Origin of the sequence: Hippea alviniae EP5-r (assembly GCF_000420385.1) — a bacterium.
In the GTDB taxonomy this organism is placed as follows: domain Bacteria; phylum Campylobacterota_A; class Desulfurellia; order Desulfurellales; family Hippeaceae; genus Hippea; species Hippea alviniae.
In genome coordinates this window covers 1-115,343 of sequence record NZ_ATUV01000001.1, presented here as the reverse complement: position 1 = coordinate 115,343, position 115,343 = coordinate 1, and the positions used below count along the sequence as shown (strand labels likewise).

Annotated in this window: 126 protein-coding genes, 3 tRNA genes, 2 rRNA genes and 1 other RNA gene (1 of these 132 running past the window's edge); 35 read left to right on the top strand and 97 right to left on the bottom strand. The window is 37.8% G+C overall.

Annotated elements, in window-relative coordinates; all coding sequences use genetic code 11:
- The 6 genes in view from G415_RS0100655 to G415_RS0100630 are tightly spaced (at most 14 nt apart) and all read right to left on the bottom strand, a layout consistent with a single transcriptional unit that may run on beyond the window.
- Positions 1-753 carry the 5' portion of a beta-ketoacyl-ACP synthase III gene (locus G415_RS0100655; RefSeq protein WP_022669647.1) on the bottom strand. The gene continues 225 nt to the left of window position 1, outside the view, so the window shows 753 of its 978 coding nt (coding positions 1-753); its start codon is at positions 751-753; its stop codon lies off the left edge, out of view.
- A complete protein-coding gene (plsX, locus tag G415_RS0100650) occupies positions 750-1,781 on the bottom strand; it encodes a phosphate acyltransferase PlsX (protein ID WP_022669646.1) in 1,032 nt (343 codons plus the stop codon). The genes G415_RS0100655 and plsX overlap by 4 nt, the downstream gene beginning before the upstream one ends.
- On the bottom strand, positions 1,781-1,960 hold the full coding sequence (rpmF, locus tag G415_RS0100645) for a 50S ribosomal protein L32 (RefSeq protein ID WP_022669645.1): 180 nt from the start codon (positions 1,958-1,960) through the stop codon (positions 1,781-1,783). Before rpmF ends, plsX begins: the two co-directional genes overlap by 1 nt.
- A 14-nt stretch (positions 1,961-1,974) precedes the next feature.
- Positions 1,975-2,391, bottom strand: coding sequence for a nucleoside-diphosphate kinase (gene ndk / locus G415_RS0100640; protein WP_022669644.1), 417 nt, complete (start codon positions 2,389-2,391; stop codon positions 1,975-1,977).
- A complete protein-coding gene (locus tag G415_RS0100635; protein WP_022669643.1) occupies positions 2,384-2,656 on the bottom strand; it encodes an FmdB family zinc ribbon protein in 273 nt (90 codons plus the stop codon). The genes ndk and G415_RS0100635 overlap by 8 nt, the downstream gene beginning before the upstream one ends.
- Positions 2,657-2,658: 2 nt before the next feature.
- Positions 2,659-2,916 (bottom strand): DUF167 domain-containing protein, encoded by a 258-nt coding sequence (locus G415_RS0100630; RefSeq protein ID WP_022669642.1) that lies wholly within the window; start codon positions 2,914-2,916, stop codon positions 2,659-2,661.
- Positions 2,917-3,030: 114 nt separating this feature from the next.
- Between G415_RS0100630 and G415_RS10555 the strand changes: the two genes are divergently transcribed.
- Positions 3,031-5,304 carry an HD domain-containing phosphohydrolase gene (locus tag G415_RS10555; RefSeq protein WP_155825403.1) on the top strand — a complete coding sequence of 758 codons (2,274 nt, stop codon included), beginning with the start codon at positions 3,031-3,033 and terminating at the stop codon, positions 5,302-5,304.
- On the opposite strand, the gene G415_RS0100620 is transcribed toward G415_RS10555, so the two are convergent.
- From G415_RS0100620 to G415_RS0100600, 5 genes are read right to left on the bottom strand one after another with little or no spacing between them, the layout of a single operon-like run.
- Positions 5,305-5,598, bottom strand: a complete 294-nt coding sequence (locus tag G415_RS0100620) for a metal-sulfur cluster assembly factor (protein WP_022669640.1) — start codon at positions 5,596-5,598, stop codon at positions 5,305-5,307.
- Positions 5,595-6,464, bottom strand: a complete 870-nt coding sequence (locus G415_RS0100615; protein WP_022669639.1) for an ATP-binding protein — start codon at positions 6,462-6,464, stop codon at positions 5,595-5,597. The genes G415_RS0100620 and G415_RS0100615 overlap by 4 nt, the downstream gene beginning before the upstream one ends.
- Positions 6,461-7,297 (bottom strand): nucleotide-binding protein, encoded by an 837-nt coding sequence (locus tag G415_RS09300; protein ID WP_022669638.1) that lies wholly within the window; start codon positions 7,295-7,297, stop codon positions 6,461-6,463. The genes G415_RS0100615 and G415_RS09300 overlap by 4 nt, the downstream gene beginning before the upstream one ends.
- 9 nt (positions 7,298-7,306) lie before the next feature.
- Positions 7,307-7,636: a NifB/NifX family molybdenum-iron cluster-binding protein gene (locus G415_RS0100605; protein ID WP_022669637.1), complete on the bottom strand. Its 330-nt coding sequence runs from the start codon at positions 7,634-7,636 to the stop codon at positions 7,307-7,309.
- A 50-nt stretch (positions 7,637-7,686) separates the two neighbouring features.
- Positions 7,687-8,019 carry a DUF5320 domain-containing protein gene (locus G415_RS0100600; RefSeq protein ID WP_022669636.1) on the bottom strand — a complete coding sequence of 111 codons (333 nt, stop codon included), beginning with the start codon at positions 8,017-8,019 and terminating at the stop codon, positions 7,687-7,689.
- Positions 8,020-8,365: 346 nt separating this feature from the next.
- Here G415_RS0100600 and G415_RS0100590 point away from each other — a divergent pair, with 346 nt between their 5' ends.
- The 8 genes from G415_RS0100590 to G415_RS0100560 all read left to right on the top strand — a co-directional run bounded on the left by G415_RS0100590 (position 8,366) and on the right by G415_RS0100560 (position 12,587).
- A complete protein-coding gene (locus tag G415_RS0100590) occupies positions 8,366-8,947 on the top strand; it encodes a hypothetical protein (RefSeq protein WP_022669633.1) in 582 nt (193 codons plus the stop codon).
- Between the two features lie 107 nt (positions 8,948-9,054).
- Positions 9,055-10,380, top strand: a complete 1,326-nt coding sequence (gene ffh / locus G415_RS0100585; RefSeq protein WP_022669632.1) for a signal recognition particle protein — start codon at positions 9,055-9,057, stop codon at positions 10,378-10,380.
- 12 nt (positions 10,381-10,392) lie between these two features.
- The gene (rpsP, locus tag G415_RS0100580; protein WP_022669631.1) at positions 10,393-10,626 is read left to right on the top strand and encodes a 30S ribosomal protein S16; all 234 of its coding nucleotides are present in this window, start codon (positions 10,393-10,395) and stop codon (positions 10,624-10,626) included.
- Between the two features lie 6 nt (positions 10,627-10,632).
- Entirely contained in the window at positions 10,633-10,863 is a 231-nt protein-coding gene (locus G415_RS0100575) for a KH domain-containing protein (protein ID WP_022669630.1), read from the top strand.
- A complete protein-coding gene (gene trmD / locus G415_RS0100570) occupies positions 10,864-11,535 on the top strand; it encodes a tRNA (guanosine(37)-N1)-methyltransferase TrmD (protein ID WP_022669629.1) in 672 nt (223 codons plus the stop codon).
- Positions 11,528-11,884: a 50S ribosomal protein L19 gene (gene rplS, locus G415_RS0100565; RefSeq protein WP_022669628.1), complete on the top strand. Its 357-nt coding sequence runs from the start codon at positions 11,528-11,530 to the stop codon at positions 11,882-11,884. Before trmD ends, rplS begins: the two co-directional genes overlap by 8 nt.
- On the top strand, positions 11,856-12,224 hold the full coding sequence (locus G415_RS11395; RefSeq protein WP_155825454.1) for a YraN family protein: 369 nt from the start codon (positions 11,856-11,858) through the stop codon (positions 12,222-12,224). Before rplS ends, G415_RS11395 begins: the two co-directional genes overlap by 29 nt.
- A gap of 3 nt (positions 12,225-12,227) precedes the next feature.
- Complete coding sequence (locus G415_RS0100560; protein ID WP_022669627.1) at positions 12,228-12,587, top strand: hypothetical protein; 360 nt, start codon at positions 12,228-12,230, stop codon at positions 12,585-12,587.
- 68 nt (positions 12,588-12,655) lie between these two features.
- Here G415_RS0100560 and G415_RS0100555 read toward each other — a convergent pair whose 3' ends face one another.
- The 11 genes from G415_RS0100555 to argB form a co-directional block, all read right to left on the bottom strand.
- Positions 12,656-12,853: an addiction module protein gene (locus G415_RS0100555; protein WP_022669626.1), complete on the bottom strand. Its 198-nt coding sequence runs from the start codon at positions 12,851-12,853 to the stop codon at positions 12,656-12,658.
- Positions 12,854-12,864: 11 nt separating this feature from the next.
- The gene (locus tag G415_RS0100550; RefSeq protein WP_022669625.1) at positions 12,865-14,028 is read right to left on the bottom strand and encodes a molybdopterin molybdotransferase MoeA; all 1,164 of its coding nucleotides are present in this window, start codon (positions 14,026-14,028) and stop codon (positions 12,865-12,867) included.
- Positions 14,028-15,050: a molybdopterin-binding protein gene (locus G415_RS0100545; protein WP_022669624.1), complete on the bottom strand. Its 1,023-nt coding sequence runs from the start codon at positions 15,048-15,050 to the stop codon at positions 14,028-14,030. Before G415_RS0100545 ends, G415_RS0100550 begins: the two co-directional genes overlap by 1 nt.
- The gene (locus tag G415_RS0100540) at positions 15,051-15,788 is read right to left on the bottom strand and encodes an amino acid ABC transporter ATP-binding protein (RefSeq protein WP_022669623.1); all 738 of its coding nucleotides are present in this window, start codon (positions 15,786-15,788) and stop codon (positions 15,051-15,053) included. It abuts the gene before it with no gap.
- Positions 15,781-16,722 (bottom strand): amino acid ABC transporter permease, encoded by a 942-nt coding sequence (locus G415_RS0100535; protein ID WP_022669622.1) that lies wholly within the window; start codon positions 16,720-16,722, stop codon positions 15,781-15,783. Before G415_RS0100535 ends, G415_RS0100540 begins: the two co-directional genes overlap by 8 nt.
- Before the next feature lie 3 nt (positions 16,723-16,725).
- Positions 16,726-17,550 (bottom strand): transporter substrate-binding domain-containing protein, encoded by an 825-nt coding sequence (locus G415_RS0100530; RefSeq protein ID WP_022669621.1) that lies wholly within the window; start codon positions 17,548-17,550, stop codon positions 16,726-16,728.
- Positions 17,551-17,564: 14 nt separating this feature from the next.
- Positions 17,565-17,723 (bottom strand): hypothetical protein, encoded by a 159-nt coding sequence (locus G415_RS11140; RefSeq protein ID WP_022669620.1) that lies wholly within the window; start codon positions 17,721-17,723, stop codon positions 17,565-17,567.
- Between the two features lie 201 nt (positions 17,724-17,924).
- Positions 17,925-18,110, bottom strand: a complete 186-nt coding sequence (locus G415_RS0100520) for a ferredoxin (RefSeq protein ID WP_022669619.1) — start codon at positions 18,108-18,110, stop codon at positions 17,925-17,927.
- A gap of 75 nt (positions 18,111-18,185) precedes the next feature.
- A complete protein-coding gene (locus G415_RS0100515) occupies positions 18,186-18,542 on the bottom strand; it encodes a response regulator (RefSeq protein ID WP_022669618.1) in 357 nt (118 codons plus the stop codon).
- Entirely contained in the window at positions 18,517-19,806 is a 1,290-nt protein-coding gene (locus G415_RS0100510) for a sensor histidine kinase (RefSeq protein WP_022669617.1), read from the bottom strand. Before G415_RS0100510 ends, G415_RS0100515 begins: the two co-directional genes overlap by 26 nt.
- Positions 19,793-20,641 (bottom strand): acetylglutamate kinase, encoded by an 849-nt coding sequence (gene argB / locus G415_RS0100505; protein ID WP_022669616.1) that lies wholly within the window; start codon positions 20,639-20,641, stop codon positions 19,793-19,795. Before argB ends, G415_RS0100510 begins: the two co-directional genes overlap by 14 nt.
- 157 nt (positions 20,642-20,798) lie before the next feature.
- Here argB and G415_RS10550 point away from each other — a divergent pair, with 157 nt between their 5' ends.
- Positions 20,799-22,163, top strand: a complete 1,365-nt coding sequence (locus G415_RS10550; RefSeq protein ID WP_051129526.1) for a GGDEF domain-containing protein — start codon at positions 20,799-20,801, stop codon at positions 22,161-22,163.
- Positions 22,150-23,733, top strand: coding sequence for an aspartate:alanine exchanger family transporter (locus tag G415_RS0100495; RefSeq protein WP_022669614.1), 1,584 nt, complete (start codon positions 22,150-22,152; stop codon positions 23,731-23,733). Before G415_RS10550 ends, G415_RS0100495 begins: the two co-directional genes overlap by 14 nt.
- Here G415_RS0100495 and G415_RS0100490 read toward each other — a convergent pair.
- The 4 genes from G415_RS0100490 to G415_RS0100475 are packed head-to-tail and all read right to left on the bottom strand — an operon-like array spanning position 23,726 to position 26,764.
- Complete coding sequence (locus tag G415_RS0100490) at positions 23,726-24,922, bottom strand: MFS transporter (protein ID WP_022669613.1); 1,197 nt, start codon at positions 24,920-24,922, stop codon at positions 23,726-23,728. The genes G415_RS0100495 and G415_RS0100490 overlap by 8 nt on opposite strands.
- Positions 24,915-25,745: a site-specific tyrosine recombinase/integron integrase gene (xerA, locus tag G415_RS0100485; RefSeq protein ID WP_022669612.1), complete on the bottom strand. Its 831-nt coding sequence runs from the start codon at positions 25,743-25,745 to the stop codon at positions 24,915-24,917. The genes G415_RS0100490 and xerA overlap by 8 nt, the downstream gene beginning before the upstream one ends.
- Entirely contained in the window at positions 25,717-26,217 is a 501-nt protein-coding gene (gene rfaE2 / locus G415_RS0100480) for a D-glycero-beta-D-manno-heptose 1-phosphate adenylyltransferase (RefSeq protein ID WP_022669611.1), read from the bottom strand. Before rfaE2 ends, xerA begins: the two co-directional genes overlap by 29 nt.
- Positions 26,204-26,764 (bottom strand): D-sedoheptulose-7-phosphate isomerase, encoded by a 561-nt coding sequence (locus G415_RS0100475; protein WP_022669610.1) that lies wholly within the window; start codon positions 26,762-26,764, stop codon positions 26,204-26,206. The genes rfaE2 and G415_RS0100475 overlap by 14 nt, the downstream gene beginning before the upstream one ends.
- 12 nt (positions 26,765-26,776) lie before the next feature.
- On the opposite strand from G415_RS0100475, the gene G415_RS0100470 reads away from it, so the two are divergent.
- The 6 genes from G415_RS0100470 (at position 26,777) to G415_RS0100445 (ending at position 35,573) form a co-directional block, all read left to right on the top strand.
- Positions 26,777-27,796 carry an amino acid--tRNA ligase-related protein gene (locus tag G415_RS0100470; RefSeq protein ID WP_022669609.1) on the top strand — a complete coding sequence of 340 codons (1,020 nt, stop codon included), beginning with the start codon at positions 26,777-26,779 and terminating at the stop codon, positions 27,794-27,796.
- Positions 27,790-28,686: a lysylphosphatidylglycerol synthase transmembrane domain-containing protein gene (locus G415_RS0100465; RefSeq protein ID WP_022669608.1), complete on the top strand. Its 897-nt coding sequence runs from the start codon at positions 27,790-27,792 to the stop codon at positions 28,684-28,686. Before G415_RS0100470 ends, G415_RS0100465 begins: the two co-directional genes overlap by 7 nt.
- Positions 28,625-29,608: a tRNA lysidine(34) synthetase TilS gene (tilS, locus tag G415_RS09290; protein ID WP_162138526.1), complete on the top strand. Its 984-nt coding sequence runs from the start codon at positions 28,625-28,627 to the stop codon at positions 29,606-29,608. Before G415_RS0100465 ends, tilS begins: the two co-directional genes overlap by 62 nt.
- Positions 29,602-30,402, top strand: a complete 801-nt coding sequence (gene prmC / locus G415_RS0100455) for a peptide chain release factor N(5)-glutamine methyltransferase (protein ID WP_022669606.1) — start codon at positions 29,602-29,604, stop codon at positions 30,400-30,402. Before tilS ends, prmC begins: the two co-directional genes overlap by 7 nt.
- A 293-nt stretch (positions 30,403-30,695) precedes the next feature.
- On the top strand, positions 30,696-34,310 hold the full coding sequence (locus tag G415_RS0100450) for an autotransporter domain-containing protein (RefSeq protein ID WP_162138525.1): 3,615 nt from the start codon (positions 30,696-30,698) through the stop codon (positions 34,308-34,310).
- A 198-nt stretch (positions 34,311-34,508) separates the two neighbouring features.
- Positions 34,509-35,573, top strand: a complete 1,065-nt coding sequence (locus tag G415_RS0100445; protein ID WP_022669604.1) for an ATP-binding protein — start codon at positions 34,509-34,511, stop codon at positions 35,571-35,573.
- 41 nt (positions 35,574-35,614) lie between these two features.
- Here the strand turns inward: G415_RS0100445 and G415_RS0100440 are convergent, their stop codons facing one another.
- The 45 genes from G415_RS0100440 to G415_RS0100225 all read right to left on the bottom strand — a co-directional run bounded on the left by G415_RS0100440 (position 35,615) and on the right by G415_RS0100225 (position 76,644).
- Positions 35,615-36,400 carry a TIGR00282 family metallophosphoesterase gene (locus tag G415_RS0100440; protein ID WP_026939482.1) on the bottom strand — a complete coding sequence of 262 codons (786 nt, stop codon included), beginning with the start codon at positions 36,398-36,400 and terminating at the stop codon, positions 35,615-35,617.
- Positions 36,396-37,958 (bottom strand): ribonuclease Y, encoded by a 1,563-nt coding sequence (gene rny, locus G415_RS0100435; protein ID WP_022669602.1) that lies wholly within the window; start codon positions 37,956-37,958, stop codon positions 36,396-36,398. Before rny ends, G415_RS0100440 begins: the two co-directional genes overlap by 5 nt.
- Before the next feature lie 4 nt (positions 37,959-37,962).
- A complete protein-coding gene (locus G415_RS10545) occupies positions 37,963-38,499 on the bottom strand; it encodes a 5-formyltetrahydrofolate cyclo-ligase (protein WP_022669601.1) in 537 nt (178 codons plus the stop codon).
- 37 nt (positions 38,500-38,536) lie between these two features.
- Positions 38,537-38,720, bottom strand: a non-coding RNA gene (gene ssrS / locus G415_RS10920) — 6S RNA.
- A gap of 10 nt (positions 38,721-38,730) precedes the next feature.
- Positions 38,731-39,477 (bottom strand): GltB/FmdC/FwdC-like GXGXG domain-containing protein, encoded by a 747-nt coding sequence (locus tag G415_RS0100425; RefSeq protein ID WP_022669600.1) that lies wholly within the window; start codon positions 39,475-39,477, stop codon positions 38,731-38,733.
- A complete protein-coding gene (locus G415_RS09280) occupies positions 39,470-40,597 on the bottom strand; it encodes a class II glutamine amidotransferase (RefSeq protein ID WP_022669599.1) in 1,128 nt (375 codons plus the stop codon). Before G415_RS09280 ends, G415_RS0100425 begins: the two co-directional genes overlap by 8 nt.
- Positions 40,598-40,607: 10 nt before the next feature.
- Positions 40,608-41,867, bottom strand: a complete 1,260-nt coding sequence (locus tag G415_RS0100415; protein ID WP_022669598.1) for an NAD(P)/FAD-dependent oxidoreductase — start codon at positions 41,865-41,867, stop codon at positions 40,608-40,610.
- A gap of 10 nt (positions 41,868-41,877) precedes the next feature.
- The gene (locus G415_RS0100410; RefSeq protein ID WP_022669597.1) at positions 41,878-42,318 is read right to left on the bottom strand and encodes a 4Fe-4S dicluster domain-containing protein; all 441 of its coding nucleotides are present in this window, start codon (positions 42,316-42,318) and stop codon (positions 41,878-41,880) included.
- Positions 42,319-42,331: 13 nt separating this feature from the next.
- The gene (locus tag G415_RS0100405) at positions 42,332-43,837 is read right to left on the bottom strand and encodes a glutamate synthase-related protein (protein WP_026939481.1); all 1,506 of its coding nucleotides are present in this window, start codon (positions 43,835-43,837) and stop codon (positions 42,332-42,334) included.
- Between the two features lie 113 nt (positions 43,838-43,950).
- Entirely contained in the window at positions 43,951-44,418 is a 468-nt protein-coding gene (locus G415_RS0100400) for an N-acetyltransferase (protein WP_022669595.1), read from the bottom strand.
- Positions 44,396-45,676, bottom strand: coding sequence for a histidinol dehydrogenase (gene hisD / locus G415_RS0100395; protein ID WP_022669594.1), 1,281 nt, complete (start codon positions 45,674-45,676; stop codon positions 44,396-44,398). Before hisD ends, G415_RS0100400 begins: the two co-directional genes overlap by 23 nt.
- Positions 45,673-46,875, bottom strand: coding sequence for a bifunctional phosphopantothenoylcysteine decarboxylase/phosphopantothenate--cysteine ligase CoaBC (gene coaBC, locus G415_RS0100390; RefSeq protein ID WP_022669593.1), 1,203 nt, complete (start codon positions 46,873-46,875; stop codon positions 45,673-45,675). The genes hisD and coaBC overlap by 4 nt, the downstream gene beginning before the upstream one ends.
- A complete protein-coding gene (kdsB, locus tag G415_RS0100385) occupies positions 46,868-47,590 on the bottom strand; it encodes a 3-deoxy-manno-octulosonate cytidylyltransferase (protein WP_022669592.1) in 723 nt (240 codons plus the stop codon). The genes coaBC and kdsB overlap by 8 nt, the downstream gene beginning before the upstream one ends.
- On the bottom strand, positions 47,587-48,522 hold the full coding sequence (rfaE1, locus tag G415_RS10435) for a D-glycero-beta-D-manno-heptose-7-phosphate kinase (protein ID WP_026939480.1): 936 nt from the start codon (positions 48,520-48,522) through the stop codon (positions 47,587-47,589). Before rfaE1 ends, kdsB begins: the two co-directional genes overlap by 4 nt.
- 3 nt (positions 48,523-48,525) lie before the next feature.
- Positions 48,526-49,212 carry a flagellar brake protein gene (locus G415_RS10540; protein WP_026939479.1) on the bottom strand — a complete coding sequence of 229 codons (687 nt, stop codon included), beginning with the start codon at positions 49,210-49,212 and terminating at the stop codon, positions 48,526-48,528.
- Positions 49,209-51,743, bottom strand: a complete 2,535-nt coding sequence (locus G415_RS0100370) for a bifunctional uridylyltransferase/uridylyl-removing protein GlnD (protein WP_022669591.1) — start codon at positions 51,741-51,743, stop codon at positions 49,209-49,211. The genes G415_RS10540 and G415_RS0100370 overlap by 4 nt, the downstream gene beginning before the upstream one ends.
- Positions 51,744-52,082 carry a P-II family nitrogen regulator gene (locus G415_RS0100365; protein ID WP_022669590.1) on the bottom strand — a complete coding sequence of 113 codons (339 nt, stop codon included), beginning with the start codon at positions 52,080-52,082 and terminating at the stop codon, positions 51,744-51,746.
- Positions 52,083-52,086: 4 nt separating this feature from the next.
- On the bottom strand, positions 52,087-52,488 hold the full coding sequence (locus G415_RS0100360; protein ID WP_022669589.1) for a helix-turn-helix domain-containing protein: 402 nt from the start codon (positions 52,486-52,488) through the stop codon (positions 52,087-52,089).
- Positions 52,481-53,041, bottom strand: a complete 561-nt coding sequence (locus tag G415_RS0100355) for a PilZ domain-containing protein (protein WP_022669588.1) — start codon at positions 53,039-53,041, stop codon at positions 52,481-52,483. The genes G415_RS0100360 and G415_RS0100355 overlap by 8 nt, the downstream gene beginning before the upstream one ends.
- Positions 53,034-53,858: a 4-hydroxybenzoate octaprenyltransferase gene (locus G415_RS0100350; RefSeq protein ID WP_238321435.1), complete on the bottom strand. Its 825-nt coding sequence runs from the start codon at positions 53,856-53,858 to the stop codon at positions 53,034-53,036. The genes G415_RS0100355 and G415_RS0100350 overlap by 8 nt, the downstream gene beginning before the upstream one ends.
- Positions 53,859-53,871: 13 nt before the next feature.
- Positions 53,872-54,390: a CDP-diacylglycerol--glycerol-3-phosphate 3-phosphatidyltransferase gene (gene pgsA / locus G415_RS0100345; RefSeq protein WP_022669586.1), complete on the bottom strand. Its 519-nt coding sequence runs from the start codon at positions 54,388-54,390 to the stop codon at positions 53,872-53,874.
- A complete protein-coding gene (locus tag G415_RS10535) occupies positions 54,384-55,010 on the bottom strand; it encodes a lytic transglycosylase domain-containing protein (RefSeq protein ID WP_022669585.1) in 627 nt (208 codons plus the stop codon). The genes pgsA and G415_RS10535 overlap by 7 nt, the downstream gene beginning before the upstream one ends.
- Positions 55,007-56,659: a tetratricopeptide repeat protein gene (locus G415_RS0100335; RefSeq protein ID WP_022669583.1), complete on the bottom strand. Its 1,653-nt coding sequence runs from the start codon at positions 56,657-56,659 to the stop codon at positions 55,007-55,009. The genes G415_RS10535 and G415_RS0100335 overlap by 4 nt, the downstream gene beginning before the upstream one ends.
- Positions 56,640-57,707 carry a flavodoxin-dependent (E)-4-hydroxy-3-methylbut-2-enyl-diphosphate synthase gene (ispG, locus tag G415_RS0100330; RefSeq protein WP_026939477.1) on the bottom strand — a complete coding sequence of 356 codons (1,068 nt, stop codon included), beginning with the start codon at positions 57,705-57,707 and terminating at the stop codon, positions 56,640-56,642. Before ispG ends, G415_RS0100335 begins: the two co-directional genes overlap by 20 nt.
- The gene (gene rseP, locus G415_RS09270) at positions 57,707-58,792 is read right to left on the bottom strand and encodes an RIP metalloprotease RseP (RefSeq protein WP_022669581.1); all 1,086 of its coding nucleotides are present in this window, start codon (positions 58,790-58,792) and stop codon (positions 57,707-57,709) included. Before rseP ends, ispG begins: the two co-directional genes overlap by 1 nt.
- Complete coding sequence (gene dxr / locus G415_RS0100320) at positions 58,792-59,934, bottom strand: 1-deoxy-D-xylulose-5-phosphate reductoisomerase (protein ID WP_022669580.1); 1,143 nt, start codon at positions 59,932-59,934, stop codon at positions 58,792-58,794. Before dxr ends, rseP begins: the two co-directional genes overlap by 1 nt.
- The gene (locus G415_RS0100315; RefSeq protein WP_022669579.1) at positions 59,913-60,695 is read right to left on the bottom strand and encodes a phosphatidate cytidylyltransferase; all 783 of its coding nucleotides are present in this window, start codon (positions 60,693-60,695) and stop codon (positions 59,913-59,915) included. Before G415_RS0100315 ends, dxr begins: the two co-directional genes overlap by 22 nt.
- Positions 60,692-61,396: a polyprenyl diphosphate synthase gene (gene uppS, locus G415_RS11015; protein WP_022669578.1), complete on the bottom strand. Its 705-nt coding sequence runs from the start codon at positions 61,394-61,396 to the stop codon at positions 60,692-60,694. Before uppS ends, G415_RS0100315 begins: the two co-directional genes overlap by 4 nt.
- Complete coding sequence (frr, locus tag G415_RS11010; RefSeq protein ID WP_022669577.1) at positions 61,396-61,965, bottom strand: ribosome recycling factor; 570 nt, start codon at positions 61,963-61,965, stop codon at positions 61,396-61,398. The genes uppS and frr overlap by 1 nt, the downstream gene beginning before the upstream one ends.
- 18 nt (positions 61,966-61,983) lie before the next feature.
- Positions 61,984-62,700 (bottom strand): UMP kinase, encoded by a 717-nt coding sequence (gene pyrH, locus G415_RS0100300; RefSeq protein WP_022669576.1) that lies wholly within the window; start codon positions 62,698-62,700, stop codon positions 61,984-61,986.
- Positions 62,701-62,703: 3 nt separating this feature from the next.
- Positions 62,704-63,300, bottom strand: a complete 597-nt coding sequence (gene tsf, locus G415_RS0100295) for a translation elongation factor Ts (protein WP_022669575.1) — start codon at positions 63,298-63,300, stop codon at positions 62,704-62,706.
- Positions 63,301-63,302: 2 nt separating this feature from the next.
- Positions 63,303-64,073 carry a 30S ribosomal protein S2 gene (gene rpsB, locus G415_RS0100290; protein ID WP_022669574.1) on the bottom strand — a complete coding sequence of 257 codons (771 nt, stop codon included), beginning with the start codon at positions 64,071-64,073 and terminating at the stop codon, positions 63,303-63,305.
- 122 nt (positions 64,074-64,195) lie between these two features.
- The gene (locus G415_RS0100285) at positions 64,196-66,199 is read right to left on the bottom strand and encodes an STT3 domain-containing protein (protein ID WP_022669573.1); all 2,004 of its coding nucleotides are present in this window, start codon (positions 66,197-66,199) and stop codon (positions 64,196-64,198) included.
- Positions 66,196-66,807, bottom strand: coding sequence for a fumarylacetoacetate hydrolase family protein (locus G415_RS0100280; protein WP_022669572.1), 612 nt, complete (start codon positions 66,805-66,807; stop codon positions 66,196-66,198). Before G415_RS0100280 ends, G415_RS0100285 begins: the two co-directional genes overlap by 4 nt.
- Before the next feature lie 9 nt (positions 66,808-66,816).
- Positions 66,817-67,641, bottom strand: a complete 825-nt coding sequence (locus G415_RS09265; protein ID WP_022669571.1) for an MBL fold metallo-hydrolase — start codon at positions 67,639-67,641, stop codon at positions 66,817-66,819.
- Positions 67,634-68,362 (bottom strand): 1-(5-phosphoribosyl)-5-[(5-phosphoribosylamino)methylideneamino]imidazole-4-carboxamide isomerase, encoded by a 729-nt coding sequence (gene hisA, locus G415_RS0100270; protein ID WP_022669570.1) that lies wholly within the window; start codon positions 68,360-68,362, stop codon positions 67,634-67,636. The genes G415_RS09265 and hisA overlap by 8 nt, the downstream gene beginning before the upstream one ends.
- Positions 68,359-68,979 carry an imidazole glycerol phosphate synthase subunit HisH gene (hisH, locus tag G415_RS0100265; RefSeq protein WP_022669569.1) on the bottom strand — a complete coding sequence of 207 codons (621 nt, stop codon included), beginning with the start codon at positions 68,977-68,979 and terminating at the stop codon, positions 68,359-68,361. Before hisH ends, hisA begins: the two co-directional genes overlap by 4 nt.
- 6 nt (positions 68,980-68,985) lie before the next feature.
- Complete coding sequence (gene murI, locus G415_RS0100260; protein ID WP_022669568.1) at positions 68,986-69,747, bottom strand: glutamate racemase; 762 nt, start codon at positions 69,745-69,747, stop codon at positions 68,986-68,988.
- Complete coding sequence (locus tag G415_RS09260) at positions 69,716-70,345, bottom strand: histidine phosphatase family protein (RefSeq protein ID WP_022669567.1); 630 nt, start codon at positions 70,343-70,345, stop codon at positions 69,716-69,718. Before G415_RS09260 ends, murI begins: the two co-directional genes overlap by 32 nt.
- Positions 70,329-71,426: an FtsW/RodA/SpoVE family cell cycle protein gene (locus G415_RS0100250; RefSeq protein WP_022669566.1), complete on the bottom strand. Its 1,098-nt coding sequence runs from the start codon at positions 71,424-71,426 to the stop codon at positions 70,329-70,331. The genes G415_RS09260 and G415_RS0100250 overlap by 17 nt, the downstream gene beginning before the upstream one ends.
- The gene (gene murD / locus G415_RS0100245; RefSeq protein ID WP_022669565.1) at positions 71,404-72,711 is read right to left on the bottom strand and encodes a UDP-N-acetylmuramoyl-L-alanine--D-glutamate ligase; all 1,308 of its coding nucleotides are present in this window, start codon (positions 72,709-72,711) and stop codon (positions 71,404-71,406) included. The genes G415_RS0100250 and murD overlap by 23 nt, the downstream gene beginning before the upstream one ends.
- Before the next feature lie 4 nt (positions 72,712-72,715).
- On the bottom strand, positions 72,716-73,807 hold the full coding sequence (gene mraY, locus G415_RS0100240; RefSeq protein WP_022669564.1) for a phospho-N-acetylmuramoyl-pentapeptide-transferase: 1,092 nt from the start codon (positions 73,805-73,807) through the stop codon (positions 72,716-72,718).
- Positions 73,807-75,099 carry a UDP-N-acetylmuramoyl-tripeptide--D-alanyl-D-alanine ligase gene (locus G415_RS0100235; RefSeq protein WP_022669563.1) on the bottom strand — a complete coding sequence of 431 codons (1,293 nt, stop codon included), beginning with the start codon at positions 75,097-75,099 and terminating at the stop codon, positions 73,807-73,809. The genes mraY and G415_RS0100235 overlap by 1 nt, the downstream gene beginning before the upstream one ends.
- Positions 75,084-76,463, bottom strand: coding sequence for a UDP-N-acetylmuramoyl-L-alanyl-D-glutamate--2,6-diaminopimelate ligase (locus G415_RS0100230; RefSeq protein ID WP_022669562.1), 1,380 nt, complete (start codon positions 76,461-76,463; stop codon positions 75,084-75,086). Before G415_RS0100230 ends, G415_RS0100235 begins: the two co-directional genes overlap by 16 nt.
- Entirely contained in the window at positions 76,450-76,644 is a 195-nt protein-coding gene (locus G415_RS0100225; protein ID WP_022669561.1) for a hypothetical protein, read from the bottom strand. The genes G415_RS0100230 and G415_RS0100225 overlap by 14 nt, the downstream gene beginning before the upstream one ends.
- A gap of 123 nt (positions 76,645-76,767) precedes the next feature.
- Between G415_RS0100225 and G415_RS0100220 the strand changes: the two genes are divergently transcribed.
- Both G415_RS0100220 and G415_RS0100215 read left to right on the top strand, forming a co-directional pair.
- Complete coding sequence (locus G415_RS0100220; protein ID WP_022669560.1) at positions 76,768-76,965, top strand: hypothetical protein; 198 nt, start codon at positions 76,768-76,770, stop codon at positions 76,963-76,965.
- On the top strand, positions 76,958-77,224 hold the full coding sequence (locus G415_RS0100215; protein WP_022669559.1) for a type II toxin-antitoxin system RelE family toxin: 267 nt from the start codon (positions 76,958-76,960) through the stop codon (positions 77,222-77,224). Before G415_RS0100220 ends, G415_RS0100215 begins: the two co-directional genes overlap by 8 nt.
- Before the next feature lie 318 nt (positions 77,225-77,542).
- Here G415_RS0100215 and G415_RS0100210 read toward each other — a convergent pair whose 3' ends face one another.
- The 4 genes from G415_RS0100210 to G415_RS11295 form a co-directional block, all read right to left on the bottom strand.
- Positions 77,543-79,237 carry an AMP-binding protein gene (locus G415_RS0100210; protein WP_155825452.1) on the bottom strand — a complete coding sequence of 565 codons (1,695 nt, stop codon included), beginning with the start codon at positions 79,235-79,237 and terminating at the stop codon, positions 77,543-77,545.
- A 16-nt stretch (positions 79,238-79,253) separates the two neighbouring features.
- Positions 79,254-80,930, bottom strand: coding sequence for an acetate--CoA ligase (locus G415_RS0100205; RefSeq protein ID WP_022669557.1), 1,677 nt, complete (start codon positions 80,928-80,930; stop codon positions 79,254-79,256).
- Between the two features lie 149 nt (positions 80,931-81,079).
- Positions 81,080-82,447 (bottom strand): pyridoxal phosphate-dependent aminotransferase, encoded by a 1,368-nt coding sequence (locus tag G415_RS0100200; RefSeq protein ID WP_022669556.1) that lies wholly within the window; start codon positions 82,445-82,447, stop codon positions 81,080-81,082.
- A 103-nt stretch (positions 82,448-82,550) separates the two neighbouring features.
- A complete protein-coding gene (locus G415_RS11295) occupies positions 82,551-82,673 on the bottom strand; it encodes a hypothetical protein (protein ID WP_022669555.1) in 123 nt (40 codons plus the stop codon).
- A 79-nt stretch (positions 82,674-82,752) separates the two neighbouring features.
- On the opposite strand from G415_RS11295, the gene G415_RS10530 reads away from it, so the two are divergent.
- On the top strand, positions 82,753-83,172 hold the full coding sequence (locus G415_RS10530; RefSeq protein WP_022669554.1) for a hypothetical protein: 420 nt from the start codon (positions 82,753-82,755) through the stop codon (positions 83,170-83,172).
- A 251-nt stretch (positions 83,173-83,423) separates the two neighbouring features.
- A complete protein-coding gene (locus tag G415_RS0100185; protein WP_022669553.1) occupies positions 83,424-84,617 on the top strand; it encodes a hypothetical protein in 1,194 nt (397 codons plus the stop codon).
- 63 nt (positions 84,618-84,680) lie between these two features.
- Here the strand turns inward: G415_RS0100185 and speE are convergent, their stop codons facing one another.
- The 6 genes from speE to G415_RS0100155 form a co-directional block, all read right to left on the bottom strand.
- Positions 84,681-85,538 carry a polyamine aminopropyltransferase gene (speE, locus tag G415_RS0100180; RefSeq protein WP_022669552.1) on the bottom strand — a complete coding sequence of 286 codons (858 nt, stop codon included), beginning with the start codon at positions 85,536-85,538 and terminating at the stop codon, positions 84,681-84,683.
- 94 nt (positions 85,539-85,632) lie between these two features.
- The gene (locus tag G415_RS0100175) at positions 85,633-86,205 is read right to left on the bottom strand and encodes a 2-oxoacid:acceptor oxidoreductase family protein (RefSeq protein ID WP_022669551.1); all 573 of its coding nucleotides are present in this window, start codon (positions 86,203-86,205) and stop codon (positions 85,633-85,635) included.
- A 16-nt stretch (positions 86,206-86,221) separates the two neighbouring features.
- Positions 86,222-87,169, bottom strand: coding sequence for a 2-oxoacid:ferredoxin oxidoreductase subunit beta (locus G415_RS0100170; RefSeq protein WP_022669550.1), 948 nt, complete (start codon positions 87,167-87,169; stop codon positions 86,222-86,224).
- Positions 87,169-88,365: a 2-oxoacid:acceptor oxidoreductase subunit alpha gene (locus G415_RS0100165; RefSeq protein ID WP_022669549.1), complete on the bottom strand. Its 1,197-nt coding sequence runs from the start codon at positions 88,363-88,365 to the stop codon at positions 87,169-87,171. Before G415_RS0100165 ends, G415_RS0100170 begins: the two co-directional genes overlap by 1 nt.
- Positions 88,366-88,376: 11 nt before the next feature.
- Positions 88,377-88,649: a 4Fe-4S binding protein gene (locus G415_RS09250; RefSeq protein ID WP_022669548.1), complete on the bottom strand. Its 273-nt coding sequence runs from the start codon at positions 88,647-88,649 to the stop codon at positions 88,377-88,379.
- A gap of 56 nt (positions 88,650-88,705) precedes the next feature.
- Positions 88,706-90,958, bottom strand: a complete 2,253-nt coding sequence (locus G415_RS0100155) for an NADP-dependent isocitrate dehydrogenase (RefSeq protein ID WP_022669547.1) — start codon at positions 90,956-90,958, stop codon at positions 88,706-88,708.
- A gap of 191 nt (positions 90,959-91,149) precedes the next feature.
- On the opposite strand from G415_RS0100155, the gene G415_RS09245 reads away from it, so the two are divergent.
- The 12 genes from G415_RS09245 to G415_RS0100095 are packed head-to-tail and all read left to right on the top strand — an operon-like array spanning position 91,150 to position 102,666.
- Positions 91,150-91,776: a site-2 protease family protein gene (locus G415_RS09245; protein ID WP_022669546.1), complete on the top strand. Its 627-nt coding sequence runs from the start codon at positions 91,150-91,152 to the stop codon at positions 91,774-91,776.
- Between the two features lie 9 nt (positions 91,777-91,785).
- Positions 91,786-92,802, top strand: coding sequence for an AmmeMemoRadiSam system radical SAM enzyme (amrS, locus tag G415_RS0100145; RefSeq protein WP_022669545.1), 1,017 nt, complete (start codon positions 91,786-91,788; stop codon positions 92,800-92,802).
- 1 nt (position 92,803) lies between these two features.
- Entirely contained in the window at positions 92,804-93,319 is a 516-nt protein-coding gene (locus G415_RS0100140) for a phosphoribosyltransferase (protein WP_022669544.1), read from the top strand.
- Between the two features lie 20 nt (positions 93,320-93,339).
- Positions 93,340-94,326, top strand: coding sequence for a hypothetical protein (locus G415_RS0100135; protein WP_022669543.1), 987 nt, complete (start codon positions 93,340-93,342; stop codon positions 94,324-94,326).
- On the top strand, positions 94,319-95,383 hold the full coding sequence (gene prfA, locus G415_RS0100130) for a peptide chain release factor 1 (protein ID WP_022669542.1): 1,065 nt from the start codon (positions 94,319-94,321) through the stop codon (positions 95,381-95,383). The genes G415_RS0100135 and prfA overlap by 8 nt, the downstream gene beginning before the upstream one ends.
- Positions 95,384-95,392: 9 nt before the next feature.
- Positions 95,393-96,484 carry a redox-regulated ATPase YchF gene (ychF, locus tag G415_RS0100125; protein WP_022669541.1) on the top strand — a complete coding sequence of 364 codons (1,092 nt, stop codon included), beginning with the start codon at positions 95,393-95,395 and terminating at the stop codon, positions 96,482-96,484.
- Positions 96,481-97,413, top strand: coding sequence for a bifunctional riboflavin kinase/FAD synthetase (locus G415_RS0100120; RefSeq protein WP_022669540.1), 933 nt, complete (start codon positions 96,481-96,483; stop codon positions 97,411-97,413). The genes ychF and G415_RS0100120 overlap by 4 nt, the downstream gene beginning before the upstream one ends.
- Positions 97,403-98,848, top strand: a complete 1,446-nt coding sequence (locus tag G415_RS0100115) for a menaquinone biosynthesis decarboxylase (protein WP_022669539.1) — start codon at positions 97,403-97,405, stop codon at positions 98,846-98,848. Before G415_RS0100120 ends, G415_RS0100115 begins: the two co-directional genes overlap by 11 nt.
- Positions 98,849-98,858: 10 nt before the next feature.
- Positions 98,859-99,119, top strand: a complete 261-nt coding sequence (locus G415_RS0100110; RefSeq protein ID WP_022669538.1) for a hypothetical protein — start codon at positions 98,859-98,861, stop codon at positions 99,117-99,119.
- A complete protein-coding gene (locus G415_RS0100105) occupies positions 99,064-99,732 on the top strand; it encodes a nitroreductase (RefSeq protein ID WP_022669537.1) in 669 nt (222 codons plus the stop codon). The genes G415_RS0100110 and G415_RS0100105 overlap by 56 nt, the downstream gene beginning before the upstream one ends.
- Complete coding sequence (gene recG / locus G415_RS09240) at positions 99,732-101,882, top strand: ATP-dependent DNA helicase RecG (protein WP_022669536.1); 2,151 nt, start codon at positions 99,732-99,734, stop codon at positions 101,880-101,882. Before G415_RS0100105 ends, recG begins: the two co-directional genes overlap by 1 nt.
- A gap of 1 nt (position 101,883) precedes the next feature.
- Complete coding sequence (locus G415_RS0100095) at positions 101,884-102,666, top strand: nitrilase-related carbon-nitrogen hydrolase (protein WP_022669535.1); 783 nt, start codon at positions 101,884-101,886, stop codon at positions 102,664-102,666.
- Here the strand turns inward: G415_RS0100095 and G415_RS0100090 are convergent.
- The 5 genes from G415_RS0100090 to G415_RS0100070 are packed head-to-tail and all read right to left on the bottom strand — an operon-like array spanning position 102,663 to position 106,126.
- Positions 102,663-102,992, bottom strand: coding sequence for a YgiT-type zinc finger protein (locus tag G415_RS0100090; RefSeq protein WP_022669534.1), 330 nt, complete (start codon positions 102,990-102,992; stop codon positions 102,663-102,665). The genes G415_RS0100095 and G415_RS0100090 overlap by 4 nt on opposite strands.
- Positions 102,993-103,050: 58 nt before the next feature.
- The gene (locus G415_RS0100085) at positions 103,051-104,124 is read right to left on the bottom strand and encodes a CoA-transferase subunit beta (RefSeq protein WP_022669533.1); all 1,074 of its coding nucleotides are present in this window, start codon (positions 104,122-104,124) and stop codon (positions 103,051-103,053) included.
- A 12-nt stretch (positions 104,125-104,136) separates the two neighbouring features.
- Positions 104,137-105,369 carry a CoA-transferase gene (locus G415_RS10525; RefSeq protein ID WP_022669532.1) on the bottom strand — a complete coding sequence of 411 codons (1,233 nt, stop codon included), beginning with the start codon at positions 105,367-105,369 and terminating at the stop codon, positions 104,137-104,139.
- Positions 105,323-105,757 (bottom strand): radical SAM protein, encoded by a 435-nt coding sequence (locus G415_RS0100075; RefSeq protein ID WP_022669531.1) that lies wholly within the window; start codon positions 105,755-105,757, stop codon positions 105,323-105,325. Before G415_RS0100075 ends, G415_RS10525 begins: the two co-directional genes overlap by 47 nt.
- The gene (locus G415_RS0100070) at positions 105,758-106,126 is read right to left on the bottom strand and encodes a hypothetical protein (RefSeq protein WP_022669530.1); all 369 of its coding nucleotides are present in this window, start codon (positions 106,124-106,126) and stop codon (positions 105,758-105,760) included.
- 467 nt (positions 106,127-106,593) lie between these two features.
- Between G415_RS0100070 and G415_RS0100065 the strand changes: the two genes are divergently transcribed.
- Positions 106,594-108,258: an acyl CoA:acetate/3-ketoacid CoA transferase gene (locus G415_RS0100065; RefSeq protein WP_022669529.1), complete on the top strand. Its 1,665-nt coding sequence runs from the start codon at positions 106,594-106,596 to the stop codon at positions 108,256-108,258.
- A gap of 31 nt (positions 108,259-108,289) precedes the next feature.
- Here the strand turns inward: G415_RS0100065 and G415_RS09230 are convergent, their stop codons facing one another.
- The 8 genes from G415_RS09230 to G415_RS0100025 all read right to left on the bottom strand — a co-directional run bounded on the left by G415_RS09230 (position 108,290) and on the right by G415_RS0100025 (position 112,607).
- Entirely contained in the window at positions 108,290-108,625 is a 336-nt protein-coding gene (locus tag G415_RS09230) for an invertase (RefSeq protein WP_022669528.1), read from the bottom strand.
- 9 nt (positions 108,626-108,634) lie between these two features.
- Positions 108,635-108,829 (bottom strand): hypothetical protein, encoded by a 195-nt coding sequence (locus tag G415_RS0100055; protein WP_022669527.1) that lies wholly within the window; start codon positions 108,827-108,829, stop codon positions 108,635-108,637.
- A gap of 106 nt (positions 108,830-108,935) precedes the next feature.
- Positions 108,936-109,012, bottom strand: a tRNA-Arg gene (locus tag G415_RS0100050).
- Positions 109,013-109,057: 45 nt separating this feature from the next.
- Positions 109,058-109,888 carry an NAD+ synthase gene (locus tag G415_RS0100045; RefSeq protein ID WP_022669526.1) on the bottom strand — a complete coding sequence of 277 codons (831 nt, stop codon included), beginning with the start codon at positions 109,886-109,888 and terminating at the stop codon, positions 109,058-109,060.
- On the bottom strand, positions 109,885-110,673 hold the full coding sequence (locus G415_RS09225) for a nitrilase-related carbon-nitrogen hydrolase (protein ID WP_022669525.1): 789 nt from the start codon (positions 110,671-110,673) through the stop codon (positions 109,885-109,887). Before G415_RS09225 ends, G415_RS0100045 begins: the two co-directional genes overlap by 4 nt.
- Positions 110,674-110,676: 3 nt before the next feature.
- Entirely contained in the window at positions 110,677-111,504 is an 828-nt protein-coding gene (gene nadC, locus G415_RS0100035; RefSeq protein WP_022669524.1) for a carboxylating nicotinate-nucleotide diphosphorylase, read from the bottom strand.
- The gene (gene nadA, locus G415_RS0100030) at positions 111,504-112,421 is read right to left on the bottom strand and encodes a quinolinate synthase NadA (RefSeq protein ID WP_022669523.1); all 918 of its coding nucleotides are present in this window, start codon (positions 112,419-112,421) and stop codon (positions 111,504-111,506) included. Before nadA ends, nadC begins: the two co-directional genes overlap by 1 nt.
- A 99-nt stretch (positions 112,422-112,520) precedes the next feature.
- Positions 112,521-112,607, bottom strand: a tRNA-Leu gene (locus G415_RS0100025).
- 109 nt (positions 112,608-112,716) lie between these two features.
- Here G415_RS0100025 and G415_RS0100020 point away from each other — a divergent pair.
- Positions 112,717-114,498, top strand: a complete 1,782-nt coding sequence (locus G415_RS0100020) for a FapA family protein (protein ID WP_022669522.1) — start codon at positions 112,717-112,719, stop codon at positions 114,496-114,498.
- A 73-nt stretch (positions 114,499-114,571) separates the two neighbouring features.
- Here the strand turns inward: G415_RS0100020 and G415_RS0100015 are convergent.
- From G415_RS0100015 to G415_RS0100005, 3 genes are all read right to left on the bottom strand, one after another.
- Positions 114,572-114,648: transfer RNA gene (locus G415_RS0100015), tRNA-Met, on the bottom strand.
- A gap of 58 nt (positions 114,649-114,706) precedes the next feature.
- A 5S ribosomal RNA gene (rrf, locus tag G415_RS0100010) occupies positions 114,707-114,821 on the bottom strand.
- 39 nt (positions 114,822-114,860) lie between these two features.
- A 23S ribosomal RNA gene (locus tag G415_RS0100005) occupies positions 114,861-115,343 on the bottom strand; the annotation flags it as partial.

The window sequence follows — 115,343 nt, the reverse complement described above, 5'->3', positions numbered from 1 at the left end:
ACATACCATCCAATCAACATCCGAAAATCCAAGCCCTACAAGATCTAATGCTTCTTTACTTACACTGGCTATGCTTCTTACTGCCATTTTGAATGTCTCATTACCCTTCATCTTTATGTAAATGTCTCTGTTCTCTATGGCTTCAACACTGCAGGGCTGTCTGCTGCCTGGAGCTGGCACTCTCATTAAATCGGTATATCCACCATCAGAGTGCAAAACCATACTCAAGATGCCTTCATCTTCGTTTTCTGTTGCCTTAAGCAAGATACCAGCAGCACCATCGCCAAATATTACACATGTTGACCTATCCGTCCAATCTGTTATCTTGCTTAAGGTTTCAGAACCTATAACAAGCGCATTCTTCACCATTCCAGCCTTAATATATGCATTGGCAACAGATAAAGCATACATAAACCCGCTGCATGCCGCATTTATATCAAAAGCAAAGGCGTTTCTTGCACCAATCTTCTCCTGAACAAACAGAGCCGTTGCAGGCAAAGGCATATCTGGTGTAACAGTTGCAAGAACAATGAGTTCTATCTCCGATGCTGATACATCTGCATTATCCAGTATGTCAAAAGCGGCTTTAGCTGCAAGGTCGCTTGCAGACTCATCTTCTGCTATATGCCTTATGTGAATACCCGTTCTTTGTGTTATCCACTCATCCGATGTATCAACCATCTTCTCAAGGTCAAAGTTTGTCAATATCTTTTTGGGCAGGTATGCACCTGTCGCTATAACTTTTGCATTCATGACCTCACTACCCCCTTTAGCTCCTTCAAAACCAAGCAACTCTTAAGCGCAGACTCAATCTTGTCATTAACCTTCTCTTCTGAAAACCTTAAAGCTTTCAATATGGCATTTTTTATGGCAATAGCATTGCTTCTGCCATGACTTATTACGCATGCTCCATTAACACCAAGCAATGGTGCACCACCAAACTCAGCATAATCAGTCTTCTTCTTCAAAGCTTTAAAAGCCGATTTCGCAAGCAGAAAACCCAGTTTGCTCAAAAAACTCTTTCTTATCTCTTCCCTTAAAAACTCAGCTATAACATGCGGAACAGACTCACTAACCTTCAGCACCACATTACCCACAAAACCATCACTCACAACAACATCGGCTTTACCTTTATATATCTCATCACCCTCAACATTACCTATGAAATTTAGCCTGCTTTTGTAAAGTAAATCGTAGGCTGCTAAAGTCAGTTGGTTGCCTTTACCCGGCTCAGATCCATTACTCAAAACACCAATCTTCGGATTCTTAACGCCCACGACATACTTTACATAAACAGCACCCATAATGGCAAACTCAACTAAATGCTGTGGTTTGCAGTCAACATTGGCGCCAGCATCGATCAGCATCACCTGACCATCCAATGTTGGAAGCAGCGTCGCAATGGCTGGCCTTGACACACCCTTTATCCTTCCAAGATTAAACATGGCAACGGCCATCGCCGCACCAGAGTTGCCAGCCGTCATAAATGCTCTTGCTTTGCCTTCTTTGACAAGCTTGATACCCACACTCATTGATGAGTTTTTCATTCTCAAAGCTTGGGATGGCTTATCCGACATCCTTACAATCTCATCCGCATTAACTATCTCAACTCTCTCTTTTAAATCATCCGAGAAATCACCTATCAGCTTCTCTAACTCATCCTGTTTGCCAACAAGATAAACAAAAAGCCCCTGCTTCTCTTTTAAAGCGTATCTAACGCCTTTTATAACTTCATCGGGGGCAAAATCGCCCCCGTATGCATCAACGGCAACCTGAATCATTACTCTTCTGGTGTAATTACTTCTCTGTCTCCGTAATAGCCGCAGGATGGACAAACCCTATGTGGAAGTTTATACTCACCACAGTTTGGGCATTTAGTTAAAGGAACATTCTTAAGCTTCTTATGGGTTGCCCTTTTTGCAGCCCTTGAGTGAGATGATTTTCTTTTTGGCTGAGCCATTTCTCTCTCCTTTCTTATACCAGTTCTAATTCGTTAAAGAAGAAACCTATCTCATAACTTGCAGATTCTTTTGAGTCTGAACCGTGAACGGCGTTTCTTTCAATGTTTGTGCCAAAAAGTTTTCTTATTGTGCCTTCTTCTGCATCTTCGGGATTCGTTGCTCCCATAAGTTTTCTGTAATCTTCTATAGCATTATCTTTCTCGAGCACCATAACGATAATCGGCCCTTCACTCATAAAATCCGTCAAAGAGTCGTAAAATGGCCTATCCTTATGAACAATGTAAAACTTTTTAGCCTGCTCTTTTGTAAGGTGAATCTTTTTCATTCCGATAATAGAAAAACCGTTAGACTCCAACATCTCAATAATCTTTCCCGCATTTTTAGCTTTTACGGCATCAGGCTTAATAATTGATAATGTCCTTTCAAGCACTCTTTTTTTCCTCCTTCTTTGCTTCTGTTTTTGTTTGAGATGAATCGCTTTTGTTCTTTGATTTATCTGAAGAGTTCGAAGACTTTTTGTAATCCGTTACATACCAACCACTGCCCTTTAACTCAAAGGCTGTCTCAGATACAAGCTTCGTTATACCGCCACTCTTTTTGCAGTTTGGACAAATTTCAGGTGCCGGGTCGTTAAATCCCTGCAAAACTTCAAACTCATGACCACAAAACTTGCATCGATACTCATAAATCGGCATCTTTAGGCCTCCTTCAGTCTTCTTAGTATCTCGTCATCGTCAATGCAATCTATCCTTACCCTTTTCTCTTTGGACTTCTCACCAGAAACTATCTCTATACAACCTTTGGCAACGCCAAAAAACTTAGCCAGCTTCTCAACAACTGCCTTGTTCGCCTTCCCTTCCACCGGTTTTTCTCTTATTTTAAGCACAAGCAAGCCATTTTCAAAGCCAATCGACTCATGCCTTGAGTTGGGCTTTACCCTAAGTTGAATAACCATACACATCTCCCAAAAAGCCAACAAAAATTAACATAAGTTTGCCGTTAAAGTCAATACCAATAAAGCAAGAAAAAATTGGACTTTGAACAAAAAAGTTACATAATTTTATTTGGTATGAGAAAATTGAGTGAGAAGTCCTATTTTAGATTTGTATATGCAATCCTTATTATTATTTTCCTACTCATGGTCTCTGTATTTTACTTCACAGAAAAAACCCAAAAGAGTGTTGTTGAAAGGTTTGTATATCAGAAAGAGATAGATAAACAGAAGGAAGCGATAAAACTTGAGACATACGCAGTTATATCGTTTATCGACAGCTATACAAACTCAATCATAAAAGACACATTTAAAACGCTCTCTTACGAGTTATCACTCAAAAAGCCACTCTTTAACCCAGACAATATAACAGAATCTCTGAACAGACTTAATCAATCCGGTGAAGTGAAGTTCGCCGTTTTCTTTGACAACGGCTCATCTACAGCTGATTTTTTAAGCTTTAAATACTGCAAACCTTACAGAAAAAATCTCAACTTAAGCTTTAATAAGATTCACCTATACATGTGCAAATCGCCAACATTAAAAGAAGGAGTATATCCTCAAAAATTTCTCGTTGCAACAACACAAATAAACAATTTAAAACTCGCAGCTTATACATCTATGCTCAATCTCGAAGTGAAAATAATGGATTTCGTATTTCCGCGACTAAACGAGTTCATATTTCAAAACAAAAACAGAGACTCCTACTTCTTTGTCGTAAAGATATTGAACCTAAACGGCGGCAAAGATTTTGCCATGAATATATACAACAAATCCTTGGGTGTTGATATAGGTAAGCCCTCATCGTCGTTTAAACCTGATGCAAAAGGCAATTACTACAGGGAAAAATATTTAAAAGGCCTAAGGGAACATTCAGAAACATACTCAACATACTGGTATCCATCACCTACAAGCAGAAAACCACAGCTTAAAATATCGTTCAGAAAATATTACGAGCCACTCCACTGGATGGTTGGAACAGGTTTCTATGTTCACAGATTAAAGGAAGAAGCTGCTCTATTTTCCGACAATTTGTTTAAAAAACTTAGACTTTTTCAAATACTTCTTTTTCTCTTATATTTAATTACGCTTCTTGTTATATACCTAATCGGTAGAGACTTTTCAAAAACAGTCCAGAGAGATACAAACAAAATTGTATCCGCAATCCCGTTTATAGGCAAAAAAAGAGACCCTATAAATTTAGAAGAAATCTCCTTTGAAAAACTAAAGACAATCTCAGATGCGCTCAATAGCTTATCTTCAACAATAATAGATAAAAACTTACAACTCGAACAAAACAGGCTTGAGTTTATAAAGGCATTCGTAAAGGTGGTTGAAGTAAGAGATGTTTATACAAAAGGACACTCAGAAAGAGTAGCCCTATATTCTCAAAGAATAGCAGCAAAATTGGGATTAAACGAAGAGATGCAACACAAGTTATACATAGCTGGCCTACTTCATGACTTAGGCAAGGTTGCAATACCAGACAGCATCTTACTTAAACCCGGCAAACTCAGTGAATATGAGTATGAGATAATGAAATACCACCCGGAATTCTCTTACGAGATAATTAAAGATGTCGAAATGTTTAAAGATATCGCACTCATTGTAAGGCAACATCATGAGCGGTGCGACGGGAGTGGTTATCCTGATGGTTTAAAATGCGAAGAGATAAAGCTTGAAGGAAGAATATTGGCAATAGCCGATGTATTCGATGCTTTAACAACTTCAAGGCCTTACAGAGAAGCATTTGAAGTCAGCAAAGCCATAGAGATAATAAAAAGCATGCCTTTAGATAAAGATATTGTCTCTAAAATAGAATCATGCTTGAAAGATATCTATATCATTGAGAATAAGCCAGAAAACATATCAGAAAAGCTCTCAGAAATCGAAAAGAGCAGATTAGACTTATTTGAAAAGGATACATTTACCGGCCTTTACAGGATTAAAAGTCTAATAGGTTTTATAGATAAGCTTTTGGAAACAAAAGAGCGTTTTTATCTGTTTATGATAGACATAAAGCACTTAAAGAAAATCAACTATATCTTTGGTTATGAAAAGGGCAATGAGCTGATATCAAAAATTGCAAAAGCCATAAAAGAAGAGAAAGAAGCAATTTACCCATCCAGAGTTGGTGCAAACTACTTTGCATTCATATTTAAATCAAGCAACCCAATAGCGATGCAACAGAGACTAAAAGAAAAACTCAAAAACATCACAGTAAACGACTATCATCCTGAATTCCTGATAACATTCGTTCCTTCCGAAAACATCAAAAACGGCGAGGAGATAATCTACCTCGCCGAGATGCAGCTTGAAAGCTTAAAGTTTGCAGCAATAAAAAAGGGATAACTATTTATCCAAAGCCTTTAAAAACTCTTCAGCTTCCTTTGCCCAGATAAAGTTTTCAACCTTCACATTGGCTCTCTTAACGCCTTCAACAGAAAGAATCGCCTTCTTTATAGCAATGGCAAGCTGCAAACCAACTGGGCAGTTTTCAACTGTTGGCCTAAATTTTATATCAACGATGCCGTTTTCTTCATCAACCTTCAAATCATAAACAAGCTTGAGTTTTACAACATCTTCCCTTAGCTCAGGGTCATAGACCGTCTTTAACTTCTCTATAACCTTCTCTTGTATACTCATAGCAACTCCATAGCCCTTTTATAAATCTGTTCTATGGCGTTTTTTATTCTGTCGCATGCAGCATAAGGTATCTCAAGATTTACTATCGCATCGGGCACGCATTTATCAAACGGTATTTTACCAAGAACTTCTATGCCTTCTTTTTTAGCAAACTCTTCTATCTGCTTTGTCTTCTCTTCGTTTAAATCGTATTTGTTAACGACAACGCCACTTTTAACCTTGAACGAATCACACAGTTTTTTAACCCTTTCCAAATCATGTAAACCCGCAGGTGTTGGCTCTGCAACAATAATCACAAAATTAGCACCAGAGATGGTTGAAATCACTGGACATCCAATACCCGGCGAGCCATCAACCAGTATGTATTCAATGCCTTTCTCTTCGCTTAAGATATGTGCCCTATGCTTTACCATTGTGACAAGGTTGCCAGAGTTCTCAGCACCCGGATACAGCTTTGCATGGACAAACAGGCCGTATTCAGTCTCTGACTCATACCACTCGCCGCTAAACACATCCTTCATCGTAATAGCCTTTTCTGGACATGCTATCTCACACAGCCTGCACGAATCACACTTAATCTCATCAACCACATAAACGCCATCATCTGTAATATCAATCGCATCAAATCTGCACAGCTTTCTGCAGATATCACAACCAGTGCATTTGTCAGGGTCAATATAAGCTTTTGGATTACCTTTAAACTTCTCTGAATACTTAACCTTTGGCTTCATCAGGATATACATATTTGCCGCATCTGCATCTGCATCAACAATAATCTTATCCTTCATCAAATAGGCAAGACTGCTGGTCAAAGTTGTCTTTCCTGTTCCACCCTTACCACTTATAATTACAAGCTCCTTACTCATAGCTTTTCCTCTATCCTTTTTAAAACTGAAGCAAAATCGTTTTTATACTTCTCAAACGGCAAGCTCCCTTTTGAATACATTTTGGCAAACTCTTCAGAAAACGGCAATCTGTAAAGTATCTCTATATTCTCTTCCTTTGCATAATCTTCTATCAGATGCTTCTCATCTTCATGCTTATTTACAATGATTCCAAACGGCAAACCCATATCACGCACAAGTTCAACAGAAAGCTTCAAATCACTCAATCCAAATGGTGTTGGCTCTGTAACCAAAACAACAAAATCAACACCATCAATCGTCTCAACAACCGTGCAGCTTGTGCCCGGCGGTGAGTCTAAAATCACCGTTTTTGACTCGTCCATATAGTCTCTTTTTAGAGATGCTATGAGCTGTGTAGCACTTGCTTCACCTATATTTAACTGACCCATAACAAAATCTATATGACCTGCTTTTCCTATGGCTATCTCACCTACCTGCTTTTCAACTTCAACCAAAGCTCCTTCAACCGGACAGACATAGGCACAGGCACCACAGGAGTGGCACAGCTCATCAAAAAACATCACCTTTTTCAGCGGCTCTCCCATAACAACAAGTGCCTTATAGGCACAAGCATCAGCACATTTGCCACAAAATGTGCAGATATCTTCGTTAATCTTTGGAACAAGCTCTGTATATGGAATCCTTTTTTCTATCTTTGGCTTTAAAAACAGATGCCCATTGGGTTCTTCAGCGTCGCAGTCTATGTATTGCGGATTTTCTGAAGCATAAGCCAAAAGAAGTGAAATAGTCGTCTTTCCTGTTCCACCTTTACCGCTTGTTACGGCTATCTTCATGATATTCTCCTAAAACTTCTGTAATTTTCCTTCTTTGAACAGCTTAATATTCTCTTCAACTGTTCCAGGAACAGCCTTGTAAAGCTCTATATTCGAAACCTTAAGAACATCTGTAGCATTTGGCCCATAACTGCCCGATATAATGGCATTAACGCCCTTTTCTATGGTAAATTTTGCCGTTGATACGCCAACACCACCCTGGTCATTCAAAAATGGGTTTTTTATGGCTTCAAAATCACCACTCTCTGTATCGTAAAAGATAAAATACTCAGCCCTTCCATATCTTTCATCTATCGTTGAGTTTAAGTTATCGCCTTTTGCCGTTATCATAAGTTTCATCTGCTTAATCCCTCCTTAGAAATAAAAAATAACCCGCACAAAGGCGGGTTTTACTCTTCTTTATCCAACTCACTAAGTCTGTTCTTTAAAGCATCGATAGAACGGGTAAGAGATTCAATCTGAGTCTCTAAAGCCTTTCTCTCTGTTTCTTTGTCAGGATAAGCATAAGGAACTACGGGTGCATAACCCTGCCAGCCAGGACCCCAGCCACGATGCCAACCCCAGCCTCTGCCGAAGCCTCTTCCTCTGCCAAAGCCCCAGCCTCTTCCAAAACCAGGGCCACCTACCATATAACCAGGCACAGAGTTGCCAGAGCAATAACCCAAAGCTCTGCCTGTTCTTGGTCCGTATCCTAATGGACCTGTTCTATCACCCCAAGGCATCTTTATCACCTCCTAAAACATTTTTTTTCATATTTTCAATTCAACTAATACTCCTTTTTCAAAAAGATTCAAGATGTTATTTTATCACTTATTGAACTTATGTTCAAAATTATTGGCAGCTAAAAAAGCAACCTATGACTTTCATATTGACACATGAACATTTTAATGGCAGTATATAAAAAAGTGCTTTTAGGACGGTTTTTAAGTCAAACAAACCCAAAAAAACCCAAAAAGGAGGTACTATGCTAAGCATAGGCCAAGCAAAGGGTGTAATGTTTAGGTATTATGTAAAAAGAGAAAAATTAGACAGCATAGTGCAAAAAAAAAAGAAGACTTTTTAAGACTTATGTGGCAACTCTTTGAAGAGTTCAAAGAGAAAAGAGTAGAAAGCTATGTCATTTTAGACCCTGCAAATGATTTTGTATTGAAAAATGGAGAAAAAGGCAAAATGAAGATAGAGCAGGATAAAGAAAATCCTATGGTTAAAGAATTATCCGAGATTTCAAATAATGAAGTCGCTCTTATAACCTATAACTGCAACAGAGACTCAACATTTGAATTAGAGACAGAATGTGTTTTTGACTCTCAAAACGACACAGTAATTGTTATTACTCAGGGTTTTTGCATCATGCCCACCATATCAAAAGTATATTTAGAGAAAAACCCTAACTGCAAAATAAAGCTAACGACTCTTAAATTAGGCAAACAACAGCCACAAAGATTTGGGCTATACTTAAAAACAGATAAAGGAGAAAGTCAGCTGTTTGCAATTGACACAAGCGACATAAAACTAAACAGCGAAAAAGAGCGCTTTGAGAAGGTGTTTGAAACAATACATAACTGCTTAAAAGAAAGAAAAGTAAACGCTATAGCATCATGCTTAGAAAAAGAAGAGCATTTTCAAGATATATGTAAGATGCCTTCTTAAATTTGTTTTGAAATGAGAAAATTATTATAATATAATTTCCGAAAACAATTGATATTGACAATTATGCTTATTTGTAATAGGATTGTGCGCTACTTGGGGGTTGAATGATGTTTACGGATTTGTCTGAGAAGCTCAACGATATCTTTAAAAAACTAAAGTCAAAAGGCATTATAACAGAAGAAGACTTAAATAAAGCACTCAAAGAGATAAAATTTGCCCTTTTAGAAGCCGATGTAAATTATAAAGTCGTCAAAGATTTTATAAATGAGCTCAAAGAAGAGCTCAAAGGCAAAGAGCTAGAAAAAAGCCTAACACCTGGACAGATAATCGTTGAGCAAACACATAAAAAATTGACAGAGATTCTCGGTGGTGAAGCAAGCACACTAACCATAACACAAAAGCCATTCATCATAATGCTCGTAGGACTTCAGGGAAGTGGTAAAACAACAACGGCTGCAAAATTGGCAAAATACTTAAGGTCAAAAGGCAGGCAGCCCTTACTCGTAGCATGCGACATATACAGACCTGCAGCCATAAAACAGCTTGAAGTATTAGGAAAACAGATAAACATTCCCGTATTTAAAAAAGAGAATGCAAAACCTGAAGATATAGCAGAAGAGTCTGTGCAATTTGCAAAAGAGAATGGAAGAGATATAATCATTATCGATACAGCCGGAAGATTGCACATTGACGATGAGTTGATGGGTGAGCTTGAGCGCATCAAGGAGAGGGTATCACCACACGAGATACTCTTTGTTGCTGATGCAATGATAGGTCAAGAAGCTGTCAATGTCGCCAAAGTATTCAATGAGCGAGTCGGTATAACGGGTTCCATATTTACAAAGCTTGACGGCGACGCAAGAGGCGGTGCAGCTCTTTCAATAATGAAAGTCGTCGGTAAACCGATAAAGTTTGCCGGTGTCGGTGAGAAGATTAGCGATTTTGAACCGTTCTATCCAGATAGGGTTGCATCACGAATACTCGGCATGGGCGATGTCTTAACGCTCATCGAGAAAGTTAGGGAAACAACAACAGAGAAAGAAGCAAAGGAGCTTGCAAGAAAATTAAAAAAACAGCAATTTACCTTTGACGACTTTTTAGACCAGTTAAGAAAAATTCAAAAGATGGGCTCATTGGCAAAAATCCTGCAGATGATTCCAGGCATGAACAAAATAAAAATAGATGATGAAGAAGAGTTTAATAAAGAGCTTAAACATATAGAAGCAATAATTCTCTCAATGACAAAAGAAGAAAGGCAGAATTATAAGATAATCAATGCAAGCAGAAAAAGACGCATAGCCAAAGGCAGCGGAACAAGGGTAAGCGATGTAAACAGGCTCATAAAACAGTTTATAGAGATGAATAAGCTAATGAAGGGCATGAATAAGTCAAAAGCTCTAACGCTTATGAAGAGATTAGGAATAAACGGATAAAAGGAGGAAAAAGTGGTAGCTATAAGGCTAAGAAGAGGCGGAACAAAGAAAAAACCTTTCTACAGAATTGTTGCTGTTGACTCAAGAAGAAAAAGAGACGGTGCTGTCTTGGAAGTTATTGGCTATTACGACCCAAAAACCGAACCACCAACAATCAAAGTTGAGATGGAGAAATACAATTACTGGATAGAGAAAGGGGCTCAAGTATCCGAAACCGTAAAAAACCTTGTAAAAAAGGTAGGGTAGGAGGCCATGAAAGAGTTAATAAGCTGCATTGTGAAGAGCTTAGTTGACAATCAGGATGCTGTTAGTATTAAAGAGATTGCTGGTGAGAAGACTACTGTCGTTGAATTGAGTGTTGATAAGAACGATTTGGGTAAAATTATAGGTAAGGAAGGCAAAACAATCAAAGCAATAAGAACAATTCTCAATGCAGCAAGCAAAAAGGCCGGCAAAAAGGCTGTGCTTGAGATTATCGAGTAAATGGAGATTTACATCTTAAGTATTTTTCCAAATATGTTTGAGAGTGTATTTAACGAGACAATTATAAAAAGAGCTCAAGAGAAAAAGCTTGTGAAGATTGAGACAGTAAACATACGAGACTTTACGCATGATAAACACAGAACAACTGACGATTATCCTTACGGCGGTGGCGCAGGAATGGTGATGAAGCCTGAGCCGATTTATGAAGCAATGGACTATGTAAAAGAGAAAAGCCCTGATGTTCACACCATACTTTTAACACCTGCCGGTGAGATATTTAATCAGGACAAGGCAAAGGAGTTGTCAAAAAAGGACTCAATTGCTATTATCTGCGGCAGGTATGAAGGCTTTGATGAAAGGGTTAGATATTTAGCAGATGAAGAGATATCGCTCGGCAGGTTTGTTTTAAGCGGCGGTGAGATAGCTGCGATGGCAATTGTCGATGCAACAGTAAGACTCATACCGGGCGTTTTGGGGAATGAAGAGTCTTTAAAAGAAGAGAGCTTTGAAGATGGTTTAATAGAATACCCACAATACACAAGGCCACGAGTGTATCGTGGAATGGCGGTTCCAGATATTCTGCTTTCTGGAAACCACAAAAAGATTAAAGAGTGGCGTATGCAGAAGGCAAAAGAGAGAACATTAAAATGGATGGGAGTTGAAGATGGATAAGCTTAAGGCATTTGAAGATGAGATTGTAAAGTCCTTAGGAAGAGAGATTCCAGAGATATGGCCTGGAGATACGGTAAAGGTTTACACGAAGGTTAAAGAAGGAAACAAAGAGAGAATTCAGGTATTTGCCGGTATAGTAATAAGGAGAAGAGGCGGCAGAGGTCTAAACGGCACATTTACAGTCAGAAAAGAGTCAAACGGAGTAGGTGTTGAAAAGATTTTCCCATATTTCAGCCCGACAATCGAGAAGATTGAAGTTCTGCAGCGCGGTAAGGTAAGAAGAGCAAGACTCTATTATCTAAGAGAGAGAAGAGGAAAAGCTGCAAAAATTAGAAAAAAAGGCTACTAAAACAGCTATCGGCAGGCAGTTCGAAGAAAAGGCTGCCTGCCTTTTAAAAGAAGAAGGATACTCTATCATAGAGAGAAATTTCCGATGTAAATATGGTGAGATAGACATAATAGCCAAGAAGGGTAATTTAATTGTTTTTGTTGAAGTAAAAGCACGCTCAACTGCTGATTTTGGATTCTCAGCTCAGTCTGTTGACAAAAACAAAAGAAAGAGATTAAAAGATTGCATAAACTTTTTCATTCAAAAGTTCAAAATCAGGGATTGTGATTTCAGGTTCGATATAATAGGTTTTGACGGCAACGATGCAAACTGGATAAAAAATGTATTTTTGGAGGGATAGAAAATGGCAGTAAAATTTGTAAAACTGGTTACAGGAGAAACGGTAATAGGCACACATAATGAGATAAAAAACGGTCTTGAAGATGTTGCTCTAATTCAGGTTATACCTGGTTCTGCAGGAATTCAAATAGCTATTGTTCCTTATGGCTTTCCATTTGAAGAGAAAATCGGCGGATTTATAAGTATGGATAAGGTTGTCTATGAGTATCAGAGTGTGCCACAGGATTTAGAGAACAAATACCACGAAGCAAAAAGCAACATTAAGATAAGCTCAACAATGCCACAGGGAGATTTATCCGCACCTGCAGGTCAAAAAAACGAAGAGAAGGTTATAGACATAGAGAGTCTGTTCAGGAAGCCTTAATTCGGTAGGCTTCCTGCCTTTTTTCAAATCATTAATCGCTTCTTTAAGAACAAAAACTTCTCTTACTCTCATTCCGCACTTAACTCATCAACAGAAACAAACTCGGCAAACCCTTCATCTATTAACTTTTTTCTCTCAGCCAAAACATCTTTGTGCCAATGCGGAGAAGAAACTTTCTCTTCGTCTATCAAAATAGACTCCCATAATCTATCCACAAGTTTTAACTTCTCTTCAATACTTATCCCATCTAAATCAAAATTTTTCATGTTTCTCTCCTTCAATCATCGAACAGCACAAGCTCAACCCTGTTCTCTTTGCTTACATCTCCCTTTTCTTCTTCTATCCCAACAAGCCCATCGGCAATTGCAAGCGAATAGAAGTTATCTGTCTTCTGAGAACCTGTTGAGACGGCATGGTATGTGCCATCTCTAAACTCAACAGAGACCCTATCAAAGTAATACTTGCCTTCCCTTGAGTGCATATCTTCGTCTATTATGCAAGTTAGCTCTTTTGGGTTATGCTTAAAACCAGCAAGTTTATAAAGCAAGGGCTTCAGATAGAGATAAGCAACTGTGTATAACGCAGATGGCCATCCCGGAAGGCCAAAGAAAATCTTGCCGTGAACCTTTGAAAAAACAGCAGGTTTACCCGGCTTTATCGTTGTCTTATCGAAGAGAATTTCACCACCCAACCCTTCTATTATCTCTTTTGTAAAGTCCATACTGCCCTTACTTACACCACCACTACTCAAAACAACATCACAGTTTTTGAGTGCATCTTTAAAAAGTGTCTCTAAATCACCTTTGTTATCTTTTACATGCCCAAAATATATTGGACTTCCAAACCACTTACTCACAAGGCCTTTCAAAATATAATAGTTGCAGTTGTAAACGGTGTTTCTCTTTGGCTCTTCAAAAGGAAAAACAACTTCATCACCCGTTGTGATTATGCCAACAATTGGTTTTCTAAACACCTTTATATGAGATATACCACAGTAAGCACACAAAGAGACAAGCCTAACGCTAAGTCTATCACCCTTTTTGACAATTCTATCGCCTTTTTTAACTTCTATACCTGCAAATGTAAAGTTTCTTTTATCTTCGACACCCTTTTTTAAACTCAAACAACCATTTTTAACATCAACAATTTCAACTTCAGCAACAGCCCTAACTCCTTCAGGTATAGGAAAACCAGTATTTATCCTTATACATGTGCACTCTTTCAGCTCACTCTCACTTTCAACAATCTTATATTTATCACAATCACCAACAATGCCATAGCCATCCATCGCTGAGCGTTTAAAAGATGGAATATCTATCTTACTAAAAACATCTTCATAAACTATCCTGTCGTAAGCATTATCTATGCTCACATACTCAAACCCTTTAACCGTCTCTGTATTTTTAAGAATTATCTCAACTGCTTCTTTAACCTTAACCATTACACCTTACCAAACGGACAGACAGGATATACACAAACCTTGCAGAAATGACACAAACCACCAATCGAATACTCTGCAATATCCCTTTTTGTTATCTTATCCTTTGTTAGAATGCGTGGCAAGAGTATATCAAACGCCGTTGCTTTGTAAAATATAGCGCCAGCAGGCACAACACACACAACCGTATCATTAAAATAGCCTATGCTTAAATTATTGGCAGGCTGAATGGGATTACCTTCTCTGATAAATTTAACACCTGCTCTTTTTAAAGCTCTTTTTGAGACATCATCCGGGTCAACACTTGAGCCACCCGTAATAATCACAAACTCAGAGTCGCTAAACTCCAAAAACTTATCCCTTATCCGTCTAATATCATCGGGCAGTATAACGCTTCTTTCAACTTCAACACCAAAATTGGCAAGTTTTCTTCTGATTTTTGGCAAAAATTTATCCTTTATCCTGCCTTCATACACTTCAGTCCCTGTGATTATAACCGATGCCTTCTTTATCTTATACTCATCAACCCAGATTAACGGCTCTTTTGCTATCTTTAAAGCCCTATCAAGCACCTTTTTTTTGGCTACAAGTGGAATAATCCTAAAAGCTGCAACCTTATAGCCCTTCTTCACAGGAAATCTATCATGAATTGTTGGAAAAGAAGTTATCTCTATCCTGTTTAAGTTGATTACAGCCTTTCTATTCAATCTAAAAAGGCCGTCTATGTCTGCAAAAAATGTGATTTTGCCTTCTTCTGGTTCTTTCGAGAAGGTTATGTTTTTACCTGCAAGATAAGGAGCTATAGCCTTTGCAAAATCATCTTCGTGTAATTCATCTTCATCAAGAATAAGCTTATAGATGTAATTCTTACCTATAGCCTTTAGTTTAGGTATATCTTCTTTTGTTATAATATGGCCTTTTTTGAAATATGCACCTTTGAAACCTTCTGCTGGCGAGATCTTGGTAAAATCGTGCGGTATCTCTTCGCCAACAGCTTCTTCTATGGGTATTTTTATTCTTTTCATTTACAGTATTTGGCTTAAAAACTGCTTCAATCTGTCGCTCTTTGGATTGCTAAATATCTCATCTGGCGTTCCCATCTCAACAATCTTGCCTGAGTCCATATAGACGATTCTGTCTGCTGCTTCCCTTGCAAAACCCATCTCATGAGTAACAACAACCATTGTTATCCCTTCTTTTGCCAAAGCCTTCATTATATCTAAGATACCACCCACCATCTCTGGGTCTAAAGCACTTGTTGCTTCGTCAAACAGCATTATCTTTGGGTTCATCGCCAAAGCTCGAGCAATTGCCACACGCTGTTTCTGACCACCAGATAGGTTTGTTGGGTATTCATCCTTCTTATCTGCTATACCGACCTTTGTTAAAAACTCAAGGGCAATCTTTTTTGCTTCTTCTTTCGGGCGTTTTCTAACCAAAATCTGACCTATTGTAACATTTTCAAGCACAGTAAGGTGCGGAAAGACATTAAAATGCTGAAAAACCATCCCTATATCTGCCCTTATTTTGGTAAGATTTGTTTTCGGGTCTGTTAAATCAACTCCATCAACAATAATCCTGCCAGAATCAACGGTCTCAAGCTGGTTTATCGTTCTTAAAAAGGTTGTCTTTCCACTACCCGATGCACCTATAATAACAACAACTTCACCCTTCTTAACGGTTAAAGAGACATCTCGTAAGGCTTGAACACCATTGGGAAAAGTCTTATGCAAATGCTCAGCTATGATTATATCATCACTCATTGCCAGCCAATCTCCTTTCAAGATACCTATCAAGTAAGCTTAACGAATATGTAACTATAAAATACAGTGCAGCAACACTAAACCATATCTCAAATGGACTAAAGGTTGATGACACTATCTCTCTTCCAGCCTTTGTAAGCTCTGTCAAAGAGATAACAGATAAAAGCGACGAGTCTTTAATTAGAGAGATAAACTGTCCAGCTAAAGCCGGCAAAACCCTTTTTATAGCCTGCGGCATAATTATATACCGCATTATTTGAAAGTAATTCATACCCAAAGCAAGGGAAGCTTCCGTTTGACCACGCGGTATCGACTGTATGCCAGCTCTTATTATCTCTGCTATGTATGCACCTTCAAAGACAGCCAAAGCAAACGCACCAGCAAAAAATCTTGTCATGTTAAATATCGTGCCGACAAAGAAATAGACGATAAATATCTGAACGAGTAAAGGTGTTCCTCTTATAATTTCTATATAAACAACAGATAAATTTCTAAATAGCGGATTTTCAGAAATACGCATAAGACCAGCTATAAAGCCGATAATCAAAGCCATAATAATAGAAACCACGCTGACCTTTATAGTCATATAAAGACCCATCAACAAAGGTCCAGCTTTATAGCTTGAATTATAGCCTATCTCATCTCCAGAAGATACAACCGCTCCCTTTTTAACAACCGGATGCTCAACTTTTATCTTTATTATTTTCTTAGAAAGACTTTTAATCACGACCTCATTCTTACCAACATACTCAACAAAACCATTAACAGGTGAGTCTATCTCTTGTGTAGCTTTGTAAACAAGATAGGAGGGCACAGCCCTCCAGTTCCAAGAATAATTGATTCTCAAACTTGCTTTATAGATAAAAAAGCCCGTTCCAACAATAACCAAAACAAAGGCAATATGCCATATCCACTTATTGCTGTCTCTTCTCATTTCTTATTGAACCTTATTTATCCAGTCTTTTACATTTACAAACCACTTATTGTAAAGCTTCTGGTATTCACCATCGTGTTTTATCTGTCTTAAGAAGTTGTTAAGCCAATTTAGAAAGTCAGGGTCTCCTTTGTTTATAGCCCAGCCTAAAGGCTCATAAGTGAATGGCTTATCAAGAAATATTAGCTTGCCTTTTCCCTTGGTTGCATAGAAGATGCTGTTGTAAGGTTTATCATATATAAATGCGTCTGCTCTACCCTGAACAACCTGCATTACGGCTTCCTCTTCTGTCTGGAATTCTTCAATCTTAGCTTTGGGCATAAACTTTTTAGCTGCAAAATCTCCCGTAGTTCCAAGCATAACTGTTATTGTGAACTTCGGAGAATTTAAATCTTTATAGCTTTTAACTTTTCCGGCCCATTTTTTGTTCAAAAGTATTGTTTGACCAACGACTATATATGGGTCTGCAAAGTTAACCTTCAGGTTTCTCTTCTGTGTTATTGTCATACCACTCATAATAATGTCGAACTTACCCGTCATAAGAGAAGGAATAATACCATCCCAATCAGTATTTACTATTTGAAGTTTAACACCCATAGCTTTAGCCATCAACTTTGCCAAATCAACATCAAAACCAATAATTTTCCCTGTTTTACTTCTCATTTCGAAAGGCATATAACCTGCATTTAATCCAACCCTCAGAACACCCCTTTTCTCAATCTTATAAAGAGTTGAATTATGCCACAGATTAATATCTGCAGCCTGAGCAAACACAGCAGTTAACAGAAAAAGTGCCGACAACAAACCAACCAACTTAAAGCGCTTCATACCAAAACCTCCTATCAATAGTATTTACCTTCATCTAATAGCTCACTTATTACCATCTGCGTGCCACATTTAGGGCACTTGGGTATCTCTTCTTTTGGCATATAAATAATCATAGTATAACCACATTTGGGACATTTAACTTCAACCGCTTCAACTTGTTGTTTCTCGCTCATGGCTCACCTCCTAAATAATAAACAACAATTTTTATCTTTGCAAACTAAAAATCACCTATCTCTCTTCTGCTTATACTAAATTTTTATTTAAAAACCAACTTAATTTTATATAATTAAAAAGTAGAAAGAAATAAGAAAAAGGAGAAAAAAAGAAGGAAAAAATAAGGAGGAAAATTAAGGCGCCCGCAGGCGCCATTAAAATTACTCTTCAACCTTAATAGCTTCTGTTGGGCAAGCTTCAGCAACCTCTTTAATCTCGTCCAAAGAAGCTCCTTCAGGATTTACAACCTTTGCTTTTCCGTCTTCCATCTGGAAAACATCTGGCAATTCGTCAACGCAAGCCTCGCAACCGATGCAAGCACCACCATCAACCCATACCTTAGCCATTGAGTCACCTCCTAAAAAATTCCTTTCTGAATTACCCCTGCTTTTCTATTAAATTTGCTCTGCTGTGTCAAGATTTTATTCACCTATCAATTCCTTCACTTTTTCCTTAAGTTCAGTTAGATCTGGAGATTTTACTATATAAGCATCTGCGACATAAGTATAAAAATCATCTTTATAATGAGAGTAAGCAGTTGACATAATAACAGGTGTTTTAGGAGATTTTTCTTTTATTTTACTCAAAACATCAAGACCACTCATGCCTGGCATTGCTATATCTAACACAACAATATCCGGATTCTCTTTATCGAATTTCTCTAAGGCTTCTTCTCCGTCTGCGCAAGCTATAACCTCATACCCTTCATCTTCAAACTCTTCCTGATAAAGCAACCTTATTGCATCTTCATCGTCAACTACCATGATTTTTTTCGCCATTTCTATCCTCCACTCTTTTTATTGGAAGCCTTATTATACATTCAAGCCCACCCGGCACATTTCTAAAGTTTATTTCGCCTTCGTAATTCTCTACAATTCCTTTAACTATTGCAAGACCAAGACCAGTTCCATATGACTTAGTTGTATAAAACGGTTTAAGCATATTTTTAAGCGTCTCTTCGTCAACGCCACCGCAATTATCTTTTATTCTTATTAGAATATTATTGCCTTCCTTACTCACTGACACACTTATTTTTACCTTACCGTCCTTTTTTGCCTCAATGGAGTTTTTAAACAGATTTAGAAACACTTGCTCAAGATGGTCTTTGTCAGCATAAATCCATCCTGCATCATCACCCACAGAGACGGAGAAAGAGACATTGTCAGAAATTGTCGAAGCCATTTCTATGGAGTTGTCTATAATATCTGCTATATCTACTCTTTCAAACTTTACATCCTTAGTAATTTTTGAAAATCTATTAATATCGAGCGTAAAATTGTAAAGTTTATTGAGCTGAGATTTTATTATATCCCTATACTTTATGGCCTTCTCATTGTCATCAAGATAGTCAGAAAGTTTATCAAATAACCCTATTACGCCAATAAGAGAGTTTTTCATCTCATGAGCTATTGTCATGGCCGTTTTGCCAAGCTCATAAATCTTTTCATCTCTCTCCGCTTTATCTTTCTCAGCTTGAATAATTGAAACAAGGTTCTCTACACTTTTCTTTAAAAGAAGTTTATCTAAACCACAGGAAAATATATCAAAATAAAGTTTAGCACTATCCACATTACAAACAGGAGAAACTAACAAAAACCCAACTATCTCTCCTCTTGCAATCAAAGGTATATAAAGTATCTCTTCTCCAAGCTCAAGCTCATCGAATAACTTTCTGAAGCGTGCAGGCTGTAGCTCTTCCCTTTTTATGACCGAGACCTCTTTCTTAACATAAGACATAACAAAGCTTCTAATTGCATCATTGCAAGAAGACCCCCACTTTCTTATCTTTATATTAAAATCACTCCTAAAAATTTTATCCGTATCATAATTAAAAAACCCATTTTCTATAACTTCCCTTAAACTTTCCTTTTCTATGCCAACCTTTAAATCAAAACACTTCTTTCTGCTACTGTATTTGAAAAACAGTAGCTTATCTGTTCTGCACAAATAGGCAAGAACAGGCAAAGACCTCAAATATAAAGTGAGTAGGTCGTCCACGGAGTTTATAACATGAACAAACTGCCCTAAATCAATCTTCTCCATAAATTTGGGTTCCTACACCTTCTAAAGTAAAAATTTCCTCAAGCAAAGAATGTGGCTTTGTTCCGTTTATAATATGAACTTTTTTTACTCCTGATTCAACCGCATCCTTAGCAGAAAGCACCTTCGGTATCATCCCGCCACCTATTGTGCCGTTATTTATCAAGCTCTCTATCTCATTTATGTGAATAGAAGATATAAGATTGCCGTTTTTATCAAGAACGCCATCAGTATCAGTCAAAAATATAAGCTTTTCAGCTTTTAAACTTATAGCAACAGCACTTGCAACACTATCAGCGTTTATATTGTATCTCCTGCCAAGCTCATCAAATCCAATCGGAGCAACAACGGGTATATAACCATTCTGAGAAAGATGAAGCAAAATATCCGGATTCACACCCTCAACATCACCTACAAGACCCAAGTCAACATCTTCAACCAATTTTTTCTTAGCCTTTATAATCTGAGCGTCAACGCCACTAACACCAACGGCTTTGCCGCCACTTTTGTTTATCTGCAAAACTATCTCCTTATTAACCTTTCCAGCAAGAACCATTACGACAACTTCCATTGTTCCTTCATCTGTAATTCTCAAGCCCTTGTAAAATTTACTCTCGATATGCAGTTTATTCAATGTCTCTCCTATTTCTGGACCACCGCCGTGAACAACAATAGGGTTAATACCAACATATTTAAGAAGAGAAACATCCTTTGAAAAAATTTCCCTTAATTTAGGGTCAATCATAGCCGAACCGCCATATTTTATGACCATATTTTTTGAATAAAACTTCTTTATGTAAGGAAGAACTTCAACCAGGCAATCACCTTTATCAAACATATCCCTCTCCTTTTTTGTTGGAGTTAGTTTAACACATTAATTTTATAAAAATCAAGATAAGCAACATCGCAAAACAACCAAAACAAGCTCATTTTTTTCAAAATCTAACATATTTAAATTATTGACTGAATTCAAAAAATATGTATTTTAGTTAGACATGAGAAAAAGGGCAAAGAGTATCGTTAAAGACAGTGCCCGCTTAATGATATTAATGGGAATATTCATAGGTGCAGCCTTTATTCCTTTTTCTGAGTTTGTTCTAAAACTACCACAAGAGAAAGTATATTCCACCAAATTTCTATTAAGCACAATATCAGCAGGCATAAGCGTAGGTCTGATATCGTTTTTTGTTGTAAACCTAACAATACTCAGAAGACTTAAAGAATTTGAAAACAACATAGAAACAATAACAGACAATATCTTTCAATACCAGACAGGAAAGGTAAAAAGTATTCAAGAGTGTCAAAACTGCTACTTAAAAATACTATCAAGTGATATTATTGGAAGAATAGCAACAAAATACAATTCCCTAATCAGGGTAATAAGAGGTCAGTTTTGGCAACATGAAACACTGGAGGAGTTCTCAACAAAAATCAGCACAATAAACCTAACAAATAAACTAAACAAAACAATCTTGGACTTCCTAATATCTAAACTTGAAATCTTGGGCGGCGAGATATACCTTTTGACTTCAGGAGATATAAACCTTATACACTCAAGTAGGACAATAACAAACCTAACATCGGCGAAGAAAAAATCTCTTATAGATATAATAGAAAACGGAAAAACCGTCCACTTAAGAAACGAAGAAGTTGAAATAGTAGATTTCGGAACGGGAAAAATAAGGCCAAAAGAAGTTAGCTATTTTCCTATAAAACACGGTAACAAAGCATGGCTGTTTGCCATATACAGCAACTACCTGCTTTCAAGGGAAAGAAAATCACTCATAGAAAAAATGCTAAATGAGTACAAATTTGCCTATGAAAGTGCCGAGATGTACGAGAAGTTACAAAATATGGCAGCTTATGATGAACTAACAGGCATATACAACAGAAGGTTTGGCATGAGAAGAATCAACGAAGAGTATAAAAGAGCTTTAAGGTCAAAAAGTGCCCTATTTTTTCTTATGTTTGACATAGACCATTTTAAAAAGATAAATGACACATACGGTCATCAGGCTGGTGATTATATTTTGGCATCGTTCGGTAGAATATTAAGTGAAAATTTAAGAGCAGAAGATATAGCTATGAGATATGGCGGAGAAGAGTTTTTATGTGTAATAGGCAACTCAGGTATAGAAGACGCAGTAAAAAAAGCCGATACAATAAGAAAAATCGTCGAAGAATCCACCTTTAAATGGAATGATATAAACATAAAGATAACTGTATCCGGAGGTGTCTCTGCCTTAAATCCTTCTCAAGATACAAAAACACCCGAAGATGCAATAAAAGAAGCCGATGAAGCTCTGTATCAGGCAAAAAGAAATGGAAGAAACAGAATCGTAAAACATGCTTCACTCTGACATATTTTACCTATTTTTAATAATAGCTTTAGGTTATATTTTAGGTAACATTAAGATAAAAGGTTTTTCTCTCGACATATCTGCTATTCTTATAGTTGCTTTAATTGCAGGCCATTTTGGTATAACAATACCACCATCGTTTAAATTCTTTGGTCTTGCAATCTTTATTTATGCAGTTGGATTACAGTCTGGTCCTGGGTTTTTTGAAGCAATAAAAGAGAACGGTATAAAGTTTAATTTCTTAAGCCTTCTGCTTCTTATGTTAATTTTTTCTCTCATATTCTCTTTGGGCTTGTATTTGTCTCTACCTGATAGTGTTATAGATGGAATATTCACAGGTGCTATATCAAGCGCTCCGGCTTTGGCTGCTGCGCTCGAGCTTAAAAATTCACCAAACCTATCAATAGCATTTGGTGTTGTGTATCCGTTTGCCATATTTGCAACCATCATGTTTGTTAGGTTTCTACCGCAAATTCTAAAGGCAGATATACAAAAAGAGATAAAAGAATTTGAAGCAAAACAACACCTTCTTCATCCGGATATTATCACAAAAAATTTCAAAATAACAAACGAGAACTTCAAAAACACAACCATATACAAATCTCAGATAGAGAAAATGACAGCAACGGTAATAGAAAGGGTTGAATCAAGTCAACCATGCGAACAAGAAACAGAAGACCCTATTCTCCATTATGGAGACATAGTAAGGGTGTCAGGAACAGAAGACCAGCTAAAGAATCTGCGTATTATCTTGGGTGAAGAGCTAAAAGAGCCTTATAAATTCCACGACGACATGAAGGTTTACAGACTCCTTGTAACATCCAAAGATGTTGTGGGCAGAAAGATTGGCGAACTAAAAGAGTTAAAACCTCTCCATGCAACAATAACAAAGGTTAGACGCTCAGGTATAGATATACCACCATATCCAACCCTATCGTTAAGATTGGGTGATAAACTGTATGTTGTTGCTCCACAAAAGTATGAAAAAAAACTAACAAAACTAATAGGAAACGACCTTTTGAAGTATCCTGCGGCAGACTTTTTACCCATTGCCTTAGGAATTGTGATAGGCATATTCGTCGGGAATATACCCTTTGGCATACCTTATCTTGGCACATTCAAGTTTAGCTTTGTAGGTGGCATACTCATCACAGCTCTAATTTTGGGAAGAATAGGCAGAACAGGAAGGATAGTCTGGCAGTTATCACCACACTCAAACTCTCTAATGAAGGTGTTAGGACAGCTCATATTCCTTGCAACCATCGGCACAAACTCTGGTAAGTTTCTATTTGAAGCAATAAAAAATCACGGTTGGATTGCCATTGTTTTAGGGCTTTTCGGAATTCTTCTGCCGCTGTTCATAACAACATTTGTTGCAAGAAAAATATTTAAGATGAATCTGCTTGACATCATGGGCGTTATATCAGGCGCCATGACATCAACACCATCTCTTTCTATGGCAAACAATGTCGTAAACTCAGATTATCCATCCATAGGCTATGCTGCCGTTTACCCATTTGCCATGGTCTTATCTATCATTTTGGCAGAAATAGGTATAAAACTTATTTAAGCGTAAGAGAATAGACCAAAGCCAAAAAGGACAACAAAGCAGAAATCACAAACAACACATAAAAAGAGAACTCATCGGCAATAAAACCACCTAAAGCAGGCAAGAAGTAAGAGAGAGCGTTAAAGGTTCCTCTTATGCTGACATAGGTTGGTCTCTTCTGCTGTGGAGCTATCTTTAAAAGATAGTTTGTATATCCTATGTATGAGCCGTGCAGATAAGCACCCATCAGAAAATAGACAATCAAAAGCAGATAGAAGTTTGAGAAAAATATGCTCAAAAAAGGCACAAAGAAAGCCAATGTATTTGTTGTTAAAATGATAAATTTAGGGCCTTTTCTGTCTGCAAAATAGCCCCAGAATAGGTTTGACAAGATACTGCCTATCATCTGAATTGAAACAAAATACCCTATCTTTGACTGAGAGATATGTGCAACCTTTAAGGCATACAGCGAGATAAACGGCAAACACATATAGACAGCATGACTGAAAAACTCAGATAAAACCATTCTCTTTAAAGAGAAATCACTCCTTAAAATGCTCAGAGCATCATTGATAAACTCAGAAAAACTCCTGTTTTTCTTCTGTTTTTCCTGGCCTTCATCCATCAAACCAAGACTTAGTGAAGTAAGACCAAAACCAATAGTTGCAAAGACAAACAGAATGGTAAAACCCAAAGGATAGGGATACTGTTTTAAAATAAATTTTACGACAATCCCACTTAAAACGGCAAGTATGCCACCTATAAACTGCCTTGCTGCCCAAAATCTGCCAAGCAAATCCGCTGGTATGTTATAAGAGATGATGTCGTAAAACGGTATTGTAGCAATACCACCGGCAAACGAGAAGAGACTCAAAAAGAAGATAAAACAGACAAGCTCTGCAATTGGATGATTAGGCAGAAGAATATACGATGTTAAAGCTATCATAAACCACGAGATAAACCTAACCCAGAGTGATGCAACAAGATACGGCTTCTTCTTTCTTCCCTGCAAATAGAAAGCCGAAAGAAGCTGAAAAAATACGGCACCGCCTCTTGATATGGCTGCAGTAAAGCCTATTAGAGCATTTGAGTTAACAAGATGCTTCAAAAATGCAGGCAAAACGGTTGTATAGTCAACAAAACCATTTGATGCAAAGTAAAATACGCCGTGAGATACGCCTAAAAGATAGTTTCTCTTTTTTCTATTCATCGTTTACTATTGGATGAGTTTTATCGTAAACATCTGAGAGCTCTTTAAGGTTGAGATGCGTATAGATTTGAGTTGCTCTAATCGAAGAGTGCCCTAAAAATCTCTGAAGCAGTCTTAAATCCATACCGCTGTTTAAAAGATGCGTAGCCCTTGTATGTCTCAATGTGTGTGGCGATATATCTTTGAAGATGCTTCCCAATGCATATCTTTTTATTATCTTTCTAACCATTCTATCTGAAATCCTGTTGTTATACCTGTTTAGAAAGAGTGGCCCTGTTTTTCTGCCTTTAAGATACTCAAGCAGATACTCACCTGCCCTTCTCCCAAATGGAACATACATAACCCTGCCACCTTTTCTTCTAACCTTTAACCTTAAATTGTCAAAATCCACATCTTCAACATTCAAAGAGACAAGCTCGCTAACCCTTAAACCAGTCGAATACAAAAGTTCAAGCAACGCCCTATCCCTTTTGTCTTTAACGCTCTCAAGCAAACCAACAAGCTCATCAACTTCTAAAAACTTAGGAAGACTCTTCTTCTGCTTCGGTTTATCCACAAGCTTAACCGGATTCTTCTCAACAATACCCTTCTGTTTCAAAAATTCAAAAAATACACTCAACGACGCCAATTTTCTATTTATGCTCTTTGAAGATAATCCCTTCTTAAATAGAACAGACTCAAACCTTTCAACACCTTCTATGTCAAAACCGAAAGAGTGCGACAAAAACTCTTCAACATCCTTCATATATGCTCTTTTCGTATGGTGCGAACTATACCTTGCATCAAGATAACGCTCAAACTCTTCTATCAGTGCAGTATGCATCTATTACCTTCTCTATCGTCGATGTTGTTGATCTTCCACCTAAGAAATCGATAAACTCAACCCTGCCACCGTTTTTCAAAACAAAATCTGCACCAACAACAGTTTTGCCTTTCCAATCGGCACCTTTAAAGAGAAAATCAGGTTTTATTGCTTCTATCAACTTTATAGGCGTATCTTCTTCAAAGATAATCACAAAATCAACGCTACTTAAACCAGCAAGCACAAGTGCTCTATCGCTCTGACTGTTTATAGGCCTGTTTTTACCCTTTAATCTTCTAACTGAACTATCAGAGTTCAAGCCAACAAACAGCACATCAACCATATCCTTAGCCTTTGCAAGATAACTGACATGCCCTGCATGTAGAATATCAAAACAGCCGTTCGTAAAGCCTATGGTTTTACCTTTCTCTTTTAACTCTTTAGCTATGCTTTTGGCATCGTCAATACTTACAATTTTCTCAAGCAAATGCATCTTCAACCATCTGACAAATCGCATGTATTATAAATGTGTGAACTTCCTGAATGCGTGGCGTTGAGTGTGATTTTACAACAATCGCATAATCGCTGATATTTCTCAATACACCACCATCTCTACCCAAAAGGCCAACGGTTTTAACGCCTATCTCTCTTGCTGTCTCAAACGCCCTTACTATGTTTTTTGAGTTTCCAGATGTGCTTATTCCAATTAGTATATCGCCGCTTTTAGACAAAGCTTTAAGCTGCTTTTCAAACACATTATCAAACGAGTAATCGTTCGCAATGCTTGTTATATTTGAAGTATCGGTCGTAAGTGCTATAGCAGGCAAAGGTTCTCTCTCTTTTAAAAATCTATTCACAAACTCAGCCGCCATATGTTGGGCATCAGCAGCAGATCCACCATTTCCGCATATGAAAAGCGTATGTCCTTTTTTAAACGCATCTATAATCTCATCTGCGACTGTTTTTATCTCTTCAAACGATACATGTTTGAGAGCTTTTTCAAGCTCTTCAACCGCTTGCAAAAACTCTTCCTTTTTCATAACATAGCTCCCGTGTTTGGTAGAATAGTAAAAAAAACAGCAAATTCAACACTCATCTTTTCAGAAGGCAAAACCGTTAAACTAAACTTTGCTTCCCGCCACGACTTAGGCGACATAATCGACGAAAACGACACACTCCTAACAAAATGCCAAAACAGAGACAAGCTTCAAAGCCTGAAAAACGAACGGGATTATTATATACAAAAGTTTGAGATAATTAAAAGGATAAAGGAGTTTTTTTTCAAAGAAAGTTTCACAGAAGTCATAACTCCAAAACTAAAAAAGGAAAGGATATCAGAAACAAACATAAACCTTTTGGATACCAAAGCCGGCATACTTGCACCTTCGCCAGAAGTTGAACTAAAAAAACTTCTAACCTTAGGAGTTGAGAAGATATTTGAGCTAAACTTCGCATATAGAGACGATTTTGAAGACAATCTACACAAGAAAGAGTTTCTCATGCTTGAGTGGTATAGAGCATTGGCAGAACCAGAAGACATTATTTTCGATTTCTCAAGTATGGTAAAATATCTAAACGGCTCAGATATCTTAAAATACAAAGGCTTTGAGATAGACTTAAATAAAGTATCGTACATCTCATACAAAGACGCATTTCTCTATCATTGCAACATAAACATAGAAAAAACTGAAAGCTCAAAGCTAAAGGAGAGCTTCTCTATTGAAGGAACAGACGACAAGCTTGAGATATTAGATGCCATATTCTCTTTAAAGATAGAAAAAGAGCTTGGTAAAGACTGCATCGAAGTAATATATGATTTTCCTAAAGAGAGAGCGGCTCTATCAAAGATAAAAAACGGTTATGCAAAAAGATACGAGATTTACATTGCCGGCATAGAGCTTGGAAACTGCTATCTTGAAGAGAACAATTTTGAAGAGATAAAACGAAGATTTGGTTTTCAAGATAGAGAGTTTATGGAGTATATGGCTTTTGGTATGCCGCCTGCAAGTGGAATAGCCGTTGGTATAGACAGGCTCATAATGATACTCTTAAATAAGGACAAAATATGTTAAAAACAGTTATAAAACTCATTGTAAGCATACTGCTTATCATTTTGCTTTTCAATAAAATAGACATGCACCAATTAAAAGAAACCATAGTAAAGGTTGGCCTTTTTGACTTTTTGCTTCTTTGTTTTTTGTATCTTTCTGCTCAGTTTATAAGCAGTATAAGATGGAAGTTGGTTATAAAGAGTCTCGGTAAAAACGAAGATTTTTTGTCTCTTTTTAAACTGTATCTGATGGGCATGTTTGCAAACCTATTTTTACCAAGCATCATCGGTGGCGATGCAATTAAAGGCTATATACTCTCAAAAAAAATAGGCATAAGACAATCGATAAGTTCTATATTTCTTGAAAGATACAACGGCCTTGTTGCACTGCTTCTTCTTTCTCTTATTAGCGTGCTTCTGTTCTTTAAGCTGTTTGGTATAAAAATCGCCCTAAGCATTATATCAATAAACATCTTTGCTTTCGTTTCTGTTTATATGCTTAAGTTTATAAAACATAAGAAAGTCTCTCTCTTTTACAACGATATAGTGCTGTTTCATAAAAGCAAGGAGTTCTACATCGTATCGGCACTATCCGTTTTCATTCAGATAATAAACATACTCATCTATGTATGTGTTGGGCAACTTACAAATCTCAATATAAACATAGCCTATTACTTTGCCTTCATACCAATAATAACACTGATTAGTTTTCTGCCTATATCGTTTAATGGCATAGGCGTTAGAGAGTTCTCATTTGTTTATCTATTTAAATATGCAGGACTCTCTCCTGCTCAAGCCGTAAGTTTAAGTTTAATAGTGTTTTTTGTCTCTGTTGCATGCAGTCTAATAGGTGGTGTATTCTATTTATCCAATGGAAGAGTTGTTAAAGAAGCTAAAGAGTTTCATAGATAGAAATAGGCTTATACCAGAAAGCTCAAACATAGGCGTTGGTGTATCGGGTGGGCCAGACTCAATCTTTCTTCTTTTTATGCTGAACAAGATAAAAGAAGAGCTAAACTTGAATCTTACAGTTTTGCATTTCAACCACAAGATAAGAGAAGAAGCAGATGAAGAAGAACTCTTTGTCAAAGATATGGCAGAGAAGATGGGACTAAACTTTGTCTCTAAAACCCACAATGTCATAGAATTTAAAAAGGAACATAAACTATCATTGGAAGAAGCAGCACGAATAAAAAGACGAGAGTTTTTTCTAAAAGCTAAAAAAACGCTAAGCCTTGACTTCATAGCGACAGGCCATACGATGAACGATGCTATAGAGACTATGCTTATGCACCTTATAAAGGGAAGCTCCTTAGATGGTCTTGTATCTTTAAAACCAAAGAGTAGCTTTTTTATAAGACCTATTCTCTGTTTTAAAAAAGATGAGATTCAAAGTTTTTTGGATGAAAACAATATAGAATACAAAATAGACAGAAGCAACTTTGAAGAGAAATACACAAGAAACAAAATAAGGCATAAGCTTATCCCGTTGCTTGAAGAGTTTAACCCTAACATAACAGAGACTCTATTTAGAGAACTTAATATTTTAAATGAAGATTCACGCTTTCTAAGCGACTTATCAGAGATTGAATTTACAAAAAGGGTTAGAATAATAGAAAATAGAGCAATTCTAAATTTAGATGATTTGGATTATCCGTCAATTAGAAGAAGAATAATCTCAAAAGCAGTAAAACAGCTTACAGGTATGAGTTATTCTATAAGCTTCGAAAACTTAGAAAGAATCAACAACATAGATGAAAACACCGAGGTGCATCTGCGCAAAATCATAAAAGCATACAAGAGAAACGGCAAACTGATAATAGAGAAATGGTAATAAGAGAGCTCCTAAAACACGGGTTTAAAGAACTAAAAGAGTCAAACATAGCAACATATCAGATAGATACACTTCTCATCTTGAAAACTGTTTTGGGAAAAGATGATGTTTATATTCTGGCAAATCCAGACAAAAATGTAGATAAAGATAAAGAGAGCATGTTCTTTGAACTGTTAAATAGACGCAAAAATTACTATCCGATGGCATACACCACAAAAAGAAAGGAGTTTTTCGGGTTTGACTTCTATGTCGATGAAAGGGTGCTCATACCACGCCCAGAAACAGAACTGCTCGTTGAAGAGACAATAAAGTTATCAAAAGAGTTTAAAAATCCCGTAATTATTGATGTTGCAACAGGCAGTGGTTGTATAGCAATATCGCTATCAAAAACATTAAACATACCAATTTTTGCATCAGACATATCAAAAGATGCAATTGAAGTGGCAAAAATAAATAGAGACAGATTAAAAGCTGATGTAAAATTAATCGTTACAGATAAACTATCTTTTTTAAAAAAAGCAGACATTATTGTCTGTAATCCGCCCTATATCGCAGAAAACGAATACGAAAGATTGCAACCTGATGTAAAATTCGAGCCAAAATTGGCTTTAATAGATAAAACAGGAACCCAGTTTTTAGAAGAGCTTCTAAATCAAGCAAAAAACAGAGCAACTTATCTTATCTCAGAGATAGGCTATAACCAATTAGAAAAAGTAAAACACCTAAACGGCTTTATGTATTGCAAACATGATTTAAACAACTTACCACGAGTTGCAGTGTTTAAGTTGAAATAATCTTTTCTAATGAAGACACTTATAGTTTACAACCAAAACAAAATCACTTTACATTTTTACTTGACACGTGCTCATATTTTGTTTATAAGTTTGTTGGAAGTTTTAATCCTTTGTTAATTAGAAAATACTATTATTAGGGAGGTTGTGTTATGTTTTCATTGCAATGTTTTAGGAAATCTTTTTATTTTTTTATGTTTGTAAACATGTTTTTATTTTTGCCACTGAAATCTTTTTCTATTCCCCCAGGGAATCCTACGATTATAACTACTCCTATATGGATAAATAAAGGGAATGTGAAAAATGAAGTATCAGAAGACAGTGGTTATCTATCTAATATAGTAGGTGTAACTAATGACTCCAGCCTAACAACAATATCTCTGTTTGACAACACCGAAACTGGAAACATTTGGGTAAAGGCAATTGTCGGAAATACCGAACTCACCGCAAATTCTACTATCCTTAGCTCCATCGAAGATGTGTACGGTGTTAAGTTGAACAACATGAACGAAGTCAAAACTTTTTCTAATGCTGGAAGTATAAGTGTATTTTCTAAAATAGGCAATATAATCAATAGCAAGAACGATGAAGAAATAAACGATACAGTAAGTAACAGTTTCATAGCAGGTACCTATATAAATGGCAATTTAAACTCCTTCTCTAATTCTGGCTCTATTAATGTTTCTGCTGTGATAGGTGATATAATAAATAGTGGAGAAGAGGGGGGAATAGATGGATTAGTTGGTAATATCGTTGCCGGCACTCATATAGAAGGCGATTCAAACTCCTTTTCCAATTCCGGCTCTATTAATGTTTCTGCTGTGATAGGTGATATAACAAACAGTGGAGAAAATGGGGGAATAAATGGAGAAGTTGGTAACATTGAAGTTGACGGATTTAGCGCTAACGGAAACGTTGGCTCCTTCTTCAATTCCGGCTCTATTAATGTTTCTGCTGTGATAGGTGATATAACAAATAGTGGAGACGATGGGGGAATAGCTTCACTGGGTAACGAATTTGTTGACGGATTTAGCGCTAACGGAAACGTTGGCTCCTTCTTCAATTCCGGCTCTATTAATGTTTCTGCTGTGATAGGTGATATAACAAATAGCGGAGAAGATGGTTTCGTAGGTTTTATCGGGAATTCCAATATACTTCTTAAATATACTACGATAATCCCTGGCATCTATGGTGTTTACATAGATGGCGATTCAAACTCCTTTTCCAATTCCGGCTCTATTAATGTTTCTGCTGTGATAGGTGATATAACAAATAGCGGAGATGGTGGGGATATGCGTCTAATAGGCAACAATGTTTTTTCCATTTATAAAAGTAGAGTTGTTCCTTTTATCTCCGGTGTTTATATAGGTGGCGATTCAAACTCCTTTTCCAATTCCGGCTCTATTAATGTTTCTGCTGTAATGGGCAACATAACAAACAATGGAGAAGACGGAGAAATAGATGGCGCTGGCAATTTTAACATTCTCGGCACCTATATAGGTGGCGATTCAAACTCCTTTTCCAATTCCGGCTCTATTAATGTTTCTGCTGTAATGGGCAACATAACAAACAATGGAGAAGACGGAGAAATATATACAAGCAATGATGGTATATATGGCGTCCGCACATACGATACGGGCTCATTCTCTAACCATGGAAACATTAAAGTTCTTTCTACGGTAGGTAATGTAATTAATAACGGGAAAAACGGAAGCATAGAAGCTATCGGCAATGGTTATGACTTTGGGTCACCCCCAACACCTGAAGACGGTATCTACGGCGTTTGCGTTAATGATGTTACTAATTCATTCTCCAATTCAGGCAGCATAGTTGTTTCTTCCAACATAGGTAATATAATCAATAATGGTGAAGACAGCGTGATAGAAGGCGTAGGCAATACTGGTATTTATGGTGTTTATATAGATGAAGATGCTAATTCCTTCTCCAACTCTGGAAGTATAAGTGTTTCTTCAAATATAGGTGATATAGTCAACAATGGTAAAAATAGCAAGATAGCTTTTATCGGCAACTCCAGCAACTACGGTGTTTACATAGGTGAAACCGCTAATTCCTTCTCCAACTCTGGAAGTATAAGTGTTTCTTCAAATATAGGTGATATAGTCAACAATGGCGAAGATAAGGATATAGGATATGTTGGGGATATGGACATTTATGGTGTTTATATAGATGGAAATGTCAATCTGTTTTCTAACTCAGGTTATATAAATGTAACATCCAGAATTGGGAAAACTAAAAATGCAACTACAATCCAACATAACATTTTTGGAGTAAGAATTAATCATAACTCATCTTCCAAATTCATAAACAGCGGAGTTATAAGCACTAATATAGTAGCAAAGGGAGAAAATGCCCTTATTGATAAAGTCGGTGGAGTGTATATAGACCCAAGCGATATATATCTTTACAATACCGGACTAATTTCTTTGTATGTTAACTCAGACTCACCATATGTCCAAAACGCAGCTGCTCTATATCTTGAAGACTCAGACATAACTCTAAACAGCCCTGGAGAGATAGTAGCAAACGGCAACAGCAAAGTTAGAGACATATACATCAATAACTCCAATGTGGTTATAGACAAGAACTTAGGACTTGGCTTTAACGGTGACCCATCAAAATGGAACAAACCCGTATATTTGTGCAACAACAGTAAGCTAAACTTAAACAGCGCTAAACTGCTGGCATATCTTGGAAGGGATGTATATATCGGAAAGCCATATTACATTATAGAAACAGACAGCACTTCTTCAGTAAGCGGTAAGTTCTCTTCTTTAGCATACGCTTCCTTAAATCCTGACTTCAGTGTCTCATGGTATGGAAATGATAGAAGCTCAAACGCTGCTGTTATGTTCAAGTATACTCCAAAAGGAAGCACTTCAGCTATGGGTATTCAGTCAGCCTATCTTATGTCTGCAATGAGCTTAGATTATTTCTCTGATTTTGTCATGAACAAAATCGTTATGCCGTATGAAGGACATAGATACTTAAGCCAGAATAGTAATGTTATGTTAGCTTCTTCTGGTATGATAAAAACAGACGGAGTCTATTCAACTCCTTTCTCTTCATACAATAACGGATTATTTGTTTTGCCATTTTACTCCAAAATGCATGCTAAAAGCTTAGGATATGACTCTGACATTGTAGGCCTTCAAGTAGGATACATAAGAAAGCTCAATAGTGCTTTTGATATAGGTACTTTCGTTGGATATGGTGATTCAGGTGTAGATTTTAAGGGTTCATACTCTATGGATAGTGAATCTCAAGATATATTCAATGTTGGTCTGTTTGGAACATACAATAAGGATAATTATTACTTGTCCTTATTCACAACATACAGCTATGTATCACATGCCTATCAAGGCAAAACAGGTCCTGATCTTGAAATGGATGAGAGCAGCGATTATCACTCTAAAGCTTACAATGTAAAAACCCTGGGCGGTTACTCCTTCGAGTTGAAAGACAATATAAGAATAACACCTATGATAGGATTAACCTACACTCATTGGCATACTCCTTCCCATTCTACAAAAGCAGATTACTCTAAATGGGACAAACATTACGAGAACTTTAGCAAGAACTTCTGGGTTGGAACAGCAAGAGTCAATCTAAGTAAAAAATGGCAACTGAAGGATTCCAATCTCATAGCTTTCCTTGGACTTGGTGTGGACAGATTCTTAAACAACAACGATATAGTAATAGGTCAGTCCATTCCTGGCATCAACACTCCAGTCGTTGATGTGAAAAAGAAGATGAATAGAACGATAGGCAGAGCAAATGTAGGATTAGATTTAGTAAAAGGCAATGCATCCTTTGAACTAACATTCAGCAGCGAATTCAATGGTGATTACAAGCTCTATACTGGCTATGCAAATCTTGGATGGAGATTTTAAAACAGAATAGAATTCAAGTTGATCTCTGAACCTTATTTAGGCGGTGTGTGATTGCTATACACCGCCTTTTTTGTTTGAGTGGGTTGGTTGTTTAGGTGTTGATTTTACAAACTATCTCTCTTGCCTTGCAGTTTTTCTCTTGCAAATTTATAAGATTTACTTGTATAATTTTTTAAACAAACCCTTAAGGAGAAACCCATGAAAACCCGTATCTTCAGAAACAAAAAACTCATAGACAGAGATAAAGAGATAAACTTCCTCCTTGACTGGTTCAATCAATTACCAGAGTTAATCCTTTGGGTTTATGGCCCAAAATCTTCAGGCAAAACAACACTCATTGAGTATGTTGTTGAAAAGGAGCTAATAAAGGACTTTAAACTGCTTCAAAACAGCAGATACTGGATAAAATACATCAACCTTAGAAGAACATTAGTAAGCTCATACGAGAGCTTTATAGAGAGCTTCTTTGAAGAGTCAGGCATAGAGAAGAAAACAGAAGAGCTAAACAGAATCTATGATTTATGGGTGTTCAAATTAGAAGCAAAAACATTAAAAGCAATCAAAGAGAGAAGGATAAATCTATTCAAAAAACTCATTGAAGAGTTAGGAAAGATAGACAAACAGAAAATAATAATAATCGACGAAATCCAAACACTTGAAGATATATACATAAACGGAGACAGAGAACTGCTCAAAGAGTTTCTAAACTTCTGTGTCTCTTTAACAAAAGAGACTCATCTCTCTCATGTTGTTATCCTAAGCTCAAATACTGTGTTTATAGATAGGATTTATAATGATGCAAAATTGAAGAAAACAAGTGAGTTTTTTAAGGTTGACCATTTAGATAAGAGTATAGTGGTTGAGTGGTTGAGTGGTGAAGGATTTAAAGAGAATGATATAGAGCTCATCTGGGATTATCTTGGTGGTTGTATTCCAGATATACAAAGAATGATGATGTTGAAAGACAAGTATAAAAGCATTAAAGAGTATTTAGAGCATAGGGCGTTTTTGGCATATACTGAGATGGTTATGATGTATCAGCAAAGTAAGTTTTCAAAAGAAGAGATAGAGATATTTGAGAATATCTGCAAAGAGATTTTAAACAATGGCTCATTTGTTCTTTCAAAAGACAGAGATTCAAAATACTTAGAAGTCATCTCCAAATGGGCAGAAAAAGAGATTCTCTTCTTTGACCCACTTACATTGGAAGTTAAGGGAAATAGCAGGATTTATGAGAAGGGGATGGAGAAGTTGGAATTGTGAATTCTAAATTATGAATTTTGGATTAAATTGAGCTTTGGGTTTTAGGTATTTTCTGCTTGAGTAAAGGATTTTGAAATCCGCTTTATACCAGAAGCCCTGCCGTTTTCGTCTATATCGATTACAACACCATCAAGTTTTAAGTTGGTTTTGCAAACCTTCAACCTTTTCGGGATAGCCTTTATAAATCTTTCAAGCGCTTCTTCATAACCAAAACCTAAAACTCCATCATGGCATCCCGTCATTCCGGTATCGCTAATATAAGCAGTTCCTTTGGGCAAAATCCTCTCATCTGCCGTCTGAACATGCGTATGCGTGCCGACGATCGCAGATACCTTGCCATCCAGAAACCATCCTATAGCCTGTTTTTCACTTGTTGCTTCTGCATGAAAATCGACAAACTTTATCTTAACATCTTTGTATCTATCAATAAGTTCACCTAAAACAGCAAAAGGGCTATCGACAGGATTCATAAAAATCCTGCCGATAGCGTTTATCACCATCACATCAACACCCTTCACATTCAACAACCTAAAGCCGCATCCTGGTGCCTCCGAAGGCATATTTACTGGTCTTAAAATCTTCTCAGCATCGTCTATCCATGAAAATATCTCTTCCTTATCCCATACATGATTGCCTGTTGTCAAAACATCGACATATTTAGACAAGTCGTCATAAATTTTTTTTGTTATGCCAAAACCGTCTGCCGCATTCTCAACATTAGCAATTACAACATCAGGTTCATACTCCCTTTTTAGTTCATCTATTAAGCTCTTGAAGGTGTTTCTTCCCGGCTTGCCAACTATATCACCTACAAACAAAATCCTAATTTGCATACTCAATTGCCCTGTTCTCCCTTATAACAACAACCTTAACCTGGCCTGTGTATGTTATCTTATCTGCTATATCCTTTGCTATATCTCTTGCGAGCATAAAGCTCTCATTGTCATCAAGCATGGTTGGTTCAACAATAACCCTTAGTTCCCTTCCTGCTTGAATTGCGTATGCTTCCTTTACACCATCCTTCGTCTTAGCGATATTCTCAAGCTCTTCAAGTCTCTGTATGTAGCTTTCAAGTCTCTCTCTTCTTGCTCCCGGTCTTGCAGCAGACAGCGTATCAGCTATGGCAACAAGCACACTTTCTGGACAGTTAGGCTCTATCTCTCCATGATGCGACATAATAGCATTAACAACATATTCGTTTTCCCCATATTTCTTTGCAAGGTCTGCACCAACCTTTGTATGAGAACCTTCAACCTCTTGGTCTACAGCTTTGCCAATATCATGCAATAAACCCGCTCTTTTTGCCAATTTTACATTCAAGCCCAACTCTGCTGCCATAAGGCCACTTAAATAGGCAACTTCAACAGAATGAGCAAGAACATTCTGGGTATAGCTCGTTCTATACTTTAAAAGACCTAAATACTTGATAAGTTCAGGATGTAAATCACCTATATCAAGGTCAAACACAACCTTCTTGGCTTCTTCAGCCGCTTCTTGGTATAGCTCCTGCCTTACCTTCTCAACCGTTTCTTCAATCCTTGCTGGATGAATCCTTCCATCGCTCACCAGTCTTTCAAGGGCAATTTTTGCTATCTCCCTTCTCAATGGATTAAAGCTTGATATAACAACAACTTCTGGCGTATCGTCGATAATTAAGTCTGTTCCTGTCTCTTTTTCGAAAGATCTTATATTTCTCCCCTCTCTTCCTATAATTCTACCCTTCATCTCGTCGTTTGGCAGTGTAACAGTTGCAACTGTTCTTTCAGCCACATAACTACTTGCTATCTTCTCCATTGAAGTAATCAAAACATCTTGAGAGAGGCGCTTGGCTTCGTTTCTTAATTCTTCTTCTATTTTTTTTATCTTCGTTGCTGCTTCTCGTTTTGCTTCATCTTCGATGCTTTCAACTAATTTCTGTTTAGCTTCTTCTTTTGTCATCCCGCTAATCTCTTCCAACTTCTCTTGCTGCTGTTTAAGTATCTCATCTACTTCTTGCATTTTCTCTTCAAGCTGTTTTTCTATAGCATTTATATCCTCTTGTTTTTTGTTAACAAGCTCTATCTTTTCATCCAAATAAGCCTGTCTCTTTTCAAGATTACTTTCCTTAGCTTGAAGCCTTTTCTCCCATTTTTGAAGTTCCTTTTTTATCTCTCTCTCTTCTGCTTCTATCTCGTTTCTTGCCTTAATCAAATACTCTTTTGCTTCAATTTGGGCAGCCTTGATAATGTTTTCCTTCTCCTTTTCGGCATCCTGGATAATATCTTCTGCCTTCTTCTTCGCATACTCCTTCTTCTTTACAGCAAACTGATAATAGCCAAAGATACCCAGCATAACACCGACTATCAAAGCCAAAACTATCACAAGTATTATCTCTGCGGTTCCCATCGTCTCATCTCCTTAACTTACAAAAAATTTTTCTTCTCTCGGTAATCAGCACATCAACCGGAATGTCGCCTTCTGAGTGCGCAATCTCTTTGACAACACAGCAATCAAAAGCAACTCCAACCTTTAAACCCTTAAAATCCTTAAGAAACCTATCATAGAACCCTAAACCATAGCCAAGCCTGTAGCCTCTCTCATCAAAACCCACACCCGGAACAATAACGCTCTCAAGCTGCTTCCTATAAACAGCCCTTCTGTTGAATCTTGGTTCTTTAATGCCCTTGAAAGACTTAACAAGAACACCCTTAAAAAATCTCATCCGCGCCTTTTCAACGCTATAGACTTTTGGAAAGTATAAAAAATTTTCAGAAAATAAAAGATTCGGGTTAGGCTCGTTGCGGTAAGGAGAGTAAGAAGCAACTCTCCTTTTTCTTTTTAATAACTCAAAAACCTTTCTGCTTATTACTATACTTTTATGGTTTACAAACGATCTATTTAAAGCTCCTCTTCTTTTAAGGAGCTGATTTCTCTGTTTATTTTTCAAAGCCTATCCTCAGGCGTATTGCCAATAAATTTATTTAAATAGCCCCAGGGCACCGTGTGCGATCTTCTTCCTAGAACCTAACAACGATAGGTGGGAGCGTCGCAGGTGCAGGTGGTATGTCCTTCTTGCGAAGGCTTGCCCGCCTAACACCTGAAGCCGGCTCCCCATTGTTAGGTGTTGGCTCTAAGGAAAAAAGTCCATCACGCATGCCCCAGGGCTAACATTGCCCTTTTATGGGCCTGGAATGTAAAGGTGTCCGTAAGGTCTTGTCGATTTCGGGACGACCTTTACAAACTCTTCTTCCATAACTCTATTATAATCAATTTTGAAAAGATTGCAAAATTCTTTAACTTCTTCTTCAATTTTATTAAATTCCTCTTTAGTTGGTTCAACCATTACAGCTTCTTTCCACAGAAGATGCTCAGGCACTTTGCCTCTTATAAATATTTTACCGCCGTGCATACCTGTTGCAAGATAAACACCGGTTATGGGTTTATCTTCCTTTTTGGTTAAACCAAGAAGAATCAGTGTTCCACCCGCCATATATTCGCCCATAAAGGCACCAGAGCATCCACCTATAACAACCGTCGGGTTCATCTCCTTGTATGCCTTCATGTGAATACAGGCCCTATATCCAACATCTTTCTCTATAAACACCTTACCGCCACGCATACTGTATGCCACAACATCACCAGCATTGCCATAAATCACTATCTTACCGCCATTCATTGTATTGCCAACACCGTCTTGAGCATCATCATTAACAATAATCGTAGGCCCATTCATAAAGGCACCCAAATCATTGCCAGGCACACCATTTATCGTTATCTTCACATCCTTATCGTTTAAACCACAACCTATGTAATACTGGCCACAAACATTATGCAAAACAATGTCTCTATTGTGGTTTCTTATCGCTTCCCTTATCTGCTCGTTTAAATCTTTATAATAAACACCTTTTGCATCTATCTCATACATAGCTTCTCTCCTTTGTGCCATAAACCTTCTGATAAGCTTCATCGCTCAGCATAGCTATCACTGGTTCGCCAGCCTTTGGCATGTATATCTCGTCCAAATCGTCTGCTATGAACCTTATTGCCGACTCTTCACTCGCCATATAAACATTTGAGCCTTTCTTTGCCACAACAAGCGGCCTTAGCTTTATCCTATCGTTTAGACCAAACATACCGCCTCTAAATCCAACTATTATTGAAAATGGTCCATTAAGCATCGCACCGCCATAAACCGCTCTTAAAGCTGTATAGAGCTCTTTATCCTTCTCATCCATTATCTCTATCTCGCTCCACAACGGTGGAGCAAATATCTTGGCAACAGTATGCAAAGACAAACCATGTTTTCTTATCAATAAATCCAAAAGGTATGCGACAACTTCCGTATCTGTTTTTTGAGTACATTTATAGCCGAACATCTCAAGATAGCGTTTGTTTGCACCATAGGATGATATCTCGCCATTATGCACAACACTCCATCCAAGTAATGAAAACGGATGAGCACCACCCCACCATCCGGGCGTGTTTGTTGGGAATCTGTTATGAGCAGTCCAACAAAACGCTTTATACTCATCAACCCTAAAGAAGTTTGCTATCTCGTCGGGAAAACCAACGCCCTTAAAAACACCCATATTCTTGCCGCTTGATATAACAAATGCACCGTCTATATTCTCGTTTATAAACATAACAAGCTTAAATATAAACTCATCTGTCTCTTCAAGCCTAAACTCTTCACTCTCTCCCTTGGTGCTCTGTTCTCGTGGTTGAACAAAATAGACAAAGAATATCGGTCTTTTTTTCTTTATCGGCCTTGTAGGAAGACCGCCATGCTGCTCTATATGAACCTTTCTCTCAAGATACTCTTCTGTTTTCTTTCTTGCATACTCATCGTCATACATAATGTGTAAAGCGTAAAAATCCTTAAAATCGGGATAAATTCCGTATGCTGCATAACCAGCACCAAGTCCGTTTCCCCTATCTCTCATTAGCGTAATAGCATCAACTATATCAGTCCCTGAGATACGCTCACCATCAGTATTTATAAATCCAGCTATACCACAACCCGATATATCCTTAACAAGCTCCATCTCAACCACCCTATTTTATTTTTCTATCCAGCCTTAAAACCCTAAAGGCTTTATTAAAATACTTCCATCCAAAGTCACTATTTAGGAATGTATCCTTCATCCAAGACACATCCAACTTATTCTGTATCATCCAGTTAAACATTCCCGCCTTCTCTATATTTCCAACAAGAATCATACCCTTTAGCCTGTTATCGTCATCTATCAAAAACTTTCTATATTCTCCATCCTTTTTAATCTTCAAAACTTCAAGCTCATCTGAATCAATGATACCCATAGAGATAAAACTGACTTTTCCTATGGTGATTGAGTTCATAGCAAATCCACCCTTATACTTCACATCGCTGCCGAGAATATTTAGGCCTGCAACTCTACCCTGCCTTGCCGCTAAAGGCAGAATAGGTATAGGCCTTTTTACCCCCAAAACCATATCGTATGCTTCTGCAACATCACCGGCTGCAAATATGTTCTCATCGGATGTCTGCATAAAATCGTTTACAACGATACCTTTATTAACTTCTAATTGGGCATCCTTTGCCATATCCATATTAGGTGCAACACCAACAGCAACAACAACACCGTCTGTCTTTATCTTCTTACCGCTTTTTAACTCAACTTCTTTAACTCTTTTATCGCCTAAGATAGCACTTACAGAGTCGTTTAGCACAAGCTCAACACCTAATGATTTAAGCTCTTTATGAATGTAATCAGCGGCCGTATCATCTAAAACGGGATACAAAACCCGTCTCATCAACTCAACAAGCGTAACCTTTATGCCCTTCTTAGCAAGCTTCTCAGCAGTTTTGCTTCCTATAAGTCCACCACCAATGACAACGCACTGCTTTATATTCTTCAAATCTTTTCTCAACTCGTCTGCGGCTTTTATATTCGTAAGCGTATGGACACCTTCAAGTTCAAGCCCTTCCATAGGTGGTTTTATAGGCCTTCCACCACAGGCTATAAGCAGCTTATCATACTCTATCTTCTCACCACTCTCCAAAGCCACCTGCTTCTGCTGTGGCAAAATTTTTACAACCCTTTTACCCAGCAGCGTATCAACTTTGTTCTTCTCGTAAAAATCCTTTTTTCTGTAATAGAATCTCTCTTCAGACCTGCTTACTTCTCCTATAACAAGATTGGGCAACAAAGGATGGGAGTAAGCCCTATAATTCTCATCTGATATAACTGTAATCTTTGAAATCTTATCCTTCTCTCTTATAGCTTCTATAGCGTTTATAGCTGCTACAGAGTTTCCCACTATTACAACTCTCATATCCTTCCCCTTACAGTTCTTCGAAAGTTAAAGCTTCATTTGGACATGCTTCAACGCAGGCCGGAATCTCCCTATCTGGACACAAATCACACTTCGTTGACAGACCCCAGACTTCCCTGCGTGTATCCCTTTTTATAACACCGTAAGGACACGCCATTATACACATCCAACAACCAACGCATGTATCCGGATTAACAACAACATAGCCACGCTCATCTCTGTGCATAGAACCATTTTGACAGGCTTCCATACACGGTGCATCATCACAGTGTCTGCACATTACACTCAAAGAGACTGGATAGTTAAACTCAACGCTGCAGCGAGCTATAGGACGCTCTTCTCTTTTGAATGCCTTTATTATGTCCTTTGATTGAGAGTGTTCAACAATGCAGGCAACTTCACACAAATGACAGTAAACACAATTATCTTCCTTTATCTTTACCACTTTCATCGATACCTTCTCCTTACTCTCCAGCTGGCAGGATGCCAAGTATTTCTAATTCTTTCTCGTTAAGACCAACGCCGCGAAGATTGAGTCTGTTGCCTCTTAGGGACTCTATTGAATTTATACCCATAGCACCCATTGTCTCTTTTATCTCAAGTGCCCACACTTCAAGCAGATTTATAAGCCTTTTACTTGCAATGTCTGGATTAACCCTTTTTGAGAGATGCGGGTCTTGGGTTGAGATTCCCCATGCACATTTACCGGTATGACACTGCTGACACATTGTGCAACCTATGGCAATCAAAGCCGCCGTTCCTATGTAAACGGCATCTGCACCCAAAGCTATCGCCTTTACCACATCCATCGAGTTTCTTATACCGCCACTTGCAACAATAGAGACATCCTGTCTGATGCCTTCTGAACGCAGCCTTTCATCAACAACAGCCAAAGCAATCTCAAGTGGTAAACCGATATTATCTCTGATAACCTGTGGTGATGCACCTGTTCCGCCTTTGAATCCATCAATTACAATTATATCTGCACCTGCCCTTGCTATACCACTTGCAATTGCTGCAACATTGTGAACAGCCGCAATCTTTACAGCAACTGGTTTTTTGTATTCTGTTGCTTCTTTTAAAGCAAATATGAGCTGTCTTAAATCTTCGATTGAATAGACATCATGATGTGGAGCAGGAGACAAAGCATCAGAGCCTTTAGGCATCATTCTTGTCTCAGAAATCGTTTCAGAAACCTTTTCGCCCGGCAGATGACCACCGATGCCCGGCTTTGCACCCTGACCTATTTTAATCTCTATGGCACTTCCAACATCCAAATAATCCTTATGAACACCAAACCTTCCAGAAGCAACCTGAACAATTATATTCCCTTTGAATTTGTAATGGTCTTTATTCAAACCACCTTCTCCAGAGTTATAGTATGTGCCCATGTATTTTGCTGCCCTTCCCAATGCTTCAATAACATTATAACTCAAAGCGCCATAGCTCATTGCGGCAAACATAATAGGCACTTCAAGTTCAAGCTGTGGAGCAAGGCGAGTTTTCAATCCATCATCACTAACTTCTATTTTAGCGGGTTTTCTTCCCAAGAATGTCTTTAACTCCATCGGTTCCCTTAAAGGGTCTATCGAAGGGTTTGTAACCTGAGAAGCATTAAGAAGCATGTGGTCCCAGTAAATAGGATATGGCTTATCGTTTCCCATAGAAACGACTGGTGTTCCACCAAATATGGCTCTTTTCTTCAACCCATCTATATGCGTGTTCCAGTTGTGATTATACCTATATGTGGGAGCAGACCTTTTAATCGTTATAGCTTCTGTAGGACATATCGCAGCACATCTATTACATCCAACACACTTAGCATTCCAGTTCCACACCCTGTCTTCATCTTCATCGTAAAATGTTGCCCCAAATGAACACTGTTCAACGCATGCTTTACATCTAATACATCTATAATCATCCCTTTCTACTATAAAAGAAGGTGGAACATACTCTTTTAAGTTCTTCATCCATTTCACTTTGTCTGCCTCCTTAAAAAACTTTGGAAACAAATAATATAAAATTGTAAAATTTTTGTCAATTATCACACATTTATGAGAAAAACAGATATGTTAAGAGAAATTTAATAAAGAGAGTATATTACAGCTTCTTCCTTGCAGTTAGGAAATAGCGGACAATTTATGCAATCTTCCCAAATTTTGTTTGACGGCAACTCTTTTTTATCTATTGGCTTAAAGCCTAATTTTAGAAAAAACTCCTTCTTAAATGTCAAAGCAAAAACATTCTTAACACCTAATCTCTTGGCCTCTTCTATGCAGGCACTAACAAGCATCTTACCTATACCCATGTTCTGATAATTCTCATCTATTGCTATACTCCTTATTTCAGCAAGATGTGGATAAAAAATTCTTAAACTGCTTATACCTATAACATTTCCATTCCCCTTAGCGCATTGAAACTCCCTTATTCTTTCTGCTATGTTTTCTTTACTCCTTGCAAGTATATCACCTTTTTTGGCAAAATATGAAACAAGCTTATAAATATCGTCAACATCGTTTAAGGTGGGCTTAACTATATTTATATCTGACATCTATTGAACCCTTATGGGCAAATAGGCCTTCTATCTCTGCAAATTCAGAAGCACATTTTGCAACCTTAAGAAAACCCTTTTTACTGAAGTGCAACAGACTGCTCTTCTTCATGAATGTTTCGCATGACAACGGCGAGAAGAAGCGAGCCGTTTGGGAAGTGGGAAGCGTATGATTAGGGCCTGCAACATAATCACCGATAGGCTCTGGTGTAAACTCTCCTACGAATATCGCACCTGCATTCCTTATACGATTTATGAACAGATAAGGCTCTTCAAGCTGAATCTCAAGATGTTCAGGTGCAACTAAATCAACTAGTTCAGCTGCAAGCTCAATATCTTCAACAAAAGCAAAAAATGCATTCTTTGCCGACTCTTTGGTTATATCTGCCCTTGGATTATCTTCTGAAAGCTCAAAAAACCTTCTTTCAACTTCAAGTGTTAGTTTCTCATTTAACCCAACAAAGAAACAGCCAGCCATCTCGTCGTGCTCAGCCTGAGACAACAAGTCTTTCGCTATATACTCAACATTTGCACTTTCATCAGCAACAACCATCACTTCTGATGGGCCTGCTATCGAGTCTATACCAACATCACCGAACACAAGCTTTTTGGCAATGGCAACATAGATATTGCCCGGGCCTGCAACAACATCAACCTTCTCTATAGTCTCAGTTGAGTATGCAAAAGCAGCTATAGCCTGAGCACCACCAACTTTATAAACCTTCTCTATGCCATAAAGGTCTGCAATATAAAGCACATAGGGATTGGCTTCTCCGCCCTTTGATGGTGTTGCAATCTGAATATTTTTAACACCTGCAACAACTGCAGGTATAATCGTCATCAAAGCCGTCGAAGGATAGGCAGCCTTACCGCCCGGTATATACAAACCAGCAGAACTTACAGGTGTAACCCTATTGCCCAAAATAACACCATCTTCTTCAACAAACGAAGACTTAGGCAAAAAAGCCCTGTGGAACTTCTCAATTCTTTCTGCTGCGCACTTGATTATCTCTTTATGTTCATCAGGTATAAAATTTTTGGCTTCTTCTATCTCTCTCTGCTTTACAATGATACTCTCTTTGTTTGCATCAAAACCATCAAACCGCCTCGTATATTCAAAAAGAGCACTATCGCCTTTATTTTTCACATCTTCGATTATTCTTTTAACGGTATCTTCAAACTTTGCAAAGTCAAGCCTTCTGCTTTTTAAAAAGTCGGCTATACCATTTATATCTTCTCTATTTTTTATTTTAATCAAATTAGCCTCCTCAAAATCTCAAAGGCTATCTCTTCTTTTGAAGCCTTGTTTATCTTCTCCCGCTTTCCATTTGCATAAATCAAAATAACTTCATTATCATCACTGCCAAAAGCTATATCACTCCTTGAAACATCGTTTGCCACTATAAACTCAAGCCCTTTTTTCTCTATCTTTTTCTTAGCATTCTCAATCAAATCATTCGTCTCTGCGGCAAATCCCACAATTATTAGATTCTTATCATTCTCTTTGGCAAACCTGTTAATCTCAGCCGTTATATCTGGATTCTCATCAAGCACTAAAACAAACTCACTGCCACTCTTCTTTATTTTGCTCTCTTTATACTCCTTTGGCTTAAAATCGGCAACAGCTGCAGCCATTATAAGGATTATCTCACCTTCTGCTTTTGATATCTCCCTTTTTAAAGCATCGAGCATATCGGTTGCCCTTTCAACATCAATCCTTTTTACGCCGTAGGGTTCTCTCAAACAGACAGGCCCTGTAATAAGCGTCGTATCTGCGCCCATAAACTTTGCCATCTTAGCCAAAGCAAAACCCATCTTGCCGCTTGACCTGTTTGTTATATACCTTACAGGGTCTATAGGCTCAGCCGTTGGGCCTGCAGTAATAATCACTTTTCTGCCTTCGAAATGTTTAAAATAGAGCGAAGATTCAATAACATCAACTATATCTTCACATAAAGCTATATGTCCAACGCCCTTTGTATTGCATGCAAGCTCACCATCAATCGGCTCAACAATGACAAAACCGTTCTCCTTAAGGATTTCAAGATTCTTCTGAACAATTGGGTTTAGATACATATCTGTATTCATTGCAGGCGCTATGATTTTATGAGCCTTTGTCGTAAGGGCAATTATGCTGACAGGGTCATCTGCAAAACCATAAGACATTTTAGCGATAATATTAGCAGTTGCAGGAACAACAACAAACACATCAGCCCACTTTGCTAAAGCAACATGCGTAATGTTTGTATCGTCGCTTTCAATCTCTTCCATAACATCTGTATAAACTTCGGCATTCGTCAAAGCTTCAAAAACAACAGGTGAAATCATCTCTTGAGCTTCTTCTGTCATTGCAACCCTTACAGCATATCCCCTTTTCTTCAAGATGCTTAACACTTCCAAAGCCTTGTATATGGCTATACTCGCAGTTACACCCAAAACAACATTAGCTTTAGCCATCGTCTATCTCCAGATATCTTAAAACTTTTTTTAAATCTTCCCTTGTATCAACACCTATCAAAAACTTATCCGTCATACAGGTTTTTATCCTAATGCCATTTTGAAGTGCCCTTAGCTGCTCAAGTCCTTCAGCAAGCTCAAGCGAAGAAGGAGTCAAAGAGCTCAACTTCATCAAAGCATCAAACGAGTAAGCGTATATACCAACATGCTTCAAATACCCATCAAACGGATTTCTGTTAAACGGTATTCTGCTGCGCGAAAAGTAAAGTGCATATCCATCATTATCAACAACAACCTTTACAACACTCTTATCATCAAGCTCTTCTTCTTTTGCCTTAGATACAAGTGTCGCCATCTCTGAGTTGCTATCCATGATACACTCTATAAGCCTATCAACAGTATCTGCATCAATCAACGGTTCATCAGCCTGCATATTCACAATATAATCAAACCTGTTATTCTTGACAAAAGCAGCTATTCTATCCGTGCCACTGTTAAAATTGCCCTTTACTTCAAACACACTGCCACCGAATGAGTTGACTTCATCAACAACGCGCCTATCATCAGTCAAAACAGCCACAAAATCGGCATATTTAGACTCTCTAACCGCTTCATACACCATTCTAACCATCGTCTTTGAGCCAATCCTTGCAAGCACCTTTCCTTCAAACCTGCTTGATGAATATCGTGCAGGTATCAAGATAGCAACACTCATAGCGCTTCTTTTAGCTCATTCAAACTAACGGTTGCCGTTCCCATTTTACCAACAACGACACCAGCTGCAGCATTAGATATCTTCACAGCATCCTTTATATCAAAACCGGCAGATACAGAAGCTGTCAAAGTCGCTATAACAGTATCTCCAGCACCTGTCACATCATATACATCCTTAGCTTTTGATGGCTGATACATGATAAGCCCGCTTTTATCAAACAAGCTCATACCCTTCTCGCCCTGAGTTATAAGCAGATACTCACAGTTTGTCTTTTTTATTATCTTCTTTGCTGCAAGCTCAATGCCATTTACAAAAGCATCTATCTCAACGCCACTTATCTCTTCTGCTTCTTTTAAATTTGGTGTTATTATGTTGACATTCTTATAGGCATAGGCGTTTTTAATCTTAGGGTCAACAGCAACAAAAACACCCAACTCAACAATAGATTTAATCAGATACTCACTAACAACGCCCTTTCCGTAATCAGAGACAATAACAGCATTAACGCCGCTCTCTTTAACCATCCGTGCTATCTCAAAGGCAACCTTCTTATCTATCTTTAAAATCTTCTCTCTATCGAACCTAACAATCTGTTGAGACTGAGCTATAACTCGAGTCTTAAGCGTTGTCGGTCTATCATCAAGCACAAGCACACCGTTGGTCTCTATGCCGCTCTCCCTAATCATATTCAACAGACGCTTACCGCATGTGTCATTACCTATAACACCAAACAGCCTAACAGTCGCACCAAGACTCTTAAGATTCAAGGCAACATTTGATGCACCACCCAAAAAGTAGCTCTCTTTTTCAACCCTAACAACCGGCACAGGTGCTTCGGGAGATATCCTTTCAACCTTGCCAAAAACATACTTATCACAGATTAAATCACCAACAACGGCAACTCTTGCTTCTTTCAGTCTTGATACATCCACATCTCACTCCAAACCACGCATCTTTCTTGCAAGTTCAAGCTGCTTTGATAAACAGAACTTGATTATCATATCTTCTTCATCCTTGGACAAATCCGTAAAACGCAATCCATAATGATTTACGCCTTCTTCTCCTGTTATCGCCTTCCTTACAACTTCTGCTTCTATCTCTTCCAATTTTGTTCCACCCAAGTCAAACTCAAGATACAGCTTATCCCTCACTTCAAGCTCTATATCGGTTGACAATCTAACGCCGCCTGCACTTATATCCAAAATTGTTCCTTTTGCTTTTTCTATCTTTCCGTTTTTAAATGCATAAAAGGATGCTTCTATTAAAACAGGAACTCTAAAGTTTTCCCTTAATTCAACCCTTGCTAACGAAGTTGGTTTATCAAGCTTGTATATAACCTGTCCGTCTTTATTGAGAATCTCTTTAAGCTTCGATGTAAAACCAATCCTGAAACCACGCCTATCAACAAAGCTGACTTCCAACTTTTCGCCTTCTCTTACTACGGCTTTAAGTCCATTCTCATTTGTTGGCATAGAGATATAAATATTTTTAGATTCATCTATATCGTAAATGAAACTTGAGTATGTGCCTTGAAAATTACCTTCTTGAACATAAACCATAACTTTCTGACCAATCGGTATAACCTTAGATATATCGCTTACTTTAATAGGCTCTTTTCTCAAATGAGAACCTCATACAATTTACTCTTTAGAAGTTCAACAAGCTTTTGGGAGTAAATCTTTCTAAAATTCTCATCCACAACATAAAAGGTATCGACAGCCATAGTGCCTTTTGTGTCAAGAATAAACATACCAACTTGAAACCTGAACTCTTTAAACACCTTTGTTATGTAATAAACCAAACCAATACGGTCTGGTGCGTATATCCTGACAACAGTATATAAATCGCTGATATTGTTATCAACAATTACATTTACATTTTGAAGAGACATCTCAATCTTAGCTTTTTCAAGCCTTGTTAAGAATCTTCCCTTCTTTTCATCCATGCACTTCTCTATATCCATCTTGCCCGATTCAACAGCGGCAAGCATATCTTCTATTATATAGTCATCTACACTATGGTCAGCATTAAACTTTACTCTAAATATATCAACAATTTTAGTAGAATAAAGATTGTAAGACTTTGCCGTTATTATGTTTATATCAAGACAAGCAAGTATCCCGCTTATTGTGTTAAAAAAGCCAAACTTATTATCGTAATAAACAACAATTTTTCCGAGCTCTTCTGACTCCTTATATACAAACACATTTCTTGATGTATCTTTTATGTCTCTAATGTATATCGCCATGCTTTTAAAATCAATATCATTAAATATATTATCTGGAAACTCATCTACAAGCCCAACATAAGCTTCACCTAAAATAGCCTTAATCTTTCTCTTCGAATCAAGTGCATTAAGCCTTAGATATTCGTCGTAATTCTTATTCTCAAACGCATAGGTTGCCTTAAGATAGATAGTCTCAATTAGCGTCTCTTTCCACGAAGTCCACACATTGTCGTTCACGGCTTTCATATCAGCATAAGTTAAAAGCATAAGCAGATTGAGTTTATCCTTGCTATCAACTATCTTCATAAAATCTTCAAGCGTCTTTGGGTCTTCAATATCAAGCGTTGATACAATCCTGCTTATAAGCAAATGATATCTCACCAAAAACTCAACCTTCTCTTTCAGGCTTTTGCCCAATCTCAGCCGCTTTGCAATTCTATCAACCATCTGTGCACCGACTATCTCATGGTGCTCTTTTTCGACTTTGCCTATATCATGCAGCAAAACAGCCAATCTCAAAGCCAACCTATCAAACGGCTCTAAGTTCTTCCATATATGGGCAAGTCTCATAACAAAAGTCTTTGGCACGTCATAATCATACAGCTCATCAAGATATCCCAAAGCCTGAATAGAGTGTTCATCAACTGTGTATTTATGATAAAGGCTATCTTCGGTTAAACAACAGACATTGCCAAACTCAGGTATATACCTATCCAGAAATCCAACTTCATGCATTATCCTTATCGTTTTCGTTATTGGCTGATTTAAAGATAAGATATCTTTAAACACAAACGCAAATGTCTTATCAGACCTAAACTTTGACACAAACTGAAGCAAACCTTTTACCTTTCTAAGTGTGTCAACAGATATATCCTTAGAGTAAAGAGCAGAATAGTAAAAGAGAAACAGAAGCTGTCTGAAGTCTAACTCCTTTTCAACATCCAGTTCTCCGTTGCTTTTAACCGTCTCGTCCAAATAAAAAAATGGCTTATTCTCACTGCCTTTATTGATAAAACTATTTATGTATGTGTTTACAACCCTTTCCATATTGCGTGTGTTATAATAATAGCGTCTCATCAGTCTTTCCGAAGATGAAAACCTGTTGCTTGAGACAAAACCCAAATCCTGGGCTATTTTCTCTCTCATATCCAAATACAGAATATCGTTTTTTCTCTTGTTCTCAAAATGCAGAGCGTTTCTAACCTGCCACAAAAAATAGAGCGCATCTCTAAGCCTTCCATAATCGTCTATCTGCAAAATACCTTTTCTTTTCATATCAAGAGCACTCTTTGAGCCATACAAAACCTTCGATATCCAGATAAGCGTATGATAATCCCTTAAACCACCAACACCTTCCTTCACATTGGGCTCAAGCACAAAAACTGTATTGCCATATTTTGCATACCTTGATTTCATATACTCAAGCTTTTTCTCAATAAAGCCTTCTTTACTCTTCTTGACAATATCGTTAAAAAATAGACTGCTAAACCTATCAAAAAAAGACCTATCACCATAGATAAAACGAGCATCTAAAAGCGATGTCATTATCGTATCGTCTCTCAGAGCATCTTCTATAGTCTCATCAACACTTCTAAAACCGACAGAACACTCATACCCTAAAAAATAGAAAAGGTCGTAAATCCCCCTCACAAGTTCTTCAAATCTATCGCCCTTTTCTTCGGATAGTATTAGAATATCTATATCGGAAGCCGGATTGAGTTGCCTTCTACCGTAACCACCTACACCCAAAACGGTAAACTTCTTGGGAAGGTTAAATTTATTTAAATACTCGATAAGAATCTTATCAACCCAATCGGTATGAGCTTTGACTACATACCTTACCCTTTTTCTTAATCTGTTGCACTGTTTGAGTTTTTCAAACAGCTTCTCTTTTTCTCTCTTTTTGACTTCTTTGAAATCATCCATTTAGATGGCGTTTTTGCCTCTTTCAGATGTTCTTATCCTTATCGCTTCTTCTATCGGGATTATAAATATCTTACCGTCGCCAATCTTACCCGTTTTTGCAGTTTCAATTATTTTCTCAATAACAGGCTCAACCATTTCATCTTCAACAACAACTTCTATCTTCACCTTGGGCAAAAAATCTACAACATATTCTGCCCCCCTGTAAATCTCTGTATGCCCTTTTTGTCTTCCGTATCCTTTAACTTCACTAACAGTCAAACCTTTTATCCCAAGTTCCATCAAACCTTCTTTAACGGAATCCAGTTTAAAAGGTTTAATAATAGCTTCGACCTTTTTCATTTACCTATTCCCCCTCGTATAGTTTTAAAATTAATTCAACTTCACCTTTGCTCATTTTAAGCTTTTTTGCTATCTCATCAACACTCTTACCACTGTTTTTTAACCTTATTATTTCAAGCTTCATCTCATCTTCATAACTCTTGTTCTTTATTGTGGTCAAAAGTTCAGTCAGAAGCATATTTTTCTTTCTTATATCTTCAAGTATCCTTGCCAGTCTATCCTGATGCTCGTTTATTCTTGAGTTTGCTATGTCTATTAACTGCTTCTGCTTCTCAACCAAGTTGCGCAAACTCTCTATTAACCTTAAAAGACTCTCCTTCTCCTTCTTCTCAAAATACTTTGTTGCAAGAATATAACCCGCAACGGCAAGGTCAAATATTATCTGCAAAATCCAAAAACTACTCATTCAGTCTATCCTTTGCCATCTTTCTTTCAACAAATATCATATAGTGTATTATCAGTTCCCTATTCTGGTTTGTTATGTCGGTAAATTCAACGCTATAGCAATTCTTAGAATCCCTTTTGCTCTCACCAACAATCTCGCCCAAAGCCCTAATTGTATAGTGTGTTGCAATGGGCAAAAATATCTTCATAAATACCTTATCGCCAATCTTACAGCTATTCTCTGTAATAAAAGAGATACCACCACTTGATATATCACAGCTATATGTTTGCCTAAATCCCTTAAGCTCGTCAAACTCATCGCCTCCTCTTAACAAATCGATGATATAGTTGAGTTTTGCATCCATCTGCTTCATCATAAGAACAAAAGCCTTGTTCAAATTGTCAAAACTCGAATCAAGCCTATTTAAAGACATAAAAAAACTAAACGAATCTTCAGGTTCAACTGTATGATAAATCTCATCCTTCACATCTTCCAACTCATTTTCACCCACACACCTATAAAACAAGGAAACCCTATTTCTTATCCTTCTTGACCCTCTTTTCTCATCATCCATAACACTTACCTACCAAAAATGTAAAGAATAATACAATGCTAATATAACTGTTCATATTGAAAAAGGCAAGGTTAATCTTCTTAGGGTCATTTGGGTCAACAAGCTTATGCTCAACAAAAAGCAAAACAGAGACAATCAAAGCTCCAACAAACGATACATAACTTAAATTAAACTTAATCATGCTAAGAATAAGAAAACCAAAACCTATTAAATGAAACAGTCTTGCTGTCCATAAAGCACCATTGATACCAAAACTTACAGGTATAGAGTGCAACCCATACTCTTTATCAAACTCCCTATCTTGAAGTGAATAGAGTATGTCAAAGCCTGCTATCCAGAACATAACAAACCCAGCAAGCAGCCAGATAGGTGCATCCAATCTTCCACTTGCAGCTACATAGCCACCAAGCGGTGCTATGGCATCGGTTGCGCCAAGATAGAGATGACAAAGGGATGTAAAACGCTTTGTGTATGAGTATGTGATAAGAAAAAACAGAGCAACAGGAGAGAGTTTAAACGCCAAATCGTTTATCAGATAAGCAGAAAGCTCAAATATAACAACAGATACAAATGTAAAAATATACGCATCCCTAAGCTTTATCTTTCCAGATGGTAATTCTCTGTTTTTTGTCCTTTCGTTCAAAGCATCGTATTTTAAATCTATGATCCTATTCAAAGCCATAGCCGTGCTTCTTGCTGAAGCCATAGCAATCGTAACAAGTAAAGCCACTTTAAAAGAGAAACCATTCTCAAATCCCATAATCATACCAACATACGCAAATGGCAGAGCAAATATCGTATGCTCAAATTTTATCATATTAAGAAACTTCTTAAGCGAAGACATCCCTATCCTTAAAGTATTCATGATAATAGAGATAACCAGAGATAACCGTCATAATCACAGCAAACAGAAGTGCATACACGCCAACAGTTCTAAAACCTAAAATCAACAAGCTCAAAGCCACAAATTGGGATGTTGTTTTGAGCTTTCCCCAGACATTCGCTGCAATCACAACATTCTCACTTGCCGCAACAACCCTTAAACCCGTCACAGCAAACTCTCTAAATACAATCACAATAACCATCCAGTAAGGCACATCCATGATCTTAACAAGCGCTATCAATACACCAACAACAAGCACCTTATCCGCAAGTGGGTCTAAAATCTTTCCTATCTTGCTTACGGCTTTGTTTTTTCTTGCTATATGACCATCAAGCACATCACTCAAAATCCCAAGCAGAAAAAAACCAAAAGCCCAAAGATGCATCCTTTTTTCTAAGAAAACTATAACAACAATCAAATCAATCACTCTAAACAGAGACAAAAGATTGGGAATATGCTTTACCATAAGCTGTATCCTATGTTTGTATAAACATTGCCCACTTTTCTCAATCTGTTTATATGTTTTTTTGTTCTTTTGTCTGCAACATATACAACCTTCTTGCCGTTATACACTCTCAAAAATTTTTCAACATACCTTCTTGTTTCTCTGTATGGCGGAATGCCCTTATACCTATCAACAGCCGTCTCACCTGCGTTGTATGCAGCAGCAACAAGCTTAACATCGTGATATTTCTCTATCAAGTGTTTTAAAAACCTTACACCACCTTCAACATTCTTCTCAACATCATAAGGGTCATCAACACCGTAAAACTTAGCCGTCTTATCCATAAGCTGCATTACGCCTTTTGCACCCTTATTTGAGACAGCATTGGCGTCAAAATCCGATTCTATCTTAGCTATCGCAACAACGAGCTTATAATCTACACCATACCTTTTTGATATCTTCTTTATAAGCTTCATAACTTCGCTTTTTGATGAAGCTTCTCTAAAAGCCCTTGCAAAAAACAGGTTGCTGCTTAGGTTTGTATAGACAACTTCACCATTCTTTTTTACAAGGCGAAGAGAACCACTATAGGCAAATGATGAGACAAAAAAGGCCAGCATAACAATTAGAATAATTCTCATTGGGATTTTAAGAGTTTCTTTGCCTTCTTGTTGTTAGGGTTGAGTTTTAGTATCTCTTCTGCAGTTTTTAAAGCTTCTTTTCTATCATTCTCTTTAAGATAAACTTCCAATAGATGCTCAAGTGTTATCTCCAATGATTTCTTCTCACTCTTTTTATAACCCTTCAAAGCTTCTTTTAAGTAAAACTCAGCTTTTTTGTAATCCTTCAGCCGATAATAGCCCCAACCCAAGCTGTCCAAATAGTAAGGGTTGTTTTTATCTATCTTCAAAGCCTTCTTAACAAGCTCAACACCTTCTTTAACATTGAAATTTTCATCAATATACAGATAACCCAAATAGTTTAACCCTTCGGCAAAATTGGGATTTATCCTTAGAAGCTCTTTCAATGTTTCAATAGTTTTACTCTTATCCTTAAGCTTATCGTAATAGATATCGGCAATATAAAGATAAATATTTGATTTTTCTTTTAAATCTTTTGCCTTCTTCAGTGCATCGTAGAGCAGTTCAATACCATCCTTAAACTTGCCATCTTTCACATACAGCTCGCCAACAGTTGAAAAATACATCTCCACATCGCCAAAGCTCTTAAGCAAATCTTCAACCCTTCTAAAATCCTTCATCTTGAAATAGCAGTAAATCTCATTCAAAACCACATCTTTATAAAAAGGCACCTTAGGATTAATTCCACTTAGAAGATTCAATGCAGTCTCATATTTAGACTGCCTTGAAAAACCAACAGCGCAGAAAAGCTTTAACCTATCGGACACATCAACAAATTTTTTATACTCTTTACACAGATTGACAACTTCACTGTAATCTTTAAGCCTAACATCAACAAAGGTGAGTTTTTCAAGATAATCCACTCTTTTTGAGAGCTTAAACGCCTTAGAGTAAAAAAGCTTTGCACCTTTCAAATCTCCAAACAGATAATAGTCGTTGGCAATAGCATAATCGATAAATGCATTTTCTGGCAGTTTTTTGTAAACTTCAATAGCTTTATCAAACATACCAAACTGCTCATAAACACCCGCAAGAAATAGAGCGTATCTTACATTCTTGTTTAGCTGATATGCCATTTTTGATTCTTTCAAAACACACTGTTTATCCTTAAGTTTTAAACAGACATTGGCAAGAAGAAAATGAGCCGATGCATCATTTTTGCCTTTTTTATCAACATAATACTTTAAAATCTTATATGCCTTTTTGTATTTTGACGACTTCATATACATAATCGCAAGCTTCTTTATCGTATCAGGTGTCTTTTTAAAGCTCTCCTTTATTTTAGCCATTACTTCCATAGCCTGCTTTGTTTTGCCTTCTATTGTGTATATATCAAACAGCTTGTAATAAAACTCCTTCTCTTTTGGATAAACCTTTATAGCCTTCTTTAAAACCTTCTGTGCTTTATCGTATTGACCGCCATAAACCAGTATATCCGAAAGCTGATTGTAAAACTCTTTATCTATGATATACGGAAACACAAGCCACAAATCATCGGCGGCAGATTTAAAATCACCCTTATAAAGCTCGACATAGCCCTTCGTATAGTGATACACGACAAACGAACTGTCATGCTTTGCATAAGCAGAAAAGGACAACAAAAACACCACAAATACAGGCAAAAAAACGCTAATCCATCTCTTCAGCATACTCTTCCACCACTTTTACAAACTCATCTATCAGTTTATCTTCTTTTACCTTTTTTAGCAATTTTCCCTTCTTTATTATTAAACCAAAATGCCTGCCGCCTGCTATAGCAACATCGGCTTCCTTTGCTTCGCCAAGTGCATTTACAACGCATCCCATAACGGCAACCTTGATAGGCTTTTTAATATGTGAGAGCCTTTTTTTCAGCTCATCAACAAGCGCTATTAAATCAATCTCTATTCTGCCACAGGTTGGGCATGAGACAAAGTCGATTGTTCTTTTCTTTCTCAGATGAAGTGCATTGAGCAGTTCATAGCAGACATCTATCTCGTTTTCTGGTGGCTCACTCAACGATATCCTTATCGTATCACCAATACCTTCTCTTAATAAAACAGCCAAAGCAGAGACAGACTTTATTATCCCTTCCTTTGAACTGCCAGCTTCTGTAACACCAATGTGCAGCGGATAATCGATAAGCTCTGATATCTTCTCATTGCAGACAATCGTTGATAACGGGTCGGAAGATTTTATTGATATCTTCATATTCACAAAACCTGCATCTTCTATTCTTCTAACCCATCTATATGCACTTTCAACCAACGCATCATCTGTAGGTGAACCATACTTATCAAGCAAATCCTTCTCCAAAGAACCAGAATTTACACCTATCCTTAAAGGAATATTATGCTCATCTGCAGCTTTTAAAATCTCTTTTACCTTATCAAAAGAACCTATGTTGCCCGGATTTATCCTAACACAATCTGCACCATTTTCTATTGCAAGCAGAGCAAGTTTGTAATTAAAGTGAATGTCAGCTATAACGGGTATCGGGCTTCTTGCTTTTATCTCCTTCAAAGCCCTTGCGGCATCTCCATCAATAACGGCACATCGCACTATCTCGCAACCCTTATCCTTCAATCTCTCTATCTGCTCAAGCGTTGCTTCAACATCGCGCGTGTCGGTATTCGTCATTGACTGAACAACTATTGGCGCATCACCACCTATCTTAACGCCACCAACATCAATCTGTCTTGTCTTTCTTCTCTTTATCATTTAACCTGTTCCACTCTATCCTTCACATACTTAAATACACCATATCTCTTAAAATCATTCATAAAGGCAAACAGCATCAGTGCAAGCAGTATAACAATACCTATCTTTTGGAAGTTCTCTATCGCCTTTTCGCTCACGGGTTTGCCTCTTATTGCTTCTATCGTGTAAAACATAAGATGCCCACCATCCAAAACAGGTATAGGAAGCAGATTCAATATGCCAAGATTGATGCTTATCAAGGCTATAAAGGCAAAGAAGTAGCTAATGCCCGACTGTGCAGCCCTACCGGCTATGTCAACAATCATTACAGGCCCACCAAGTTCACTCGACGGTATCGCACCTTCTATAAGCCTAACAAGTCCAACAATCATAACCTTTGCAACATAGACAGTTCTCTCTGCTCCCTTGACCAAGCTCTCCAAAAAAGGATACGAGATTATCACCCTATCACCAGAAGGCAGAATACCCAGAAGCCCAACAAAGCGCTCATATCCCAGCATATCCTTTATCTTTTTACCCTTAGGAGTGGCACTCATCTGTATAATCTTGCCATCTCTTTTTATCTTGATTGTAATCCTTCTATTTGGGTTTGCCTTTATAAGCTTTGACATCTCATCCCAACTCTTAACTGATATGCCGTTTACAGCAATAATCCTATCACCCTTTTGAAGGCCTATCTTAGCAGCTTCGCTGTTTGGCATCACCTTACCAACAACAGGTGCAAGCTTAGCCATACCTATATTGTATGCAAGGGCAAAGAATAAAACCGCCGAAGCTATGTTAAAGACAGGTCCTGCAAGAACAATCAGAAATCTCTTCCACAACGGCTGGGCAAAAAAGGCATCTGATGTATCTTCAATCTCATCATTGGGACTCTCTCCTTTTAGCTTCACATAACCACCAAGCAGAATTAAAGAGAGTGCATATTCAGTCTTCTTTGGTTTAATCTTAAAAAGAACAGGGCCAAACCCGACAGAGAAACGCTCAACACCAACACCCAAAATCCTTGCAACAATAAAATGTCCAAACTCGTGTATGATAACCATCAAAACAAGCCCAGCTATACCGTAAATCCAGTTCATTAACTCCTCCAGAATCTATCTTTCAATAGCTCTAACACTTTAACCTTTATATCCCTTAACATCTCTTTTATCCCATCTATCTCAGAAGGCAAATTATCTTCAAACTTCTCCAAAGATATCTCAAGAATTCTAAATATGTCAACAAATTTAATCTTCTCCTTCAAAAAACTCTCAACGGCTATCTCATCTGCAACATTAAGAATTAGACCCAAGTTCTTCTCTTCCTTCCTTAAAGCTTCAAATGCAAACTCAAGAGTCGGAAAGCGGCCAAACTCAGGCTTTCTAAATGTGAGTTTTCCTACATCTGAAAGACTTATCTTAAATGGCAGACTAACCCTTTTTGGCTTAAAGAGAGCATACGCTATAGGAATACGCATATCGTGGTCTGCAATCTGGGCAATGATAGAACCATCAACAAACTCAACAGCCGAGTGTATAATGCTTTCAGGATGAATCACAACTTCTATGCTCTTTATATCAAACAGCCATCGCGCTTCAATTATCTCAAAACCCTTATTCATCATCGTGGCAGAATCTATCGTAATCTTTTTACCCATATCCCAGTTTGGATGACTTAGCGCATCTTCAACCGTCGCAGAAGTAAAATCCTTATCAAGAAAAGGACCACCCGAAGCCGTAAGAATCAACTTTTCTATCTCTTCTTTTTTTTTGCCTTCAAGACACTGATAAATTGCCGAATGTTCAGAATCTATAGGAACAATCTCGATGCCATTATCATTTGCTATTTTTTTTAAAAGCCTGCCTGCAACAACGAGACTCTCTTTGTTTGCAAGCGCAAGCTTCTTGGAGTTTTTCAGAGTATAGTATGTGGGAGAAAGTCCAGCAGAGCCAACAATGGCATTTACAACAAAATCAACACTTTCAAGACTGACAAGCTCAATCAATCCTTCTTCTTTCTCAAAAACGGTTATATCTTTAAATCTCTCTCTAACAACAGCCGCCAAATTGCTATCTTCAACACACACATACTTAGGCTTAAACTTTTCTATCTGTCTTGACAGCTCATCGATATTGCTCTTACAACTCAAACCGACAACATTAAACTCTTTCGTTCTTGAGACTATATCAAGCGTATTCCTGCCTATGGAACCTGTCGAGCCTAAAACAAGAAGGTTCTGCATCTCAACACCAGATACACAAAGAATACGCCAAATGCAAAGCTATCCAATCTATCCAAAACACCACCATGTCCAGGAATCAGGTTTGATGAGTCTTTCTTGTTAAAATAACGCTTTATAACCGATTCTGAAAGGTCACCCAAAATCCCAGCAATATTAGATACAAAGGCAACTAAAAAGCTATCAAACATACCAATTCCAATGGCTTCTCCAAACAGAACACCCAAAACAACACCACCAACAATACCGGCTAACGCACCTTCTTTTGTCTTCTTTGGACTTATTGTGGGTGATAATTTTCTTTTTCCATATTTTTTACCCAAAAAATAGGCAAAACTATCGCCAGACCAGATAGAGACAAATATCAAAAGAAGCAGAAGCCTTCCATTTTCAAACTCCATCACATAAACAGAAAAAAAGTATAAAAACACATAGAGAATACCGCCAAAATAGAAGTAATCTTCAAGAACACTTCTATTTTTCAAAGAGCCAAAGCCTATAATCATATGCATTATAAATGCAAAAAACAGGGCTTCTTTAAAAAATGCACCATAAAAAAGAAAAACGAAGGCAAGCAGAAAATAAAGACTTAAATACAGCGATTTCTTAAAGCCAAATGGCTTAGAATCCATACCAATCCACTCTGCATAACCCAAAGATGCAACAAAAAGCAAAACAATCTTCACATAAAAAAAATCAGCCTTTAAAACGCCATATACAACAATAGGTATAAGAATGGCTGCAGAAATTATGCGCTTTATCACAACCCGCCAAATCTTCTTTTGCGTCTTTTAAACTCATCTATTGCAGTCTCAAGGTCAGAAACAGTAAACTCAGGCCAGTATTTATCAAAAAAGACAAACTCAGCATAAGCAGACTGCCAGAGAAGAAAATTGCTGATTCTTTTTTCACCGCCTGTTCGTATCAGAAGGTCAACATCTGGCATATCGTAAGTGTATAGGTATCTCTCAAATGTATTCTCGTCCATATCGTCTATTTTTAACTTATTACTCTTTACATCTTCTGCTAATCTTTTTGCAGCCTGTGTTAGTTCATGCTTTCCGCCATAGTTTAGGGCAAGTGTTAATCTCATCTTTTTGTTGTTCTTCGTCTTCTCTTTAAGCTCTTCAATGCCTTTTTTGACTCTTTCGTCAAATACGGATATATCACCGATTGTTGAGAATGCAACGCCATTGTCCATAAATAGCTTCTCTTTCTTTCTCAATTGCGTTTTAAGAAGAGCCATTAGAAATCTTATCTCACTCTTTGGCCTTTTCCAGTTCTCTGTTGAGAATGTGTATAGGGTTAAATATTTGATACCAAGCTTTACAGCACCCTTTGTTATCTCATCAACAACCTTTGAGCCAATGTAATGACCGTATGTTCTTTTCTTACCCAATGATGTAGCCCATCTGCCGTTGCCATCCATGATGATGGCAACATGAAAAGGAAAGTTCTCATCCATCAGATGTTTATTATCTCTTTCTCTTTCTCTTGCAATAGCTCTTCAATCTTTTTGGAGTAATCGTCCAACTTCTTCTTTACCTCTTTTTCGGCTTTTTTCGATTCATCTTCGGATATAATTTTATCCTTCTCAAGGTCTTTAACAACCTTCAAAGCCTTCTTCCTTGCGTTTCTTAAGGCAATCTTGTAATTCTCTGTCTCCTGTTTTAAAAGCTTAACAACCTTCTTCCTGTCTTCTTCTGTCATAGGTGGTATGTTTATCTTGATTGTCTTACCGTCGTTTTGCGGCGTAAAACCAATATTTGCTTTTAAAATCGCTTTCTCTATCTCCTTTATAACAGATGCATCCCACGGCTGAATGACAACTGTTGTCGCATCCGGAGTCGAGATTGTTGCAAGCTGCTTTATAGCCATCTGCTGGCCGTATGCTTCAACTTTAATACTCTCAAACATAGAGACATGAGCCCTTCCCGTTTTAACAGTCGTCAAATACTTTTTATAAGACGATATGGTTTTTTTCATGCTATCTTCCATCTCTTTGAGAACTTTATCTAAGCCGTCTGCCTCCATGGTTTTCACCTCCTTCTTTTACTTAACCAGTGTGCCTATGTTCTCACCAAGCACAATCCTTTTTAAAGCACCATACTCTTTTATAGAGAAAACAATTATAGGCATCTGGTTTTCCATACACATCGATATAGCCGTGGAGTCCATAACACGCAAATTTCTATCCAACACTTCAATATATGTGATGGTTTTTATGCGTTTTGCATCAGCATATACCATTGGGTCTTTATCATAAACCCCATCAACCTTTGTCGCCTTCAGTATAACATCAGCACCCATCTCCATGGCCCTTAAGGATGCAGCAGTATCCGTTGTAAAATAAGGATTACCTGTTCCCGCAACAAATATTATAACTCTGCCCTTTTCCAGATGCCTTAGTGCTCTTCTTCTTATATAAGGCTCAGCTATCTCTCTCATCTCGATAGCAGATATAACACGCGTCTGCACGCCCATCTTCTCAAGTGCATCTTGAAGCGCAAGACCATTTATAACCGTGGCAAGCATACCCATATAATCAGCGCTTGCCCTATCCATACCCATAGCTGCACCCTTAACGCCCCTGAAAATATTGCCACCACCTATAACAGTGCAAACATCAACGCCCAACTCCCTTACATCCTTTATCTGCTGGGCAATCTCTTTTATCGTCTCTTCGCATATACCATAAGAAAGGGAGCCCATCAGGGCTTCCCCGCTTAATTTCAACAGAATCCTTTTAAACACAGGTTTTTCGCTCATCGATTATTCACCTATCTTGAATCTTGCAAATCTCCTAACAACTATGTTCTCACCCAGCTTTGCTATAGCATTCTGAATTAAATCTTTAATCTTAACTTCAGAATCCTTTATAAACGGCTGCTCAAGAAGACATACTTCTTCGTAATACTTTTCAATCTTACCTTCAACAATCTTATCAAGAATGTTTTCAGGTTTTCCCTGCTGTCTTAGCTGCTCCTTCATTATCTCTTTCTCTTTGTTCAGCTCTTCTTCTGGTATATCTTCCCTTTTTACATACAGAGGAGCAGCAGCAGCTATATGCATAGCTATATCCTTGCAAAGCTGATTGAAATCGTCTGTATTCGCAACAAAGTCTGTCTCGCAGTTAACTTCAACCAAAACACCAATCTTGCCGCCAGCGTGTATATAGCTTGTAATTTTGCCTTCGTTTGCTTCTCTTCCTGCTTTCTTTGCGGCAGATGCAAGTCCCATCTCTCTGAGTTTATCTATAGCCTTTTCTATATCTCCATCTGTCTCTTGAAGTGCCTTTTTGCATGCCATCATACCTGCGCCTGTTCTCTCGCGCAGCTCCTTAACCATTGCAGCTGTAATCTGTGCCATTATTACTCTTCCTCCTCTTCTGCTTCTAATTTTTCTTCCCTGCCTTCTTCAAATGCCTCTTCTTCCTGTTTTAATTCAAGCTCTTTTTCGTATCTTGCTTTACCGCTCTTTATTGCTTCAGCAAGTCTTGAGACAATCAGTTTTATAGACCTTATAGCATCATCATTGCCTGGTATCACATAATCAATCGGATCAGGATCACAGTTTGTATCAACTAAAGCAACTATAGGAATGCCAAGCTTATTGGCTTCTTTTACGGCAAGCTCTTCCCTTTTTACATCAATAACAAGCAAGATATCGGGTAAATTCTTCATATCCCTAATGCCACTTAGATACTTTTGAAGCTTCTCTTTTCTTTTTCTCAAAATTTTCTGCTCTTTTTTGGTATATGCTTCTATCTCGCCTGTCTCTTCCATCTCTTCCAATCTTTCAAGCTTCTGAATGCTCTTCTGGATTGTTGCAAAATTTGTCAAAAGACCACCAAGCCACTTCTCATTTACATAGGGCATACCGCAGGACTCTGCCGCTTCCTTTACATCTTCCTTACCCTGTTTCTTTGTGCAGACAAATAGCACCGTCTTGCCTTTTGCGGCTTCATCTTCCAAAAACTCATAAGCCTTGTCGAAATAAACGATAGTCTTCTGCAAATCAATGATGTGAATGTCTTTCCTTGCCGCAAAGATAAACGGCTTCATCTTAGGATTCCAGCGCTTGGTCTGATGGCCAAAATGCACACCCGCCTCAAGCAGCTCTTTCATCGTAACATAAGACATACTCTCAAACCTCCACTAAAAGGATTTATTACCACCATCCCTTGCACCCTTTTAGGGCATCCTTTCTAAAGGGATGTGCGTGGTCTAAATTTTATATACAAAACACTCTCTTTTTACAAGCACTATTTCACTCTAAACAAACGGGCAAAAGGAAAGTTGTTGTAAACCTCCTCAAATAACTTATGATTATACTCACCCAGAATAAACATCTTATTAAAATTACTTCTAAACACCTTATCATCACAAACAAGGGCAAATACAAAATCCATTTTATTAGCTTCTCTATTCTTCACAAAACAAATCTCAACATTCACACCTTCAGGGCTCATAATTTTCTCCTGCTTTACAACACCATCAACAACCCAAATCCATCTTTTTATCTTCAAATTACCAACAGCACCGCTTTTCAAATCTATATTACCCTGTCTACATAAAAACACACCATTCTTATATCCATAACAGCTATTTATCACATAGAAACCATCAGGGTAAGACCTCTTCTTTTCAAAATCCCAACTTCCAAGATAGCTTATGGCATAATATTTGCCTATCATATCCTGAGTAAACAGAACATAATTATCTTTATCCTTTATGGGCTTATCGTAATTAAAAGCCAATTTCACAGCATAAGATGCGCTTTTGTTATCTTTTATAGCATCAGTTATAGGTTTGACACCATTTGCATCCATAAATGCGATTATATTGTGCATTAGTGTCTGGTTATCACCTATTAGAGCTTTGGCAACAAGATAGGTTCTGGCACCGCCATGTACACCACCATCGTGGTATGTTGCAAAACCATCAATATCTTCAATAGCATACCCATAATCCCACCAGCTAAATATAACTCCTTTATCAAATCTATGTTTTATATCGACAAAAGACTTAACAATAGGAGCAGCAATAGATGGACTTGGCACAAACTTATAAGCAGTAAATCCACCTATTGCACCAATGAGAAGCAAAACTGCAAAACTCGCAATAGAACTTTTTGCTTTCAAGTCAAATTTTGACTCTTTGAACACCCTTTTTAGTGTTAAATCCATTGCAAAACCCAGTCCTATACCAATAAACGGTGCAAGAAACATAACAAGCCTATTTGAGCTTTTAAAAACAAGTAAGCCCAATAGAAAAACAGGCAGAATCGGCACAGCATCAAGCTTAAGACTAAAAAGAAAAACTAAAGTAAACAATAAACCTAAAACATTCAAAGCCTTAAAAGATAAAATAAATGATAACACCTTAGCAGCCGATATATGTTCTGCTTCTGTTATAGTTTTAAGTATATTCGGGAAATTACCGTTACCAACTGTTTTAACTTCACCATAGCTCGATACGAAATCAAACAAACCACCAAGAGAGTGAAAAACCCAAACAGGATTGGCGAATAGGATAAACAGAATAACAGAAACAACGGATTGTTTTAAACCTATTCGTCTGACAGCCAACATGAAAACCATGACAACAAGATAAACCAAATCTATACCAAAATGTGCATACCACCAACCAAATAGAAAAAAGTTTAAACCCAGTAAAGCAGAGTAAATATACCTTCTCTTTTCATTCTGTGTTTTTGATACTTTTAGCAGAAGCAGAGAGCCAGAAAACAGGAAAAACAACTGAAGCAAATCTGTATCAACCCTACCCATAGCGGTTCTTATCGCATACATCCAAGAAAAGGCACCAACAAAACCACCAACAATACCAGCAATTGGAGTGTCAATCTCCCACCCATATAAAGCCAAAGGAATAATAAACAAACTCGCAAACAGCGGTATAATTATCAATCCGCTCACATATATAGAGCTATCAAATATCTTTGAAATCCAGACAATAATAAAGCTAATCAAAGGAACAGGCTTTGGTTTGTCAGTGCCTTCAGGATAAGCTCTAAGTTTGTCTTTGCCATCCTTATAGTATGTTCCATTTTTATACTCCTTCGCATACCTAAGCCAATAATAGGCATCAAGCGTCGTCATAGCTGGATAGTTATCAACAAAATAGACAGACGAATGCTCTTTCCATTTTTGAAACTGATGATATCTATAGAATCCTGAAGCAAAAAACACAATAAAAACCAAAACCCAAAAGGCTCCTATACTTAAGTAAAGGTTCTTGTCTTTCATTTTGCTATCCATTTATTCTCAACCAAAACATCCCCCTTATACAAAATCCTGCCAACAAACTCATCGCCTTTACTAAAAGGTCCAACACCCTTAGGTGTACCCGTCATAAGCAGGTCATAATCGTAAAATGTAAAGTATTTTCTTGCTTCTTCAAACACCTGCTCTGGCTTATAAATCATCAAATCATATCCACCTTTTTGTTTCAATTCGCCATTTATATAAAGCTCAAGACTCAAATCAGACAAATCACCACCAAACTCAACAAAATCACCAAAAACAGCAGCTTTATCAAATGCTTTTGCCTTCTCCCAGGGCAAACCTTTCTCCTTCAGTTTTCCCTGAATATCCCTTAAAGTCAAATCAAGACCAAAGCCAACGCCAACAAACCTATCATCCTTAATAACAAAGGCTATCTCACCTTCATAATGACAATTGCCAAAGGAAGGCAAAACAAGTTCATTTGTAATCGAGCTATTTGGCTTTATAAACAGCGTTATATTCTCCGGTGGTTCGTTTTTTAACTCCTTTATATGCTCAACATAGTTTCTTGCTATGCAGACAACCTTACTCGGATAGACTCTCTCTCCATTAAAATTGATACTCTGCATTATCTCACCTCACTCTATAATTGTAACGGTTCCAACATTGTTAAATATAACCCTATCGCCAAACTCACAGTACATCCTTGAAGTCATAAGAAGCCCTGTGCAGTGTGATGGTCCCATAACCCTAAGATCCATCTTTTTCAAAGTTTCTATCGTTTTTTTTCTCTGATTTTCTGATGCAGGTCCTAAATGCGTTCCACCCAAAAATCCAAACACCTTATCCTTAAACTTCTCTTCTGCATCAAGCATTATGTTTATAATCCCACGATGAGCACATCCAAACAGAACAAACAAACCATGCCTTGTCTTTATAACAACGCTCATATCATCTTCAACTTCATCCTTCACATACTCACCATCTTTCTCATAGACAAAATTCTTATCAACTTCTTCAAAATCCGTTCTCATCTTCTCAAATCCAGTCGTAAATACACCATCTATCACTTCGATTGGTTCTTCAGATAAAATAAACTCAGCACCCTTCTTCTCAAAAAACTCTCTATCTTCAATGCCTATATACCTTAAATTCCTATCATCACTGAGATGAGAGTATCTCTTTCTAAAAATCTCAGGATGCGCATAAACCTTAGGTTTTGTAAACTCAAGCAGATACTTCAATCCGCCAACATGGTCATAATGCCCATGCGATAAAATCACCTTATCAATCTTGCTTAAATCTATCCCAAGCAGCTTTGCATTATGAATTAAAGCATCAGTCTGACCCGTATCAAACAGAACAGCTTCTCCATCCTTCTCAATAAACATACTCAATCCATGCTCTGCCCTAAAGCGAGCCTTTGTCGCTGTATTCTCCACAACAGTCGTTATCTTAATCATCTTGCAACCTCACCGCTTCCTCTAAGGATATGGTTTTTTCATAAAATGCCCTACCTATAATAACGCCAACAACACCGAACTTACCCAACTCTTTAACCTTTTTAATATCGTTAATATCCCTAACACCACCAGATACAATGATATCCATATCCGTCTTTAGCGCTATATCCTTGTAAAACTCAGCATCTATGCCTTTAAGCATTCCATCCCTTGTTATATCTGTAATAATCGCTTCTTTTATGCCCTTATCTCTCATCATAAGCAGAAAAGAGATATATTCAATCTTTGGATTCTCCTGCCATCCAGAAATCTTAACATACCCATTTTCAACATCAACACCAGCAATCAGCTTATCTTTAAACACAGAGACAGCCCTTTCAAACTCTTCAGGCTCCTTGACAGGCATTGTTCCCAAAATCACCTTATTCACATAGCAGCAGAGTATCTCTTCAACATCTTCAAATCTCCTAACGCCGCCGCCAACTTCTATCATTGACTTGCTTATCTTTGCCATCTCCCAGATAAGCTTGCGATTGTTCTTCTTACCAGCAGTAAATGCAGCATCCAAATCGACAATGTGAACTCTTCTTATACCCAAATCGTTAAAATACTCTATCATCTCAATCGGATTATCACTGTAAACCGTAACATCGTCCTTTTTTCCCTTCTTTAGCCTTACAACCTTGCCATCTATTATATCTATCGCAGGGATTATTATCATAACTTACCCTCACATATATCACAAAAGTTTTTAAGAAGCTTCAACCCAACTTGTTGGCTCTTTTCTGGATGAAACTGAACACCCCACATTTTACCTTTATTAACTGCAGCCGTAAATTCAATAGAATACCTGCATGTTGCAATCTCTGAGTCATCTTCTGCTTTTGCATAGTAAGAGTGAACAAAATAAAAATAGCTGTTATTCTCTATGCCGTAAAACAGCCTATTATCTGAAAGACAAACCCTATTCCAGCCCATATGCGGCACTTTAAAGCCGTTGTATGCTTCAAATCTTCTAACTTCACCCTTAACAAAGCCGAAGCCTTCATGTTCACCAAACTCATAGCTCTTCTCAAACAACAGCTGCATGCCGACACAGATACCCAAAAACGGTTTTCCACTATCAACAACGCTTTTAATCGTCTCAACAAGTTCATACTTTTCAAGCTTATTCTTACAATCGCCAAACGCACCAACACCAGGCAGTATCACTCCATCAGATAAGAGAATCTCATCGCTGTTATGCGTAAGAAAACCAACACCGCCAACCTTCTCAACAGCCTTCAAAACGCTCCTGACATTACCAGACTCATAATCAACAACAGCAATCCTAACCATTATTTATCACCCTAAATCCACAAGTTTTACTCCATTGAACCTTTTACCCAAAAACATGCTGCCGAGTTTTGAAAACTTATCGGCAGAATCCGTCGTATAGCAGATAAGCTCACCATTGCCTTCAAAAATCTCTCTTTTATCTTCTAACAACTCTGCCAAACTCTCGCCACTATCTATCAGATAAACATCAGGCAAAACCTTCTCTATCACACTTCTAAGCAGTGGATAGTGCGTGCATCCCAATATCATAGCATCGCACTCTATACCTTCAAGATATCTTTTTGCAACAAGCAAGGTTATCTCATCATCAATCCAGCCTTCTTCCACAAGCGGCACAAACAAAGGGCAGGCTTTTTGAACAACCACACATTTATCGTTAAACTGTTTTATTTTCTTTAAGTATGCCTTACTTTCAACCGTTGTCGTTGTTCCTATAACACAAACCTTCTCAAACCTTGCAGCCTTTTTTGATGCAGGCTCTATAACGCCAAAAACAGGAATGTCAAACTTTTCCTTCAAAACATCAATTGATGCAGCAGATGCACTGTTGCATGCAACAATTAGAGCATCTATACCCTGTTTTATCAAAAAATTAGCATTTTGAATGGAGTATTTAATAATCGTATCCTTCGACTTTGTGCCGTATGGCAACCTTGCCGTATCGCCCAAATAGATAATGTCTGAATTAAACCTATCAAGCAGATGCTTGACAACACTCAAACCACCAACACCAGAATCAAACACGCCTATCAAAACACACCTGCCCATTAAGGAGTTTAACAAGAACAAACTTACCGTCAGTTTGAAACTGATTTATACACGCATAATCCTGTGAAATCTTAAGTAACGACTCTTCAGCCAAACCAAGCAACAGTTTTATAATTATCCTATTTACACCACCATGAGAAACAACAAGCACATCCTTTTCAACCTTCAAAAGCTCATCAACAAAACCCTTTATGCGTTTTTCAACATCATAAAAACTCTCACCTTTGGGCGGTTTATAATGAAACGGCTCTTTCAAAAAAGCTTCCGCTTCTTTTGGGTATCTCTCTTCAATCTGTTGCCAATTCAACGACTCAAATATACCAAAACTTCTCTCTATTAATCTCTCATCAACCTTAACAAAATCAAACTTCTCAGCCACAACCCTACACCTTTTCAACGGCGAAGTAAAAACAAGCTCAACCTTATCCTTGAAATATCTATACAAATCTTCAGCCTGTCTTAGCCCTTCAGCAGATAGACCAACATCAATCCTCCCATTAAACACATTGCTTTTATAATTTTCAACCTGCGGATGTCTAACCAAAAATATATTTCTCACATTTTCGCCGTCTAAAAGCTTGCTAAGTTTCTTCTCCATCTAAAGGGCACCTTCTATAGACGCTCAAGACTATTCCCAAAAAAATACTATCAACCAATAAATTCGTTCCTCCATAGCTCAAAAAAGGCATTGTTATACCTTTTGGTGGAAACATATGCAACACAGTAAACAAGTTTATTAAAGATTGCAATGCTAACAATAACCCTATACCAAAAACAAGGGAAGAACCAAATTTATCTTTACACGACCTCGCGAGTATAAAAATAGAAAAAATAATCAAACTTATTAATGTAATAACAACAGCAACACCCACAAATCCAAAATCCTCTCCAACGCCAGCCATTATAAAATCATTATGTGAATCAGGAACAAAAAGACTTTTATATATTCCAGCGCCAACACCCTGTCCAAATAATCCTCCGCTCCCCAAAGCGATTAAAGCATGTTCAACTTGATAATTAACCCTTTTTGTTACAAAAAAATTAACAACTCTCTGCAACTTTTGAGGATTAGAATACACAAGCATAGCAAAAACAATTAAGGAAGGAAAAAGTAGACCAACAGCATGTTTAAACTTATAACCAAATACATATATTACACCCAAAAATGTAAAAAATATAAGAGCAGCCGTTCCTATATCAGGCTCAAGGGCAATTAAAATAACAAACAAACCCACAACAAACGCAACAGGCATAACACCTTTCATTAAATCTTCCTTATATTCAGACTTCCTGCTTATAAAATCTGCAATATAAATTAATATAGCCAATTCAGCAATAGAAGACGGTTCAAACATAATCCCAAACAAATCTATCCATCTTGTTGCACCTCTTATTTCATGCCCAAACAGATGCAAAACAATAAGCATAAACAAAGACAAAATAACAAATGAAAAAGACAGATTTTTCAAAAATCTATAGTCAACAAGAGAAGAAACAAAAGAAGCAAATATAGACAATCCTATAAAAAAAAGCTCTTTCTTTAAAAAAAATGCCGTATTTAAATTATTTCTATAAGCAAAGTAGTAAGAAGAAGACCAAACCTCCACTATCCCTATAGCCAAAAGCAAAAAGTATGGCAGAATTACAAGCGACGGCTTAAAAGAAAGGCGCATTCTCATACTCTTCCTTGAACTTCATCACCTCATCTTTAAACGTCTTTCCGCGCTCTTCAAAGTTCTTGTAAGGCTCACAGCTTGAACCACCCGGACTGAACAGAACAACATCACCCTTACCTGCAACTTCAAATGCTGCTCTAATAGCCCCCCAAATATTTAAAGCAGGCAATGGAACAGGAATAAACTTCTCTAAATCAACCAAAATCTTTTTTCTATCTTCACCATAAACCACAACAGCCTTAGCCCTTTTCTCAAGTAAAGGCATAAGTTTGGCATAAGACTCACCCTTATGTTTACCACCCAAAATTACAACAAGCCTAACACTCTCATCAAACGAGTTGATGGCATTCTCAACAGCATCAAGATTGGTAGCCTTTGAATCATTGTAAAACTTAACACCATCAATCTCAGCTACAAACTCTATTCTGTGCTCCAAATTCTCCATCTTTTCTGCCACCTCCTTTATTATTTTCTCATCAACAGAAGCCAAAATTGAAGACAAAGCCGCAAAGCAGATATTTTCAAATCTCTTCTTACCAAACAGCTTCGCTTTATCTATTATAAACCCTATTGGCCTTTTTACAACAGCAGAGTTGTCTTTAACAATGCAGTCAGCATCATCGTCTTTTGATACAACAAACAGCTTCGCTCTTCCATTATACTCGTAATCATCACTCTCATTCTTTATAAAAAAGTCATCTTCGTCTTGATTTTTAAATATCTTTCTTTTTGCATTTATATAGCTCTCCATACTGCCATGCCAGTAAAGATGGTCAAAAGCTATATTCAAAATCGCAGCTATATGCGGCTTAAATTTATCTATAAACTCAAGTTGAAAACTGCTTGCTTCAACCACATACCAATCAACATCTTCAAGAACAGCCCTACTAAATGCAAACCCATAATTACCACAGGCTATAGCCTTCTTACCAGACTCCTTCAACATAGTCTCTATCAGCTTAACCGTTGTGCTTTTGCCGTTTGTTCCTGTTATTGCAATAATTTTACCTTCTGCAAACCCATATGCAAACTCAAGCTCACTTATAACCTTAATGCCATTATCCAAAGCATACCTAACGAACCTATGAGTCGGCTTTATACCCGGACTCAAAACAAGCCTATCAAACTCATACTCAAAAAACTTCTCTGCCTTCTCACCAACAAAAAAATTGGGTTTATCTATATTTAACTTGCGCTCATCAAAAACAGCCACTTCAAAGCCTTTAGCCAAAGCAAACTCATAGGCTGCCCTGCCACTTTCACCAAAACCCAAAACTGCAATCTTCATCTTCTCACCTTAACTTCAAGGCAGTAAGACTCAAAAGTGCAAGCACAAGCGAGATAATCCAGAATCTCACAATAACCTTAGACTCCGGCCAACCTTTAAGCTCAAAATGGTGATGAATAGGAGCCATTCTAAACACTCTCTCACCGGTTGTTTTATAACTTGCAACTTGAATAATAACAGAAAGCGTTTCAGCGACAAAAATCCCACCGGCAATGGCAAGTACAATCTCTTCCTTGATAGCAATGGCCACTATCCCCAAAAATGCACCCAAAGCCAAAGAACCGGTATCACCCATAAACACTTCAGCTGGATAACAGTTATACCACAAAAAACCAAGTAGAGCACCAGCCAAAGCACTAAGCAGAATACTTATCTCACCAACACCAAAGATATAAGGCAAATGCAGGTAATGTGAAAAAATCGTATTGCCAGAGATGTAAGCAAAAACCGTCAACGGCATAATCGTCGTAAGTGAAGGACCTGTTGCAAGACCATCAAGTCCATCGGTCAGATTAACGGCATTTGAAGAACCAACAATAACAAACACACCAACGAGCAGATACAACAGACCCAAATCAAACACACCACTTTTAACAAAAGGCATATAGAAACATGTCGCACAGTTCGTGTTTTTAAGCTCATACCTGTAAATCAGCCAAACAACAACAATTGCTGCAACTATCTGCAGGGCAAATTTTGTTCTTGCCTTTAACCCATTGTTCTTGCCACGCTTTATCTTCAAAAAATCATCCAAAAAACCTATACAGACAAAAACAAAAACACCAAACAGAACTATCCAGTCAAGCAGAATATCAAATCTCATCCATAAAAGAGAAGAAACAAAAAAGCCACCCCATATAATTATGCCGCCAATCGTTGGTGTTCCACTTTTTTGCTTATGTGATTGTGGCTCATACCCTTTAAACTGATCTTTCAACTGCATCTTCTTAAGCCATGGAATAACCCTTTTGCCAAACCATAAAGACAAACCAAGCGCAGTAATAGAAGCCATAATCATCCTGAATGTTATGTAATGAAACACATTGAATGGCGAGAAAAAGTGCATCAACTTCTCATAAAATATATAGTAAAACATTACTTCTTCACCCTTTCTTTCAACTCAAAGTATATCTCTTCAAGTTTTAACCCTCTTGATGCTTTAAGCAGAATCCAATCATACTCTTCAAACACATTTTCAAGTTTAGCAACAACATCAGACTTATTCTCAAAAAACTCACATTTTCTCCCAAACTCTTCACACATATAAAACGCATCTCTACCCACACAGAAAAGGTCTATCTCAAAATTAGAAGCATACCTTCCAAGTTCCCTGTGAATCTCTTCTGAATACTCACCAAGCTCAAGCATATCACCCAAAACAGCAAGCTTTTTTCCACTCTTTTCTGCAAGCTTTTCAATAGCATACTTCATAGAATCGATATTGGCATTATAACAGTCAAGTATAAAATTCGTATCTCTTAACTTCTCAAACTTCATTCTGTATCCAACAGACTCAAAGCTTTCAAGCTTATCAATCAGACACTCACTTTCACTCTCACAAACAGCCCTAAAGCATGCAAAAGCAGAAAGCAGCGTATATGGATTAATCTCGTCTTTTAACCTAAACCTTAGATTTTCGATTTTAACAGAGCCATCAACAACCTTCCCCTTAACTTTACCCTTTTTAAAACCAAAGCTCAAAAAATCCTTATTCTTAAAATGCCTACTCAAAATCTCATCATCGGCATTATAAACAACAAAGCTCTTATCCGTTATTATCTTACTCTTCTCTTTAAAAACACTTTCTAAATCTTTCAGAAACTCAAGATGCACCCGTGAAACATTCAAAAACAGCACATAATCGGGTTTAAAAAACGATGCAATCTGCTCCATCTCATTCTTTTGATTTATACCCACTTCAACAACACAGAAATCTTCATTGTTGAGACCAATCAGTGTTTTTGCAACACCTATAACATTATTCTCATTTTGGACTGTCTTATGAACACTCCCACAACAGGATAAAAACGACGTCAAAAGCTCCTTTGTTGTGGTCTTGCCAACAGAACCAACAACTGCGATAGATTCAGCATTTGACTTTTCAAGCTTAAGTTTTGCAATCTCTTTCAAAGCTTCAAAACCGTCTTTAACCTTCACGAAGGGTGCATCAATCTCTCTCTCGACGATAGAAAAAAGCGCTCCTTTTTTCACGGCATCCTTGCCAAAATCGTTTCCATCAAACCTGTCTCCTTTAATCGCTATAAACACTTCGCCCTTTTTAATAGTTCTTGAATCTATTGAAAAGCCATTTAACTCCTTTATGTCGAAAGGCAAATTAACTTCTAAGGGCTTTATAACATCAAATAACTCTTCTAAGCTAATCCCCAAAGCTCTCTCACCACTTCAGCATCGTCAAAGTGAATTGTTCTATCTTTCAATATCTGATAATCTTCGTGTCCTTTACCTAAAATAGCGACAATATCACCTTTTTGAGCTATCTCTAATGCCTTTTTTATTGCTTCAAATCTATCAGGTTCAACTACAACTTTTTCTTTATCTTTCACACCGCTTAAAATATCGTTTATAATAGCTTCTGGCTCTTCACTTCTTGGATTATCACTTGTTATGACAACTATATCGCTTAACCTTTCAGCAACTGCTCCCATCTTGGGCCTTTTACCTTTGTCCCTGTCGCCACCTGCACCAAAGACGGTTATAATTCTTCCCTTTTTTATCCTGTTTAGAGCTTCAAGCACATTTCTCATCGCATCATCCGTATGAGCATAATCAATCACAGCATACACACCATCTTTTGAATAGAACTCAAGCCTGCCAGGTGCCCCTTTGCTTTTTGCAACACCTTCTTCAATTTTTGCAAAATCAACACCAAAAAAATATGCAACGCCTATTGCAGCCATAATATTATACAGATTATATTCACCAATCATGGACGATTTTATATCAAAAAGCCTGCCAAATGCGTTTATTTTGGCTCTTATACCGTCAAGCGAATACTCATAGACAACAGGCCTTATAAATGCCATTTCAGAAAATCCATAGCTAATCGTTGCAGCATCAACAATTCTCTTGCCCCACTCATCGTCTATATTTACAACCTTCGGCTTAAGTCTTTCAAAAAACGAAAGTTTGGCTTGAGCATAATTCTCAAGCGTCCCGTAAAAATCCAAATGGTCTTGAGAGATATTGGTAAACACCTTCAAGGCAAACTCAATACCTTCAATTCTCCTTAGACTGATAGCATGTGATGAAACTTCAGCAAAACAGTACTTACTGCCTGCAAGTGCCATCCTGTTTAGAATTCTATGCAAATCAATCGACTCAGGCGTTGTGTTTTTAAGCTTAAATCTCTCATCTTTAATCGTCCAACCCGTTGTGCCAATTATCTCTCCGTCTTCAAAGATACTTTTAAGCAGATAGGTTGTTGTTGTTTTGCCATTCGTTCCTGTTATACCAACAACTTTGAGCTTTTTTGAAGGATGATTAAAAAACCAATCAGCAACAATACCCATGCATCCCTTTATATCATCAACCCTTACACAGCGCTCATCATCAAATTCTTTCTCACTAATAACAAGAATCTTCTTGAAACGCTTAAGCAAATCAGGAACAAACCTATTTGCATCAACATTAAAACCCTTAAGGGCAAAAAACAGATAACCTTCTCCTACTTCTCTTGAATCATAGACCATATCAACGGGATTAAACTGTTTTACTTTTTCAAGACAGTCCATGCTCTATACCCTCTATAGCCTTCTCAAATGGTATCTCTTCATCGCTCGAGTTTTTTGCTAAATCATAAGCCCTAATAGACTCAAGCTCTTCTAAATCTTCACACATTCTCTCATACTCTTCTATAGGCAAAATAACAGCCAGTTTATTACCGTTATTATCAAATACAAATTGAATGGACATAGCTCACCTCCTATCTTTAAAAGTCTATCAAACCAATTTTTTAAAGGCAACACAAATGAATCTAACCTTTGCAAACAGCAAGAAAATCGTTATAATTTAAGAAAATCAAAGAAGGAGAGAAAGATGATTAACATTAAAAACCTAAAAGCAGAATATATAACAAACGAAAAAGGTGAGAAGTTTGTCATTCTGCCACTTGAAGAATTTTCTGAACTCATAGAAGATCTTGAAGATTTAAGGATAGCTTTAGAAAGAAGAGATGAACCCACAATATCACACGATGAACTTTTAAGAACACTAAAGGAAGAAGGAGTTGTCTAAATACAAAATCTACTGGAAAAAATCAGCAGTTAAAGAACTCAAAAAGTTACCTAAAGAGAGCATAAAAAAGATTCTGCTTAAGGTTGAAAAATTAAAAGAAGATCCATTCTTTCCAGGCTGCAAAAGATTAAAAAATACCCACAACCTTTATCGTGCAAGAGAAGGAGACTATAGGATAATCTACAGTGTTGAGCAGAACACTCTAACTATTCAAATCATAAGAATAAGACATAGAAAGGAAGTTTATAAAAAGCTCTAATCCCAAAGCTGACTCTTAAGATATTTTTCTACCTTATCACACAGGAAAAACTCTACATCCCAAAATAGTAAAACAACTTCTCGATATTATAAATCAAAAGCAGGATAGCTAAAAGCTGCAACTATCTTTACTTTTACAAAATATAGATTCAATTCAACCCGATTATTTTAAAAGTTGACTTTAAAAAAGTCCGACTAAAACTAAAGAGACTATCAACATAGACAAAACAGAAGTAAAATTTATACCTTTTTACAAGCTATTACAAACAAAAAAGCCGGCTTAAAAAAGCCGGCCTGCCTCACACCCCCTTGATACCCTTTAAGCAGTCTCTATTTTGGCAACATCTTCAAGGCCAAGTTCTTTTATGGAAATCTCTCGCATCTCAACCTTTCTTATCTTGCCCGTAACCGTCATTGGAAATGAGTCGGTGAACTTGATATATTTTGGAATCTTGTAATGAGCTATCCTGCCCTGGCAATACTCTTTAATCTCTTCTTCTGTTGCCGTCTCACCTTCTTTAAGCCTAATCCATGCACAAACTTCTTCGCCGTATTTTCTGTCAGGCACACCGATAACCTGCACATCTGCAACCTTCGGGTGCGTGTATAAGAACTCTTCTATCTCTCTTGGGTAAATATTTTGACCGCCTCTGATTATCATATCCTTAATTCTGCCCGTTATCTTGAAATATCCATCTTCCGTCATTGTTGCAAGGTCACCTGTATGTAGCCATCCATCTTCATCTATTGCTTCTGCCGTTGCCTTTGGGTTGTTGTAGTAATATTTCATAACATTATATCCACGAGCGCATAGCTCACCTTGTTCGCCAACAGGCAGAATCTTACCCGTCTCAGGGTCGATTATCTTTACTTCCACATAAGGTAGTGGTCGTCCTACTGTCTCGGTCCTATGCTCAAGCGTATCATCTGCAGGAGTTTGTGTTATAACTGGGCTTGCCTCTGTCTGACCATAAGCTATCTCAACCTGACTCATGTGCATTTCTGTATTAACCCGCTTCATTACTTCAACCGGACACGGAGAACCAGCCATTATACCTGTTCTTAATGTTGATAAATCAAACTTTTTAAAGTCCGGATGCTCAAGCTCAGCTATAAACATAGTAGGAACACCATGCAAAGCAGTGCACTTCTCCTGCTCAACAGCCTTCAAAACAGCCAAAGGATTGAAATATTCACTAGGTAAAACCATCGTTGCACCATGCGTTACACATGTCAAATTACTCATAACCATGCCGAAACAGTGATAAAACGGCACAGGTATGCAGAGTCTATCCTTATCGGTAAACTTCATCATTTCGCCTACAAAGAACCCGTTGTTGAGAATGTTAAAATGACTCAATGTTGCAGCCTTAGGGAATCCCGTTGTTCCCGATGTGTATTGAATGTTTATTGCATCGTCAAAATCAAGGCTCTTTTGTCTATCCCTAAGTTCACTATCATCAACTCTGCTTGCCATATCAAGCACATCTTTCCATTTAAACATGCCCGTATGCTTTGTATCGCTTATACAAATAACATTCCTTAAGTGCGGCAGTTTGTTTGAGTGAATCTGTCCAGGTATAGCACCACGGGCAAACGGTGCAACTTTATAGAACATATCTATATAATCCGAAGTTTTAAAATTCTCTATCAAAATAAGCGTATTAACTTCTGATTGCTTCAAGGCATACTCAAGCTCATTAGTTCTATATGCAGGGTTTACAGTAACAAGCACAGCACCTATTTTTGCCGTTGCAAATTGCGTCAAAACCCATTCAACATTATTCGTTGACCAGATGGCAACCTTATCACCCTTTTTTATGCCAAGTGCCAAAAGTCCCTTGGCAAGCCTATCCACTTCTTCTTTAAACTCTCTATAATTCATTTTTATATTTTGATGCAAACTTATTAAACAGTCATTATTTGAATATTTCTCCGCAGCTTCGTCTAAAACATCTCCAATAGTTTTTGCTATAAATGGCGTCGTTGAACCTTCAAACGCATAGCTTAACATGGACATAATCTCCCCCTTATACTATAGAACCGTTTGAGCCCTTTTTGCCCAGCTTTCTTTCTATCTCCATTCTCCTTAAAACGGCTCTCTTTATCTTGCCACTTATTGTTTTTGGCAACTCTTTTACAAACTCTATCTCCCGTGGATACTTATAGGGTGCTGTCTTCTTCTTTACAAAATCCTGAATATCTCTTATTAACTCTTCACCTGGCTCATAACCATCAGCAAGTATAATAAACGCTTTGACAATTGTTCCTCTTATTGGGTCTGGACTTCCAACAACAGCACTCTCAACAACAGCCGGATGTTCTTGAAGAGCACTTTCAACTTCAAATGGGCCAATCCTGTATCCAGACGACTTAATTACATCGTCTGCTCTTCCATAGAACCAGAAATAACCGTCAACATCCTGATAAGCCCTATCGCCAGTAAAATAGAAATCACCCCTAAATGCTTCGGCTGTTGCAGCTTCATCTTTATAATAACCCTTAGTTAAACCTATCGGATGCTCAGGCTTTATTCTAACAGCTATATGTCCTGGCTCTCCAACAGGCATCTCATTTCCATCATCGTCAACAATTTTAACATCGAACCCAGGTACGGGCTTGCCCATTGAGCCATACTTAATCGGCATACATGGATAGTTAGCAACAAGCAAAACACTTTCTGTCTGACCATACCCATCATATATCAGTGTTCCTGTTGCGTTTTTCCATGCCTTTATAACTTCTGGATTTATTGGCTCACCAGCAGAAGTGCAGTGTCTCAAAGACGAAAAATCATATTTACTTAAATCTTCCTGAATCAACATTCTGTAAACAGTGGGTGGAGCACAGAAAGATGTTATACCTTGAGTTGTAAGCAACCTTAATGTTATCTTCGGGTCAAAATGAGCACCCGCATTATGCATAAACACAGCAGCGCCAATTTGCCACTGACCGTAAAGTTTACCCCAGACAGCCTTGCCCCAGCCTGTATCCGAAATCGTCCAATGTAAATCTGTTGGTTGTAAGTCGTGCCAATATTTAGCAGTTACTATATGCGCCAAAGCATAAGACTGCTCATGCATAACCATTTTCGGATATTTCGTAGTCCCACTTGTGAAATATATGAGTAGCGGGTCTGTTGCCTTCGTCGGCTCAACATCATCCTTAGAAAGTTTATCCGTTGCTTTATCCATCTGATTTTCAAATGAAACCCAGCCTTCTAAATCACCATCTATTATCATTTTCACCTTTAAAGAAGGACAATCACCGTTTGAGCATGCCTGCTCAACCTTAGACGCATTGGACGCAGAAGCTATAGCCATAACAGCTTCACCCTGTCTTATGCGATACCTTATATCATCAGGCATTAAAATATTTGGTGCAGGCATAGCAACAGCACCAACTTTATTCAAACCAAGCATCACAGCATACCACTCAACAATCCTTGGCACCATTATAAACACATGGTCACCCTTCTTAATGCCTAAACTCAAAAGCACATTGGCAAATTTATTTGACATCATAGAGATGTCCCAAAATGTATATTTTTTTATCGTTTTACCAGTCGTATCAGCCCAGACCAAAGCCAACTTCGTCCTATCTTCCGCCCATTTGTCAACCACATCAAAGGCAAAGTTGTAATACTCTGGAACTTCCAGTTTAAAATTTCTAACTTCCTCTTCGTAATTAACCATGTTGTGTTTCATTTTTAGAAAACCTCCGTCAAAAATTTTTTGCCCATTCTAACAGATTTATTGGAAAAAAGTCAATAGATATTACAAATGGAGAGAGATTTTTCTCACCTATTGTTCTAATTATATAACTCAACTATTTTTATAAAAATAAAAAAGCAACCTTAGCAGGCTGCCAAATCTTTTCTTGAATCCAAATACTGATACAGAAGCTCACCGAACAGTCTCGGCACAAGTCTCATCTTCTCTTCGGGTTCAACACAGGCGATTCTTACCTGTGTCCTTCCAGGGTTTCTACCTTCTATAACATTATAAAATCCCCACATTGGGCTCACAAGTAATGTGTATCTCTTTCCATTTAACCTCACTTCTCCTTCTGTCGCACAATACATAACAAACTCTTCAGCATCAAAATCATCATCGACTATATCGCGTAAATCAACAACCATATAAATAGATGCCTCAGGTTTTGAAACTATAGCTCCAGGAACCTCCTTATTTAATCCTTCATACATATACTCAAGTAAATCTTTATAATAATCCCGCAAATTAGATATCCATTTCAATATATCTTCCTTTTTTTCATCGTAAAGGACCTCAACGATATGCTGGTCTATTATTGAAGGACAGAGATAGGTAGTATTTGCAGCCGATGCTCTCTCTATAAAATCTTCATTATCCGTAACAAGTGCACCCATTCTTAAACCGCAAGCATTAAATGTCTTAGATAAACTCTCTATACTTATCCTAATCTTTGCATCTTCAATACCCGGCACATCCTTATCCGTAACTCTCCAGATGCTCGGTGGCTCACAATCAACATAGTAAAGCCCACGATAAGCCTCGTCGCTTATTATAAACATATCGTTTTCAAGACAAATTCTTGCATACTCGTTTATCGTCTTCTGACGCATCAATTTACCAGACGGATTATCATACGGTATAATAAGCAGAGCCCCAGGCCTATATTTTCTAACGGCTTTTTCAATCTCTTCAACGGCAACATCATTAAAATTTCCGCTCCTATCTAATGCACGTTCAACAGCAACTATTTTCCTTCCAAGTTCATCTGCAACAGCTTTATAATTAGTGTATGTTGGATTCATAACAAGAAGCGGTCTATCCTCACTCCCAGCATCACCACATAAACCCAAAACAGCTGTCCTCATAGCACCAGAGCCACCATCCTGAATAATCGAATAGAGTTCCAAGTTGGAATCTTCAGGCAAAAAAGCCTTTATAATATTGATAAAAACCTGATTGGCTTTCTCTGTCCCTGGCGTTTCACCATATCGCCATACTCCATTTATAAGGGTCTCATCTGTAGGGTTGAGATACCTCTCTAAAAGCTTTGGATGAGTTTTCAATGAAACACTACCTATCGCCACATTTATAGCTTCAATGGGTGCAATGCCCTTCTTTAGGTCTTCTTTAACCCTTTTTTCAAATATAGTTTGGGCAAGTCTTAATCCTGAAGGTTTTATCTGATTAAAAAAGTTAGAAAATTTCTTATCTGTTTTACCGAAAACCATCTCTTTTTCCTCCCCCATCATTGCATATATATAAGTGGAAGCATTCTATATTTTAATGTTGGACTGTCAAGGATTTTTTTAGAAACGGTGTAACTTTTCAAACTCACTCAATCCAAATCAGCTTTATTACTGCCTTCTCTTCTTCAACCCACAGACTAACATTATAATAATACCAAACAGTAGAATTTATTTGAAGGCGATGGAAGAGATGGTAAACAATAAACATTAAAGCTTCCACAGAGAAATATTGAATTTTTCATTATTTTTTCTATACTATAATGTAAAAGAACAAAGGAGAAAACAAAATGTCTGAAAAGATAGAAAAACAGGAAAAAGAGACTTTTCCACAAGAGTTTCAAACGCTTATAGCAGGCATATTCCCAAATACAAGGTATTTTGATGCAAGATTTGATTTGCTTCAGGTTCAGATTGATGAGCTAAAGAAAAACCAAGAAGATTTAAAAATAGGACTAAAAGACTTAAAAGATGACATGAACTACCGCTTTCAGCAGGTGGATAAAAGGTTTGAGCAAGTGGATAAAAGGTTTGAGCAAGTGGATAAAAGGTTTGAGCAAATCATAGCATCAATAGAAAAACTATCAGACAGGCTTGAAAACAGAGACAACGAATTGAGAAATTTTACAATGAAAATGTTCTCTATTTCTATTGGTATCTCTATACTTGGAGCGCTTGGAGCATTTTTGAAGATTTTGGGAGTTTTTTAAAATAAATATAAGCACACACTCTTGCCACACCCAAAATATCTCATCAAAAGATGGCAAGAAATTAAATATCCATTAAAAAAACTGTTGACATTAAGCATTTTTTATGTAAAATTAAAAGTGAATTTCTAAAAACAAGGGGGTGGGAGAGAAAAAGTTTAAAAAATGCTTGACAAAAGGAAAGAAAGGTTTATTATTGAGACTGCGATGCAAACGCACGAAATTTTAAAAACTTTGTGTAGGAGGTTTTAAACATGAAGAAAAGGTTGATTTCATTGGTAGCAGCAGCAGCATTGGTAGGTGGTATGGCTACAGTTGCTCCATCTATGGCACAGGCTGGAACAGTTACAGTAGGTGGTGATACTCAGGTTCAGTTGTACGGCGGAGTTAAATTTACATCTGCATGGAGCAAAAAAACAAACGGCCTAAATTCCAACATAGCTTTCGATATCGGCAAAGCTAAAAAGGATTTGGATCTAAAAACAACTGCATCGGATAAAGCATGGGATAAGTGGAATTGGAACGGATTTGAAATGAATGATGCGGGTACAATCTTGGGTGTTAATTTCTCTAACAAAGACGCAAATTTAACAGGAAAAATTGAAATTGGAATAGGAAGTTCCAACTATTTAAGACACGCTTATGTAGAGCATCACTTTGACAATGGGTTGTATATATTGGTAGGTCAGACAAATAATACTTTTGAAGAACACACATTTGATATGTTGCCAAACGCAACGGCAGGATTTAATCCTCCCTCTAGATCTCCACAAATTGCAGCAGGTGGAACTTTTGACATAGCAGATAGTGCAAGTCTGGATTTCAAACTAGCGTTTCTGAATGAGGACTATATAGGTAATGCACTGAACAGAAGGGCTTTTCCAACGGTAGGATTGAATGTAGGTGTTAACTTTAATACAGGATTTGGTGCGCCCGCAAGAGTATATGGTAATGCCCTGATTGAGGGAGCAAAAATAACAATTGATAAAGGAGAAACTGAACACTCAAAAACCTCCAGTGCATTTGGAGTTGGCTTTGTTCTTCCAGTATCTATGGTTACTCTTCAAAGCGAATATATCTATGCTAAAGGAATGGCTTCTTTAGCAGGGTTAAAGCTGAAAGGTGTAAGTGATAAAGATGTAAATACTAGCACTCCATTATCTTACTATGAGGACGACAATGGTCATCTAAAGGCTTTGAAATGGTACGCATGGAATTTGGAAGCAAAAATTGCTCCAATGCCTTGTGTATCTTTAGCTGCAGGATATGACTATTTTAAGGTAAAACACGAAGCGTTTAATAATAAAACGTTCTTCATCAACACGGCCGTAAAAACAACAAAATACACTACACTTGGAATTGAATGGGATCACATGAGAACAAAATGGGATGATGGTTATAAAGCGACTGGAAATACATTCTTTACATCCTATACTTACACATTTTAATTATATTTAAACCTGAAACTAGACTAAAAACGGGGCTTAAAGCCCCGTTTTTTTACTTATTTTTTAGCCTAAAATTTCCCTTGCATAATTCGGCAAAACAAACGCAGCCTTATGAATCTCTGGATTGTAATATTTCAGCTTAAGGTTTAGTTTCTCGAATCTCTCCTTATCAAAACTATCTTTTGGATGAGTATCACCCTTCCATGCAATAGAGAATGCCCATGTGCCAGACGGGTATGTGGGAATAGAAGCTTGATATATGGTAACCTTATCTTCACCAAAAGCCTTTCTCATATTGTTTACAGAACGCATCATCCATCGCTTATCGTAATAGTAATTTTCGGCTTGTGCAACAACTATACCATTATCTTTCAAAATCTCTCTAACATTTGAGTAAAACTCCACATTAAACAAACCTTCAGCAGCACCAAACGGGTCTGTTGAATCAACAATTACGATATCATAAAGAGATTTTTTATCCTTTACAAACTCTATACCATCTCCAATAATAAGATTCAATTTAGGATTGGCTAAACTCTCTCCAACAAATGGTGTATATTTCTTTGATGTTTCAACAACAAGTTTGTCTATCTCAACCTGTGTTATAGAGTTTAAATACTCATGTTTTAACACTTCTCTTGCCGTTCCACCATCACCACCGCCAATAATCAGTACATCCTTAGGCTCTTCAGCTGCAAATAAAGGCAAATGTGATATCATCTCATGATAGACAAACTCATCTCTCTCTGTAAACATTATCAAACCATCAAGCAGCATAACCCTGCCAAAATCGAATGTCTCTAAAATGTCAATCCTTTGAAGCTCGCTCTTATCCGTATATAAAACCTGTTTCACCTTAAATGTGAAGCCACACGTGCCAGAATACTTCTCTGTAAACCAAAATTCAGGGAAAAAAGCCATTTTCTCCTCCTTCTTTTTGGTGATATTCAGACAAAAAAATAAGGGTTGCAGCCCAAAGACCGCAACCCTTTCAATCCTTAAAGATAAATTAAAACTACTTCTTTGTTGGCCCTTCCTGTTTAAACTTCCTTCCTACTTCAAGACCCATGTCAAATGCCTTCATATTCATGTCGATAAAGGCAGGTGGAACTTCTTCTTTTACCGTCTCTCTAACAACATCAACAGGTAAAACTTCTGTCAATCCTATACATATTCCAACGGCAAGAATGTTCATCGTGACAACATTGCCGATTTCGTATTTTGCCGTATGAACAAGTGGATACTCGTAAACCTTGTATTTTTTTGCATCTTCATCTGGAACAGTTACAAGTCCAGAGTCAACCAAAACATAAGCACCTTCTTTTAAATCGCCTTTATAAGCATCGTATGCCTTCTGATGAGTTGACAAGAAGAAGTCAACATTTGTTGACTCAGGGAACACAATTGGTTCATCAGAAATAATAATGTCTGCCTTTGCTGCACCACCTCTAACCTGGGATGTGTAAGTTGGAACCTGAGTTGCATAGTAATCTGTATGGAAAACAGCAGCATGGGCTATAATAGTTCCCGCTGTTAAGGAACCCTGTCCTCCAACTCCTCCAAATCTTAATTCATAATGAAACGCCATTTCTCTTACCCCTTAATTATAGTTTTTTCCATTCTTTTAGTGGTGTTTCTACATCATACGGATAAAGACCTTTAAGCTCTTCCCTTGAAATCTTGTATCTATCAGCATCCGTAAGCCTACCAGTTGCATACTTAGCCCAGAACTCATCAGAAGCTTGAGCCTTCTCAACAAGCTGCTTGTAAGACGCTGTAAGTTCTGGCTTGCTTTCGTCTTTATGTAATACGCCGGTGACGAATTTACCCTTCAACTCTTCTTCGCTCATCTTCTTAGCCTTAGCTGAGCTTACCAAAAAGCTCTTCATGTAATCCATCAATTTTGCAGGGTCGCCAAGCTTATTTCTTCTTCCAAAGTTAATTGGACATGGACTGAAGACTTCTATCAAGCTGAAACCTTTGTAGTCAAGACCTTCTTTTATCAATTTTGTCAACCTCTTTGGGTCGCCTGCAAATCCTCTTGCTACATAACCAGCACCAGCACCTATAGCCATTTTGCACACATCAATTGTTGGTTCGTATGAACCTCTTGGTGCTGTTGATGCTTTTGCTCCCGGTGGTGTGGTGCAGGAGTGCTGACCACCTGTCATTCCGTAAATCCAGTTATTAATCAAAACAACCGTTATATCAATGTTTCTTCTTGCAGCATGGAGCAGGTGGTTTCCACCGATATGAACTATATCACCATCGCCACCAAAAACAAATACATGTTTATCAGGGTTTGCCATTTTAACGCCGACGGCAACAGCTATAGCCCTTCCGTGAATTGTATGCAATGTGTGGAAGTCAACATAACCCGTAACCCTTGCAGCACATCCAATACCAGAAACCATAGCACAGTCGTCTTTGCTCCAGCCAAGCTCATCGATAGCTTCGATATAGCATTTTAAAACTATACCGTCACCACAACCTGGACACCAGTAAAGTGGCAACTTTTCCGTTCTTAAATATTTCATGTAATCTACAGCCATTATTCGCCTCCTCCAAACCTCTTTATCTCCTCTTCGCTCATAATGAGCTCAACCTTCTTGGAAGGATCCTTAATCTTCTCAAGTATCTGAGAAGGTCTGATTAATGTTCCTGTCATCTGAGCTATGTTGTAAACGGGAGTCTGTCCTGCAACTATTCTTTGAACTTCAAGAACATACTGGCCCAAATTCATCTCAGCAACAATAATATTTTTAACCTTTGATGCTATATCTTTAATCTGAGCTTCAGGAGATGGCCATATTGTCAAAGGTCTGAACATTCCAACCTTGATTCCCTGCTCTCTTGCTTCGTCAATTGCAACCCTAACGGCTTCAGCTGTTGAACCAAAAGCTATAACACATGTTTCAGCATCGTCCATCTTGTAATACTCATATTTGAGAATCTCATCAAGATGATTCATAATCTTGTTCATCATTCTTGTCTCAAGCCACTGAACATACTTAGGAACAACCGTTGGGAATCCAGTTTTATCATGAACAAGACTTGAAAGATGATATCTATAGCTCTTTCCATCCTTTGTCCACCAAGGAGCCAAAGGTGGAATTTCATAGTTGTAATCATAAGGATAATACTCATCAGGCTCAACTTCTGGTGGCTGCCTGTCTATTACTTCAACTTCTTCTGGGTCTGGTATATAAACCTTTGTATGCAAGTGAGACAGAGAACCGTCTGTTAAGATATAAACAGGCTGCCTAAACTTTTCAGCCATATTAAATGCTCTAATAGTCTCAAAAACAGCTTCCTGAGCATTGCATGGAGCAACGGCTATAACTGGATGGTCGCCGTGTGTTCCCCATCTTGCCTGCATTATATCGCCCTGAGATGGCCTTGTTGGCAAACCCGTAGATGGACCACCTCTCATAACATCGACAACTACAAGCGGAACTTCAAACATACAAGCCATACCAAATGCTTCCTGCTTCAACGAAAGACCAGGGCCGCTTGTACATGTCATGGCTTTAACGCCGCTTGCAGCAGCACCAACGCAAGCATTGATACTTGCAATCTCGTCTTCCATCATGATGAAAGGAATGCCCTTCTCTGGTGCAATTTTTGAAAGCCTTTCAGGAACTTCGCTTGAAGGTGTTATTGGATAACCGGCATAGAAGCCCAATCCTGCAACCACAGCCGCTTCTGCTATAGCTGCGTTTGCATCCATAAATTCAATTCTTCCCATTGATTCCTCCCCTATTTACTCTTTGTAATCAAATTTCCTTTGCTATCTTCAAATGTAAGCTCAACACCAATGTCTGCAACCTTGATAGCAAAATCAGGACAGATATCTTCGCACATCTTGCACCTTATGCAGTCTTCAGGCCTTACAACCTTTGCAATAGTACCCATCCAAACATGCAAATCTTCGACCATCTCAAGCACATTCTTTGGGCAAACATTTACACACAAGCCGCAACCTTTGCACAGCTTCTCATCAATCTCAACTGGCAATCGTTTTTCAGCCATTCTCACCTCTCCTTTTTTTAAAAATTTAAGGGGGCTAAAGCCCCCCCACACTGTTTTTAAAGTTTGTCTATTATGGAGTTGAATGTTTCGCTGCATCTCATTATTTTTTCAATCTTAGACTCATCTGGCCAGTAATAACCATCTATATCACACGGAGCACCCTGAGCTTTATCAAAATCATCAATTATTTTTTCTTCGTTCTCTTTAAGCTCTTTTGCTATAGGTTCAAAAATCTTCTTAAGTTCTTCATCTTCATTCTGCTCAGCTAAACTTTCAGCCCAATACATTGCAAAGTAGAAGTGTTCTCCTCTTGAGTCAAGCTGATGAACCTTTCTTCCAGGCCATTTCTGATTCTCCAAAACCTTAGTCATAGCTTTATCAGCAGCATCGGCCATTATCCTTGCTTTTTTGTTGTCGTATTTCTCAGCTATATGCTCAAGTGATGCGAAAATAGCACCAAACTCACCCAAAGAATCCCATCTCAAATGGCCTTCTTCAATGAGCTGCTGAGCATGTTTTGGAGCAGAACCACCAGCGCCTGTCTCAAAAAGACCACCACCAGCAAGCAGCGGAACAATCGAAAGCATTTTTGCGGATGTTCCAACTTCAAGGATTGGGAATAAGTCTGTCAGATAATCTCTGAGAACATTGCCAGTTACTGAAATTGTATTCTCACCTTTTCTGATTCTCTCAAGCGAGTATCTCATAGCCTCAACTGGTGGCATTATCTTGATGTTGTCAGCTATATCTTCAGCATTGTATTTTTTGAGCATCTCTGGCAGATATTCTTTTACCTTCTTAATCAGTTGAGCATCATGAGCCCTGTTCTCATCAAGCCAGAATACTGCAGGGTCACCCGTTGCCTTAGCCCTTCTTACTGCAAGGCCAACCCAGTCTTTTATAGCTTCATCTTTAACCTGGCAGGCTCTCCAGATATCACCCTTCTCAACCTTATGCTCAATCAGAACATTGCCATCTGCATCAACAATTCTTACAGTTCCGTTTGCTGGTGCCTCAAATGTCTTGTCGTGAGAACCATATTCCTCAGCCTTCATTGCCATCAAGCCAACATTGGAGACATCGCCCATTGTCGTTCTATCAAACTGGCCATTTCTCTTGCAGTCTTCAACAATCTCTTTATACATCCTTGCGTAGCTTCTATCTGGAATAATCGCCTTTGTATCCTGAAGCTCGTCGTTCTTGTTCCACATTTTACCGCCATCTCTTATCATCGGCGGCATAGAAGCATCGATAATTATCAAGTTTGGAGCATGAAGGTTTGTGATGCCTTTGCGAGAGTCAACCATTGCAAGGTCTGGATTCTTCTCATAAACCTTTTGTATATCTTCTTCAATTTCTTTTCTCTTTGCTTCGTCAAGCTGCTCAATCTTCTTATAAAGGTCAACAAGTCCGTTATTCGGATTAACGCCGAGTTTCTCAAAGGTCTCTTTATGTTTTTCAAATACATCTTTGAAATATATCTCAACCATGTGTCCAAACAAGATTGGGTCGGACACTTTCATCATCGTAGCTTTAAGGTGAAGGCTTAAAAGAACGCCCTTTTCTTTTGCGTCTTTTACCTGTTCTTCATAGAATTTTCTCAAAGCCTTTGCACTCATGAATGTGCCATCGAGCACTTCACCTTTGAGTAGATGCAGTTTCTTTATAACCTGTTTATTGCCATTCTCATCTATAAACTGAATCTCAACATCCGTCTCCTTGTCCAGTGTGACAGATTTTTCATTTTCATAGAAATCGCCACTTTCCATGTGTGCTACATGACTTTTTGAATCTTCTGGCCAAGGTTTCAAAGGTAAGCCCATCTTGTCCGGATATTTCTTAGCAAACTCTTTAACTGCATTAGGCAATCTTCTATCTGAATTACCCTGCCTTAAAACTGGGTTAACCGCACTTCCTAAAACCTTTGCGTATCTCTCCTGAATCTTTTTCTCTTCTTCTGTTTTTGGCTCTTCTGGGTAATCCGGAACATTATAACCTTTGCTCTGAAGCTCTTTTATCGCTTCTTTTAACTGAACAACACTTGCAGAAATGTTTGGCAATTTTATAACATTTGCTTCTGGTTTGTTAACAAGTTCACCAAGATAAGCCAAATCATCGTTAACTTTTTGGTCTTCTTTCAAATAATCTGGGAATGTTGCAAGAATTCTTCCAGCTAAAGAGATGTCTCTTATCTCTATGTCCACACCCGCATGTTTAACAAACGCCTTTACAATTGGATACAATGAGAAACTTGCCAAATAAGGCGCCTCATCCGTCTTTGTCCAAATCATCTTTGGTCTTTCAGCCATAGCCCTTCTCCTTTCTATAAACTTTTTTATTTTTTAACTCCAATTTAAGTTTTCCTTAGTAAAAACACCCTTTTTTCAAATTCTCCTGCCTTGATATACTACAAAACATTATAAAGGTCAAGAATTTATTTTTTAAAACCTTGACTTTTTGTGCTCTTTAAGGCATTCTTTTGCAGGGAGGTAAAAACAAAATGATCAACCCGCAGATTTTTTTGATGGTCATACCATTTTTGACGGCTGTTGTGTTTCATGAAGTAAGTCATGGTTATGTAGCATATAAACTCGGCGATAATACGGCAAAGTTCGCCGGAAGATTAACCCTAAACCCAATTGCACACATAGACCTATTCGGCACAATTATCCTGCCACTGATTTTAATCATAACACACTCACCAATTCTATTTGGCTGGGCAAAGCCTGTGCCTGTAAACTTCTTTGCTTTGAGAAACCCAAAAAGAGACTCAGCCATTGTTGCAGCAGCAGGCCCTTCTGCAAATATAATCCTTGCAATTCTGTTTGCTGCTATATACAAAATAGCGGTATTCTTGCCCATCCCACCAGCAATAGCGCAACCACTCATACTTACAGGCATATACGGTGTTCAACTCAATTTACTATTTGCATTCTTTAACTTGATACCTATTCTGCCGCTTGACGGTGGTAGGATATTGGCAGCCTTTTTGCCGCCAAAATGGGCTTACAATTTTGAAAAGATAGAGCCATACGGCATCTATATAGTTATTGGACTTCTGTTTCTTGGCGTGTTTGATTTCATCTTTTATGCAATCGTAAACCCTTTAGCTAACCTTCTCTTGTGAGGTAAAAAAATGAAAGAAGCCTATCTGTATGAGAAACTTGAAGATAAAAAGGTTCAATGTAATCTCTGTGCTTTCAGGTGCAAGATAAACGAAGACAAAGTCGGTGTATGTGATGTAAGAAAGAATATTGACGGCACACTTTATTCACTCGTCTATGGCAAAACAGTGGCAAAAGCCGTTGACCCAATAGAGAAAAAACCACTCTATCACTTTTTGCCCGGAACACTCTCATACTCCATTGCAACAGTTGGATGCAACTTTAGATGCTTATACTGCCAAAATTGGCAAATAAGTATGTACCCAAAAATATACGAAGGCAAGATTGTTGGCGATGATTATCCACCAGAAAAGGTTGTTGAAGATGCATTAAGAACAGGCTGCAAATCGATAGCATACACATACACAGAACCAACGGTTTTTTTCGAATATGCCATCGATACTGCAAGAATAGCAAAAGATAAGGGCTTAAAAAACATCTTTGTAACGAACGGCTATATGACAAAAGAAGCAATTGACATGATGGATGGTTTGATTGATGCTGCAAATGTGGACCTAAAATCGTTCTCTGACGCTTTTTATCTGCAGATATGTGGCGGAGCAAGAGTTAAACATGTGCTTGATTCCATCGAATACATGAAATCAAAAGGCATCTGGGTTGAAGTAACAACGCTAATCATCCCTAATGCGAATGATGACCCGGCAGAGCTTATGCAGATAGCAGAGCATATAAAAAGCATAGACCCTGCCATCCCTTGGCATGTCAGCAGATTCCATCCAGCTTATCAGTTTGACAATGTCGAGCCAACTCCCATAAGTGTTGTTAAAAATGTCAGACAAATCGGCCTATCAATGGGTTTAAAATATGTCTATGTGGGCAACATAGGAGCAGATGAAGGCGAGCATACATACTGCCCGAACTGTGGCGCTCTTCTAATAGCACGATACGGCTTTGAAGTTGTATCAAACTCTATAAAAGACGGAAAATGCCCAAAGTGTGGCGAAAAAATAGACATTGTGGAGAGCTAAAGTGAAGCTGTTGTTTGAAGAGAAAGAGATAGACAGAAGAACCGAAGAGTTAGCAAAAAAATTAGACAAAGAGATTGAAGGCAAAGAGAACAAAACAGTAATGCTTTACATTGAAAAGGGTGGCAAACCTTTTTTTGAAAAACTACTAAGCAAGATGAAGAGTAAGCCGATTTTAGACAGCATTAGGGTAAAAAGCTATGCAGGCACCCAAAGCACAGGCAATATAGAGTGGCTCAAAAAACCATCTGTCGATTTAAAGGGTAAAACCTGCATAATTGTTGACGATATTCTCGATACAGGCAGAACAATAAAGAGAGTCAAAGAATTTATGCTAAAAAACGGAGCAGAGGATTGTAAAATCTGCGTTGCCGTCAACAAACACGAACGCAGAGAAGAAGAGATACAGCCAGACTATTACCTATTTGATTTAGACGAAGGCTTCATCGTTGGATTCGGAATGGATTACAACGAACAGTATAGAGAGCTGCCTTCAATTTACATAATGGGCGAATCTTAAACAAACAAGCACAGAAAGATATGAAGTTAAACAAAAGATGCATAAGTCTATACTCTGGTGGTCTTGATAGCTTACTATCCACACTGCTGATAAAAAATCTCGGTTTTGAAGTATTTCCACTGTTTGTAAAAACGCCATTTTATCCAAAAGATGAAAAAAAACTCAAAGAGCAGCTAAAACCATTTGGTCTTAATTTAAACACTGTTGAAGATAGAGATGCATACATAGAGATGCTAAAAAAACCAAAATACGGATACGGTAAAAATCTAAATCCCTGTATAGACTGCAAAATCTTCTTTTACAAGAAAGCCAAAGAGTTTGCAGAAGAAGTCAGCGCAACATTTATCATAACAGGTGAAGTGTTAGGTCAAAGGCCAATGAGTCAAAAGTCTTATTCAATTCTAAGACTAATAGAAAAGGAAGCAGAGCTAAAAGACCTTGTTTTAAGGCCACTCTCTGCCAAATGCCTGCCAGAAACATTGATGGAAAAGGAAGGCTTAATAAACAGAGAAAAACTCTTCTGTATTCAGGGAAGGTCAAGAAAATCCCAGTTTGAATTGGCAGAAGAACTGGGTATAAAAAACTTTGAAACACCAGCCGGCGGCTGTCTCTTAACAGACCCACAGTTCAGTCTAAAAATCAAGGAGATGCTAAACAGAGATGAGATATATGACGAAAACGCTATAAAATTGATAAAATTTGGCAGACATTTTAGGATTTATGGCTTAAAGTTTATCGTCTCAAGAAACGAGATGGAATCGAAACTGTTTTTAGAAGAGTTTAAAGACTTGCCAAAGATACGCTGCATCGATGCACCATGCGCTGTCGGATTATTCCTAAAAGAACCGCACATGGATACAATTTTAACCGCTGCAGCCATTCTAAAAAGATACTCAAAAAAGGCAAAAAATCTCGTTTTTGAAGGTGAGAGAAGATTTATAATAGACACTCAGCCAATAAGCGATGAAAAACTAAGCCAATTCCGAATCGGAGGGAACAATGCTTAAAGAAAAGCTCAAAGAGATAGAAGAGAAATACAGCCAGATAGAAGCACAGCTTTCAGACCCAAACATAATAAACGACATGGAAAAATATAAAAATTTAAGCGGCGAGCTAAAAAAGTTAACACCAATCGTTGAGAAGGCAAAAGAGTACAACGAGCTTTTAAAACAGATAGAAGAAAACGAAGAGCTGCTTGAAGATGAAGAGCTAAAAGAGTTGGCAAAAGAAGAGCTAAAAACATTAAAAGAGAGACTGCCAGAGTTAGAAAAAGAGATAAAACTTTTACTTCTGCCAAAGGATGAAGCAGACGAAAAGGATGTTATTTTAGAAATCAGAGCGGGAACAGGCGGAGAAGAAGCAGCACTGTTTGCAGCTGATTTATTTAGAATGTATTCAAGATTTGCCGAAAAGAAGGGCTTTAAGGTTGAAGTTTTGAGCAAAAGCCTATCAGACACAGGCGGAATAAAGGAGATAGTTGCAGAGATAAAGGGCAAAGGCGCTTATTCCCTATTTAAGCATGAAAGTGGCACACATAGGGTTCAAAGAATTCCTATAACAGAATCTCAAGGCAGAATACACACATCTGCAGCAACAGTTGCAGTCTTACCAGAAGCAGAAGATATAGATGTTGAAATAAAACCAGAAGATTTAAGAATAGATGTGTTTAGAGCAAGTGGACATGGCGGACAGCATGTAAATACGACAGATTCGGCTGTCAGAATTACGCATTTGCCAACAGGTATTGTTGTAAGTTGTCAGGATGAGAAATCTCAGCTTAAAAACAAAGAGAAAGCAATGAAAATCCTAAAATCAAGACTCTATGATTTTTACAGACGGCAAAAGGAAGAAGAGATAGCTCAACAGAGAAGAAGCCAAATCGGTTCGGGTGATAGGTCAGAACGCATAAGAACATACAACTTCCCGCAGGGCAGAGTTACAGACCACAGGATAAACTTGACACTTTACAAATTGGATAGCATTATGGAAGGCGAGCTGGATGAGTTAATAGAAGCTCTAATTGTTGACGAACAGGCAAGAAAACTAAAAGAGAGCGGTATGTAAGGAGACAAAATGGGATTCAAGTGTGGAATAGTTGGACTACCAAATGTTGGTAAATCAACAACATTCAATGCATTAAGCAAAGGAAATGCCGAAAGCTCAAACTTTCCATTCTGCACAATAGACCCAAATGTTGGCATAGCAGAAGTAAAGGATGAGCGTTTATACAAACTTGCAAAGCTTGTAAAACCAAAAAAGATAACACCACCTGTTGTTGAGTTTGTTGATATAGCAGGCCTTGTTAAAGGTGCAAGTCAGGGTGCAGGGCTTGGCAATAAATTTCTATCGCACATAAGGGATGTTCAGGTGATTGTTCATGTCGTCAGATGCTTTGACGATGAAGATATCGTTCACTCGCTCGGTGAAGTTGACCCAAAAAGGGATATAGAGATAATTGACACAGAATTGATGCTTGCAGATTTGCAAACCTTAGAAAATAGAGAAAACAAAACAGTCAAAATTGCAAAAAGTGGCGACAAAAAAGCAAAAGAAGAGCTTGAAATTTTAAAAAGATTTAAAAACCTGCTTGAAGAAGGCAAGCCGCTGAGAAATGTTAAGCTAACAGATAAAGAGAAAGAGTTGATAAAAGAGTTAAGACTTTTAAGCGCAAAACCCGTGATTTATGTTGCCAATGTCTCAGAAGAAGAGATAAACGGCAACGAGTATTCAAGAGTTGTTGAAGAGATAGCAAAAAACGAGAATGCTCCCGTCATTGTTCTCTCAAGCAAGATAGAAGAAGAGATAAGCAGGCTAAACGATGATGAGAAAAAAGAGTTTATGGAGATGTTGGGACTTAAAGAGTCTGGCCTTGATAGACTTGCAAAGGTTGGATATAAGATGCTGGGCTTAATAACATTCTTCACAGCAGGAGAAAAGGAAGTTCGTGGCTGGACAATAAAAGAAGGCACAACGGCAAAAGAAGCAGCTGGCACAATTCATTCAGATATTGAGCGTGGCTTTATTAGGGCAGAAATCATAAAATACGAAGACTATATCAAAGCCGGTGGTGAGAAGCAGGCAAAGGAACAAGGACTAATGCACCTTGAAGGTAAGGATTATATCATGCAGGATGGAGATGTGGTCTATTTCAGGTTTAATGTATGAGAATAATCAGAGATATTTACAAACCGTGTAATATAGAAAGAACTGTCGTTGCGCTTGGCAACTTCGACGGCATACACAAGGGACATCAGCAGCTTATAAAACAGACGATAAAATTGGCAGAAAAGCTAAATGCAACGCCATCTCTTTTTACATTCTATCCACACCCGATAAAGATTATAAAAAATTTAAACGAGCCATTTCTCATACAAACATTCAAAGAGAAGGCAAAAATTGTTGAAAGCTTAGGCATAGAGACGATTATCTGTGCTCGTTTCAGTAAAGAGTTTGCAGATATGCAACCAGAATCCTTTGTAAGAGATATACTGATAAAAAATTTAAATGTTTGCGGCGTTTGTGTTGGACATGATTACACATTCGGCAAGGAAGGTAAAGGAAACACAAAACTCTTAAAAGAGCTTGCTGCAAAATACAATTTCGAAGCCATCGTAATCCCGCCTGTAAAGATAGATGGCATCATTGTCAGTTCAACCAAAATTAGGGAATTTTTAAGAAACGGCGAGATAGAGAGAGCAAACCTGTTCTTGGGCAGAAGATACTCAATCTCTGGTATAGTAAAGGAAGGTGATAGGCGTGGCACAAGTCTTGGCTTTCCAACAGCAAACATATATCCACACAACGATATAATGCTGCCAAATGGCGTCTATGCAACATTTGTCTATATAGATTCAAAAAAACACAAAGCTGCTGTAAATGTTGGTATAAATCCAACCTTTAAAGGAAAAATCAAACATATAGAAGCCCACATATTCGACTTTTCTGGCAATATTTACGGTAAAAAGATAAGAATAGAGTTTGTAAAGTTTATAAGAGAAGAGAGAAGATTCAAAAGAATAGACGACCTTTTAAAACAGATAAAAGAAGATATAAAAATAATAAAATCGGTTTTAGGTGAAGAAGATGGTTTTTGAAAATTTACATGAATACATTGATGCATTAAAGAAGAGAAAAGAATTGATTGTTATCAAAGAGAAGGTTGACCCTATTTATGAGATGGGATATATCGCAGATAGGCTTGTGAAGTCTGAAGGCCCTGCCGTTCTGTTTAAAAACCCGATAGGTTCAAAGATACCTGTTGCAATGAATCTGTTTGGCACAAGAAAAAGAACTGAGTTTGCCCTAAATGTTGAAAGTTTAGACGATTTAAGCAAAAGGGTTGAAGAGCTTGTAAATGCCGAAGTGCCTTACAACTTTTGGGACAAGCTAAGAAACATAATGAAACTAAAAGAGTTTAGCAAGTTTATACCACAGATAGTAAAAAACGCACCATCTCAGGAAGTAATAATAGACGATGTTGACCTAAGCATACTGCCTGTTTTAAAAACCTGGCCAGAAGATGGCGGAAGATTTATAACTCTGCCGCTTGTATTCACGAAAAATCCAATAACAGGCAAACAGAACTGCGGCATGTATAGAATGCAGATATTTGGCAAGGATACAACAGGAATGCACTGGCATATACATAAAGATGGCGCTCATCATTACAGGTGGTATAAACAAAAGAACAAAAAGATGCCGGTTTGTGTAGCTATAGGCGCAGATCCGATAACGATTTACACTGCAACGGCTCCGCTGCCTGAAGACATAGATGAAATGCTATTTGCATCCTTCTTAAGAAGAAAACCTGTAAAACTTACAAAGGCAACCCTGTCTGATATCTTGGTGCCGGCTGAAGCTGAGATAATTTTAGAAGGCTATGTTGACCCAAACGAGCCACTTCATTTAGAAGGGCCTTTTGGCGACCATACAGGATATTACTCTTTGGCTGACTATTATCCTGTCTTTCATGTTCAGCGTATAACAATGAGAAAAGATGCAATCTATCCTGCAACAATTGTGGGCAAACCACCTATGGAAGACTGCTTCTTAGGAAAAGCAACAGAGAGACTGTTTTTGCCGATAATAAAAAAGATATTACCCGAAATTGTTGACATAAACTTGCCCGTTGAAGGTATATTTCATAACTTTGCCTTCGTTTCCATAGATAAACAATTTCCCGGACATGCCTTCAAAGTGATAAACGCACTCTGGGGGCTTGGCATGATGAGTCTAACCAAAATCATTGTTATCTTTGATAAACATGTGAATGTTCAGGATTTAAGTGAAGTTATTTGGCGATTAGGCAACAACATAGATCCGCAAAGAGACATAATCTTCACAAAAGGCCCATTAGATGTGCTTGAGCATGCTTCAAACCTGCCGTTCTTCGGCTCAAAAATGGGTATAGACGCAACAAAAAAGTGGAAGGGTGAAGGGTTTGAAAGAGATTGGCCAGATGATATAGAGATGAAAAGAGATGTAATAGAGAAAATGGAAAAGCTGCTTAAGAAGTATATACACAGATAAGGAGCATCCAATGCTTATCAAAACCTTTAGAAATGATGAATTTATCGATAGAGAAGAAGAGATAAGCTTTCTGGTTGACTGGTTTAAAGAGACACCAAAAGAGATTCTCTTCTACGACCCACAAACAAGTACAATTACACCGAACAACAGGGTTTATTTAAAGGCCATGGAAAAGATGGCTATCATAAATAGTAAAAATAATTTCGGAGGGAAATATGAATATATCAGAAGCCATAAAACAGAGATTCTCAACAAGAGCTTATCTAAATAAACCTGTAAGCAAAGATGTTATTTACAAAATCCTCGACATAGTGAGATTTTCTCCAAGTGGGCACAATATTCAGCCGTGGGAAGTTGCAGTCGTAATGGGCAAAAAGAAAGAAGAGCTTGCAGAAAAACTTTCGAAAGCAGTAATAGACAGACAAGAGAGACGCTTCGATTATGAGCATTACACAAAAAACCTACCACCAAAACTAAAAGAGAGACACAACACCTGCAACAGGCTCATATTCGAGCATAAAAATATAGACCCAAAAAAGGACAAAGAGAAGCTGCTTGAACATATACTTCAAAACTTTAAATTCTTTGATGCACCCGTTGAGCTTATCCTCATGACATACAAAGGTATTGGCGCTGCTGCACTTTTAGACATAGGCATATTCGCTCAATCCATAATGTTGACTGCTTTGGAGTTTGGCCTTGCCACATGCCCACAAACATCGATTGCAATGTATCCAGACATAATAAGGGAAACTCTACAGATAGATGAAGATAAAATCATAGTTATGGGATTGGCTTTGGGCTATCCAGACAATGAAGCACACATAAATAAACTGAGAATGCCAAGAGACGAAGTTGAAAAATTTACCACATTCTTTGAGTAATGGAGAAAGAAACTGCCTTAGCCGTTCTTGGAAAGTTAGAAAGCAAGCTATTTGAAGCCCTATTCAATCATGACAGGCAAAACATAAAGAAACTTGCAAAAAAAGAAGAGAGCATAATAAAAAGCTCAAAGGCAGCAGATTGGCTTTTAAGCGACATAGAAACGCTCTCCTTAAGCAAACCAACTTTAAAAAAGCTCAAAGAGAAAGAAATACTTACAATTTATGACCTTTTAAACCTAAAACCGCTGAGAGTTGAAAACTACTCTCTTGTAAACCCAAAAGAGATAAAATATTCAAGATTTTGCGCAATAAAGGGCGCGGTTTTATCAAAAGAGAGCAGAAAAAGGGTATTTACTGTAATTCTAAATTCAAACGGCTTGCATATCAGGTGCTTCTGGTTCAATTTAACGCCATATTTGAAAAAGATGCTCTCTTCCATAAAGCTTGGAGATATTGTCGTCTGTTCTGGTAAACTTCAGATAGATGGCTTTATAAAACAGTTTCACCATCCACACATCGAAAAAGAAGAAAACTTCAAAGAGTCAATAAAGGTTGTCTATCCTTCCATAGGCATAAGAAACTCAAACCTTCAAAACATTATAGAAAAAGCCCTTCAGTCTGCACCAAAAGAGCCTTTTGAGTATTTGCCTTACAATATCATTTTGAAAAACAGGATTGTAATGTTAAACGAGTTTTACAAAAAGCTGCATACAGAAGGTGAAACAGAAGGGATAGTTCACAGATTTAAATACGAAGAACTCTTCTTTCTCATTCTTGCTTTAGAGCTTCAGAAAAAAAGAGTAAAAACACAGAAAGCACTCACAATAAATGTCGATAAAAACTTTTTAAAACAGATAGAAGAGAACTTACCGTTTGAATTAACAAAAGACCAGAAAAAGGCGACAAATGAGATACTCTCCGACTTAGCAAAAGATAAGCCCATGTTGAGACTGCTTCAGGGCGATGTTGGATGCGGCAAAACCATTGTGGCTTTGATAAGCGGACTTGCAGCCTTAAAAAATGGCTATCAAATAGCAATCATGACACCGACACAACCATTGGCAACCCAATTCTTTCAGCAGGCAAAAAAACTTTACGAAAAATACGGCTTTTCGGTTGAGATACTTTTGAGTCATACAAAAAACAAAAAAGAGATATACAACAGACTAAAAGATGGCAAGATAGACTGTATTGTTGGAACCCATGCATTAATTCAAGATGAAGTTGAGTTTAAAAACTTGGGTTTTATAGTAATAGATGAGCAACATAGATTTGGTGTCGAGCAGAGAAAAAACCTATCAAACAAAGGAACATTCCCACATACATTGATAATGAGTGCAACACCCATACCACGAACACTCTCAATGATTTTATACTCAAACGGTGAGCTATCAACGATAAGAGAGAAACCAGCAGGCAGAAGAGAGATAAAAAACCTGCATTTCTTCAAAAGAGACAGAGAAAAGGCGTATAAAATAGCAATCGAAGAGATAAAAAAATCCCATCAGGTTTATGTGATAGCACCGTTAATTGAAGAGAGCGAACATTTTGAAGAGCTAAAAGCAGCAGAAGAGCTGTTTAACGAGCTAAAAGATGGCTATCTAAAGGGAACAAGAATAGCACTTCTGCATGGAAAACTTCCACCACAACAGAAGGAAGAGATAATAAATCAATTCAAAAATGGCAAAATAGACTGTCTTGTGAGCACGACGGTAATAGAAGTGGGTATAGATTCACCTAACGCAACGGTTATAATTATAGAAAATGCTGAACGCTTTGGCCTTGCCCAACTTCATCAGTTAAGGGGGCGTATAGGCAGAAGCAACCTTGAGAGCTTTGCAATATTTATAACGGATGAAAATCTATCAGAAAACGCCCAAAAACGCATCGATGCTATACTAAAAACAAACGACGGCTTTGAGATAGCAAAATTAGACCTTAAACTGCGTGGAACAGGCGAGATTCTCGGCACAAGACAACACGGAAGAGACCTTGTATATACGGATATTCTGAAGGACATAGAACTGATAAAAAAGGTAAAAAGGGATGTTGAGTTCTTAATAGAAAAAAACTACCCATTAAATGAAGGATTGATTAAAATGTTAAGGTATAAATGGGAAGAGAGATTAAATTACATAAAGGTGGTGTAAGATGAGAGTTGCAGTTGGACAAATGCAGGTAATAGCAGGAGATGTTGATAAAAACTTCTCAAAAGGTATAGAGCTAATAAAACAGGCAAAAGACGAAAAATGCGAACTTATCCTTCTGCCAGAAGTCTGGACGACAGGCTTTCTATTTAAAAAACTAAAGGAGTTGTCAAAAACAACACCTGAGATATTAAAAGAGATAAAAGCAATCTCAAACGACATCTGTATATGTGGCAGTTATGTTGTTGATGATAAAGAGAGCGATAAAGTTTTTAATATATTTTATGCCATAAAAGACGGCAAAATTATATTTGAATACAGAAAAACCATGCTATTTGGCTCAACAGGAGAAGATAAATACTTCAGAAACGGCGGTTTTAAACAGAAAAACACCTTCATAATCGATAATACAACCATAGGCGTCAGCATCTGTTATGAGTTGAGATTTCCAGAGTTTTTCAGAAAAGCAGCTCTAAATGGTGCAGTTGTTTATCTGCATCCAGCTATCTGGCCAGAAACGAGATTAGAGCATTGGAACACTTTAACAAAAGCCAGAGCCATTGAGAATCAGTTATTTTTGCTAACCTCCAACGGTGTAGGCATGAGTGGAAAGTGGAAACTTGCAGGATACTCAACAATATTCAACGGCTGGGGGGAAATCCTTACAACAGCACAAAAATCCGAAGGTATATTTACCGCTGATTTAAATATAGATGAAGTCAAAAAAATAAGAGAACAGCTCCCATCCCTTGTTGATTCTAAAATTTTCAGGGAGCTGTATACTTAGGTAAAAATCTTAAACGGAGCATCTTCCCTTTTCTTTATCTCTCCATTCCTTATGGCATCTTCGATATCTTTCATAGCTTTTTCTCTCATTTTTCTTAGATGCTCTTTCTCATCCCTTATTCTGCCGCGCTCTTTTGCAACCTTGAGCAACCTTTCGCCTGTCTTTCTTCCTACATGTTTTATTGTCTCATTCGGGAAAAATGTAGCACCACAACCTGGACATCTGTAAACTTCTATATCCTTAACTTCCAACATTTCGCCTTTTACGGGTCTTCTAAAAGGAGTAACAACCTTTATCATCTCTCTGCCGCAGAATTTACATCTCACCTTAGAACACCTCCTTAAAAAGTGGGAGAGCCGAAGCTCTCCCTTTTATAATATAATTTTAACCCTTTACTTTAACTCTCCAAGGCTTACCGTGCTCTTTCTCGTATTCAACTTCTCTCAATGTCTTTCTGCTTAGATAAATCCTTGTCGGGTCAACAATCATTCTCAAGACTTTGAGCTGTTCAATTGTTGGAGAAGGTGTTTCTGGAACATCATCAGTTGGTTTGAGAATCTTACCACTTCTATCTTTAAGCTCCCAACCGACATTCTCAATAACATCCTTCAAACTAACACCTGGATGAACACTTCTCAATCTCATATCATAGGTGCCATCTTCTGGATAGTTCTCAAGAACACAAATATCGGAAGTCATTAAACCCTTGCCACCTCTCGGTGCACCATAATCCCATCTTGTCTCACCTTCTGGACCCCTTGCTGCAGCCATTGTCGTCAAATAACATACATGCGGTGGAAATCTTCTCTTCTCCTGAACCATGATTGCAAGCGTAAAGTCAGACTGCTGACCTATAGGGTTAGCACCACCAGAACCTGTAAATCTAACAGCAGGTCCAAGTTTTACATCATTTTCTCTTTCTTTCTGACTTCTCTCGCCCTTCTTTATAATGGATGGCCAATACCCATCTCTTCCGAGTTTCTCCTTATCCCAAATGGCCGTGGAGTTTATATTTCCATACTCGTCATACTCCGCACCACCTAAAACACCACCAGTAACATAACCGCGCTGCTCATATGTTCCAAATGCATCAGCCATCGAAAGAGCTGTTGAAGACATATATGTTCCACGAATATCAGCAACAGATATTGGAACATGTTCAAATTTAGGGTCAAGCATTCCAGCTTCCATAACCGTTATCGCAGCAGGGTTAATTGTATGCTGGGCTTCAGCCATTGTAAGAACAGGCAAACCTGTTCCAACAAACATAGAAGCACCATAAGGAATCATGGTAGAACCTGCGATAGCAAGAAGCTCAATTGTTGTAAACTCATCGGGTGGAAGGTCATACTCTTTGCAGTATGCTTCGTATTCAGCATCTGAGATTCCAGATTTGAACCCTTTTACTAATTCTATAATTTCATCAACACTTGATATTTTTACTGGTACCTCTACCATGTTAACCTCCCATTACTTTCCAATAGGTCTATACAAATCAGGTTTATAACCATACTTAGCATCTGCCCTTAACTCATAAAGCCTCTTAAATCCTGTAGCACCGCTCGGACATGTGTATTTAGCTTCAATATTTCCAAACTTGAAGTAATCTGTTCCAACCTTATTCTCCAAGAAATCCCATTCATCTTTACCCACTATATTATGCCAATACTCAGCCAATGCTTTCTTTCCATCATTTGTAGCAGATGCTCTATTAGCCTTGATATAGAACATCCACCACATCCAGTCATAGTCATAGTAATATGTCGAACCTGTTGGATAGCAGCCCCAAGGAGCTTCCAAAATAGCATCGACATGCGTAAATGGTATATGGTTTTGGGATGGCCTAAATCTTAGCTCTTCTTCAGGAACAATCTTCTCTGCAGAGATTACTAAGTATTTTGCAGAGATAGATTGCTCAACATCAGGAACAAGCAATCCTTCAATTCTTGCCGTTCCCTTCTCACCAACCCTCTGAACATGTGTTGTTGTTACATAAGGAATTGCTGGTGGATAGAGTATTGCTATAGGTCCTTTTTTGCCTGTATATTTGTTGACTCTTTTCCTCAAAGCTTCATAATATATACCGTCTTCGATTGCTGCTGTCTTGTTCATTGTCGGCTCAGGCTCATCGCCTGGGCTGTATTTATTGTTAGGATCATACTGGTGCGGTCTTAAACCCCAAGCGTCAAACGGGTCTTCAATTATTGCATGTCTCTTTGGTGGTATATCCGGATGAATCCAAAGACCGTTTTCATCCTTACCTCTAAGACCAGCTTCTCCAAATGTGTCATACTCAAGAAGGTCCGAACCAAGCTCATTCATTCCAGAAACAAATTGCATACCGTATTTACCAGCAATTGTTCTTAATGCCCAAGAGTAGTTCGTATGATCCATAACAGCTTCAATCTGACCATCCTCAAGGCCCTTTCTTACTTCATAAGAAACAGGCTGAATTGTCTCAAGACCCAAATAGGTCATCTCAACCCACGCCAACTGACCTGCACCACCCATCATCATGATAGGTGTAGCACCAGCATTCGTCTGAACATACAAATCCTGAATATTTTGTCTAATAACTTCTCTTGGAATGGAAACATTTGTCCTTGTGTATCCAAAACCACCTACGCACCAAGCCCTTTTGGGCTTAATAAATCTTTTAACGATTTCCTGAACTGACATTACTTTGGCTCTTTCCTCTGCCATAATGCCCTCCAAATTCTTCTAAAAATTTTTCTAATCTTTTTAACTCTTCTTCCGGGTCAGTTTCAGTCTCATTGCCCATCTCAGCATATTCGATGGGCACACCCAAAACATCACTCAACCTTTCTATGAATTCTATAACTCGCTCATACTTCAAGCCTGTAATGTAAAAATCAACAGAATAATCCATGTTAAAATAAACGGTTGGATACATATCATCAAAATCTAAAACATCTTTCCCACTCTCGTTGAAGGGAATAAGTCTAAAACTCGAACCACCAGTTTTTACGACTCTGCCCAGCCTCCTAACTTTTTCTCTAATCTCTTCAAATGTGATAAGCTCACCACCACCAATTATGCGACCAGGCAAAACACTAAAATCGCCACTCATTTACTCAAGCTCCCTTCTTTTTGCCCACAAAGTTCTCAATGTGTCTTCAATCTTGTTCTCTGTAAACTCAAGCATCTCTTTTGCGTTTCTGATGTAATCAAGCTTCATTCTCAACTCATTTTCCATAATGTCTGCTGTATCCTTCTCTTTAAGCTGAGAAACAAGCTTATTCAGTCTGGTTATAGCTGCTGGGACTTTCTTAAACTGCCACATCCAAGTCTCAAAATAGTAGTTGGACATGGCAAGCTCCCACACTTCACTGGTTAAAGCCTTCCACACTTCCAGGCTTTCCTTACTTTCCTTTTGTTGCTCAACAACTTCTTGCTTTTTGGTTAGCCGTTCTCTAAACGCCTTAGGATACGCTATCACCCTTCTCACCTCCTTTTTCTATAATTTTTCTAATTGTCAGTTGCATTTTAATACAGTTTGTATTAAATGTCAAGCAATTTTTTAATTAATTAATTAACTTTTCTATACTTTTTTTCTTGATTTTTACTGTCGACAAAGTATAATATCGCCGTTTGATTGATTTTTAATATTAACTAATTTTTATTTTTCCAGCCAAAAGCTTCAACTTAGACAGATATTTCACTATTAAAAACCCAGAAAAGTTAAAAAAATATATCTTTAAAACTACTACTTTAACCCTTTGAGAAAAATAATTTTTCTACAAAAATTAAGTAGCAACTATATGGCAACTTTAAGACACTTATTTTTACCTTTTTTCCGACAAAAACTTAACTCACATCAAAAAAGTATCTTAATTGTTGACTTTTTAGAAATAATTTTTTATATTTTAGTTAGGTAAAGTTAAATAACTTTTTAGGAGGTTGTAGATGAGAAACAAAGTAGTTGACGCAAGGGAAGCTTTAAGTGTCATTAAAGATGGAGATGTAGTTGCCATCTCCGGATTTAACCTAACAACTTCACCAGAGTATCTGATTTTAGAGCTTTTCGAAATGTACAAGGAAACTGGTCACCCAAATAATCTCTTCATTATTTCTGACACACTGCCAGCAGTCCCAGACAGAGGATTGGACAAGGTTTTCGCAGAGTTGTATGAAGACAAAAACCAGAACTTTATTAGAGGCGTTTTAATGCCATTCATAGGATGGTCTCCAGCTTTGATGAAAATGACTCTTGAAAACAGAATTGAAGTCTACTCCTATGCCATTGGAACAACATCTTACTGGTTTAGAGAAATTGCAAGCGGAAGACCTGGTCTCATAACAAAGGTCGGTCTTGGAACATTCTTAGACCCAAGAATAGACGGTGGCGCTTCTAACGAATTAGCAAAAGAGAAAAAAACATGCAAAGTTGAGTTGCTTGAGATAGACGGAGAAGAGTGGCTACTATACAAAGCTCCAACACCAGATGTAACTTTGATAAGAGGAACAACGGCCGATACAGATGGTAATGTTTCAATGGAAGAAGAAGGATTCTATGGCACAGTTCTCAATATGGCTCAAGCTGCAAAAGCCCAGCCAAATCCAGGAAAAACAATTGTTCAGGTAAAATACGTAGCAAGAAAAGACACAATCCCAACAAGAGATGTTGTTGTTCCAGCTCCATTGATAGATTATGTTGTAGTTGCTCCTGATGCTGATAAATATCACAGAGTATCTGGAAGCTATGTAGTTGACCCAAGACTTGCGGGAACTGTAAAAGCTCAAAAAACTAAAGAACTCGAGAGCTTGCTCCCAACTCCAGACAAGATAAGAGACAGAATTGCAGCAGGAAGAGTTCTTATTGAAACAATGAGACTTGTTGCTCAGCTCAAGAAACCGCTCTTTGGAAACCTGGGTATTGGAATCCCAGTTTTCGTATCTTGGCTTGCAGGTGAGTTTGGATATAGCGATTTCTTGGCATTGACAGTTGAGCCGGGTCCTGTTGGCGGTATTGCTCTTGTTGGACAGGACTTCGGTGTTGCCATCTCTCCAAACGCAATAATTCCAATGCCCGATATGTTCACAAACTATGAAGGTGGTATTATCGACTTTGCATCCTTAGGTTTCATGCAGATAGACCCGAAAGGTAATGTCAACCCATCCTACAGCCCTGTAAGGGTATCTGGTCCTGGTGGATTCCCAGTAATCTCTGCTGGTTCTCCAAGAACATTCTTCGCTGGTGGTTTCACAGCAGGAAAAGGCATAGACATCGACGCAGACAACGGTAAACTCATTATCAAATCCGATGGAAACATCATGAAATTCAACAATGAAATAGTAAAAATAGTATTCTCTGGTCCACAGGCTGTAAAGAACGGCAAACATATACTATACATAACAGAGAGAGCAGTATTTGAGCTAACCGAAAACGGACTAAGGCTCAAAGAAGTTGCACCAGGTGTTGATATCGAAAAAGACATCTTGGCAAAGATGGAGTTCAAGCCTGAAGTTCCAGACAATGTTGAGACAATGCCAGAAGTTCTCTTCTATCAGGATATGGCTCCACTTAAAGAGTACATCGACAGCATTCTCAAAGAAGGTGGAATGCTTTAAAAAATAGGGGGCTTTTGCCCCCTTCTTAATTTTAGTAACCTGAAATTTTCGTATTTAGTCTTGCCTCATAAACCTCGGCTCCTTTATCTGTTGCATACATAAGAAAAAGGTCTATCTCTGGAGACGAACTACCAAGTCTTTTAGATTCAGAAACAACTACCACATCTCCCTTTTCAAGCTTAGGGAGAAGTTCTTTGCCAAGCTTTCTATTTTTCCAGCTTATATATGGCTTAACTTCTTCTTCTAAATACTCAATCTCAGTAGACATTTCTTTATATTTATCCTTAACAAACTTATCTATAGCTGCTTTTTGGAGCACTCTATCAGACTCTGAATCATATTGTATATACCCGTAAATCTTTCCCATAAAACCCTCCTACACTAATTGAATTATATCAATTTCTTCGTTTATTATAACTTCACTTGCATCTGGTAATCTAAGATACTTCTTTTCAATCTGTTTTTTTGCATCTTTCTTATCCTTAGCCCTTACAATATTGGTGGTAACAAGCTTTTTTTCGTTTCTGTAAATAACCAGCGCCAGAACTTTGTATGTGTGAAGTTGACTCATCTTTACACCTCTACTTTAGGTTAATCCATATTTTATTATACATTTAACCATCATTTAATTCAAATTATACTTCTAAACATATCTAAACCGATAAATTTAACAAGAATGGTGCGCCCGGCAGGATTCGAACCCGCAACCCTCGAATCCGAAGTCCGATGCTCTATCCAGTTGAGCTACGGGCGCATTACACTTACATTTTTACAGATAAAAGAGCGCAAGTCAAAGAGTTTACAATCCCCAATCCCTTAGGTATCTAAAGTCTATATTTATCGTTCTTTTGCTTATTTTAGCTATTATAGGCGGCAAGCGTTTAAATTGGTTTCTCTTAACCCTTTCTGCTATACCTTCAACAAGCTGATGAGAAAATCCGAGTTCAACAACATCTTCAATCCTATAATGCAAATCATATAAATGATAAAGAATTACATCCGCATCATCGTAAGAGAAACCAAGCTCATCTTCATCGCTTTGACCAACCCACAAATCAGCCGACGGCTTCTTTTCTATTATACTCTTTGGCACATCGAAGTATCTTGCAAGCTGATAAATCTGATTTTTATACACATCACCTATTGGATTTAGACTTGATGCCATATCACCATACCATGTGCCATACCCAAGCAGAAGCTCTGTTTTATTGCTTGTCCCAACCACAAGCCCACCATATAAAGACGAGTGGTCAAACAGCGTTATCATTCTGAGCCTTGCAAGAACATTACCTCTTCTTAGATTGTCCACTCCATCGAATTTATTTAAATACGCATCTGCAGGCTCTGTTATTTCAAAAATCTTATGATTTATACCTGTATCTTCAACAACCTTCAAAGCATCTTCAACGCTCTCCTTTGAAGAGAGTTTGTAAGGCATCAATATACCGTAAACATTCTCCTTACCCAATGCTTCTTTTGCAATATATGCCACAACCGTCGAATCAATACCGCCCGATAAGCCTATAATAGCCTTTTTCAATCCCGTCTTTAATACTTCTTGTCTGACAAACTCTATCAAATACCTTGATATAACTTCGCAATCAATCTTTAGTTTACCAAGTAAACTCATCTTAACGCCTCATTCTTTTTTATTGGCATCTTTATCCTTGCTCTTTCAATATCCTTCAAATCTATCTCCACAAGCAACATCTCTTCTTTAAACAGAGAAGCTTCTTTAATTACATTTCCAAAAGGGCTAACCAAAAAAGATTTACCAAAAAAACCAACGCCATCTTCAAAACCAACTCTATTTACAAAAGCAACAAAATAACCATTAAGCTGAGCGGAAGTTTTACATGTATTTTCCCACATCTCCCACTTCATACTCTCAGAATCAGACCAGAATGGGCTCGCCGAAAGCACTATCATAAAATCCGTCTCATTTTTAAACGCTTCATAATGAGCAGATATGTGAAAGGCATCTTCACAGATAAGCATCGTCGTATTGCCGAACTTCGTTTTGAATGTTTCTATGGAATCACCAGGTGCAAAGTATCGCTCTTCTTCAAACATACCATAATCTGGTAGATATTTCTTTTTATGAACAGTTAATACATTGCTTTCTGATAAATAAACCGCACTATTGTAAAAGTAGCCACTCTCTTTCTGAGCAAAACCAAACGATATATCTATAAAACCGCTTTTTTCTTTCAAAGACTCAAACAGGCTGTCTTCAACATTAACAGACACAGAATAGACCAAATCCCTTAATCCATAGCCCGTCAAAGCAAGCTCTGGAAAAACAATCAAATCACACTTCTCTTCTATAGCCTTATCCGTGTAATGTTCAATCTTTGAGAGATTCTTCTCAACATCACCTAAAATCGTATCAATCTGAGCTATAGCTATTCTCATCACTCACTCCAACTTCATATTTATATCAACCCAACAGGCATGATGAACTATAGAGCCACTTGAGATAAAATCAACTCCCGTCTTTGCAACATCAACTATATTACTCTCATTTATATTGCCACTTGCTTCCAAAAGCACTCTACCTTTGCACAAATCCACAGCTTCTCTCATTTCATTTAGACTCATATTATCTAACATTATTATATCAGCTCCATATTTAAATGCATCCTTTACCATCTCCAAATCAGCACACTCAACTTCAATTTTAGCAGTAAAAGAGACATGTTTTTTTACTCTCTCTATCGCACTCTTTATTCCGCCAGCTGCTTTTATGTGGTTATCCTTTATTAAAACGGCATCAAACAAACCCATCCTATGGTTTATTCCACCACCAACCTTAACAGCATACTTCTCAAAATACCTCATACCTGGAGTGGTTTTTCTCGTATCAACTATTTTCGCTTTAAAGGGCTCAATAAGTTCAACAAATCTTCTCGTCTTTGTTGCTATACCGCTTAAGCGCTGCAGTAGATTTAAACAGACCCTTTCAACATAGAGAATAGCTCTGTCAGCTGAGACAATCTCAGCTATAACATCACCTTTTTTAACCCTTTTACCATCTTCAACAAACAATTTTATATCAAAATCATATCCCGTAAGCTTAAATATATATGAGAGAAAAACAGAACCTGCAAGAACAAAATCTTCTTTTGCCCTAATAATCGCCTTCTGCCTTTTGCCTTCAAATATACTCTCTGTTGTTATATCTTCAAAAAATGCATCTTCAAGCAGATATAGTTCAAACAGCTTCTTTAAAAATATTGGGTTCATCAGTTTCTCTTTATCTGCATCATCTTTTGAATTGGCTCTTTTGCCTTCTGAATAGTCTCATCGTCAAGTATAATTTCATAATTCTCAAGCTTCAAAGAGTTATATAAATCTTCAAGCGCAATTTTTTTCATATTTGAACATACAGAACTCCCACCGATTATATAAAATCTCTTGGCAGGACTCCTCTTTTTAAGTTCAAACAATATACCTTCTTCTGTGCCTATTATAAACTCATCTGCATCGGTTTTCTCAACATACGAGATAATTCCAGAAGTTGAACCGATAAAATCGGCTGTATCCCTTATAGCTTTTGGAGATTCCGGATGAACAGCCACTTTAGCAGAAGGATGCTCTCTCTTTGCTCTCATTAAGGCATCCAAACTAAACTCTTCATGTGTCGGACAGAAACCATCCCACAAGTAAACTTCTTTTTCCTTTACCTGTTCCCTAACATATTCACCCAAATTTCTATCAGGAACAAATAGAACCCTTTTCTCTTTAATCTGTCTAACAACATTGACAGCATTAGCAGAAGTGCAACAGTAATCAGAGACGGTTTTAACATCAACATTGGTATTAACATAAGAGACAACGGCCACATCGCCAAGCTCTTCTTTTCTCTTTAGAACTGCATCTTTTGTTGCCATATCAGCCAATGGGCAACCAGCATTTTCAACGGGCAGAAGAACCTTTTTATTTGGAGACACAACCTTGGCTGTCTCTGCCATAAATCTAACACCACAGAATACAATAATATCACAGTCTATTTTCGAAGCTTCTATTGCCAATGCTAAAGAGTCACCTCTTATATCTGCTATCTCCTGAATATCGTCTATTTGATAATAGTGAGCTAAAATTACTGCGTTTTTTTCTTTTTTTAACCTTAAAATCTCTTCCTTTAGAGCACTTTTCTCCATCCTTCTCCCCCGCTTTTTATGTTAGAAAAGGATATTAAAAGAGGAGGATAAAATCAAGCACTAACAATAATTTATAATTCACGGGATTAAATTAAGAGATGGTGCCGGGGGCGGGACTCGAACCCGCACGGGGTTTCCCCCACTGGATTTTGAGTCCAGCGCGTCTACCAGTTTCACCACCCCGGCCAAACATCTGCGATTATATCTATTCAAAATAAACTGTCAATATTTTTACTTGATAGAGTGGTAAAATTTTTGCTATAGATAGAGATACAAATAAAAAAGGGAGCCTGTAATGGGAAACGAAGGATTTGAATTTATAGAAAGAGAAACTGATAATATCGAAGAAACGCTCGAAGAAGCAGCCACAGTCTTGGGTGTCCCCAAAAAACTGCTCGATTTTGAAATACTACAAGAGAATGAAAAGAAAGATAATATAGGAAACATAAAAAAGATATACAAACTTAAAATATTCATAAACGACAACAAAAGTAAACTCTTCAAACTCCTAAGTGTTGAGACAGACTCCGACGAGCATCCGCAGAAAGCCTACATAGCCGTTGACCCAACGATTCTTAAAAACCCTTTAGACATAAGCGACGAAGAGATTATAGAAACAGTTAGAAAGGTTTTAGCTTTAAATAAAATAGTGTATGGTGTTAAAGAAAAATTATTACAAAAAATAGCAAAAGAAATAAAAAAGAGACTATCTCCCGAATTCAAACCCTTTAGAATACTTATAGCCGAAGGTAAAAAACCCATAAGAGGGGAAAACAGCAAACTAATTTTTCACTTCGATAGATACAAAGCCGCGGGAACCATTAAGGAAAACGGAAAAATAGATTATAAAAACAAAAATTTTCTTGTTCCTGTAAAAAAGGGCCAGCTTTTAATAGAGTTTTACAAACCAACTCAGGGTGAAGAAGGGTACGATGTCTTTGGAAACATTATCGTCCAAGATGTAGGCATAATGATTGATGATTTAGATGAAATAAAGTTCAACGAATCAGCCATAAAAAAGATAGAAGAAGGAAGGATTATAAAACTAATAGCCAATAAAGATGGTGTAATAATCTTTAAAAACGGTATATATGACATAGATACAACCGTTGCTATCGACAAAGTTGATATAAAAACAACAGGAAACTTAAACGCTGATGGAGATGTTGAATTAGAAATTGGACTTGGCATAAGCGATGGAGTTGAAGATACTATAGCAGCAGGTATGGAAGTAAAAGGTAAGAAAGTTATTGTAAACGGGGATGTAGGACCAAAAGCGAAAATTATAGCAGAAGAGGTAGAAATAAGGGGTAGCGTTCATCAAGAAGCTTTCATAAAAGCAAAAAAAGCAAAAATAGCCATATGTCGTGGAACTGTTGAAGCAGATGAGATAGAAATCGACTTATCAGAACATGCTCATCTAACAGCAAGAAACAATGTAATAATAAACAAGGCTGTGGCAACCAAAATATTTTCACCTAAAGTCGAGATAAAAGATACACTCATGTCCTCATGCATAACAACATCAAAAGATAGCATCATAATAAATAATATAGAAGGCGGAGATAATATAATAGCAATAAAACCATTAGAATTGCCATGGATAAAAGAACAATACAAAGAATTATTGGTAAAAGAAAAATATATGAAAACAATTTTAAAAGGAGAAGAGAAAAAATATATAACACTACGTGGAAGAGTAGAAAACGAAAAACCCAAATATGAAGCTATCTTAAAAACAATTCAAAAACTAAAGGAAGCAAAAAAGGAAGTACCTAATTCTCTACTTGTCGCAGTAAAAAGATTCAAAGAATTACAAAACGAGTTCAAGAAACAAGAAGAATCATTTAAAAGCGTCCAAGAAGAGCTTATATCCATTCAAAAAGAAATGGAAAAATTAAGAAATAGCTATAAAGAAGGACATATTATTATCGATAAAAAAATACCAGCCAACAATATAATAATATTCGATGACAACCTAAAAAGGGTTTTAGACAAAGATTACAACGGTGTAAAAATATATGTAAGAGAGATACAAGGAAAAGAAGAAATAATCATCGAAGATCACTCAGAGTAAAACTTCCTTTTTTATTCCCAACAGATTCAATTTTAACCTATTATACTACAAGATTAACAAAAAAAGAAAGAAATGGTAGCGGCGCAGGGACTCGAACCCCGGACACTGCGGATATGAGCCGCATGCTCTAACCAACTGAGCTACGCCGCCACACCATAGAAATGATAAGAGAAAAAATAGAAAAAGGCAAGATTATTTTTTTAATCCCCCCTGGCAATACCTACTCTCCCACGGGCTCTCCCGCAGTACCATCGGCGCATGCAGGCTTAACTGCCGTGTTCGGAATGGGAACGGGTGTTTCCCTGCATGCTATCCTCACCAGGGGGAAAACTTAGCACCTAACCATTAAAGAATGTGGAAATGAGCCTAAGCCTCACGGTCTATTAGTACGGGTCAGCTCCACGCATTGCTGCGCTTCCACCTCCCGCCTATCAACCTCGTAGTCTCCAAGGGACCTTTAGGAGCCTAATGGCTCAGGGAGGCCTAATCTTGGGGTGGGCTTCCCGCTTAGATGCTTTCAGCGGTTATCCCTTCCGCACATAGCTACTCGGCGCCTGCGGCTGGTGCCACAACCGATACACCAGAGGTGCGTCCGTCCCGGTCCTCTCGTACTAGGGACAGCTCCCCTCAAGCCTCCTACGCCCACGGCAGATAAGGACCGAACTGTCTCACGACGTTCTGAACCCAGCTCGCGTACCTCTTTAATCGGCGAACAGCCGAACCCTTGGGACCTGCTCCAGCCCCAGGATGAGATGAGCCGACATCGAGGTGCCAAACACCGCCGTCGATGTGAACTCTTGGGCGGTATCAGCCTGTTATCCCCGGAGTACCTTTTATCCGTTGAG

Excerpts from the sequence above, each read along its gene's own strand:
- rplS (WP_022669628.1), top strand. The coding sequence starts at position 11,528 with ATGGATAAGCTTAAGGCATTTGAAGATGAGATTGTAAAGTCCTTAGGA.
- G415_RS0100555 (WP_022669626.1), bottom strand. The coding sequence starts at position 12,853 with ATGAAAAATTTTGATTTAGATGGGATAAGTATTGAAGAGAAGTTAAAA.
- G415_RS0100210 (WP_155825452.1), bottom strand. The coding sequence starts at position 79,237 with ATGTTAAGCTATGCGTTTGAAGGTTCAACGACGCCATTTATAGCAAAA.
- G415_RS0100225 (WP_022669561.1), bottom strand. The coding sequence starts at position 76,644 with ATGTCCATTCAATTTGTATTTGATAATAACGGTAATAAACTGGCTGTT.
- G415_RS0100545 (WP_022669624.1), bottom strand. The coding sequence starts at position 15,050 with ATGAAAAGAATAAAAATACCCATAGAAGAAGCTGTTGGCGAAGAGATA.
- G415_RS09265 (WP_022669571.1), bottom strand. The coding sequence starts at position 67,641 with ATGATTAAGATAACGACTGTTGTGGAGAATACAGCGACAAAGGCTCGC.
- G415_RS0100335 (WP_022669583.1), bottom strand. The coding sequence starts at position 56,659 with ATGCTGAAGAGATGGATTAGCGTTTTTTTGCCTGTATTTGTGGTGTTT.
- G415_RS0100055 (WP_022669527.1), bottom strand. The coding sequence starts at position 108,829 with ATGAGTCAACTTCACACATACAAAGTTCTGGCGCTGGTTATTTACAGA.
- hisH (WP_022669569.1), bottom strand. The coding sequence starts at position 68,979 with ATGGTTAGGATTGCTGTTGTTGATTATGAGTCTGGTAATGTCAGGAGC.
- rfaE2 (WP_022669611.1), bottom strand. The coding sequence starts at position 26,217 with ATGCATTTGCTTGAGAAAATTGTAAGTATTGACGATGCCAAAAGCATA.
- G415_RS0100365 (WP_022669590.1), bottom strand. The coding sequence starts at position 52,082 with ATGAAAAAGGTCGAAGCTATTATTAAACCTTTTAAACTGGATTCCGTT.
- tsf (WP_022669575.1), bottom strand. The coding sequence starts at position 63,300 with ATGGCACAGATTACAGCTGCAATGGTTAAGGAGCTGCGCGAGAGAACA.
- G415_RS0100630 (WP_022669642.1), bottom strand. The coding sequence starts at position 2,916 with ATGGTTATTCAACTTAGGGTAAAGCCCAACTCAAGGCATGAGTCGATT.
- G415_RS10525 (WP_022669532.1), bottom strand. The coding sequence starts at position 105,369 with ATGGCAGAGGAAAGAGCCAAAGTAATGTCAGTTCAGGAAATCGTTAAA.
- G415_RS0100095 (WP_022669535.1), top strand. The coding sequence starts at position 101,884 with ATGAGAGTTGCAGTTGGACAAATGCAGGTAATAGCAGGAGATGTTGAT.
- amrS (WP_022669545.1), top strand. The coding sequence starts at position 91,786 with ATGAAAGAAGCCTATCTGTATGAGAAACTTGAAGATAAAAAGGTTCAA.
- rny (WP_022669602.1), bottom strand. The coding sequence starts at position 37,958 with ATGGGAACCGCAGAGATAATACTTGTGATAGTTTTGGCTTTGATAGTC.
- dxr (WP_022669580.1), bottom strand. The coding sequence starts at position 59,934 with ATGCAGAACCTTCTTGTTTTAGGCTCGACAGGTTCCATAGGCAGGAAT.
- rpsB (WP_022669574.1), bottom strand. The coding sequence starts at position 64,073 with ATGTCTTATGTTACGATGAAAGAGCTGCTTGAGGCGGGTGTGCATTTT.
- G415_RS0100185 (WP_022669553.1), top strand. The coding sequence starts at position 83,424 with ATGAAGAAAAGGTTGATTTCATTGGTAGCAGCAGCAGCATTGGTAGGT.
- G415_RS09245 (WP_022669546.1), top strand. The coding sequence starts at position 91,150 with ATGATCAACCCGCAGATTTTTTTGATGGTCATACCATTTTTGACGGCT.
- G415_RS0100445 (WP_022669604.1), top strand. The coding sequence starts at position 34,509 with ATGAAAACCCGTATCTTCAGAAACAAAAAACTCATAGACAGAGATAAA.
- G415_RS0100575 (WP_022669630.1), top strand. The coding sequence starts at position 10,633 with ATGAAAGAGTTAATAAGCTGCATTGTGAAGAGCTTAGTTGACAATCAG.
- G415_RS11295 (WP_022669555.1), bottom strand. The coding sequence starts at position 82,673 with ATGTTTATTGTTTACCATCTCTTCCATCGCCTTCAAATAAATTCTACT.
- G415_RS10530 (WP_022669554.1), top strand. The coding sequence starts at position 82,753 with ATGTCTGAAAAGATAGAAAAACAGGAAAAAGAGACTTTTCCACAAGAG.
- kdsB (WP_022669592.1), bottom strand. The coding sequence starts at position 47,590 with ATGAGTGTTGCTATCTTGATACCTGCACGATATTCATCAAGCAGGTTT.
- G415_RS0100600 (WP_022669636.1), bottom strand. The coding sequence starts at position 8,019 with ATGCCTTGGGGTGATAGAACAGGTCCATTAGGATACGGACCAAGAACA.
- G415_RS0100615 (WP_022669639.1), bottom strand. The coding sequence starts at position 6,464 with ATGAGTAAGGAGCTTGTAATTATAAGTGGTAAGGGTGGAACAGGAAAG.
- G415_RS0100105 (WP_022669537.1), top strand. The coding sequence starts at position 99,064 with ATGAATATATCAGAAGCCATAAAACAGAGATTCTCAACAAGAGCTTAT.
- G415_RS0100560 (WP_022669627.1), top strand. The coding sequence starts at position 12,228 with ATGGCAGTAAAATTTGTAAAACTGGTTACAGGAGAAACGGTAATAGGC.
- G415_RS09300 (WP_022669638.1), bottom strand. The coding sequence starts at position 7,297 with ATGAAGATAGCCGTAACAAGCGGTAAAGGTGGAACAGGAAAGACGACT.
- G415_RS0100635 (WP_022669643.1), bottom strand. The coding sequence starts at position 2,656 with ATGCCGATTTATGAGTATCGATGCAAGTTTTGTGGTCATGAGTTTGAA.
- G415_RS0100280 (WP_022669572.1), bottom strand. The coding sequence starts at position 66,807 with ATGCAGAGTATCAATTTTAATGGAGAGAGAGTCTATCCGAGTAAGGTT.
- G415_RS11140 (WP_022669620.1), bottom strand. The coding sequence starts at position 17,723 with ATGAGCGAGAAACAACAAGTTGAAGCGGTTGAAGTTAAATGTCCCAAA.
- G415_RS0100020 (WP_022669522.1), top strand. The coding sequence starts at position 112,717 with ATGGGAAACGAAGGATTTGAATTTATAGAAAGAGAAACTGATAATATC.
- G415_RS0100115 (WP_022669539.1), top strand. The coding sequence starts at position 97,403 with ATGGTTTTTGAAAATTTACATGAATACATTGATGCATTAAAGAAGAGA.
- G415_RS0100165 (WP_022669549.1), bottom strand. The coding sequence starts at position 88,365 with ATGGGAAGAATTGAATTTATGGATGCAAACGCAGCTATAGCAGAAGCG.
- rseP (WP_022669581.1), bottom strand. The coding sequence starts at position 58,792 with ATGAACTGGATTTACGGTATAGCTGGGCTTGTTTTGATGGTTATCATA.
- G415_RS0100400 (WP_022669595.1), bottom strand. The coding sequence starts at position 44,418 with ATGTCAGATATAAATATAGTTAAGCCCACCTTAAACGATGTTGACGAT.
- G415_RS09250 (WP_022669548.1), bottom strand. The coding sequence starts at position 88,649 with ATGGCTGAAAAACGATTGCCAGTTGAGATTGATGAGAAGCTGTGCAAA.
- G415_RS0100425 (WP_022669600.1), bottom strand. The coding sequence starts at position 39,477 with ATGTATGAGATAGATGCAAAAGGTGTTTATTATAAAGATTTAAACGAG.
- G415_RS0100530 (WP_022669621.1), bottom strand. The coding sequence starts at position 17,550 with ATGAAGCGCTTTAAGTTGGTTGGTTTGTTGTCGGCACTTTTTCTGTTA.
- G415_RS0100515 (WP_022669618.1), bottom strand. The coding sequence starts at position 18,542 with ATGGCGAAAAAAATCATGGTAGTTGACGATGAAGATGCAATAAGGTTG.
- G415_RS0100205 (WP_022669557.1), bottom strand. The coding sequence starts at position 80,930 with ATGAAACACAACATGGTTAATTACGAAGAGGAAGTTAGAAATTTTAAA.
- murI (WP_022669568.1), bottom strand. The coding sequence starts at position 69,747 with ATGGGCAGGTGTGTTTTGATAGGCGTGTTTGATTCTGGTGTTGGTGGT.
- G415_RS0100540 (WP_022669623.1), bottom strand. The coding sequence starts at position 15,788 with ATGAGTGATGATATAATCATAGCTGAGCATTTGCATAAGACTTTTCCC.
- uppS (WP_022669578.1), bottom strand. The coding sequence starts at position 61,396 with ATGGATGAGAACTTTCCTTTTCATGTTGCCATCATCATGGATGGCAAC.
- ffh (WP_022669632.1), top strand. The coding sequence starts at position 9,055 with ATGTTTACGGATTTGTCTGAGAAGCTCAACGATATCTTTAAAAAACTA.
- plsX (WP_022669646.1), bottom strand. The coding sequence starts at position 1,781 with ATGATTCAGGTTGCCGTTGATGCATACGGGGGCGATTTTGCCCCCGAT.
- G415_RS0100230 (WP_022669562.1), bottom strand. The coding sequence starts at position 76,463 with ATGGACTGTCTTGAAAAAGTAAAACAGTTTAATCCCGTTGATATGGTC.
- G415_RS10550 (WP_051129526.1), top strand. The coding sequence starts at position 20,799 with ATGAGAAAAAGGGCAAAGAGTATCGTTAAAGACAGTGCCCGCTTAATG.
- G415_RS0100405 (WP_026939481.1), bottom strand. The coding sequence starts at position 43,837 with ATGAAGAACTTAAAAGAGTATGTTCCACCTTCTTTTATAGTAGAAAGG.
- G415_RS0100475 (WP_022669610.1), bottom strand. The coding sequence starts at position 26,764 with ATGAAAAAGGAAGAGTTTTTGCAAGCGGTTGAAGAGCTTGAAAAAGCT.
- G415_RS0100170 (WP_022669550.1), bottom strand. The coding sequence starts at position 87,169 with ATGGCTGTAGATTACATGAAATATTTAAGAACGGAAAAGTTGCCACTT.
- G415_RS0100135 (WP_022669543.1), top strand. The coding sequence starts at position 93,340 with ATGAAGTTAAACAAAAGATGCATAAGTCTATACTCTGGTGGTCTTGAT.
- G415_RS0100355 (WP_022669588.1), bottom strand. The coding sequence starts at position 53,041 with ATGGATGATGAGAAAAGAGGGTCAAGAAGGATAAGAAATAGGGTTTCC.
- G415_RS0100085 (WP_022669533.1), bottom strand. The coding sequence starts at position 104,124 with ATGGTAGAGGTACCAGTAAAAATATCAAGTGTTGATGAAATTATAGAA.
- G415_RS0100415 (WP_022669598.1), bottom strand. The coding sequence starts at position 41,867 with ATGAGAGTTGTAATAGTGGGAAACTCTGTAGCAGCTATAAACGCTATA.
- nadC (WP_022669524.1), bottom strand. The coding sequence starts at position 111,504 with ATGAACCCAATATTTTTAAAGAAGCTGTTTGAACTATATCTGCTTGAA.
- G415_RS09280 (WP_022669599.1), bottom strand. The coding sequence starts at position 40,597 with ATGGAGCTTGTTAAGGATATATCGGGTTGTGGTATAGCTGGATTTATA.
- G415_RS0100370 (WP_022669591.1), bottom strand. The coding sequence starts at position 51,743 with ATGGATGATTTCAAAGAAGTCAAAAAGAGAGAAAAAGAGAAGCTGTTT.
- rpmF (WP_022669645.1), bottom strand. The coding sequence starts at position 1,960 with ATGGCTCAGCCAAAAAGAAAATCATCTCACTCAAGGGCTGCAAAAAGG.
- G415_RS0100550 (WP_022669625.1), bottom strand. The coding sequence starts at position 14,028 with ATGGTTAAGGTTAAAGAAGCAGTTGAGATAATTCTTAAAAATACAGAG.
- G415_RS0100510 (WP_022669617.1), bottom strand. The coding sequence starts at position 19,806 with ATGGAGAAGATTGATTTAGGGCAGTTTGTTCATGTTATAAACTCCGTG.
- G415_RS09230 (WP_022669528.1), bottom strand. The coding sequence starts at position 108,625 with ATGGGAAAGATTTACGGGTATATACAATATGATTCAGAGTCTGATAGA.
- G415_RS0100065 (WP_022669529.1), top strand. The coding sequence starts at position 106,594 with ATGAGAAACAAAGTAGTTGACGCAAGGGAAGCTTTAAGTGTCATTAAA.
- trmD (WP_022669629.1), top strand. The coding sequence starts at position 10,864 with ATGGAGATTTACATCTTAAGTATTTTTCCAAATATGTTTGAGAGTGTA.
- ychF (WP_022669541.1), top strand. The coding sequence starts at position 95,393 with ATGGGATTCAAGTGTGGAATAGTTGGACTACCAAATGTTGGTAAATCA.
- G415_RS0100605 (WP_022669637.1), bottom strand. The coding sequence starts at position 7,636 with ATGAAACTTATGATAACGGCAAAAGGCGATAACTTAAACTCAACGATA.
- G415_RS10555 (WP_155825403.1), top strand. The coding sequence starts at position 3,031 with ATGAGAAAATTGAGTGAGAAGTCCTATTTTAGATTTGTATATGCAATC.
- G415_RS0100175 (WP_022669551.1), bottom strand. The coding sequence starts at position 86,205 with ATGGCGTTTCATTATGAATTAAGATTTGGAGGAGTTGGAGGACAGGGT.
- G415_RS0100200 (WP_022669556.1), bottom strand. The coding sequence starts at position 82,447 with ATGGTTTTCGGTAAAACAGATAAGAAATTTTCTAACTTTTTTAATCAG.
- G415_RS0100045 (WP_022669526.1), bottom strand. The coding sequence starts at position 109,888 with ATGAGTTTACTTGGTAAACTAAAGATTGATTGCGAAGTTATATCAAGG.
- G415_RS0100120 (WP_022669540.1), top strand. The coding sequence starts at position 96,481 with ATGAGAATAATCAGAGATATTTACAAACCGTGTAATATAGAAAGAACT.
- G415_RS0100495 (WP_022669614.1), top strand. The coding sequence starts at position 22,150 with ATGCTTCACTCTGACATATTTTACCTATTTTTAATAATAGCTTTAGGT.
- recG (WP_022669536.1), top strand. The coding sequence starts at position 99,732 with ATGGAGAAAGAAACTGCCTTAGCCGTTCTTGGAAAGTTAGAAAGCAAG.
- G415_RS09260 (WP_022669567.1), bottom strand. The coding sequence starts at position 70,345 with ATGGAGAAGAAACTTAGCAAGCTTTTAGACGGCGAAAATGTGAGAAAT.
- nadA (WP_022669523.1), bottom strand. The coding sequence starts at position 112,421 with ATGGAGAAAAGTGCTCTAAAGGAAGAGATTTTAAGGTTAAAAAAAGAA.
- frr (WP_022669577.1), bottom strand. The coding sequence starts at position 61,965 with ATGGAGGCAGACGGCTTAGATAAAGTTCTCAAAGAGATGGAAGATAGC.
- G415_RS0100360 (WP_022669589.1), bottom strand. The coding sequence starts at position 52,488 with ATGAGTAGTTTTTGGATTTTGCAGATAATATTTGACCTTGCCGTTGCG.
- G415_RS0100465 (WP_022669608.1), top strand. The coding sequence starts at position 27,790 with ATGTTAAAAACAGTTATAAAACTCATTGTAAGCATACTGCTTATCATT.
- G415_RS0100220 (WP_022669560.1), top strand. The coding sequence starts at position 76,768 with ATGATTAACATTAAAAACCTAAAAGCAGAATATATAACAAACGAAAAA.
- G415_RS0100250 (WP_022669566.1), bottom strand. The coding sequence starts at position 71,426 with ATGAGAATGCGCCTTTCTTTTAAGCCGTCGCTTGTAATTCTGCCATAC.
- argB (WP_022669616.1), bottom strand. The coding sequence starts at position 20,641 with ATGTTTGATAAAGGTGATTGCCTGGTTGAAGTTCTTCCTTACATAAAG.
- G415_RS0100590 (WP_022669633.1), top strand. The coding sequence starts at position 8,366 with ATGTGGCAACTCTTTGAAGAGTTCAAAGAGAAAAGAGTAGAAAGCTAT.
- G415_RS10535 (WP_022669585.1), bottom strand. The coding sequence starts at position 55,010 with ATGAGAATTATTCTAATTGTTATGCTGGCCTTTTTTGTCTCATCATTT.
- G415_RS0100155 (WP_022669547.1), bottom strand. The coding sequence starts at position 90,958 with ATGGCTGAAAGACCAAAGATGATTTGGACAAAGACGGATGAGGCGCCT.
- G415_RS0100075 (WP_022669531.1), bottom strand. The coding sequence starts at position 105,757 with ATGAGTGGCGATTTTAGTGTTTTGCCTGGTCGCATAATTGGTGGTGGT.
- hisA (WP_022669570.1), bottom strand. The coding sequence starts at position 68,362 with ATGATAATAATCCCTGCGATAGATATAATAGATGGCAAGGTTGTAAGG.
- murD (WP_022669565.1), bottom strand. The coding sequence starts at position 72,711 with ATGAAGATTGCAGTTTTGGGTTTTGGTGAAAGTGGCAGGGCAGCCTAT.
- mraY (WP_022669564.1), bottom strand. The coding sequence starts at position 73,807 with ATGTTTTACTATATATTTTATGAGAAGTTGATGCACTTTTTCTCGCCA.
- G415_RS0100350 (WP_238321435.1), bottom strand. The coding sequence starts at position 53,858 with ATGATAAAATTTGAGCATACGATATTTGCTCTGCCATTTGCGTATGTT.
- G415_RS0100520 (WP_022669619.1), bottom strand. The coding sequence starts at position 18,110 with ATGGCTAAGGTATGGGTTGATGGTGGTGCTTGCATCGGTTGCGAGGCT.
- pyrH (WP_022669576.1), bottom strand. The coding sequence starts at position 62,700 with ATGAGCGAAAAACCTGTGTTTAAAAGGATTCTGTTGAAATTAAGCGGG.
- G415_RS0100110 (WP_022669538.1), top strand. The coding sequence starts at position 98,859 with ATGCTTATCAAAACCTTTAGAAATGATGAATTTATCGATAGAGAAGAA.
- speE (WP_022669552.1), bottom strand. The coding sequence starts at position 85,538 with ATGGCTTTTTTCCCTGAATTTTGGTTTACAGAGAAGTATTCTGGCACG.
- G415_RS09225 (WP_022669525.1), bottom strand. The coding sequence starts at position 110,673 with ATGAGAATAGCTATAGCTCAGATTGATACGATTTTAGGTGATGTTGAG.
- coaBC (WP_022669593.1), bottom strand. The coding sequence starts at position 46,875 with ATGGCTAAAGCTAATGTTGTTTTGGGTGTAACTGCGAGTATAGCCATA.
- prmC (WP_022669606.1), top strand. The coding sequence starts at position 29,602 with ATGGTAATAAGAGAGCTCCTAAAACACGGGTTTAAAGAACTAAAAGAG.
- pgsA (WP_022669586.1), bottom strand. The coding sequence starts at position 54,390 with ATGGTAAAGCATATTCCCAATCTTTTGTCTCTGTTTAGAGTGATTGAT.
- G415_RS0100285 (WP_022669573.1), bottom strand. The coding sequence starts at position 66,199 with ATGAAAGACAAGAACCTTTACTTAAGTATAGGAGCCTTTTGGGTTTTG.
- xerA (WP_022669612.1), bottom strand. The coding sequence starts at position 25,745 with ATGCATACTGCACTGATAGAAGAGTTTGAGCGTTATCTTGATGCAAGG.
- G415_RS0100620 (WP_022669640.1), bottom strand. The coding sequence starts at position 5,598 with ATGAGTATACAAGAGAAGGTTATAGAGAAGTTAAAGACGGTCTATGAC.
- prfA (WP_022669542.1), top strand. The coding sequence starts at position 94,319 with ATGCTTAAAGAAAAGCTCAAAGAGATAGAAGAGAAATACAGCCAGATA.
- G415_RS0100535 (WP_022669622.1), bottom strand. The coding sequence starts at position 16,722 with ATGAGAAGAGACAGCAATAAGTGGATATGGCATATTGCCTTTGTTTTG.
- G415_RS0100490 (WP_022669613.1), bottom strand. The coding sequence starts at position 24,922 with ATGAATAGAAAAAAGAGAAACTATCTTTTAGGCGTATCTCACGGCGTA.
- G415_RS0100410 (WP_022669597.1), bottom strand. The coding sequence starts at position 42,318 with ATGAAAGTGGTAAAGATAAAGGAAGATAATTGTGTTTACTGTCATTTG.